The sequence below is a fragment of the Pseudobdellovibrionaceae bacterium genome (genome assembly GCA_020635075.1).
GTDB lineage: Bacteria > Bdellovibrionota > Bdellovibrionia > Bdellovibrionales > UBA1609 > JADZEO01.
This window is the reverse complement of the sequence record JACKAM010000001.1, coordinates 403,700-519,042: the sequence shown is the minus strand read 5'-3', so window position 1 is coordinate 519,042 and position 115,343 is coordinate 403,700. Positions and strand designations below refer to the sequence as shown.

95 protein-coding genes (2 of these 95 running past the window's edge) are annotated in these 115,343 nt (G+C 51.0%); 51 read left to right on the top strand and 44 right to left on the bottom strand.

Annotated features, from left to right (window positions below; genetic code table 11):
- Nucleotides 1-897 carry the 3' portion of a HAMP domain-containing histidine kinase gene (locus H6624_02150; GenBank protein MCB9083112.1) on the top strand. Its footprint begins 315 nt before the window's first position, so 897 of the gene's 1,212 nt are visible here — the last part of the coding sequence; its start codon lies beyond the left edge, outside the window; it ends in the stop codon at nt 895-897.
- A gap of 23 nt (nt 898-920) precedes the next feature.
- Here H6624_02150 and H6624_02145 read toward each other — a convergent pair whose 3' ends face one another.
- From H6624_02145 to H6624_02120, 6 genes are all read right to left on the bottom strand, one after another.
- On the bottom strand, nt 921-2,153 hold the full coding sequence (locus H6624_02145; GenBank protein MCB9083111.1) for a glutamate-5-semialdehyde dehydrogenase: 1,233 nt from the start codon (nt 2,151-2,153) through the stop codon (nt 921-923).
- The gene (proB, locus tag H6624_02140; GenBank protein MCB9083110.1) at nt 2,141-2,953 is read right to left on the bottom strand and encodes a glutamate 5-kinase; all 813 of its coding nucleotides are present in this window, start codon (nt 2,951-2,953) and stop codon (nt 2,141-2,143) included. Before proB ends, H6624_02145 begins: the two co-directional genes overlap by 13 nt.
- Nucleotides 2,954-4,155: 1,202 nt before the next feature.
- Nucleotides 4,156-5,355 carry a DUF1343 domain-containing protein gene (locus H6624_02135; GenBank protein MCB9083109.1) on the bottom strand — a complete coding sequence of 400 codons (1,200 nt, stop codon included), beginning with the start codon at nt 5,353-5,355 and terminating at the stop codon, nt 4,156-4,158.
- Nucleotide 5,356: 1 nt separating this feature from the next.
- Complete coding sequence (locus H6624_02130) at nt 5,357-6,340, bottom strand: NAD-dependent epimerase/dehydratase family protein (protein ID MCB9083108.1); 984 nt, start codon at nt 6,338-6,340, stop codon at nt 5,357-5,359.
- A 1-nt stretch (nt 6,341) separates the two neighbouring features.
- On the bottom strand, nt 6,342-7,397 hold the full coding sequence (locus H6624_02125) for a hypothetical protein (protein ID MCB9083107.1): 1,056 nt from the start codon (nt 7,395-7,397) through the stop codon (nt 6,342-6,344).
- Between the two features lie 46 nt (nt 7,398-7,443).
- Nucleotides 7,444-8,031, bottom strand: coding sequence for an HD domain-containing protein (locus H6624_02120; GenBank protein MCB9083106.1), 588 nt, complete (start codon nt 8,029-8,031; stop codon nt 7,444-7,446).
- Between the two features lie 90 nt (nt 8,032-8,121).
- Between H6624_02120 and H6624_02115 the strand changes: the two genes are divergently transcribed.
- Nucleotides 8,122-9,270 carry a hypothetical protein gene (locus tag H6624_02115; GenBank protein ID MCB9083105.1) on the top strand — a complete coding sequence of 383 codons (1,149 nt, stop codon included), beginning with the start codon at nt 8,122-8,124 and terminating at the stop codon, nt 9,268-9,270.
- On the opposite strand, the gene H6624_02110 is transcribed toward H6624_02115, so the two are convergent.
- From H6624_02110 to H6624_02085, 6 genes are all read right to left on the bottom strand, one after another.
- Nucleotides 9,267-11,474, bottom strand: coding sequence for a DUF4129 domain-containing protein (locus H6624_02110; protein MCB9083104.1), 2,208 nt, complete (start codon nt 11,472-11,474; stop codon nt 9,267-9,269). The genes H6624_02115 and H6624_02110 overlap by 4 nt on opposite strands.
- Nucleotides 11,467-12,777, bottom strand: a complete 1,311-nt coding sequence (locus H6624_02105) for a DUF58 domain-containing protein (GenBank protein MCB9083103.1) — start codon at nt 12,775-12,777, stop codon at nt 11,467-11,469. Before H6624_02105 ends, H6624_02110 begins: the two co-directional genes overlap by 8 nt.
- Nucleotides 12,778-12,842: 65 nt before the next feature.
- Entirely contained in the window at nt 12,843-13,787 is a 945-nt protein-coding gene (locus H6624_02100; protein ID MCB9083102.1) for a MoxR family ATPase, read from the bottom strand.
- Between the two features lie 66 nt (nt 13,788-13,853).
- Nucleotides 13,854-14,666, bottom strand: coding sequence for a metal ABC transporter permease (locus tag H6624_02095; GenBank protein ID MCB9083101.1), 813 nt, complete (start codon nt 14,664-14,666; stop codon nt 13,854-13,856).
- Nucleotides 14,666-15,622 (bottom strand): zinc ABC transporter substrate-binding protein, encoded by a 957-nt coding sequence (locus tag H6624_02090; GenBank protein MCB9083100.1) that lies wholly within the window; start codon nt 15,620-15,622, stop codon nt 14,666-14,668. The genes H6624_02095 and H6624_02090 overlap by 1 nt, the downstream gene beginning before the upstream one ends.
- 11 nt (nt 15,623-15,633) lie before the next feature.
- On the bottom strand, nt 15,634-16,716 hold the full coding sequence (locus H6624_02085; protein MCB9083099.1) for a hypothetical protein: 1,083 nt from the start codon (nt 16,714-16,716) through the stop codon (nt 15,634-15,636).
- A gap of 451 nt (nt 16,717-17,167) precedes the next feature.
- On the opposite strand from H6624_02085, the gene H6624_02080 reads away from it, so the two are divergent.
- Genes H6624_02080 through H6624_02070 form a run of 3 tightly spaced genes read left to right on the top strand, consistent with a single transcriptional unit; the run spans nt 17,168 to nt 20,555 of the window.
- A complete protein-coding gene (locus tag H6624_02080) occupies nt 17,168-17,884 on the top strand; it encodes a glycosyltransferase family 2 protein (GenBank protein MCB9083098.1) in 717 nt (238 codons plus the stop codon).
- A complete protein-coding gene (locus H6624_02075) occupies nt 17,881-18,900 on the top strand; it encodes a Gfo/Idh/MocA family oxidoreductase (GenBank protein MCB9083097.1) in 1,020 nt (339 codons plus the stop codon). Before H6624_02080 ends, H6624_02075 begins: the two co-directional genes overlap by 4 nt.
- Nucleotides 18,901-18,917: 17 nt before the next feature.
- A complete protein-coding gene (locus H6624_02070; protein MCB9083096.1) occupies nt 18,918-20,555 on the top strand; it encodes a glycosyltransferase family 39 protein in 1,638 nt (545 codons plus the stop codon).
- A 2-nt stretch (nt 20,556-20,557) separates the two neighbouring features.
- Here H6624_02070 and H6624_02065 read toward each other — a convergent pair whose 3' ends face one another.
- From H6624_02065 to H6624_02035, 7 genes are all read right to left on the bottom strand, one after another.
- Nucleotides 20,558-22,195, bottom strand: a complete 1,638-nt coding sequence (locus H6624_02065) for a carbamoyl transferase (protein ID MCB9083095.1) — start codon at nt 22,193-22,195, stop codon at nt 20,558-20,560.
- Between the two features lie 33 nt (nt 22,196-22,228).
- On the bottom strand, nt 22,229-23,482 hold the full coding sequence (locus H6624_02060) for an N-acetyl sugar amidotransferase (GenBank protein MCB9083094.1): 1,254 nt from the start codon (nt 23,480-23,482) through the stop codon (nt 22,229-22,231).
- The gene (locus H6624_02055) at nt 23,475-24,320 is read right to left on the bottom strand and encodes a carbon-nitrogen hydrolase family protein (protein MCB9083093.1); all 846 of its coding nucleotides are present in this window, start codon (nt 24,318-24,320) and stop codon (nt 23,475-23,477) included. Before H6624_02055 ends, H6624_02060 begins: the two co-directional genes overlap by 8 nt.
- Before the next feature lie 173 nt (nt 24,321-24,493).
- On the bottom strand, nt 24,494-24,889 hold the full coding sequence (locus tag H6624_02050) for a hypothetical protein (GenBank protein ID MCB9083092.1): 396 nt from the start codon (nt 24,887-24,889) through the stop codon (nt 24,494-24,496).
- 5 nt (nt 24,890-24,894) lie between these two features.
- The gene (locus H6624_02045; GenBank protein ID MCB9083091.1) at nt 24,895-25,428 is read right to left on the bottom strand and encodes a hypothetical protein; all 534 of its coding nucleotides are present in this window, start codon (nt 25,426-25,428) and stop codon (nt 24,895-24,897) included.
- 22 nt (nt 25,429-25,450) lie between these two features.
- Nucleotides 25,451-26,014, bottom strand: a complete 564-nt coding sequence (locus tag H6624_02040; GenBank protein MCB9083090.1) for an RNA polymerase sigma factor — start codon at nt 26,012-26,014, stop codon at nt 25,451-25,453.
- Nucleotides 26,014-27,570, bottom strand: a complete 1,557-nt coding sequence (locus H6624_02035) for a tetratricopeptide repeat protein (protein MCB9083089.1) — start codon at nt 27,568-27,570, stop codon at nt 26,014-26,016. Before H6624_02035 ends, H6624_02040 begins: the two co-directional genes overlap by 1 nt.
- A 162-nt stretch (nt 27,571-27,732) precedes the next feature.
- On the opposite strand from H6624_02035, the gene H6624_02030 reads away from it, so the two are divergent.
- The 4 genes from H6624_02030 to H6624_02015 all read left to right on the top strand — a co-directional run bounded on the left by H6624_02030 (nt 27,733) and on the right by H6624_02015 (nt 30,364).
- The gene (locus H6624_02030) at nt 27,733-28,380 is read left to right on the top strand and encodes a hypothetical protein (GenBank protein ID MCB9083088.1); all 648 of its coding nucleotides are present in this window, start codon (nt 27,733-27,735) and stop codon (nt 28,378-28,380) included.
- Between the two features lie 244 nt (nt 28,381-28,624).
- Nucleotides 28,625-28,864 carry a hypothetical protein gene (locus tag H6624_02025; protein ID MCB9083087.1) on the top strand — a complete coding sequence of 80 codons (240 nt, stop codon included), beginning with the start codon at nt 28,625-28,627 and terminating at the stop codon, nt 28,862-28,864.
- Between the two features lie 214 nt (nt 28,865-29,078).
- The gene (locus H6624_02020; protein ID MCB9083086.1) at nt 29,079-29,636 is read left to right on the top strand and encodes a hypothetical protein; all 558 of its coding nucleotides are present in this window, start codon (nt 29,079-29,081) and stop codon (nt 29,634-29,636) included.
- 5 nt (nt 29,637-29,641) lie between these two features.
- The gene (locus H6624_02015) at nt 29,642-30,364 is read left to right on the top strand and encodes a Fic family protein (GenBank protein MCB9083085.1); all 723 of its coding nucleotides are present in this window, start codon (nt 29,642-29,644) and stop codon (nt 30,362-30,364) included.
- Here H6624_02015 and H6624_02010 read toward each other — a convergent pair.
- Nucleotides 30,331-31,287, bottom strand: a complete 957-nt coding sequence (locus H6624_02010; protein MCB9083084.1) for a hypothetical protein — start codon at nt 31,285-31,287, stop codon at nt 30,331-30,333. The genes H6624_02015 and H6624_02010 overlap by 34 nt on opposite strands.
- A gap of 222 nt (nt 31,288-31,509) precedes the next feature.
- Here H6624_02010 and H6624_02005 point away from each other — a divergent pair, with 222 nt between their 5' ends.
- The 16 genes from H6624_02005 (at nt 31,510) to H6624_01930 (ending at nt 48,029) form a co-directional block, all read left to right on the top strand.
- On the top strand, nt 31,510-31,797 hold the full coding sequence (locus H6624_02005; GenBank protein MCB9083083.1) for an RNA-binding protein: 288 nt from the start codon (nt 31,510-31,512) through the stop codon (nt 31,795-31,797).
- Between the two features lie 359 nt (nt 31,798-32,156).
- On the top strand, nt 32,157-32,744 hold the full coding sequence (locus H6624_02000; GenBank protein MCB9083082.1) for a MotA/TolQ/ExbB proton channel family protein: 588 nt from the start codon (nt 32,157-32,159) through the stop codon (nt 32,742-32,744).
- Nucleotides 32,745-32,784: 40 nt separating this feature from the next.
- Nucleotides 32,785-33,234: a biopolymer transporter ExbD gene (locus H6624_01995; GenBank protein MCB9083081.1), complete on the top strand. Its 450-nt coding sequence runs from the start codon at nt 32,785-32,787 to the stop codon at nt 33,232-33,234.
- A 28-nt stretch (nt 33,235-33,262) separates the two neighbouring features.
- On the top strand, nt 33,263-33,763 hold the full coding sequence (locus H6624_01990; protein ID MCB9083080.1) for a biopolymer transporter ExbD: 501 nt from the start codon (nt 33,263-33,265) through the stop codon (nt 33,761-33,763).
- On the top strand, nt 33,760-36,762 hold the full coding sequence (locus tag H6624_01985; protein MCB9083079.1) for a hypothetical protein: 3,003 nt from the start codon (nt 33,760-33,762) through the stop codon (nt 36,760-36,762). The genes H6624_01990 and H6624_01985 overlap by 4 nt, the downstream gene beginning before the upstream one ends.
- Nucleotides 36,759-37,034, top strand: a complete 276-nt coding sequence (locus tag H6624_01980; protein ID MCB9083078.1) for a hypothetical protein — start codon at nt 36,759-36,761, stop codon at nt 37,032-37,034. Before H6624_01985 ends, H6624_01980 begins: the two co-directional genes overlap by 4 nt.
- Before the next feature lie 24 nt (nt 37,035-37,058).
- A complete protein-coding gene (locus tag H6624_01975; GenBank protein ID MCB9083077.1) occupies nt 37,059-38,294 on the top strand; it encodes an AgmX/PglI C-terminal domain-containing protein in 1,236 nt (411 codons plus the stop codon).
- Nucleotides 38,295-38,310: 16 nt separating this feature from the next.
- Nucleotides 38,311-39,273 carry a hypothetical protein gene (locus tag H6624_01970; GenBank protein ID MCB9083076.1) on the top strand — a complete coding sequence of 321 codons (963 nt, stop codon included), beginning with the start codon at nt 38,311-38,313 and terminating at the stop codon, nt 39,271-39,273.
- Nucleotides 39,270-39,965, top strand: a complete 696-nt coding sequence (locus tag H6624_01965) for an outer membrane beta-barrel domain-containing protein (protein ID MCB9083075.1) — start codon at nt 39,270-39,272, stop codon at nt 39,963-39,965. The genes H6624_01970 and H6624_01965 overlap by 4 nt, the downstream gene beginning before the upstream one ends.
- A 13-nt stretch (nt 39,966-39,978) precedes the next feature.
- Nucleotides 39,979-41,106: a hypothetical protein gene (locus H6624_01960; GenBank protein ID MCB9083074.1), complete on the top strand. Its 1,128-nt coding sequence runs from the start codon at nt 39,979-39,981 to the stop codon at nt 41,104-41,106.
- Nucleotides 41,103-42,383, top strand: a complete 1,281-nt coding sequence (locus H6624_01955; protein ID MCB9083073.1) for a hypothetical protein — start codon at nt 41,103-41,105, stop codon at nt 42,381-42,383. The genes H6624_01960 and H6624_01955 overlap by 4 nt, the downstream gene beginning before the upstream one ends.
- 161 nt (nt 42,384-42,544) lie before the next feature.
- Complete coding sequence (locus H6624_01950; GenBank protein MCB9083072.1) at nt 42,545-42,958, top strand: hypothetical protein; 414 nt, start codon at nt 42,545-42,547, stop codon at nt 42,956-42,958.
- A 244-nt stretch (nt 42,959-43,202) separates the two neighbouring features.
- Entirely contained in the window at nt 43,203-43,547 is a 345-nt protein-coding gene (locus H6624_01945) for a hypothetical protein (GenBank protein ID MCB9083071.1), read from the top strand.
- Nucleotides 43,548-43,574: 27 nt separating this feature from the next.
- A complete protein-coding gene (locus tag H6624_01940) occupies nt 43,575-44,975 on the top strand; it encodes a hypothetical protein (protein MCB9083070.1) in 1,401 nt (466 codons plus the stop codon).
- Nucleotides 44,976-44,990: 15 nt separating this feature from the next.
- A complete protein-coding gene (locus H6624_01935; GenBank protein MCB9083069.1) occupies nt 44,991-45,269 on the top strand; it encodes a hypothetical protein in 279 nt (92 codons plus the stop codon).
- Nucleotides 45,270-45,476: 207 nt separating this feature from the next.
- On the top strand, nt 45,477-48,029 hold the full coding sequence (locus H6624_01930) for a serine hydrolase (GenBank protein ID MCB9083068.1): 2,553 nt from the start codon (nt 45,477-45,479) through the stop codon (nt 48,027-48,029).
- A 4-nt stretch (nt 48,030-48,033) separates the two neighbouring features.
- Here the strand turns inward: H6624_01930 and H6624_01925 are convergent, their stop codons facing one another.
- Together H6624_01925 and H6624_01920 are read right to left on the bottom strand one after the other, a co-directional pair.
- Entirely contained in the window at nt 48,034-49,641 is a 1,608-nt protein-coding gene (locus H6624_01925; GenBank protein MCB9083067.1) for a response regulator, read from the bottom strand.
- An 82-nt stretch (nt 49,642-49,723) separates the two neighbouring features.
- Nucleotides 49,724-51,535: a diguanylate cyclase gene (locus H6624_01920; GenBank protein ID MCB9083066.1), complete on the bottom strand. Its 1,812-nt coding sequence runs from the start codon at nt 51,533-51,535 to the stop codon at nt 49,724-49,726.
- Between the two features lie 305 nt (nt 51,536-51,840).
- Here H6624_01920 and H6624_01915 point away from each other — a divergent pair, with 305 nt between their 5' ends.
- From H6624_01915 to H6624_01845, 15 genes are all read left to right on the top strand, one after another.
- A complete protein-coding gene (locus H6624_01915; GenBank protein MCB9083065.1) occupies nt 51,841-52,326 on the top strand; it encodes a hypothetical protein in 486 nt (161 codons plus the stop codon).
- A gap of 389 nt (nt 52,327-52,715) precedes the next feature.
- Nucleotides 52,716-52,865 carry a hypothetical protein gene (locus tag H6624_01910; protein ID MCB9083064.1) on the top strand — a complete coding sequence of 50 codons (150 nt, stop codon included), beginning with the start codon at nt 52,716-52,718 and terminating at the stop codon, nt 52,863-52,865.
- Nucleotides 52,866-52,908: 43 nt separating this feature from the next.
- Nucleotides 52,909-53,442, top strand: coding sequence for a cytochrome C oxidase subunit II (locus H6624_01905; protein ID MCB9083063.1), 534 nt, complete (start codon nt 52,909-52,911; stop codon nt 53,440-53,442).
- A gap of 11 nt (nt 53,443-53,453) precedes the next feature.
- Nucleotides 53,454-55,181: a cbb3-type cytochrome c oxidase subunit I gene (locus tag H6624_01900; GenBank protein ID MCB9083062.1), complete on the top strand. Its 1,728-nt coding sequence runs from the start codon at nt 53,454-53,456 to the stop codon at nt 55,179-55,181.
- A 6-nt stretch (nt 55,182-55,187) separates the two neighbouring features.
- The gene (locus tag H6624_01895) at nt 55,188-56,090 is read left to right on the top strand and encodes an SCO family protein (protein ID MCB9083061.1); all 903 of its coding nucleotides are present in this window, start codon (nt 55,188-55,190) and stop codon (nt 56,088-56,090) included.
- Nucleotides 56,077-58,128 (top strand): cytochrome b N-terminal domain-containing protein, encoded by a 2,052-nt coding sequence (locus tag H6624_01890; GenBank protein MCB9083060.1) that lies wholly within the window; start codon nt 56,077-56,079, stop codon nt 58,126-58,128. The genes H6624_01895 and H6624_01890 overlap by 14 nt, the downstream gene beginning before the upstream one ends.
- Nucleotides 58,129-58,384: 256 nt before the next feature.
- Nucleotides 58,385-60,346 carry a c-type cytochrome gene (locus tag H6624_01885; protein ID MCB9083059.1) on the top strand — a complete coding sequence of 654 codons (1,962 nt, stop codon included), beginning with the start codon at nt 58,385-58,387 and terminating at the stop codon, nt 60,344-60,346.
- A gap of 287 nt (nt 60,347-60,633) precedes the next feature.
- Nucleotides 60,634-61,443 (top strand): TIGR02147 family protein, encoded by an 810-nt coding sequence (locus H6624_01880; GenBank protein ID MCB9083058.1) that lies wholly within the window; start codon nt 60,634-60,636, stop codon nt 61,441-61,443.
- Nucleotides 61,440-62,546, top strand: coding sequence for a hypothetical protein (locus H6624_01875; protein ID MCB9083057.1), 1,107 nt, complete (start codon nt 61,440-61,442; stop codon nt 62,544-62,546). The genes H6624_01880 and H6624_01875 overlap by 4 nt, the downstream gene beginning before the upstream one ends.
- Before the next feature lie 91 nt (nt 62,547-62,637).
- Complete coding sequence (locus H6624_01870) at nt 62,638-63,393, top strand: hypothetical protein (protein MCB9083056.1); 756 nt, start codon at nt 62,638-62,640, stop codon at nt 63,391-63,393.
- 246 nt (nt 63,394-63,639) lie between these two features.
- Nucleotides 63,640-68,148 carry a fibronectin type III domain-containing protein gene (locus tag H6624_01865; GenBank protein ID MCB9083055.1) on the top strand — a complete coding sequence of 1,503 codons (4,509 nt, stop codon included), beginning with the start codon at nt 63,640-63,642 and terminating at the stop codon, nt 68,146-68,148.
- 422 nt (nt 68,149-68,570) lie between these two features.
- Nucleotides 68,571-69,059 carry a S1 RNA-binding domain-containing protein gene (locus H6624_01860; GenBank protein ID MCB9083054.1) on the top strand — a complete coding sequence of 163 codons (489 nt, stop codon included), beginning with the start codon at nt 68,571-68,573 and terminating at the stop codon, nt 69,057-69,059.
- The gene (locus H6624_01855) at nt 69,050-69,427 is read left to right on the top strand and encodes a S1 RNA-binding domain-containing protein (protein ID MCB9083053.1); all 378 of its coding nucleotides are present in this window, start codon (nt 69,050-69,052) and stop codon (nt 69,425-69,427) included. Before H6624_01860 ends, H6624_01855 begins: the two co-directional genes overlap by 10 nt.
- Nucleotides 69,346-69,945: a hypothetical protein gene (locus tag H6624_01850; GenBank protein ID MCB9083052.1), complete on the top strand. Its 600-nt coding sequence runs from the start codon at nt 69,346-69,348 to the stop codon at nt 69,943-69,945. The genes H6624_01855 and H6624_01850 overlap by 82 nt, the downstream gene beginning before the upstream one ends.
- A gap of 231 nt (nt 69,946-70,176) precedes the next feature.
- The gene (locus H6624_01845) at nt 70,177-71,385 is read left to right on the top strand and encodes a S1 RNA-binding domain-containing protein (GenBank protein MCB9083051.1); all 1,209 of its coding nucleotides are present in this window, start codon (nt 70,177-70,179) and stop codon (nt 71,383-71,385) included.
- Between the two features lie 102 nt (nt 71,386-71,487).
- Here H6624_01845 and H6624_01840 read toward each other — a convergent pair whose 3' ends face one another.
- The 4 genes from H6624_01840 to H6624_01825 are packed head-to-tail and all read right to left on the bottom strand — an operon-like array spanning nt 71,488 to nt 75,906.
- The gene (locus tag H6624_01840) at nt 71,488-72,717 is read right to left on the bottom strand and encodes a hypothetical protein (protein MCB9083050.1); all 1,230 of its coding nucleotides are present in this window, start codon (nt 72,715-72,717) and stop codon (nt 71,488-71,490) included.
- A gap of 25 nt (nt 72,718-72,742) precedes the next feature.
- Nucleotides 72,743-73,939: a heme d1 biosynthesis radical SAM protein NirJ gene (nirJ, locus tag H6624_01835; GenBank protein MCB9083049.1), complete on the bottom strand. Its 1,197-nt coding sequence runs from the start codon at nt 73,937-73,939 to the stop codon at nt 72,743-72,745.
- 3 nt (nt 73,940-73,942) lie between these two features.
- On the bottom strand, nt 73,943-74,440 hold the full coding sequence (locus H6624_01830; protein ID MCB9083048.1) for an Lrp/AsnC family transcriptional regulator: 498 nt from the start codon (nt 74,438-74,440) through the stop codon (nt 73,943-73,945).
- A complete protein-coding gene (locus H6624_01825; GenBank protein ID MCB9083047.1) occupies nt 74,437-75,906 on the bottom strand; it encodes an Lrp/AsnC family transcriptional regulator in 1,470 nt (489 codons plus the stop codon). The genes H6624_01830 and H6624_01825 overlap by 4 nt, the downstream gene beginning before the upstream one ends.
- A 37-nt stretch (nt 75,907-75,943) precedes the next feature.
- Here H6624_01825 and H6624_01820 point away from each other — a divergent pair, with 37 nt between their 5' ends.
- Nucleotides 75,944-76,534, top strand: coding sequence for a bifunctional precorrin-2 dehydrogenase/sirohydrochlorin ferrochelatase (locus tag H6624_01820; protein MCB9083046.1), 591 nt, complete (start codon nt 75,944-75,946; stop codon nt 76,532-76,534).
- 535 nt (nt 76,535-77,069) lie between these two features.
- Here H6624_01820 and cobA read toward each other — a convergent pair.
- Nucleotides 77,070-77,858, bottom strand: coding sequence for a uroporphyrinogen-III C-methyltransferase (gene cobA / locus H6624_01815; protein ID MCB9083045.1), 789 nt, complete (start codon nt 77,856-77,858; stop codon nt 77,070-77,072).
- Between the two features lie 283 nt (nt 77,859-78,141).
- Here cobA and H6624_01810 point away from each other — a divergent pair, with 283 nt between their 5' ends.
- From H6624_01810 to H6624_01800, 3 genes are read left to right on the top strand one after another with little or no spacing between them, the layout of a single operon-like run.
- The gene (locus tag H6624_01810; protein ID MCB9083044.1) at nt 78,142-78,369 is read left to right on the top strand and encodes a cytochrome c; all 228 of its coding nucleotides are present in this window, start codon (nt 78,142-78,144) and stop codon (nt 78,367-78,369) included.
- Nucleotides 78,366-79,547 (top strand): protein nirF, encoded by a 1,182-nt coding sequence (locus H6624_01805; protein MCB9083043.1) that lies wholly within the window; start codon nt 78,366-78,368, stop codon nt 79,545-79,547. Before H6624_01810 ends, H6624_01805 begins: the two co-directional genes overlap by 4 nt.
- 3 nt (nt 79,548-79,550) lie before the next feature.
- Nucleotides 79,551-81,164 carry a c-type cytochrome gene (locus H6624_01800; protein MCB9083042.1) on the top strand — a complete coding sequence of 538 codons (1,614 nt, stop codon included), beginning with the start codon at nt 79,551-79,553 and terminating at the stop codon, nt 81,162-81,164.
- A gap of 321 nt (nt 81,165-81,485) precedes the next feature.
- Here the strand turns inward: H6624_01800 and H6624_01795 are convergent, their stop codons facing one another.
- Together H6624_01795 and H6624_01790 are read right to left on the bottom strand one after the other, a co-directional pair.
- A complete protein-coding gene (locus tag H6624_01795) occupies nt 81,486-82,856 on the bottom strand; it encodes a hypothetical protein (protein MCB9083041.1) in 1,371 nt (456 codons plus the stop codon).
- Nucleotides 82,857-83,021: 165 nt separating this feature from the next.
- A complete protein-coding gene (locus H6624_01790; GenBank protein ID MCB9083040.1) occupies nt 83,022-83,492 on the bottom strand; it encodes a response regulator transcription factor in 471 nt (156 codons plus the stop codon).
- A gap of 80 nt (nt 83,493-83,572) precedes the next feature.
- On the opposite strand from H6624_01790, the gene H6624_01785 reads away from it, so the two are divergent.
- A complete protein-coding gene (locus H6624_01785; protein ID MCB9083039.1) occupies nt 83,573-84,601 on the top strand; it encodes an AraC family transcriptional regulator in 1,029 nt (342 codons plus the stop codon).
- Here the strand turns inward: H6624_01785 and H6624_01780 are convergent.
- From H6624_01780 to H6624_01760, 5 genes are all read right to left on the bottom strand, one after another.
- On the bottom strand, nt 84,598-85,584 hold the full coding sequence (locus tag H6624_01780) for a hypothetical protein (protein ID MCB9083038.1): 987 nt from the start codon (nt 85,582-85,584) through the stop codon (nt 84,598-84,600). The genes H6624_01785 and H6624_01780 overlap by 4 nt on opposite strands.
- Nucleotides 85,585-85,827: 243 nt before the next feature.
- Nucleotides 85,828-89,223 carry a hypothetical protein gene (locus H6624_01775; protein MCB9083037.1) on the bottom strand — a complete coding sequence of 1,132 codons (3,396 nt, stop codon included), beginning with the start codon at nt 89,221-89,223 and terminating at the stop codon, nt 85,828-85,830.
- Nucleotides 89,224-89,240: 17 nt separating this feature from the next.
- Nucleotides 89,241-90,113 (bottom strand): hypothetical protein, encoded by an 873-nt coding sequence (locus tag H6624_01770; protein ID MCB9083036.1) that lies wholly within the window; start codon nt 90,111-90,113, stop codon nt 89,241-89,243.
- A gap of 11 nt (nt 90,114-90,124) precedes the next feature.
- Entirely contained in the window at nt 90,125-93,739 is a 3,615-nt protein-coding gene (locus H6624_01765) for a hypothetical protein (protein ID MCB9083035.1), read from the bottom strand.
- Nucleotides 93,740-93,748: 9 nt separating this feature from the next.
- The gene (locus H6624_01760; protein MCB9083034.1) at nt 93,749-97,495 is read right to left on the bottom strand and encodes a hypothetical protein; all 3,747 of its coding nucleotides are present in this window, start codon (nt 97,493-97,495) and stop codon (nt 93,749-93,751) included.
- Nucleotides 97,496-97,922: 427 nt separating this feature from the next.
- On the opposite strand from H6624_01760, the gene gloA reads away from it, so the two are divergent.
- Nucleotides 97,923-98,309 carry a lactoylglutathione lyase gene (gloA, locus tag H6624_01755; protein MCB9083033.1) on the top strand — a complete coding sequence of 129 codons (387 nt, stop codon included), beginning with the start codon at nt 97,923-97,925 and terminating at the stop codon, nt 98,307-98,309.
- 31 nt (nt 98,310-98,340) lie between these two features.
- Nucleotides 98,341-98,946, top strand: coding sequence for a hypothetical protein (locus H6624_01750; protein MCB9083032.1), 606 nt, complete (start codon nt 98,341-98,343; stop codon nt 98,944-98,946).
- A 44-nt stretch (nt 98,947-98,990) separates the two neighbouring features.
- Here H6624_01750 and H6624_01745 read toward each other — a convergent pair whose 3' ends face one another.
- From H6624_01745 to H6624_01730, 4 genes are all read right to left on the bottom strand, one after another.
- Nucleotides 98,991-99,218, bottom strand: a complete 228-nt coding sequence (locus H6624_01745) for a hypothetical protein (GenBank protein MCB9083031.1) — start codon at nt 99,216-99,218, stop codon at nt 98,991-98,993.
- A gap of 747 nt (nt 99,219-99,965) precedes the next feature.
- Complete coding sequence (locus tag H6624_01740; GenBank protein ID MCB9083030.1) at nt 99,966-100,829, bottom strand: 3-keto-5-aminohexanoate cleavage protein; 864 nt, start codon at nt 100,827-100,829, stop codon at nt 99,966-99,968.
- The gene (locus H6624_01735) at nt 100,822-102,819 is read right to left on the bottom strand and encodes a biotin/lipoyl-binding protein (GenBank protein ID MCB9083029.1); all 1,998 of its coding nucleotides are present in this window, start codon (nt 102,817-102,819) and stop codon (nt 100,822-100,824) included. The genes H6624_01740 and H6624_01735 overlap by 8 nt, the downstream gene beginning before the upstream one ends.
- A gap of 17 nt (nt 102,820-102,836) precedes the next feature.
- Entirely contained in the window at nt 102,837-104,378 is a 1,542-nt protein-coding gene (locus H6624_01730) for an acyl-CoA carboxylase subunit beta (protein MCB9083028.1), read from the bottom strand.
- A 160-nt stretch (nt 104,379-104,538) separates the two neighbouring features.
- Between H6624_01730 and H6624_01725 the strand changes: the two genes are divergently transcribed.
- From H6624_01725 to H6624_01715, 3 genes are read left to right on the top strand one after another with little or no spacing between them, the layout of a single operon-like run.
- Nucleotides 104,539-105,705 (top strand): acyl-CoA dehydrogenase family protein, encoded by a 1,167-nt coding sequence (locus H6624_01725; GenBank protein ID MCB9083027.1) that lies wholly within the window; start codon nt 104,539-104,541, stop codon nt 105,703-105,705.
- A complete protein-coding gene (locus H6624_01720) occupies nt 105,702-106,502 on the top strand; it encodes an SDR family oxidoreductase (GenBank protein ID MCB9083026.1) in 801 nt (266 codons plus the stop codon). The genes H6624_01725 and H6624_01720 overlap by 4 nt, the downstream gene beginning before the upstream one ends.
- Entirely contained in the window at nt 106,499-107,758 is a 1,260-nt protein-coding gene (locus H6624_01715) for an amidohydrolase family protein (GenBank protein ID MCB9083025.1), read from the top strand. Before H6624_01720 ends, H6624_01715 begins: the two co-directional genes overlap by 4 nt.
- A gap of 100 nt (nt 107,759-107,858) precedes the next feature.
- Here the strand turns inward: H6624_01715 and H6624_01710 are convergent, their stop codons facing one another.
- A complete protein-coding gene (locus H6624_01710) occupies nt 107,859-108,893 on the bottom strand; it encodes a hypothetical protein (GenBank protein MCB9083024.1) in 1,035 nt (344 codons plus the stop codon).
- Nucleotides 108,890-109,651 (bottom strand): TIGR02147 family protein, encoded by a 762-nt coding sequence (locus tag H6624_01705; protein MCB9083023.1) that lies wholly within the window; start codon nt 109,649-109,651, stop codon nt 108,890-108,892. The genes H6624_01710 and H6624_01705 overlap by 4 nt, the downstream gene beginning before the upstream one ends.
- 206 nt (nt 109,652-109,857) lie before the next feature.
- Here H6624_01705 and H6624_01700 point away from each other — a divergent pair, with 206 nt between their 5' ends.
- Nucleotides 109,858-110,337: a hypothetical protein gene (locus tag H6624_01700; GenBank protein MCB9083022.1), complete on the top strand. Its 480-nt coding sequence runs from the start codon at nt 109,858-109,860 to the stop codon at nt 110,335-110,337.
- 101 nt (nt 110,338-110,438) lie between these two features.
- On the opposite strand, the gene H6624_01695 is transcribed toward H6624_01700, so the two are convergent.
- The 4 genes in view from H6624_01695 to H6624_01680 are tightly spaced (at most 12 nt apart) and all read right to left on the bottom strand, a layout consistent with a single transcriptional unit that may run on beyond the window.
- Nucleotides 110,439-110,615, bottom strand: a complete 177-nt coding sequence (locus H6624_01695) for a DUF2892 domain-containing protein (GenBank protein ID MCB9083021.1) — start codon at nt 110,613-110,615, stop codon at nt 110,439-110,441.
- On the bottom strand, nt 110,605-113,871 hold the full coding sequence (locus H6624_01690) for an efflux RND transporter permease subunit (GenBank protein ID MCB9083020.1): 3,267 nt from the start codon (nt 113,869-113,871) through the stop codon (nt 110,605-110,607). The genes H6624_01695 and H6624_01690 overlap by 11 nt, the downstream gene beginning before the upstream one ends.
- Before the next feature lie 12 nt (nt 113,872-113,883).
- On the bottom strand, nt 113,884-115,176 hold the full coding sequence (locus H6624_01685) for a TolC family protein (protein ID MCB9083019.1): 1,293 nt from the start codon (nt 115,174-115,176) through the stop codon (nt 113,884-113,886).
- Nucleotide 115,177: 1 nt separating this feature from the next.
- Nucleotides 115,178-115,343, bottom strand: partial view of a helix-turn-helix transcriptional regulator gene (locus H6624_01680; protein ID MCB9083018.1) — the end only. The gene runs 191 nt beyond the window's last position; only the last 166 of its 357 coding nucleotides appear in the window; its start codon lies off the right edge, out of view; it ends in the stop codon at nt 115,178-115,180.

The window sequence follows — 115,343 nt, the reverse complement described above, 5'->3', positions numbered from 1 at the left end:
ATCCATCTGGAAGGCACGGAGTGTGTCACTCTGATGTTCCAAGATATCACTGTGCAGAAGAAGCTTCAGAGGGACATCACGGCCAAGCAGATCGAAATCAAGGCCGCCTTTGAGGAACTCCTCAATCAGAACAAGCAGCTTAAAGAACTGGATCTGGCTAAGGATCGCTTTATTGCGTTGACCACTCACGAACTTCGCACTCCCCTGTCGGCCATGGTGGCTTCGGCTGAAATTCTCCAATTGGGGCTGTTTGACACAGATGAAGAACGGACCGAGTTCATTGGCATGATTTACGAGCAGGGCCAGCATCTGGTGGCTTTGGTGAATGACATTCTTGATTTTGCCAAAATTCAGGCTGGCAAAATGGATCTTTTTGTCAGTCACAGCGATCTCTCAGCCTTGGCAGCCGGCCTCACGGAAAACTTCGAAGGCATGGCCGAGGGCTCTAACATCCAGATCGCCTATAAGCCAGAGGATAATGGAAGCTGTGAATGCTATTTTGATGAGTTAAGAATCAAACAGGTTTTCTCCAATATTGTCACCAACGCCATCAAGTACAACCGCGAGGGTGGACAAGTGGAAATCTGGACCGATGGATCCGATCCCGATTTCGTCAAATTGTTCGTTAAAGACACGGGCAAAGGCATTGCCCAAGACGAGCTGGACAAAGTCTTTAACGAATTTGAAACTCTCGGCAAGGTGGCTCTCCATCACAAAGGCACCGGTTTGGGAATGCCCATTACCAAACGCCTAATGGAGGCCATGGGTGGTACCATCAAAGTGACGAGTGAAATCGGCGTGGGCTCGACCTTTTGGATTGAAATTCCAAGGGCTCAGGTTCTGGATATGGAACTCTACCGGGACCGCCCAAAAGAAGCCGATGATTTGGCCGCCTAAGAGGCTCCTTGACCGTTTACTCCCTATGACAAATTGCGATGAGTAAAAGGCCGGGCCTCTGAGCCCGAATAGCTGGCCACCACTTGCCCTTGACCGCGCAGGAGGTATTTGTAAATCACCAGACCTTCCAGGCCAACGGGCCCCCGGGCGTGGGTTTTGTTTGTACTAATCCCCACTTCGGCACCAAATCCGTAGCGAAAACCATCGGCAAATCGGGTCGAGCAATTAACAAAAACGCTCGAAGAGTCCACTTCATGCAAAAACTCTTCCGCCCGACTTTGGTTACTAGTCAAAATAGCCTCGGTGTGGTGGGAGCCAAAGGTGTTGATGTGATCAACGGCCTCGGCCATATTTCGCACCGACTTTACAGCCAAACGCAAGTCCCCATATTCAATCGACCAACTCTCTGGCGCTGAAAGGAGTTCAAGTTGTGGACACTGATCCGTCAACCTCTTTTGCACTTCTGAAAACTGTGTCTCATGGATCAACAAGGTCTCAACGGCATTACAGGCCGATGGATACTGGGTTTTGGCATCGATAATAATCTCTATCGCCTGATCCAGATCACAGTCCTCATCCACATAGATATGGCAAATCCCATCGGCGTGCCCCAGGACTGGTATCTTGGTTCCATTCATCACAGTCTGTACCAGTTCGTTGGAGCCCCTTGGGATGATAAGATCAATATCCTGATCGTAGGCGAGCATCTTACCCACATCTTCACGGGATTCCACAAAGGCAATCCACCCTTCGGGAAGAAAGGGGCACCGCCGAGTGACTTCCTGAAGAACGGCATCAATGGCGCGAATGGAATGAAGAGCTTCTTTCCCCCCTTTCAGTAATCCACCGTTACCGCTTTTGAGAAGGAGAGAACTTATTTGAATGGCCGCATCTGGACGTGACTCGAAGATAATACCAATGACCCCAATCGGCGTTGAGACCCTTTCGAGCACCAACCCCTTGTCCAACTCACGACGAAGCGTCATCCGCCCCACAGGATCACCAAGATTTTTGAGGTCCTCTAGACCATCAATGAGCTGGTCGATTTTGTCCTTTGAGAGGGCAAGGCGCTGGTAAAGACTCGGGGAGATCTTGCCCTTTTGCTCATCTAGGTCCCTCTGATTTTCCAGAAGCAAATCATTGGTCTTTTCAGACAACACCTCGGCATAGACCTGCAGGGCCTGATTCTTTTCCGCTGTCGTCAATGTTGCCAGCTTGAGGCTGGCCTGACGGACCTGTTTGATTAGCGTTTCCATCCCTCCAGGCCTCCGCTCACCAGGGTTCCTGTTTCGGGGACTTCATGGCGCATGATGCGCTGAATGCCATTCGCCAATTGGTCCTCGACGATGCCTGAGGTGATCCAACAGGCTGTTCCTGCTTCGACCGTCGCGCGGGCGGCCTGGATTTTGCTCATGGCTCCTCCCCGCCCTTGAGCCGATCCGCTCCAGGTTTCAATTCGGTCTAGAAACGACAAGTCCACCACTTGGTGGATGCACTCACCCTTTTCATAGCTTTTACGATCCTGAAAAATCCCGGCGATGTCGGTGAGCATGATGAGGACCTTGGCCTTCAACTCCACAGCGATGAGCGAGGATAGCCGGTCGTTATCACCAAAGGAATGGTCATTTTGCAGCTCCAATTCCTCAGTGGAGATCGTGTCATTTTCATTGATCACAGGGATAATGGGATGCTTTTCCATTTCCTTAAAGGTCGACAGGAGGTTTTGCCGTCGATGAGCGTTTGCCAAGTCTCCCGAAGTCAACAGCACCTGTCCCGCAGTGCAATCGTACTTAGACAGGATCATGTTGTAATACTGCATGAGCACCGCCTGCCCCACCGAAGCACACATCTGCTTTTCATGGAGGGACAAGATCCCCTCCAGTCCCAGTCTGACCCGACCAAGGCCAACGGCTCCCGAGGACACCAGAATCAACTGATCGTCCGTAGGCAAGTAAGGAATCACTTCATCAAGGATTCTCGCCAGTCGACTTGCCGCCAAAGTTCCATCCTGGTCCGTCAGGACCCCAGTACCCAGTTTTAGGACCACTTTTTCCATGCCCTAATCCTACCCTAGTCACTTAGAGGGCACATCCTCGAACGCGGAGCAAAACGGCCCAAATGGCCAGGGAACCGACAGGTCAGCGATCGCCAATCGTCAAACGACTAGGCAATCGACCCCGCAACATTGCCAGAAATATTGCTTACCTAGACTCACACCTGTCTTAGAATTAGACACACCCGCTATTTCAGGTGTCCAAATAATGGCCTCTGGCTGGCACAGAATTTCCAATACCTCTTCCCGGGTACTTTATATTAGGGGATCTAAGATGGAGGCATCCTGGTTTCCGCGTTGAGAACTTGATGCCTCCATTTTTTATATTCCCTGTTTTGGTCGACAACAGATTTTCCCGGTGATGAGAATCGCTGGGTAGACATCATAAGGGGAAGCACATGGGGATCAACATATCTCTGCCGGGAAATTCTGCAGTCACCACACACACACAGGGATTCTCTACACCACCGAAATTTTTTCTGCGTGTTCTGCCACAAGAATGCGCATATTACTCGCGTTCCCGTAGTATTCCCCAAATACTACTGCTATTTTTTGGAGTGTTTTAGCCTCTCCGTGCCAAGGAAAGTCTTCCACACAACACTCCAGGAAGAGGAGGTCAACACCTGACCTCCTCTTTTTTATTCAACACTCACTCACTCGCTTTGCTTGCCCTCAAACAGTTCCCTATTCTCACTTTCCTACAAAATCAGACGCGGGCTCCATGCCCTCGCCGGCATCGCTGGACTTCGTCCGCGAACGCGTCACGCTTGCCGGAGGTCTTCTTTTGCAGAAAAATGAGAATAGGGAACTCTTTGAGTGCAAAGAGGCGCTCTTGGAGAACAATGAAAACACCAATTTCTTTGGGAAGGGAAAATCGCCGTCTACCAAAACAAAAACCAGTACCTAAATTCTCGCCCCGCAAACCTGCCGCCAATTTAGTCCAACAACCCTTCCGACTGACGAGCTATCCCCGATCCTCCGAATCCAACACCCAACCAATCTTTTCTTCTAAGATTCGGCCAGCCTTTGTCCTGAAGACTTTCCTGGGGATCCCTCCTTGTAAATGAAGACCTCCGGCAAGCGTGACGCGTTCGCGGACGAAGTCCAGCGATGCCGGCGAGGGCATGGAGCCCGCGTCTGAATTGACAGGGAGGCGGATGCAAAAAATCTGCAGAAAAAAGGAGCCGAAAATCACCAAAGAAAAGCTAATAAAGCAAAAAGGGTTTGCGGGCGTCTTCCCATTGTTTTTCGTGCGCCAACAACCGCTTGTTCAGGTCCTCCGGCTCCCCATGCCCATCATCCACCCAGTTGCGCAGGAAATCGCTGCCCGAAAGAATGTCGATGGGCATTTTGTGCTCTTCGTATTCGTAGGGCGGCTGCCGCCACAGATCATATTCAGGATAAAGGCGGCGCACACATTTAAAAAATAGAGCCACAAGGCGGTAGGGCTGAAACTGCAAGTGATTGTAAAAACCAGCATCACAGTGAATCTGAATCCCAGAACAGAGGGCGCCTTGGTGTTTTTGGAAGGTGGGCTCAAAATAACAGGGGCGAAGATGACAGCCTTTGAGCCAATTGGGTTCGACAATTTTCATCTCCTCCAACACCTTTTCGGCTTTGATGTCAGGAGCACCTATGACTTCCAAGGGAATCGTGGTTCCCCGCCCCTCACTGAGATTGGTGCCTTCAACAAGCACCGTTCCGGCGTAGGCTCTGACTGTCGTCAACCGCGGCATATTAGGAGAGGGATTAACCCATGAGAGCTCATGAGGCCAACCGTAGTTAGGCGAGCCATTGGCGTGGTAGCCTTTCATCTCAATGATCTGCAGATCAACATCCAAATTCTTGTGCCTCACGTACCACCTGGCCGCTTCACCCAAGGTCAGACCGTGGCGCATGGCCACAGGAGCCGCACCAATAAAACTTTCCCAGCCAGGTTCAAGGAGCAGTCCTTCGACCGGCCTGCCAGCGGGATTGGGTCGATCAAGAACCCAAACCGACTTATGATTTCGCGCGCAGTCTTCCAATACGTAAAATAGCGTGGTCAAAAAAGTGTAAATACGACAGCCGACGTCCTGCAGGTCCACCAGCATCACATCCAAGCGGTCTAACATTTCATCCGTTGGTCTACGAACCTCCCCATAGAGGCTGTAGACAGGGACTTTAATTGACGGATCCAGGTAGGTGACACTTTCAATCATATTGTCTTGTTTTTCACCACGCATTCCATGCTGAGGGCCAAAGGCACAAGTCATATTGAACTCCCCCAATTGAGACAAGGCTTCCATCGAGTGGGCCAAACCTTTCGTCACACTCGCGGGATGGGCCAACAGCCCTACGCGCTTCTCCTGGAGCTGCCGGATCAATGATGCTTCTTCTAAGAGTCTGTCAATTCCCAATTCCATTTTAATGTCCCTCTGTTGTCTCTGTGTTCGCTAATTCCACGAGCGCGGCGGCTCTCGAAATAACTGGCCTATACCCCAGTTTGGTTTTAGCCTTTGTAATGTCCACAGTCCCTTCGGTCGAAAGAAAGCAAGCTGCCAACTTAGTCATGGGTGGCTTTCCAGGAAGGCGCAACAAAACCCACAAGGGTTCCAACACCTGGGCCAGTCCACGAGCAACAAAGCCAGGGATGGACTTGGTTGGAGCTGGAAACCCTAATGTCTCTACCAGCATGGAAATGAACTCTCGCAATGATATGGGGTCTCCATCGGTGATAAAATACACTTCCCCGGGCTGTCCCTTAGCCATAATCAGGTCGATGCCGTGAAGAAGGTTGCGAATGTGGGTGGTTGAAGTCCGATGAACACCCTGGTCAATCCACATCAAGGCTTTCTTCTTAGCCATTTTTTTAAGTTCAGGAATAAAATGCGTGTCGCCAGGGCCCCAGACCATTCTTGGCCGCACCACAAACGTCTGCAATTCCTCTGAATTGGCGGCTCTCACCAGTTTTTCAGCAGCTATTTTTGTTTGCGAGTACAAAAATGGGGTCTGCAATGGATAGGGCGTTTGTTCATTCATTTCATACTTGGAGCGGCCATCGAGCAACACAGCCTCTGTGCTTAGAAACAAAAACCGTGGAACCCGCGCCTGAACACAATCGGTAAGAAGGCTGTTCGTCCCGGTAACATTGATGCGGTAAAAATCATCATAGTGGCCAAAGTCCTCTACCTTGGCAGCACAATGAATGACCCAATCTACCCCATGGAGAGCATCGGCCATTGGCGAACCTAATTCTCCTCGGATCGGTTCTGCACCCAATTTCCTCAATTTCTCATCGCTTGCCTCGGAGCGACTCATGGCCAGGACCTGGTGGCTAAGCGCAATGAGGTGCCGAGCCAGTGCCCCACCAATGAAACCCGATGCCCCCGTTACAAATATCTTTGCCATTCTAATAGCCCAACTCTCTCAAATGCTCTTCAATTTTATTTGCCAAAATCCTATTGCCAAACTGACTGGTGTGCCCATCTCCCTTGATGGAGACTTCCTGACGATCATACCCATCAAAGACGTTGCGCAAGTCTAACCACTTGATTTCATATTGTTCCAAACAGAATGTTAAATCCATGCCCTTCGATCCGGGATGTAACACAAGCAGAAACTCCGATTCCTCAAACTGATTCTGTATGTTCCTTTTAACTTCGGCCAAAACTCGACAGGCAAGCTGCAAATCCTTCTGTGAAACTCCAAAAGGCCCGGTTAGCTTCATCTTACGACGCAAAAAGGTTTTATTCCAAGCTTTGGCTGAATTTGCATACAGCCACCTATCCTGGTGAATAAATCCATCCCGTACGACTTTGTCCTCCACTAACTTATACTGGGGCAAACCCTCACCCCAATCTATTGTCTGTAGACCACCAACAAGCCGATCCACGTGATAGGTGGGAAAAAGATAGAGGATCAAACCTTTGCGCTGGGAAATCTGTGACTTAAAATCAATATTCTCCGCCTGGGCCATCACATGCCCCAGGCCGTAACCCGGCACCGCATAGTTGTAACTTTGAAACTGGGCAAATCTTGACGTGAGCTGATAATCCAGGGTCTCCATGTCCTCCAATCCCTGGCCCATCATATTAGATCCCCCCAGAAACAACAAAAACTGCTTTGCCTCTTTTCGGTCCTCAAAAAAAACCCTTCTCCGGCGGAAGTCGTCGATGGTGTAGGTGGCCTCATAGATCACCCAATGATCCCGGTAACGGGTCACCCGAGTCACAATATTTGGTACGAGACTCCAACCAAAAACATCGATGGGATTGTCATAATAGGGTACCGTGGCCTTTTCCTCTACCGGGGACTCTTGACTGCCCTCTTTTACACTGCGCTGGGAAAAGATATACTGGGCCGCGACCAATCCAAGTAGGGCGATTAGGAGGCCAACGAGCAGGGCCAGGATGTTTTTCCACCAATCAGCGAATAGACCTTTGTCCTGAGTTGGAGACTGAGCCATACCGAAAAGTGAAGCATAGCCCAGGGTAAAGGTCCATTAAAACCACCTATTCAGGCGTAAGGTGACCATTCGCCACAGCTCTGTCGAGAATGGAGGCAACATAGTCTTCCAGACAGCGGGCCTCTCCCCAACAAGGGCCGTTGCGTCTGTCGACCTGGCTGCGAGTGATGCCATGACGGCGCCAAGCAGAACCTTCAGTTTCAGTGTTACAGACTATAGGCAACAAGCGATCAATGGCCTGGGCAAAACGGGCCTCAGCGGTCACCTGACCCTCATATTCGTTCCATAACTGCCAAAACTCTGCCTCAAGTTCCTCGGGAAGCAAGGCAAAGAGACGGTGGGCCGCCTTCGCCTCAACTTCGCGCTTCTCCTCTCGTCCCTTCTCGTCGTAAACAAAGGTGTCTCCGGCGTCTATCTCCACCAAGTCGTGGATAAGAGCCATCTTGACCACATGGTTCAGATTCAAATCCACGTGGGCGTAGCTGCCTAATAACCAGGCAGTCAAAGCAAAATGCCAAGAGTGTTCGGCGGAATTCTCACGGCGCTTGCCACTCATGATTTCACACTGCCTGTCGACAGTCTTGAGTCGATCCACTTCTTTGACAAAGACCATGATCTTTTCAAAGTTCTCCATTTTCCCTCTCGCCCTTAGTCTAGAGAATGGCTTAACCTCACCTGTCACTGGACTTGCTCCAGTGGGAGCAAATTCCGATAAAGCCATTGAATGGTACGAGTTAACAGAGATTCCCTATGGCGGCAAGGCTTGCTTGTGGTTGGGCTGGTGTGGCTCATTGCCTCGTGCGTGTCTGCTAAAAAGTGGCCCCCTTCTGAGAACGGCCAGCCCTTGGAGTGGTCCTACCCCCAATCCGTCGGTCCATTTGAGATGAGTCCACGCGGACCACAGGCGATCGAAAAACATCCCAGCCTGGTGGCCCTCGCCTACTACGGTTTCTCCAATAATCCCAGTGATTCGATGGCCACATCCCCTGAATTGTTCCGTCGGCAGGTGGCCTACCTGGAGGTGCAAAGCTTCGGCTTCATGAATCTAAAGCATTGGCTTCCGACAAAGAGTCGGCTGAGCGAGGACCGACAAATCCTTATCACCATTGAGGGATGGTCTTCCGAATCCGACTCTCTGCTTCAGGAAACTCTCGACAAAAAAATTCCTGTTGTTTTGTTTCTCAACTCACTAGATCTCAAGAATTCAGAAGCCATTTCTTTTGTCCAAAGGCAGGCACAAAACCCGCTTCTGAGTGTCGGCTTGCGGGGAACTGGAATGGCAAAATCCATCAACGAGGAACTACATCAGTTGGCGGACCTCACAGGTAGCCGAGTAAGCCTATTCAGTTATCCTGTCAGCAGTGATCCTCGCCCCATCAAAGTGGATCTTCAATCAGCAGGAATCACTTTAGCTCTCACCCATTTGTCGGGGGCCATCGGTTCGGAATCCGATCCCCTCCTGTGGCCTCGCTTCCCCATCAACAATCATCATGGTCAGCTACTAGGGCCGCAAAAAAATGGTTTTGAAATCCGCGCTTTTTCACTGCCCATGGATCTGACCAGTCTAGAAGACAAGAACTTTCTGCAAACCAACAGGCTATTCATTGGCATTACCACCCAGATACACGATGCACGCAGATTGAACTGTTTTTTCAATGGATCACCGGTGGCCCGCATCATGAGAACCGCCCAACACAAACACTTCCCCGCTTCTATGAAAAACTGGGGACACCGCTATGAGCTCAGCCTTAAAGAAAAACCTGAGGGACCGCCACTGCTCCGTTGCACTCTATTGGCCCAGCCCGGGAGCAAATCCCAACCCCCGCGCTTTCACTGGGGAACCGTACAGCTTCCATCTGCAAAAAGAGATTAAGGTGCTTTTAGGCCAAACTGTCTGAAGACTTTGCGAAAGTGAGTACGAAACTGCCCCAGAGTTCCAGCCTCCACATCTCTTTTCCCGTAAAACACCTGGCAAAAGACTTCAGAAACATAGGGCACAGGATCTCGTAAGCGAGGGAAATGACGGATAACCTCGTGGGCAAAGTCTGTGGGAGTGATTTCCTGTGCTCTGGGGTATTGCACCAACTCCATCACGCGCAAAAACAAATGATAGGACTTCACTACTTCTTCCTGGGGACTTAAGGGTCGGGAACGCATTTGTTTGAGTTCTGCCACCAATGACTTGCGATCATCACGGCTCAACCTGCCCGCGGGTTTGGTCTCGTCCTTTTGCCGATCAGAAAACTTGGTAAACAACATATAGATCAATAACACCGCTGCCACATACAAGAGCGCAATAGCTGCGTTTTCAAAAAACTTCAGGGCCTGTTCCACCTTGAGCCTGGCCTTTTCCTGTCGCTGCTCGCGAGTGAGCTTAGGCGGAGGAAGAATACCCTTTTTCCCCTCCTTTTGGCCTTTGCCCGCGTTTTTGGTTTGATCACCGCCAGGACCCGACCCATCCCCATCGCCACCGCCGGAACCAAGATCCCCTGAGACTCCACCGGGGCCCTGATCCTGGCCGCCCCCACCAGAGCCTTGCTGAGTTGCATGACCACCTGGATGGACTGGGGGAGAGCTTTGCACCTTTTGCGCTAAACCGCTCAGCTGCTTTTTGTTCAATTGCTTACCACTCAAGACCTGATCCAATTCCTGTTTGTTGAGACCAAGTTTTTTTCCTAGTTGTTGATACTTCTGCTGTTCAGACTTGGGGAGACTCTCGATAGCTCCCTTTTGGCGGACAAATTCCTCCTCCAACCGGGACTGAAGCTGACCCGAAGGCGTACCACCCGCAGCCATGCGATCCATTTCCTGTTTGAGTTCGGGATATTTTTTCAGCAGCTCATGTCGAGCCGCAGGGTTGTTGCGAATCTGCTTGAGGAATTTCTCCCAGGCCTCAGGGTCTAATCCAGGTCGGTTACCGGCAATACCTTCTCTTCCGCGCCCCCCGCCTCCACCAGCGGGCATATCCCCCCGACCACCTGGACGACCTAATGCGCCTGAAAGCTGACTACCGGCTGCGGCCATATCCCCCAAAGTCTTGAGTTCTTCGGGAGTGAGGCGACTGGCCAGAGACTCGGCAGTCTGCGAGTCGGATCCAATAAGCTGCTGTAAAACATCGGCACCCTCCCGTTGTGAGGGTGACAATGCAAAGCCGTCTGCACCCGGCCGTGGCTCTTGAGATTGCTTCTCCTGATAGTCGACAATCTGCTCGCTGACTTTTTCAGCGACCTTTGAACGAATCTCATCCATTTTTTTGCTAATGCTCGCCTTCTTCTGACTTTTAAGTGAGTCCGGCAGCACTTTGTCCAAAAACCACAAACTAAAGACCGCCAATAGAGCCACTATCATCACTGACTGAAGAGGACTGGGGCCAATGCCTCTCTTCAGAAAATCCCGCTCATGAGCATATACCCATTCCACGGTGGATTGGCGGTAGGAGGTCAATGCGGCAAACAGAGCAATGAGAAAGGTGGCGAAAGCCAAAGGATATGGACCCCACTCACCACTGGTGGCAAAGATCGCCACCACACCGGACACCAGGAGAGCAGCCCAATACTGACAGGCGAACACCGATGAAATCATGATCGTAAATATGAGAATGTAAAGAAATGCGCTGGGCCTAAAGCTCACTGCCTCTCGATTTTTCATCCAGGCAAAATAAAGAACGACCATGGCAACAATAAGGATTCGAATTAAATATTTTTTGCCCGATGCTGTAATGTAGAGAAGTCTCTTTCTCTCTTTAGAGTGCCCTTCACTATCCTGAACCATGCGACCAAAGACAAAGAGCCACAGTGATTCATGATCGTCACGGGTTACCAATTCATCCTGAAGGAGATCCCGGTGCCCCCAAATTCCTTCGCGAATAAGAAAACTAAAAGCTAGGGCTGCCGCAAAAAAGATTCCCGTTTGCCAATGATTGACCCCTTCAAGCAGAAACATGGGAATCATCAAACCAGCAAGAACCAGCACTTGAAACAAGGTAAACTGGGTGAACCTTCCTGGAGAAGGACTGCTAGGAGGCCGTGGAGTCTGAACCTTGTGTTTGGATGGATGTGTCCTTTTGTTTTTAGCCATTGACCAAAAACCCCTTGGCTAAGGGTTCACCACATTTGATCTTATAAGGCGTAAATCCCATTTTACGTAACTCAGCCACCTCTTCGTCAACTCCCCGACAATATCCCACCTCGGCCAAATGGGCCCAACTCAACTTTCGCAGAAGAGGAGCAACGAAGGAATTCACATCAATAAACACCACATGGACGTCGATGCCTTCACCCGCCAAATGCTTAAGGACTTCTCGGGCTTTACCAAACTCCAGTTTATGGTAAGGACAGATATACACCAGCGTTGAGCCCTGGGAAATCAAGGTAGAGGCACGCATAAGAAGCTCACCCGCGACTCCCCACCTAAGGAGAGATGGGTCATCAGTCAGTTGCTCTGGACTCCATTTGAGAACTTCGCGGCACATATGGTGAAGGTGGTCTTCTCCCCGTCCGAGCTCGGAAAAAAAGTGATTGCTGACTAAGCGAACAGAGTTGTTCATTTCCAACTGTCGGGACATGATCCCAAGGGCTGCATCCCGGCCGTACTCCCAGGTGGACTGGGACTTGATTCCCAAGTGAATTTCCGGATTCAAGTCGAGAACAACGGTCACCTCGCTATTAACGGATCTTTCAAACTCCTTCACCATGAGCTCACCTGTGCGGGCCGTGAGCTTCCAGGCAATGTGGCGTAGGGAATCTCCCGGTGAATAGGGGCGAATTCCAGAGAAGTTCACACTAAAGCCTCTTTGCGCCACATCGTAGTAACCATACAAGGTGGAGTGGGGGGAACCACGGAAGGCCAACTCTGGCAGTGGCTCGATACGGGGAAGGACCTCGACCTCTAGCAAAGTGTCTTCGACTATTAAAAACTTAAATACACCCAGCACATCCGTCACTGTCGCTTCAAGTGGGCCTATGTCATGATGGCCCATTCCCCCATCACACTTTCTTTTGTATTGAAGGCGCATATGGGAATGGGCTGGCAGAGTCCGGGGCATCGCCAGGCGCACCCGCGAGCGCAGTGAAGCGGTAAAGGTTTCGTCAATCACCAATCCATAGACGGGAAATCCACCTCGGTTGCGAACTTCAACAATAACTTGAACTTCTTCAAATTCAACGAGCTGAGGTTTTACCGGCAGACGTTGAACCACGAGGGACTGAGCCGCCGACCGGGCACTGAAAAACAAATAGACACCACACACGATGAGAGTCAATCCGATGAGAAAACTGGTCCTCTGAAACAGGCCTCCAAACAAAAACAAACCGGTCAAACCAAAGTAAAGAGTAAAGGGATTCAGTAGGTGTCTATATGAGTGAAAGGGGGGAAAGCCCACGTGATCCAAGTCCACGGATGCGGGACGTGAGAAATAGGATCTTATCGGTTTTGCAACTACATGTATCACATTTTATCAATTGGAACTGGAACGGCCTTTACCACTTCCTCAAGAACATCAACTACCGTCCGACCCGAGAGCTTGGCCTCCGGACTTAAGGTCACGCGATGACCCATGATGGGGAGAATCAGCTCCTGCACGTGCTCCGGGCGAATGTAGTCCACGCCGTCAAAAAGGGCGCGGGCCTGGGCCCCCTTGGCAAGTGCAATACTGGCCCGGGGGCTGGCTCCCAGCTTGAGGTCTGCATGACGACGACTTTGGTTCACCAGGCCAACGATGTATCCGTACATTTCACGGGAAACTCGGACCTTGCTCACCTGTTTCTTCAACCACATCACCCGCTCGTGGGTCTCCACAGCCTCCAGATTTTCAATCGGGTGAACTTTGTTTTGCTCCATGAGCATCTGGATCTCTTGTTCCGTATCGGGATAGCCCATGGAGACCTTCATCATAAATCGATCCAGCTGAGCTTCAGGCAGGGCAAATGTGCCCAACTGATCTACGGGATTTTGGGTCGCCAAGCAAAAGAACAAGGGATCGAGACGATAGGTCTTGCCCTCTATCGATACCTGCCCCTCACTCATACACTCAAGCAGTGCGGACTGGGTTCGGGGTGTGGCGCGGTTGATTTCATCACCTAACAGCAGACTCGTGAACACTGGACCAGGCTTAAACTCAAAGGCTTGGTTTTTCTGATTGAAAATGCTCAGTCCCAAAATATCTGAGGGCAGAAGATCCGGGGTGAATTGCACCCGTTTGAAATCAACTGCCGCAGACTTGGCAAGAGCACGAGCAAGAATAGTCTTTCCCGTTCCTGGCACGTCCTCAATAAGGACATGGCCGCCGGCGATCCAACAACACAAGACTGCCCGAACCTGCTCTTCTTTGCCAATAATGACCTTTTGGATATTATTGGAAAGATTATTGAGAATCCCTAATGCGCCTTCCAAGTTGGCCCCCGATTTGATTCTCCCCAATGGTAAAAAACTTTTACAGGGAAACCAACCTCCAATGAGCTATGCCGCGTTTTGTCGGTTCCCCTGAACAACTCTCATAACCAAAACCGCCACAAGGGGCAAACAGGTGAACAAGCAGACCAAGAATGCGCCAGAGGGCATATCCAACCGATAAGACAACAGCATTCCAACTGAGCTGAGGACAAAACCTAGACTCCAGCCGAAAAGGAGGCGTGCGCCGATCCCCTTTGCGACGAGAGAACTCAGTACCGCCGGAACAATAAGAAAACTGAAGACCAGAAGCACTCCAGCTACATGAACTGAACTGGTGATAACAACGCCAAAAAGACCATAAAACACGAAGTCCCACAGCCAACTGCCCCGATCTGAAAATGAAGCGGCGATCAGTCTTTTGCGCAACAATAGATGGGCCACGGCCACGAGTGAATAAATGACGGCCACTTTGCCAACTTGGGCCCAAGTCACCCACAGAAGATGACCCGTCAGAGCCGCTTTGATGTGTTCAGCCCCATGGCTCATTTTGTCAACCGTCAAAACCACAGCCCCTGAAGCAAATGCATAAAGAATTCCAATCAGAGCTTCCTGGGAAATCTGTTTCTTTAACTGGTTCGCGATTGCTAAAAGCAAGGCCGCGAGCAATGTGGCCCCCAGGGAGATAAAGTAATCCATCCCTTCACCGTGTTCATAACCAAGCAGCAGGGCAATGGTTGTACCGAACGCAGCTACCTGAGCCAAAGACAAGTCAACAAAGATCACTCCTCGCGCCAAAACGTGCAGACCCAAATAACAATGAATACCAACCAGTAGAAAACACATCACAAGGGGCGGGGCCAGAAATAGTACGGCTTCCATCAGACACCGCCCTTGTTGGCCCGACAGGACTCAACTGCCCGAACCAATTGATCGATCAAGGCCTCAAAGGTGTCCGTATCAGGCAATGCCTTTACTTCTGTCGCTACCACCGCAACCTTCAATTCGGCAGAATTTGCCACTCGCAGAGAGGGGGCCTGCTCAAAAAAACTCTCATGCAAAATACAGCCAACCTTCTGCTCCTGAGCCGCCTTGATCAATTCCATCAGATGTTTGGCCGAAGGTGGAATTCCCGGTTTCGCCTCTACCTCGTCGACTCGCACCATCCCAAACCGGTTTAGAAAATAGGAAAGGGTTCGGTGATAGGTAATGACTTTCGTCACTCCAGTCCCCTGAACCCTTTTTGACCACTGATCGGTTTTTTCAATCAATGACTGCTTGAGCCCTCGAGCCGCCTCTTTGAAGGACTCCGCACTGTCCGGCCTCAGCTCAGACAACCTCTCTGACAGGGCCAGACCCGCCTCTCCGTAGCGAATTGGATCGAGATAGAAGTGTGGGTTGCCAAAAGGATGAATGTCACCTTCCGCACGATCAAGCCTCCCAACCGGTTTTTCCAAAGCCTCGATGGAGGGACCAAGCTCCAGATAGCCCTTCTGTCCCTTTTGAATCTGTGGATTTCTAGCTCCCCTTAATACATTGGGCAACCAACCTGTCTCTAAATCCATACCAACTGCAACAACCAGGTCAGCCTGGCGCAATTTCACCATATAAGATGGCTTAGCCTCTAAATAATGGGGATCCTGAGTGCCTTTGCCTAGGACCACGACTTCAACTGATTTGCCACCGATCCTCTCAACCAAATGCCCTAAAGTGGTGGTCGTTGTCACAATCTGCAGTGGCTTTTCAGCTTTGGCGGTAAAGGCGAAGCTGAATCCAATGAGTAACCCAGAGATCCAACCAACAAGAGTGACCGTTCGTGTTTTTTGTGCTGTTTTCATAGATTCAATCCTCAATAATCATGTGCTGGATGAGCACCCATGCTCACATTCAATTGTAAACTCACTCGCTGCTCGGCTTGGCTCGCACCCGGAGACCGCAAATTGTCGTACTGCAAACGCAAACCCGAGTATTCAGAGGGAATATAGCCAACCAATGCCGAGTTCTTGCGAGTAATTCCCTCTTCCTCTTTAGGTAGGCCGAAATATTCATGGCGAAATTGAACCCACCAAAGCCGGTTCACCTTATATTGAATCCAGGTTGAGTAGCCACCTCGCCTTTTGTTAGCCGCGGCCTCCGGCAATTCGGCATATAAGCCCTCAAGAGTCCAACTGAGACTCTGAGTTCGACTGGAGTCGCTCGGCTTCCACTTTAATGTCATGGCAGAGCCAGACAGGGAATTAAATTCCTCGCCATCTCCCCGACCGCGCACATGGCTCAGTGTCCACTCGAAGGTGGTTTCATCATTGAAATCCCAAAGATTTTTCCAAGCCATCAGTCCGGCCACATCGTCGTTGGCCGCACTGGCAAACAAGTTCTCATTTTCTCCCTGGAGAGCCTGGATAACCACCTCTGAGTACCAGGGAAGCGGAGTCAAATAGGCAGCGGAAAGACCCACTTCGTTAAGACCTTCTTCCCCAAGAATCATTTGATGAGGAAGAGGCGCGTCGATAAAGGGGAAACTGTGAGTGTGGAGTTGATTGTGTTTACCGAGAAAGGCTTTGAACTTACCCACGCGGACTGTCCAGTCCTCCAAGCCGATTCTTTCGACCCATGCCTCCTCCGGCTCCAGTTTATACTCCAAATGAGTTTCGCCGTTTTCTTCTTCTGGATGAGGATGAATAGCCAGCGTCACATCACCACGCCAATAGGCATCGATATTGGAAGTTAATCGCACTTCCACCTCCTGAATGGAAAAGCCATTGGCCTCTTCCGGATCCTGAGGCCGATTACCACCCTGACCTCCACGGTAGAGAAACAAACCATTGAGGCTTAGGTCAGGGTTTGCAGCCGAGGCTGATTTCTGGGCAGCAGCTGGCAAGGAGGTGGAAACGATTAGGGAAAGCAGCATAGCTGTACGAATGCGGGAAGACATAATCCTCTCCTCTTTAAAAGGTCAGTTTTCGTGGCTGGAGATTTTTCAGGAAAGGAATGTCAACGGGGGACCACGAGACCTCAATGCTTCCGAGGCAGGGAGAGTCGCCACTGAAGATGTCTCTGCGGCAGGTTGATTCGCCTCTATTAACAGTTGCGGTACCTCGACGGTCTCATAAACTTGGTGGGCGTGGCTGTTGCTGATACCAAGATTACAAGGCAAACAATGCTCTTCCAGAGCAGAAGAACCAAGGCCACTATGACTGAATGTGTGCACCAAACCTGCGATCAAAATGACGGGCAGAAGGGTCACCAAAAGGCGTTTCAACATTATTGACCAATAAGACATTGACCCCGACCGGAGCAAGCCTCACCTTGCTTGACTCGCCGCATTTGATTGGACCTTGAAGATAGGTCGAAAGCCGTTTGTAATAATGTTCGAGGGGGCGGATGTGCAGAGTTGGACCATTATTCTTTTTGGCTACAACGAAGGGGATTCTATGGATCAAACCATTGAGGAAACCCTGGGAGTGGCGCGGGAATTGACGGATGACTTTGAAATCCTACTTGTCGATGATGGGAGCACTGACAATACCGTGGCTCGATCGCAGAAGTGGCAAGAAGGGGAACCTCGGCTCCACGTCCTCCGCCATGCCCAAAACCAAGGCATTGGCGCAGCCCTTCATACCGGCTATGCATCGGCCAGCAAGGAAAACGTGGTGGCCCTGCCTCTTGATGGTCAATTCGACCCCAGAGAGCTTTTACCATTTGCCGAAATCCGCGACCATCAAGTGATCAGCTTTTGCCGCTACGGACGACCGGGGTATTCTCTCTACAGAAAAGGGCTATCCCATTTCAACCGGGCGCTCAATTCCACTCTGTTGGGGTTGAACCTCAATGACGTCAACTGGGTGAAAATCTATAAGCGACAAGACCTCCAATCCCTGCCCCTGAGCGTTCAAAGCTCTCTGGTGGAAAGCGAAATCTGCGCCAAATTAACCCAAACCGGATGCCAATTTGTCGAAATTCCTAGCAGGTACTTGCCTCGACGCGGAGGCATTGCCCGAGGGGCCTCTCCTCGCCAGCTCTACAAAACGGCAAAAGAGACTTGGCATTTAGTCCAGGCAGTGAAACGATGGAGGCACGGCACAGAAAGGGTCAAGGGATGACTTCTGTATCACTCATCGGCTATGGATATTGGGGCCGGAATATCGCCCGTGTGGTGAGCCAAAGCGGACGCTTCAGGCTGCTGGAAATCTGTGACATTGATCCTGAAGCTCGCAATCAGGCTGCCGCGATCTATCCCGGCGTTCGCCTCTCTGATGGATTTCAGCTTCCTGACAAAGAGGCTGAAGTCGTTGCCATCATGACGCCAGTGGCTTCCCATTATGATTTGGCTAAACGATGCCTACAGGATGACCGCCATGTGTGGCTGACTAAGCCCATGACTATGACCCTGGCCGAGGCTGCTGATCTTGTTGAACTGGCGGAAAAAAAGAACCGCACCGTGTTTGTCGATCATACATTTATTTTCAATCCCGCTGTTCGCAAGATGAAGGAGCTTCTGCCACGAATCGGTGAGCCCTATTTTCTACTCTCTCACCGCATGAATTTGGGGCGCTATCAGGAAGATGTAAACGTCATTTATGATTTGGCTCCCCATGACTTGAGCATCATGACCTATTTGTTTGGGCAGAATGTTGTTTCAGCAGAAACCTTTACCTGTGCAGCGGCAGGCTTACCCCAAGAGGATTTAGCTCATGCCAACTTGGTTACTGACAAGGGTATTAAGGCCTTAGTGACCTGGTCTTGGCTGTCTCCTTTTAAAGTTCGGCAGATGTTCCTTATTGGCTCCAAAGGCATGTTGTTTTACGACGATGCGGAGGTGACCGGCAAAGTGAAGTTCTTTGACCGCGAAGTGACGGTAGAAGAAATGCAAGATGCTCACTCAGCAAAAGCCCTGGCCACTCGCATATCCTACCGCAGCGGGGACTTGTACTCTCCCACCATTCCAACCACCGAGGCCCTCGCCCTGGAAACAGAAGAATTGGACCGGGCCCTTAAAGACCCGGAAACCCGTCACTACTATCACCATTTAAGTTTGCAGGTGATGCAAGGAATGGACGTTATTCTTCAACCCTTGAATCAGGCCGCAAGACCATCTAAAATTTCAGCAACCAGATAGCCCCTCTCTTAGAGATCATGTCCTTTAGCTCCCTTTGGTCCCATTCTCTTTCTCGTAAAAACCGTCGGGTGATTTGGGCCCTTCTGTTTGTGATCGCCCTTGTGCCGCGGGCCTGGTACATCTCCGCCACGGACAGCACGAATCTAGTTAATCAGGATCCCATGTGTCGCATCAACATCGCCAATGCCTGGATGGTGGAAGACCAATACCCGAGAACCATGGTTTGGCCCCCTCTGCATATGGTCCTCCTCGCTCTGCCCTCCTATTTGAGCGGACACGTCCCCTATGAAAAGATCGACAAAGGTATTTCGGTTGAAGACGGAGGCCGAGCGCTAACGGCTGTCTTAGGAAGTCTCCTCGTCGTGTTCATTTTTGAATGGGCTCTGCTGTTTTTACCCTGGCAAGGAGCATTTGCTTCGGCATTGACCATGGCATTCTGGCCACTATCCGTTTATCTGGGTTCCATCACTCTGGCCGAAGTTCCGTTTATGGCCTTTTTGTTCGCAGCCCTTCTCGCCTTGATCCGCTATCGTCAATCCCCTCAGCTCAGGTGGATCTATGTGGCGGCGGTATTGTTTAATTGTGCCTCTCTGATCCGATTTGAAGGGTGGCTCTTTGCGACGACCCTCCCTTTAATCCTTGTTCTCCCCATGATGGGATGGAAACCAAGCTCATCCGGCAAAACTCATTTACTTTTACTTTGGCTGTTCAATTCTTTGGCGCCCTTTTATAGTCTCGCTAAAAGTGCCCAGCTGCACGGTGGAGACATGCTGCGGGCATTGACCATCAATCAGCTGGAGACAGAAGCCGAAGCCGTTGTCTTTGCCAAGACCATTGGATTACAGTCCCAACTGTCCAAGATCATTGCCAATGCCCTGATGCCCAACTACTCCTGGTTTGGGTTGTTGATTCTAGTGGGCTTGATTTGGCATTTGCGCCAGCGCAAATTCATGGCACTCCTCCTCCTGGTATGTATCCCAGCACTACCGAAGTACTGGAGTGTTTTGAGTTTTGCCATCCCCTCTGACCCCCGTTATCTGTTCACATCCACCTGTCTCCTGTGGCCTCTGGGATTTTTTCTTATTGGCTTAAGAAAGAGAGCACCTCATGACGGTGACCCACCTCCTTGGAGGACCGGCCCCTTTGGACTCAGTCTTGCCGTTCCCCTGGTTCTTGTCGGCTATTCCTTGTGGCGCCTCCCTCAGGAGGCTCATTATCGTGCAGAAAAGGGTTTTTCTTCCTCGTTTAAGGAGGCCGCCAGTCTGGTGAGACAGCTCCGCCTACCTCACGAAGCTGTCCTAGGGGAAATCAGTCACTCGGACCACTGCGGCTTTGCTGTTCTAGCGGGAATTCCGGCCGAGTTGTTTCGTATGCCGCCACCCCCCACCTATTTTAATCAGGAGCGATGGCAAAAAGTCAGCGTCGATTCCATCCTCGCCCTTTCCCATGAAAGTCTGAGATGGATCGTGGTCGACCCAAAGGGAGAAGTGCTACCTAAGGCGGTTGTCAGTCCTGAATTTCATGAAAAGCTGGCTACCTATGGACTCAATGCAAGACAAATATATCCACATCCAAGCTTGTCTGCCGATGATTTGAATTCCTTTTCGGTCTATCTCGTGCTTGAGAAAGATAAAAGCCCGCGAGTGGACGATTGATTCTAGGCTTTCTTTGTAATTAGAAATGATCCCAAGAACAGACTGTCCAGGCCGCAAGCAAAAAAACTGGCCACGGCGTCCTGGGGAGAGTTGGCGATGGGTTCACGACTGAGATTAAAGCTGGTGTTGAGAACAACTCCGATGCCGCTCGCTTCCTTCAAACTCTCTAGCAGTCGTCGATAAATAGGATTCTCTACCTGGCCAACTGTTTGTATTCGTGCCGTTTGATCCACGTGGGTAATGGCCGGGAGTTTTGATTGACTCTCCGTCTTTACATCAAAAGTCACTGTCATGTAAGGAGACAAGACCCCTTCTCTGGTTCCAAGAGAAAAGTGTTGGCGACTGTCCTCTGCCAGCACGGAAGGGCAAAAGGGACGGAAGGACTCCCGAAACTTCACCTTGCGGTTCACCAAATCCTTCATCTCGGCTCGTCCCGGATCAGCTAAAATACTCCTCGCCCCCAGGGCGCGGGGACCAAATTCAGCGGGCCCTTGGTGCCAACCAATCACCTCACCTCTTAGAATTCGATCACTAGCCTCTTTGCCCACATCCGAAACCTCCAGGTACTTGAGGCCACACAGATCCAAATAGGCTTTAATCTCATCATCGGCAAAGCGACTTCCTAAAAAGGCATGATCCATTGGCTCGGGACAATCACCTAACTCAAGAGCACCTAGATAGGCTGCCCCCAGAGATACGCCCGCATCACCCGCCGCCGGCTGGACATAAAGGCCTTCGATGACATCCAACTCAGCCAACCTTTGATTCATTACGCAGTTGAGAGCCACGCCACCGGCAAGACAAAGATTCTTGAGGCCAGTTTTATTCTGAAGATTCTTAACCAGGCGAATCGCCTGTTCTTCTAACAGCTGCTGGGTTCCTGCCGCCACATTTTTGTAATGATCTGTGATCGGCTGTTCCTTGCGCCGGGCGGGCCCTAACCTTTCCTCAAGAACTGAGCCATAACAGGCTTGCTGCCTTGTGGGCTGGGGCGCGCCCGGCTCCACCTTTTTGAGAACATCGGTGTTAAGCTGGTAGAAGTCCTTTTCCCATTTCAGCAGCCAAGACAAATCGATCTGGCCCCGCTGTCCATAACTCGCCAGGCCCATCAGCTTGTACTCGTCCCGATCACGCACAAATCCACAGTACTGGGTCAAAGCCGTATAAAACATGCCCAGAGAGTTGGGACGCTCTTCCATACGCTCTACTGTCAGCTCGCCTTTTTTGCCGACAGCTAACAGAGTGGAGATTCCATCGCCCGAGCTGTCGAGGGTGAGAATCATGGAGTTTTCAAATCCAGACCCGTAATAGGCACTGGCTGCATGACAAAGATGATGGTGGTATCGACGAATGGGCGGTGCATGACCAAAGCGAAACTGAAAGTATCCCTTGAGGGTTTCCTCGTAGACCTCTCCCCAGGTCTCGCCGTGAGTAGCGACAAGATCGACATCCTGAATCGTCACTCCAGCAATTTTGAGAACCTCAAGAATTGACTGCTCGGGCAACTGTCCCGGTGAGTTTTTAATACGATTAAGGCGCTCTTCTTCAACAGCTGCAATGACCCGACCATCACGAACCAAGACAGCTGAGATGTCCTGATAACCCAGGCGAACACCACCGTTGATTCCTAGGATTAGCACTATTCAATTTCCTTTCGCTTCAACCAAGGAGGCCTATATCCCGCAATTAAAGTACTTATCGTAAACCGCCTGGGGAAAAAAGTTCAGCCAGGTCATGATCTGAATAGGAACCTTAAAGGCCTTAAGCTTTGCGTAGCAATTCGAGTGATCGGTAAAATGAGTGGCGGGTATCTTCATGTACTCGTCAAAGTCTTCCCGAGTGATACCTAATCTCTTGATGCACAGACGGATAATATTCGGGTCCTCAATCACGTACTTCTCTTTAACAGCCTTCAAAGCCTCATCCCGATCCATTTGTCCACTACGCACAAGTGCTGAATAACTGTTCAAACGCAAATCCACGTTGAATTTCACACGGTGGACGTGAACAATGAGGGCCCAATAGAGATCATCGTAGTAGTGTCCCCCTGGGTAGACCCAATCAAATTCGGATTTTAGAATTTCCTCAGCCTCTTTGCGCACGTAGGGAAAATAATAGAGAGGAGCCAATACCTTAATGCCTTTGACCACTGTGTAGTAGGCCATCTCTTTAAAGCCCAAATGGTAGCCGGCATCGTCCGGCTTCCAAGGCCTCATGGTACCCGAGCCAAATTTCTTCTGGACGGCTTTCAGATAGTCACCATTAAAATAGGCCCAAGAAATGGGTTTGATACCTTCTGTACGAAAAGACTGACCAAAGAGAATATTTTTGACCCCTTCTTTACAAGCTACGGAATAGATGGAGGCGCCAATGCCCACATCTGTTCCGGTATTCAACAAAGGGGTACTCGCCTTGAGTTCGGCGATCTTTAAATCCTTACACTCGCGAAAATCCGAAGTGATGGTGCGAAGATCCACACCCAAGCGGCGCACAGCCTTAAACATATTTTCGCCGCCAACGGGATTATCAAAGCCATCATTAAAGTGAACAGCTAAAGGCCTCAGCCCCCAGCGTTTGGCGGCCAAATAGAGCAAAAACATACTGTCCCGACCACCACTGATGCCCACGACACAGTCATACTTTTTGCCTTTTCCTTGGACGCGAATCTTCTCAAGTTTCTCCTCTAGAAGCTTAGCGCCCCTTTCGTCATTGGGAAAATCATGGGCCATTTTGTCGTGCAGGTGACAGAAGTTGCAGACTCCCTGATCATTAAAAGAAATTCCAGGAATAGTGGAGTCCTGAATACAGCGGCTACAGCGTTGGTAGACCAACTCCGTGGGAACACCACTGACAATGACAATTTGTTTTTCACCCTCTTTATAGGTTGGGAAAGCATAGGATTCAGAGGGAGAATTGGACTCAACCATCGGGGCAGTATCCTTTCGTCTTGAGCATCTCGCCAATCTCAGTTCCTTTTTCCCGACGTTGGGGAACTGCAAACTCTACCACTTCCAAGTGGCCAGCAAACTCATTAAAAGGACCTTGAGCCACAAGCCCCTTATTGTTGACCACCAGGGAACAGCCAACCATTTTTTTGCCCTCATAGGGACCACCGACGATGTAGCCCACGCTGGTGGTACTGGCGATAACTAAGTCATAGAGACCACTCAAGGTGGTAAACGGCTTTTTCCATTTGTCTCGATAGGGGTCGTCTTCTTCCGTAATGCCATGATCGACGGTCCAACTCGAAGGCGACAGAATCACCTGCGCCCCCATACGGGCCAGAGTGTGACCGATGGGAAGACCATCCAGGTAATTGTCCGCACAGATGTTGACGCCAATCTTACCAAACTCCGTGTCCACCACATGAAGTGACTGCCCCACCTGGTAGTAGGGGAACTCCACGGTCAACAAGTTGATCTTGTGATAGTGAATCAAAATTTCACCCTGCGGATTCACTAAAAGAGCTGTGTTGTAGTTGCCCGCCGGTGTTTTTTCTGTCAGCCCCACACAGACATACACTTGGTGAGTCTTTGCCCAAGTTTGTACAGTTTCACTATAGGGACCAGGAATGGGCTGGGCTTCGGTCAAGGCACTGGGATGGGTCCAGGCAAAATCAATAGTCTCGGGCAATAGCACGACCTGACAACCCTGAGACTTGGCCTCAACAATCAGCTTTTCCGCTCGCTCAAAGTTGCGCTCAGGCTCACCGCCTTCAACTAGAAGTTGAGCTAAGCCAATTTTTATGGACTTCCCTGTCGACACCGGTCTTCCCAATTTCCTTTTTGAGGGCCACCTATCTGCGCTGTAATTGAATTAAAACCAAGATTTCCGCTGGTGGCAACCCAAGGCCCATTTGAAAAAGACAAAAAAGAAGCGCCACTTAATGTGGCGCATCTAAACCCGGTAAACTGACTGATGACAACTCGGCTCTCAGGTCACTTGTTTTTCCCCTTACCCTTTCCAGGGGAGCCGTCGGGGAATTTTCCCTGGCCGCGAGAAGAGCTGGACGAAGAGTTACCCTTGGCCTTTCCATTGCCAGGATTTGCGCTGTCTCCAAAGACAGGGCCTTTCCCCTTCGCTTCTGCTGCTCCTTTAGCCTTTTCCTTTTCAATGAGAGAGTTCAACTTATCCCGTACGCGTTGAAAGTTGGCACTCGTCTTTTCTTTTGCTTTTTCAGTACCAGAGGTGGTCTTTTGACTCTTCACCACCAACTGGTCAAAGGCGGCAAGATCCTCTTCAGTGGCGAACACCACTCCATCAGCCCAACTGGACAGAGGGAAAATTAGGCTGAAGGCCACAAGTAGGATCCACATTTTATTTTTGTGTTCCATGGTCCTTAACCTTTCTCCACAGCCGCCAAGAATTCAATAGCAATTTGGCGGGAAGAAATCATGCGATTCTCTTGGTTAAAAAACTTCACCAAGATCTGCTTCTTACCATCTTCAGCCCCTTTGATCACAAAAGGAAGAAAAGGTTTGCCTGTCTCCTGATTCCACACCAGGCGGATCGAGCGCTGGGCAGACAGCTCTGGGTGATTCTTCGAATAAAATTCCACACCGGCAGGCAACACAATTTCAGCTTCCACATACTGTTGATCGGTGAGCTCGTTGAGTTCCACGCGCACAACATAGGGATTGTCCACCTGGGCCTCAAACTGAGTCGCTGGGGCCTGGAAGAGAATCCAAGCCAAACAAAGGGTGGCTCCCAGGCTGGTGAAAGACAGGGCCTGCCAAAACCAAAGGCGCTTCTTTTGACCTCTTGAACGGAGGGCAGCTACCACTCGGGTGCCCATATAAGGAGGCGGATCCAAGGGAGCCTGCCGGGCCCGTTCAAAAAGTTGGTGAAGGTCTTTTGGTCTATTGTGGTTCAAATTCAAAACTCCTGTTCACCCATTAAGACGAACCTGAGGCCTGTTTCGTTTCCAATTTCGTCTGCAAAATCTCAGAAAGAGACGCTCTCGCTCTATGTAGCCGAGATCTCACAGCATTTTCAGAGGCCCCCAAGATCTCCCCCGCCTCGGCATAGGAATACCCCTGAAGATCAATGAGCAATATGACCATTCTCTGCTCCTCATCCAGGGCCTCAAGTCCCTGGCGAAGGAGGATCAAATCGTCGGACTGGTGCTCGGACTCCCCCATTGAGGCTTCATTCCATTCCTCCATACTGTTGTCGATTTGGCCCTTTTGGGTTTTGACCGAATCCAAAAACAGGTTTTTAGCAATTCGGTAGGACCAGCTGGTGAAAGTCCGAGGGTCCTTGAGGTCCTTGAGGCTGGAGAAAATGCGAATATAGGTGTCTTGGGTGAGATCTTGAGCGGTCGATTGATTGTTGGTCAGGTAATAGAGAAATTTGTAGAGTTTGGTTTGGGTCTTTTCCACGATTTGACGGATGGCTTGCTCATCACCTTCTTGAGCCATAACAATCAATTCACAAAGATCCTGATCCTCGCCCGCCATTAATTCTCCGTTGTCCAACGACCTCCCAAGTATACAACAGTTTGATTGTAGTTCTTATTGATGGATGCGCTCTCACCCAAAGTCGAGACGTTATCGAGCCACTCCACCTCGACAAAAATCTGAAACTCATCCCCTAGGCGCCACTCGGCCCCAGACTTTAGTGAAAGCACCTGGTCTTCCCTCAGCTTGTTGTCGGGGAGCAAAAAGTTGGGGAAGGACTTTTCACCATAACTGACACTGCCAAAGCCTTCCCAAATTTCCCCACGCAAACCATAGGTCAAACTCAACTCCCACCGATGATGAGCCAAGGGAAGAGACCCGCCCAATCCGTCCTCGTAAGGATCAGCCTGGTAATCTTCTGCCAGGATTTGAAGCTTCAGACGACTACGACTCCAAATCCATGAGTAGGCCAGCCCGGCATTGACTGTGCCTCCATCCAAAAATGAAAAATCATTGTTTTGAGCCGTGGACTTAATCAGTTCGCCACTGGCAGAAATGATTTGGCCCACGCCTAAGGGCCTCACCCACTCCAAAACCAATCCACCATGGAGGAGCAAAGGCTTTCCCAAGAACAATTCCTGCTCCACTTTAGGAGTGACTCGCCAGCGGTGATTGTCCCCACCCGCATAGGCGAAAGGAAAATAAGCGCCAATGACCGAGGTCTCCTGATTGTCCAAATTGGTGTAATCGGTGTGCGTGGCCTTAATTCGGCCTGACAAATCCCAGTTGTCCCCTTCGCCCAAATACCCTTCAAGGCCCGTCTGGAGCTTAACTCCCTGACCCGACTCGCCATCGGTGTTGGAGTCATCGTTAAAGTAGTTGTCGTTATGAATCAATCCGGACTCAAGCCAAAAGCGGGTGATCTTGCCCCGATCCACTTGCCGCCAATCCTTTTCCATTTCCTGAATCTCGGCATTCGAAGAGGCCAAACGCATGGCCCGACGGTAATAGTACCGACCCTTCCTTTTACTTCCATCCCGCCACTCCAAAAGAGCCAAGGCTTTATAAACCTGAAGAGAAGGATTCAGTTCTGCACTGGCGCGCAAATGGTGGCGAGCCGCCCGATTAAGGCCTTTGCTCCATAAGGTCAGCCCTTTTTCGAGCAGAGACTGAGCCAGCAGAGTATGCTCCTCATCCAACTCCTTTTTTAGATTTTCAGGAAAGAGTCCCCGTTTGAGTTTTAGATAAAGACGGTAGGCCGGAGCCAGGCGGGCCGATTGGCGAAGACTCCGCACCTCGTAGAGACCCGCCACCGGAGAAAGAGGACTCTCCAAAGCCTGCACCTGCCGATAGGCAACCTGGGCCTCGCGATAATTTTGCATGACAAAATATAGGTTCCCTAGGTTGAACCAATAGAGCCCCTTCTCCGGATCTTTTTTGGTGGCCTGCTTCAGCCAATAGAGAGCCTTTTTGTTCTGCCCTTGTTTGAGCTCAGCCATGCCTCTTTCATAGTCAGACTGGCCCGTTGGATCTGTGCTGGCCTGAACGCCCATCGACCACAAGGGGATCAACAGGACAAGCAGCAATAGATAACGATGAAAGAACCACCCCAGCATACCAAGACCCCTATATCTATATATTTACTATGAAGCGCCAATAGCAACGGGTCAACTCAGGCTTCCCGGTTCCAGTTTTTTTGAAACGAAACTCCCTCACCTTTCGTCCTTATGACTGACAACTGGAAAACGGATTTTTGACCAGACAACTGAGGGGGGCCTATGGATAGGCTGGACAAGCAATCAAAGATTGCATTCGCCATCGCCACGTTCTTTATTCTCTTTGTATTTTTGATTTCCGAAGCCGAAGCCCGCGGGGGCAACGGAGCGCCAAACGGATCTCACTACAATCTCAACATCATTGGGGTTCCAAAAAGCAAATCAACGGACATGACGGGCAACAACGGACACCGGATTTTTATGCCCCTTGAGGGAAAATCCAAGATCTTGCTCGGTGAAGGTGACTTTAAGGTTCTCGATGCCAATGGCACTGACGGATCAGCCAAATTTCAGCTCCCCAATCCAGACCCGGAAAACGATGGCTACACAGTTTACTCGGTCTTTGCCCGCGCCCTGGGAAAACCAGGTGGCAAATCGACCACCACAACCTGCGCCATTGACCCTGTGACTCTCGAAGAGTGGTGCTCCACTGAAAATCTCATCATGATTCGCAGCAAAGGGAAATCCACTTTTAGCAACGTCTCTCGAGAGCTGCTCTATATGTACGTAGATTTAGATGGTGATGGAACAGTTGAGAGGCTGCCTCTCTTTGATGACCGCCTGCAAGACTACTACTGGAATTACGACAACCAGGGGCTTAAGCTCCTACAGCTGCGGTTTTATCCGGTTTCCACAAATGTGAATGATTAAATTTGAGAAAGTTATGACCCGATACCAAAATCCCAAGAAGTAGGACTCTACACAAGATATTCCTACCAAATAGTGCCAGACGGCCTGAAAGCAGGCAAAGGCCAACCTCCCCGGTTGGCCTTTTTTGATACGCGAATCTCCCGCAAAACGGCTAAGTACTAGACAAGAGCGATTTTTTTTCTGCCGGCGCGAAACGAATGCGGGCAGGGTCTCGTCCTATTGCTTGATGATGGGAGAAGGAAGGATGAAGCAACAGTTGGTACAAGCAGGCGTTCTGGCATTAACGGCCACCACGATCGTTGGACTGATCCTCGGTTGCCACCAAGAACACCTCGGATTGAGCAAGAGTCACTCGCACCATTTTGAGGGAACTGCCTATGAGTCAGCTCTCAAAATTGCGGCTCTTCCTCCGGAAATCCGCCGCCTATTTGCACCCCAACAGCTGATTTCTTCCACTCACCCATCAAGCTTGATCTCCGAATAAGTACCCAAATCCCTTTAGTCCCGAATCCACATCCATTATTTCCCTGGCCAGCCCACCCGGCTGGCTTTTTTTATTCCTGGCGTCACACCCCCTTTCAAAAGCTCACCGGTGCCATTTTGAATCAGCAGCAAATATTTTCAACTCGATCCACCCCATTGCTCCCCGTCGTGACGAAGCTTAAGGTGGCAAATTGAAAATAAGGAGGACCTACCAAATGAAGAAAGAATTGCTACTTGCGAGCCTCGTCCTGTCAGGCTCAGCCACTTTGATGAACATCAGCCCCCAACAGGCCTTGGCCAGTGGAGACTCGCAGATCTTGAGCGAGGCCGAGCTGGTGAAAAAGAGCTTTAAATCCACCACCACGACCAAGTCGTGGGTCGGCTACGAAAAAGACGGCGAATGGGTCAGCGAAGAGCGCCAGGTCAACTGGATCATTGATTTTGTACCAGCCAATCAAGAAGACTACGTTTTCTACACCCGCGACTACAAAATCATTCCCTTTCAAATGGAATATCAGGCACAGATTTTTCAAAGCTTTGAGGTCGATGGCAAGAGCTACAAACTTCCCATGGATCGCTTCTTTTATGTCAATCAATATGGCTCCGACCTTCAGGTTTACGACTGTGACAGCACAGCCTCTTGTGTGGCTGGTCAGTTTATGCCTGCCAACCTGCTCACCGTTGATAAAGGGGTACAGATCTTGGTTCGCGACAAGGACAGAGACTTCCTGTTTAACGACAACATTCTGTTTGTTGAGCAGACTGGCCTGTAGAACCTATGTCCCAAGTACACTCTGATCGCATTGAAAACTCTGAGGAGATTCTGCAACTGCTGGAATCTCCTCTATCGACTGTGAGCCAGCCTCGGAATCTTGCTTTGGCTTATCGGCTGGAAGAACGGCGACAGATTCAGGACTTGGGACAGCTTAACACCCAATTGCTCCACCAATTGCGCCTGCGCAGTTCCAACACCATTCACGATTCAAAGGCCCTGAGTCATTGGGCACGCACCAATCAGTGGATGCTTGAGCACTTCACCGGCACTGGGGATATCACTCTAGACTTTATCAGAGAAATCAACGGCCGATTGAGTGGGCTGGACGAGCCCGCCGAGTGCCGTCGCCAGGCCTGCTACACGGCCAATCAGGAGTATTTAGCCTGGGAAGAGGTTGAACCAGCTCTCGATCGTCTCTTAATGCGCATCGGATCTTGCCACAACGCCTTGGAGTCAGCATTTCTTCTCACAGAGGGTCTACTCACCATTCACCCTTTTGCCGATGCCAATGGACGGACCTCGCGACTGATGGGAGATTTTGTTCTTCTAAAAGCTGGGTACCTGCCTCAGGTCTACTTGAGCCCAATTGTCAGCCACATGGCTCTCACCATCAATGGGCCAAGGCGAAACCGCAGTCATTCATATGAGAAATTCCTAAAGGGCGTGACCCGCACCTATGACCTTTGCCTGCCTCAGTCAGAAGCTCGCCGTTCTTTTTGCGAATAAAGATCTCGTTGGCAAACACAAGAATCTTTACCACAAACTACTGCCTCACTGGGTAGCCGCCATCCAGAGGTGAGATTACCAAGGCGCCCCCCCTCCCTGCATGTCGCGCGCCAAATATCTCCATCGGTGGTGACGTGGATGTTATCGATACCAGCTGAGCAATGCCAACCCTTCAATCTGTGGTAACCATTGGCGACTATTTCACGCACTCGGTAGGTAAGGTCGTTCTCATCTATTAACCACTTGCGCGTTTCAATAACCTCAGGGCTTAATGAGTAATCTTTTTGATAGTAACCAGATCGAGTGCGAAAGACCTCCCATTCTTCCTGTGAGTAAGGATAAAACTCTTCGCCAAAATTTTTACGCACCGGTTTTAGAATCACCATCACCCGAGGAAAACGAGAAACCCAACTCTGCGCCAATTCAGCCGCCCACTGGACCTGGTTGGGTAGAGCCAAAATATAAACGACAAAACTCTTAACTTGCGTGATGCCTTCAATGACCTGGGTGAAGTGATCCTGAGAGGCAAACTCGGTGTGATAGCTGAGTCCGATCTGGTTAAATCGCGAAGCCATGGCCACCCACCACTCAGGCTTACGCGAACCGTTAGAAGTGAGGTCGACGAGGATCTCTCTTTGTTTGCAGTCGTCCAAAAAGGCACCCAGTTGAGCCCACAAGGTCGGCTCCCCACCCACTAGTTCTATCGCCAACTTCTTTTGGGATTTGCGCTGGAATTCAACCGCCAACTCAAGAAATCTGGAATAGTCCTGGGGAAAGGCTTGGTCTCCACCGTGCAACTCAGGTACACAGTAACTGCAGCTGTAATTGCATTTGTTCCCCAGTTCCCAACCCATGGTCACATACTGATCCTGAGGAGAAGGGACACGGAGGCTGGTAAATGGGTGTTGTTTTTTTTGGCTCATTTGCACCGTCTCTGGGTCCAGCCCTGCTAAGATAAAAAGTTAACTTGACCTCGACATTCGGGCAAGGGACCGGCGCATCAATCTTAAGGTTCCTTTAAATCTCACTTCACCGCTAGGACCCTAGCCGCCTTTTTCTTGTCTCCCCTGGACTCAGCCACCATAATTTTGAGGGTTGGACGGGATCGGTGACCCGTCCGCGAGCAAGGAATCAAGGAGAGCGTAATGGAGCAAAAGAGACTATTCGTAGGTAACCTTCCCTTTGGCATTTCCGAGGAGGAACTAACCACTCACTTTAACGGTGCCGGCACGGTCAAAAGCACCCGAATCATCAAGGACCGGGAGACCGGTCGATCCAAGGGGTTTGGTTTCGTTGAAATGGACAACCAGGAGGAGGCCACCTCAGCTATTGAACAACTCGATGGCAGTCAGCTAGGCGGGCGTCCTATTCGAGTCAGTATTGCTCAAGAAAAAGAGGGGGGCGGCGGAGGCCGACGCCCACGTCGAAACTGAGTTTCCCTATTTGTTGTGATGAAAGTGACCAAAAAGGCGCCTAACCAGGCGCCTTTTTTATTGCTCCTCATGCCGCCATGCGTGAGCGTCAATTTGCGGCTCTCCATGAATTTTCTACCTTAAATGCCTGCATCTTCTGCCTTTTCCCGGCTTTTGGTCCTGGCACTCCACTTGCCTCTCCCCTGGTCATGTACTGGGTTTGAACAGGCGGAGCTCTGACGGCCCCCCTGTTGAAATGGATTAACAATACAACCACGGAGTTGGACATGGGGTTCATTCAAAGCATTTCCACCGCCTTTGCCTCTGGCGGGATCTGGATGTGGACAATCTTTTTCGTACAGATTGTTTCAATCGCCATCATCATCGAGCGGGTTTTTCAGTTATACGTCATTCGCTCACTCGGCCAGGGTCGACTGGTCAAACAATTCGAAATGGACATTAAAAAAGGAGATCTGGAGCGAGTCATGGTGAAAGCCAAATCCTTGTCTCTGAGAAACCCTGTTGGTTCTGTCATTCAAGCCGGTGCTCAGGCAGCCCTTGATATGGGTGGCCGGGAGGAAATCCAGTCCCGCATGGACGAAGTTCTTCTTGCTGAAAACTCGCGCATGGAGAAGCGAACGGGCCTACTGGCCATGCTCGGAAATGCCGGAACACTTTTGGGACTCTTGGGAACCATCGTTGGACTCATTCAGTCTTTTTCAAGTGTCGCCAATGTCAATCCAGTGGAAAAAGCCACTTTGCTCACCCAAGGTATTGCTCTGGCGATGAACACCACCGCTTATGGTTTGATCATGGCCATCCCAGCGTTGATTGCCTTCGGAGTTCTGCAAAACCGCGCCAACCAACTTTCAGATGATCTGAACCAAGGCGCCCTCAGAGCCTTTAACTGGCTAAGCTTTAGCTATGAGTCTGTTCCCAAACGCACTCGTCGGATGAAGACCACCTAACCGAAGCGAAAGCTTCACTTCCAGGACGGAGGCAATAAAAATGAGTCAGAGCCGAGAAGCCAACTTTGAGATTAATCTTCTTCCGGTAATTTCCCTATTAGCCGTTTGTATCAGTTTTTTATTGGTCACGGCTGTGTGGATTCACATCGGAACAATGGATGTGTCCCAAGCTGTTGGTCCGCAGACTGAGGATTCAAAAGTGAATCCTCCTTCCCTGCAAATCCGCATGGATGGTCGTGGCCGCATGATTCTAACCATAAAAGATGCCCCCAACTGGCGCGGAAACAAACAATTCGCCATCGGCAATGCCGCAGGCGACGTGGACTGGGCCGCGTTTGATCAGGCAGTGAGCGCGGTACAAAGTCAGCTGCCCGAACTGAAAACTGTTCTTATTTTTCCTTCAGCCGAGTTCCGCTACCGGGATCTAATTAAGATGATGGATGGGATGAAAAAGAAAGGACTCCCCGATATTGGGATCAGTCCTCTTTAGAAGCAATGGTCCGCCTTGGAGTTGAGAAATGAAATTTGGTGCTCTCAAAACTGAAATGATGAACTCACCGATCGAGAATCAGGCTGTGGTTCGCCCCAAAAAGGGTATGTTCCGCCGCAGCTTGGTCGCCTCTCTCGTTCTGACCTCTCTGGTGGATGCCTTCTCAATTTTGGTTATCTATCTTTTGGTCAACACCAGCGCCGCCACTGAGGCTCTTGATATCAATAAAGAAATGAAGTTACCCCTGGCCTCTGAGAGCGAAGTGCTCCAGGCGGGCCTGGTAGTTAAAATCGAAAATAACCGCTACTTTTTGAACGAACAAGAAGTGGGCATTGGCACCCTGGGTGACGCCCTGGAAAAAGCCCAGCAGGAACTTGAAGCCCAGGGCGATGAGCGATCAGGAAAAGTGATAATTCAGGGAGACGAAAACCTCACTTATGATTCCCTCAATCCTGTGATTACCGCCTGTGCGCAAACGCAAATTAAAAAAATCAAATTTGCTGTCTTCCCGGAGGAAAAGGGCTCATGATTCGCCTCATTCTCCCCCTCCTTCTTCTTGCCGTTACAAGTGCCAGCCAGGCCGCCAAAAAAATGGACCTGGAAACGCACGACCTTGTGATTGGTAAACTTGAGGCCGTGGTGGGGAATCTTCAGGAGTCTGACAGCCAAAAACTTCCTGTCCTGCTTCGCCTGGGTGACCTCTACGCAGATCGCGCGCGCATGAGGGCCATGGCCGAAGTGGAGAAGAACTGCAACGATCCTTGTCTAGGAAGTAAAGCTGATAGACTCAGAGCTCTTGAACTCTATGACAGATCTTTCCGCTTTAGTGACCAAAATCAGCAAGGACGCCTGCTCCTTCAGATGTCCCATCTGCACCAGTCGGTCGGACAGGGGCGACAGGCAGCAGTTCTGCTCAACCGCATCATCAGTGCCGGCCCTAGCCGTTATGGGCGCCAGACCTTGGGAATGGCCTACAATGCATTGGGTGAAATGGAGTACCGGGCTGGGAAGTTCAAACAGTCAAAATACTACTTTAGCCGCGCCTTCCAAGAAAAGACCTTACCGCGTAGAGGCTTTGTCCTTTACCGACTGGCATGGTCTCATCTCAACTTAGGCGAACATCGAGCGGCCACCAGGCAAATGATTCAGCTTCTGCGTTCCCGTGAGCTCCTGGATTTGGGAGAGGGCGCTACACCAGCAGGACGCAACTCCTTTCATGAGGACGTCTCTCGCGACTTTGCTACCTTTCTCGCGCGTCGCCCGATCGGAGCCACTCAGGTTCAACAATTGCTGGAGTTGAGTCCAGCCAGTACTCGACGGGCTAATCTATTTTATTTGGCCACAGAATCAGAACGCCTTGGGCAAAAGTCCTCGGCCATTTTGGTTTGGTCTCATTACATGGCGTCCGGTCAATTGTCAGAACTAGAACCCTTGGAAATCCAAATTCGTCTGGCCCAGCTCCACTTTGATGTGGGCCAAAAGACCAAGGCTGTTGGCGAATACCAAAAGGCGACAAACCTATGGAGACAAAAAGGTTGTCATAAAGAGGATGAATGCAACGAGCTGCGCATTCGATTGCGCAACTTCGTCACGACCTGGAACCGGCTTGAAAAGAAGAATCCCTCTCCACAACTGCTGCTCGCCTATCAATACTACGGCGAGGTGTTTCCCAACGATGTGGAGATGCACTTTTGGACAGGGCAAATTGCTCAACGCAAATCTCAGTGGGATTCGGCCACCAAAGCTTTCCATCGCGCCGCCGAGCTTGCCGAAGCGGATATTAGATCCGAAAAAAGTCATTTACAAAAACCTGCACTTGAAAAACTCCGGGAAGGAAGTCTTCTTGGCGAGGTGGAATCCGCTGAGGCGACCAAAGATGCCAAAAAGAAACTGGCTGCCTACGGCCACTATCTGGCTCTCCTCCCCTCCGGAAACAAGGCCCTCGATATTCGCTATCAGATTGCCCACGTCCATTACGAGCAGGGGCAACATCAAGTTGCGGCCGAAGAGTTTCGCCAACTGGCCAAACAGGCCAAGACCTCCAACCAACAGTTGGGTGAAAAGTCTGCAGACCTGGCCTTGGATTCTCTAGTATTGAGCAAAAATGAGTTGGAACTTGAGAAGTGGGCTCTTGATCTCGCTGGGGACTATCCGAACCGCCGCATTGAGTATTTGCGCATCGCCCGTAAGGCCTCCATCAATCAGGCTGTTGTTGTTATCAATGACAAAAATGCATCAAAAACCGACCAAGCCAAGGCACTTAACAAGCTGGCCCACACCAATTTGGCCGGAGCCAGTGATCGTGAGAAGATTGCCTTTTACAAGAACCAGATGAATCTGGCCGTAAGCACCCGCAACCTGGAGAAGGTGCGCTCATCGGCCCAAAACCTTTTGGCCATCAAATCGCTTTCATCTCGTGATCGGGATGAAGCTCTCAAAAACTTGATTTGGGTGGCTGAGCTGCAAATGGATTTCACGACGGCCTACAATCTCACTCGCAATGAACTCACACCTAGCAGGCGACAAAGAGATCGTACTTCATTACTTAGATTGGCAATGTTGGCGGAATTGTCGGGTCGTGACCCTTCACCTTATTACCTTCAATATATTGAGAAGACACGGTCCGTCCGGCAAGCGAATCAGGTGCGTATGCAGATGATTCGGCGTAGCCGCTGGCCCTGGCCGCAAATCGACAAACATCTTCCCCACCTGCGCAGGACTCCGGATTTATTGGCGCAGATTGGCTTGGAAACCTTCGGTCGTTTTACAAACTACACAAGAGCCAGCAAGATTCTTTCCATCCCAGGCACTAAGAATTCGGCAGCTGGCAAGGTCCTTAACCGCCAACTGACTTACCGGGAGCTGGACAAAAAGGTCTACGCTCTCACCCGCCACCGTCTTGACCGTCGCAATGACCGACGTCTGCAAAGGTCCATCCGCGATCGCATGAGTCGCCTGGCAGATATGGAGAATATGGCTGCCGACTCGATTCGCGGGCGGGACTGGACACTGCAGGTTCTCAGCCTCAATGTTCTCGCTCAGGAGAATCGCCGTTTTCACCGAGAGCTGATTTCTCTCCCTGCGCCAAAGGGCTTAAACAAAAAAGAGAAAAAACAGTATCAAAGTATATTAAACCAACAAGCGGCACCCTACGACCGCCTCTCTCGTGATTACGTCGCCAAAGTGAAAGAGCTTTGGGGGCAGACCGCGGTGATCACCAAGTTGGAAAAGGATTTGTACCAGGGTCGGGCAGAGCTGCGAAAGCTGGTGCAACAAGAGATGGCACGACTATCAGGTGCAGCACCCTCATCGGGTCAGGTCGTTCGCTTAAAAAAATTAGCTCGTGCACGTGTCGAATCACCTAGCGGTCGCCGGGTACAACAAGTGAAATCCGCACTTCAACGTGACCCCTTCAACCGCAGTCTTCTGGAGGAATTGAAGGACATGGAAGAAAAGCGCGGATCTGAATCTATGGTGGTCTTTATCGACTCTCGTTTGGAGCAGATGAAACAGGAGAATAAAAGGTGAAGAAGGTCGTTTCGCTGTTGATATTTTGGAGTTTTTCCCTCGCGGGAAGTTGGGTGATGGCCAAGGACAAAGCATCTCGCCGCACCCCTCCCCCTGGACAGGAGTCGCGTCTCCGCACCGATGTGGTGTTTGAAGGCTCTACTGTTCATGGCCGCTACAATTATGCTGATGAGGCCATTGCGACCGTTGAAAACGAAAAAATGCTGAACCGCCTGCTTGGGGTTCGCACTGACTTTAAAGATCGAATGAAAAATGCCACGGGTCAGAGATGACCTGGGCCGATTGAGGTGGTGACCATGGGAGAGCGACAACTCATTTTAGAAAACCAATTGGGACAGGTGATCCGCACCTTCCGCTGGAAGGCCAACAGCCTGGTATTGGTTCACCGGTTCGACACCGGCCGGGTGGAGGCCCTGACTGATACCAAAGAACTGGAAGACAGAGGAATCGATTTCGAGGTTCTCGTTGATACCTCTCCTGGCCAACTTGAGTCCCATCCCATTCAGTTGACCAACGGCGGGCGTTTGCGCTGGACTCAATCCATTAGCCAAGTTTCACCTTCGATCACCATTGCTGAGGAGAATCAGGAGCAATACAAAACAATTCTCAAATGGACCGCTATCGGGCAGTCTGCATTCTTGGCGCTGATTTTGATTTTGGGTTGGGCCGTGCTTCCCCTGTTTCAGGAAGACGAAGTCGTGGTCACCATTAAACCTCAAGAGGAGATTCGCAAGCCCTTACCTCCGGCTGCTCGCCAGGTCGTTCAACCAACCCAAGAGAAAATCAAAAAGCGCCGAGTGGTGAAAAACCGTAAAGTTGTGAACCGCAAGGTCAAGCCCGTCAAAGCCACAAAATACGCTAAAAAATCAAAGGCCAAGCCAACCAAAAACGCCAACCTCCGACGTTCTGTCAATGTACGTAAGATGGGGGCTCTAGGTGCCTTGGGTGGAACTCCCAATGGACTAAAAGGATCTCGTGGACTCAACCTTAGGGCTGCCGGCAAAGGCAGTGGCGCCGGACTCTCTGGTGCCGGTGGTTCAGGGGGCCTCTATAAACAGGTGGCCACCAATGGTTTGATCTCCGGGCCTGTTGGTAACGGGAAGGGCGCCGGCGCCGGGGGCTATGGCACTCGCGGCAAGGGAGGTGGCCGATCTGGATATGGCAAAATGTCCATGGCAGGATCTTCGAATGGTTTTTCCCAACCTCTTTATGAAGAGGCACTGATCGAAGGCGGACTGGATCGTGACCAAATTGCAGCGGTGATCAATCGTCACTTGGGTCAAGTCATCTACTGTTACGAGAAGGGTCTGCAAAAGGAACCCGACCTCAGAGGTCGCATCTCTGTCAAGTTTGTCATTGGTGGCAACGGTCGCGTGCAAAGAGCGGGTTTGGCCAACAGCAGTCTTCAGGACGCCAAGGTCGAGGGCTGTATCCTTTCGAAATTACGAAACTGGAAATTTCCTCAACCCGTGGGTCGGGTGGACGTCAAAGTCACTTACCCCTTTGTGTTGAAACGTTTGAGTCAAGGATGAAACAAGGAGTGATCATATGTGTCGCTTAGGAATTATATTTACCGTACTTCTGACCATGGGTCTGGTGGCCTGTAACGGACATGATCCCTCCCGCCGCAATAGTGACCCCCTAAAAGAGTATCCGGATTTGAAGACCTATATTCCTCCAGCAGAGGTTCCTGCACAGGTGACTCCCCAGGAGCAGCCTCGAACCCAGGTGTTTAAATCTCAGCTTTTCGACGTGCGCTTGGATCAGGAATCCACCACTTCAATGGTTCTGCACTTTGTAGCCGGGGAAAGAACTCGCCACGTAATTAAGGTAAGGACCTTTGTGGATGGAGTTAAGGCCTCGTTGAAAACTGAAGGGCTGCCCAATGGGGCTCACTTCACTGAAGCTCCGGACCAGCCGGGAACCTGGATTCTGGAATGGGCTCCGCCGTTTGACTTGGTGGGACCGCGGATGTCGACTTGGGAAGGCCAATTTCAGATTGAATATGTGATTGCCGCAGGAACACCCGCGCCGCAGGCCGAATTGTTTAAGGGTGAGGAAAAGAAAATGAACGTGGCGGTGCTTGTAGCACGCAGCTCACGCCAGCCCATTCTCACCGTCAATCTCCCTAAGGGCCCCTTCCCGGAGACCCAACCTGTCCTCTTCACTGTGGATGTGATGGACCCGGTCGGTGGCACCAAGCAAGCACCAGATGTGTTCATCACTTGGGAGCCCGAGAATCAGACAGCAGAGAAAAAGCTCTTTCCCGGGCATCAAGGCGTGGTTCGCGATCCCAACAAACTAAAACCAGTCGCTCAACAGGATGGAAGCTGGCGGTTTTTCTATGTCTATAAACCCTGGATCGTGGCTGAAGAAGCCCGTAGGGCTGGTCACAAAGATAAGGTTCACGCGGAGTTTTTGGTCATCGCCAATAGCTCTGTCTCAGACCACAGCTCGACCAGTCCCACCCAGGAAGTTGAAATTCAAATGACTCAAGGAAGTGCCCAATGACAACACTTAGGATTTTAATTGGACTTTGCCTTTTGGTGCCTGCTCTCTACTCTCAGGCAGGTGATCTGCAAAAGGACCTGGAAAGCTTGGGCGGCAACAAGGATATCCTTCGTCGAGCCCGTGCATTGGACCCTAAAAATCGTCTGCGGGTGGTGCAAAATCGCCTGGTGGATCGCAACCTGCGCCTTGAAGTCGCTGCCCACTACGGCTCTATGGCTGGTGGCGACCCCTATTTGAACACGGACAACATCGGGGCGCAGCTGGAATTTCACATCAATCCCAGATGGTCGCTGGGCGCTCGCTATTACTCCTACTCCAATAGTTTGAGCACCGAAGGTGAACGCCGGGCCGAATCCGCCCGCGCGGGAAAAGAACCCTTCTTTGATTCAGATTCTGCCATTCGCGCCTACATGGGCGTTGTGACTTGGTACCCAATTTATGGAAAGTTGAACTTCTTTGATTGGGCTGTTGCTCAGTTTGACATTTACGCCTTAGCCGGAGCCGGTCAGGTGGAATTGGAATCTGGCCCCAGCGATACTTATACATTCGGCGCCGGAATCGGTATTTGGCTGAGCCAACATATCTCCACCCGCTTTGAGGTTCGCTATCAGGGTTACGAAGATAGAGTGTACGACGATCAGCGCAAGCTGGATTTGACTGTCGTCTCTGCTGGCATTGGATTTTTGCTCTAAGGAAAAGATTTTTATGAAGAAGACAGTTCTTCAAATTGGAATTCTCACCACCATCATCACGGTGATTGTTGTCCTCGGTGAGGACGTCTGGGCAAGAAACCGCGAAGCGGTGATTCAGAGCCGCCTTCTGGCACAGGAGGCAGACTGGACCAACCGCCCCATTCGCCATTTTCGCAACGGCACGGAATTCCAAAAGTTTGTTCGTCGCATTCCCATCCGCAAGGGAAAGATGTCGGACAACGACATATGGGACCGCTGGCAGGCAGCCCTGTGGGGATCGGTGTTTGACAACACACGCTTGTCCATTCGCATTCTCGATTGGCTGGATGACCAGGTGCAGACTGTGGTGGATCAAGATCAAATTGATCTGGCTAAGGCCCGTGCCTATTTCCAGCAACCGGACCTGAATAAAACTGTCGAACACTACAAAAAAATTCCCAGTGAAAGTGATTACTGGCTTGAGGCACAGGAGGAATTGGCCTGGACCTACCTGCGCTTGAATCAACACAATAAAACCATTTCAGCATTGGCGACGGTGGCTTCTCCAGTGTTTTCCAACATTATTCCAGCTGAACCTTATTTTTTGAAGACCCTGACTCATTTACAAATCTGTGACTACCCCCAGGTGTTTAAGACCACCAAGCTGTTTAAAGAAAATTTCAACAAACGGATCCCGTCTCTCCAGCAGTTGGCCAGCCAGGGAACAACAGTAGATGCAGAGAAAGCGGTCGATCAGTTGGCAGCAGCCCCATTCCGATTGACATCGGTTGGACTCCAGGCTCCTCACCTTCCCACCTTGTTTTGGCGGGATCAGTTTTTCCAAAGGCATATTCTCAACTGGCGACAAAGCAAAAGTCCGACCTTTCGCGCCCGGGCAGTGAGGCGCCTTCAGGAATTAGCCCAGAGAGACCTCAAAGAGATCTCAGCCATGGTGCAAAAGATGCATATTGTAGAGGCCGAAGCCATTCAGCGCCTGCATATGGACGTCCACCTGACAGACACACATGTTCAGCAGGAAAACAAAAAAGACAATAAAGACCAGCTGTACTTCCCCTACACCAGTGAAGTGTGGCTGGATGAGTTGGACAGTTACCAGGCCAAAGTCAAAGACTGTCCGACCTTGCGAAAGGCATCGCTATGAAACGGAATTCATTAAACCGCTCTAAGATCACCCTGAGGGGCTTGAGGCATTTACTTGCTCTAGGGATAACGACTCTTTCTTTGGCTTGTCAAACCCAGGCGCCTCCGCTCGTGGCCCCTCCTGAGCCTCCCCCTCCTCCTGAGGTCTACGTGGAAAACCAGGCCGTGGCCGAGCCAACCAACAATTCCTTTGAACCTAAACTGGACATACTTTTTGTCATTGATGATTCCCAGTCCATGGCTCCTCACCAACAGAGGCTCGCGGCTAACATCAACCGCTTCGTGGAATCCTTTAGTGTGGAAGGCTTTATTGATTTCCATATTGGAGTGATTCCGATTTGGGACTCGGTTCGCTATGGAAGCATGGTGAAGGAGCTCAGTTCCTCCGGGCAGCGGAACTATGATCCCATCGGTGAGCTCAAACCATTAAAAGCACCCGAGGGACAGGAAAATCTCGTGCAGGGAATTGTGCCCCGCTACTTGAGTCGAGATACATTTGAAGATCGCAATGACTTTCTCAACGTGTTGAAGGAAACCTTGCTCATCGGTTATCGGCCTTACTGCTGTACCAAAACCCAAATCCGAGAGATCGAAGCTGCCGCAAAGAAGGCGGGCACTGAACCGAAGATTGAATACTCCGGACCTGAATACGAAGAACTGTTCAGCCCGGTGGTTGCTGCCCTTGGTGCTCCCGAGAGGCTGCAGGGCCCTAACCAGGGATTCTTTCGCCCGGGTTCCCAACTGGTCCTGGTTTTCATGACTGATGCGGACGATGCCTCTCCGACCATCTCGGTGGATTGGTTTCACGATTATTTACTTGGCCTGACTCGTGACCGCTCCGGAGAAAAGCTATCCACCTATGGTATTCTTCACCCCACCAGCTACCCAACTAGTAAGGCTTGCCCAAAAGATCCAGCCAAGACCGCAGCCAAGCTGGAGGACTTTTTGGCTAAAACCAAAGGTAGAGTCTTTAATATCTGCTCCCAGAACTATGGCGATGAATTGGCAAAGATGGGTCAGGAGATTCGCAAAAAGACTTTGGAAAGGTTCACCATCTACCTGGATCGAATTCCTGAAGAGGGAACTCTCCTGGTCAAGTACGGAAATGTGCTTCTTAAAGAGGGTGAAAACCCCGGGTGGACGAAAAACTCGGCGCAAAAGAAGATCATCGTTCATGGTTTGGACCTTCTCCCTCATCAACCGGGGGCCAAGATTGACGTCCAATTTACCAATGTGGACCCCACCCGCCCCGACCGCAGTGCAAGAATTGGTGGCTGACAAACACTGAAAAGATTCTGTGGTCCTGACTCCCTTACAGCTTAAGACGGCAGAAGATTCTCCAATCAGAGAGAATTCCTGCCGTCCCTGCCCCACTTCGTGGGATGACGCTCCTAAGAGACCAATTGGGTTTATTCCCATATCAATCGAGGAGTCATTTCATGAAAAAGCTTATTCTTTCCGCTATTGCCCTGGCTTTCTCTGCCACTGCTATGGCTAGTGTCGAAACCACCATTCTCACCTGTGTGCAAAAGGACGGCCGTCCAGGTGCACCCACCTACTCGATCACCAATGTTCCCGGTCAACCCGGTGTTCCGAACAGTGATTTGTGGATGATTAAGAAATCACCGATCAATCCCACTGTTCAGCCTGAAGTGGTGACCGTAGCGCCCGATACTTTTATGAATTATGGAACATCCATGATCTTCACCGTCGACAACGGTCGCTCTGGCTATGCCCACTTTTACGCTGACTTTGAAACTGGCAAGGCATTGATCGACATTAATCTGTTCTTGAAAATGACCACCAATGGTCCGATCACTGACTACACTTGCATGAGTGGCTTTCAGCAGTAAGATCATCTCAATACATTGAGACAAATGACCCCTGTCGGATACCCGATGGGGGTTTGTTTTTTTGTCCCAATCGTGCCTAAAATTTCGGCTTTTTGAACATTCGGAGACTTGTTTTCCCCGGTTGTTTGATTCATGTGTGACAAACGTGAGCTTTCTGTCAGGAAGTACGAATTTTTTTTAAACATCCCTCCACATTTGCTAAGTACTTTTTCCATTAATAACGACCAATACATGGGGGGATCTCATGAAACACGGATTGCTATGCGCGTTAGTCGCAGCATTCGGACTGAGCGGGTGCGCGACGAGCGGCATTCCATTGCTCGGCCTGGATGATGAGGGCGACTACTACAACTATTTCGTTGAAGACGAGGAATTCAGCGGACACCTATCCACCACCCTCGACACTGTGAATGACTCTTTTATGGAGTCGGTTCGTCTGACCAACGGCGAAGGAACCTGGCACATGCGGACCGTAGCGGTCAGTCTGGGCTTTGTTCTCGAAGCCGGATTGGGACCAGTGATCAAAGGGGGAATGACACCAAAGTTCGGTGTGGTTTTCTCAAACTCCAAAAAGCCAGTAATACCCTAAGCGGTCTGGCAGAGAGAGGATGTTGGTATGAAACTCAAAAAATCAATATTACCCCTATTGATGGTTTTTGCCCTTCCCACTTGGGCGGCAAACTCCACCGATGGCAAAGAAGTTAAGATTCCTTCCCACTGGCATATTCTGCCCGAAGACCGGGCTGATGTGGCGCAACCCATGCGCAACTTTTGGGAAGATGAAGAAGAAGTCAAAGACGATACCGAAAAAGTAGAAAAGCTGGTGTCGCGTATTTACAAAGCTCATGGAGAAGCCATTGAAAAGAGCAATCTGAGTCTGGCAAACATTGAAGAAGACAGTGACAAGAAACCCAAAGACTGGGTGCCCTGGCGAATGGTCGTCATGCGCGCAGGACTTGGAGTTTCCCTATCCGGAACTATTGGTGTGTTGGCCTTTAAAGGCAACCCCAGTGCTGTCGTGGTATGGGGAAAACGGGACAAGAGCCCGGCGGCTGAACCTGCTGCGGCTGAAGCAGCGGAAGATGGCGCCGTCCTAATGAATGCCGAGTGGTCGGAAGAGCGCTTGATGAAAGAAGTGGAGCCCACCATTCAGGCTGTCATTGCTTCAGGTCGGGTGGAAAACGAAACCCTTTTCCGCAAGAGCTTCAAGCAAACAGTGCGTGATCTTCATGGGCTGGTTCAATCCGTTCCTATGAGCGATCACGGTGTGTGGGTGCCCAGCAAGTTCCGCTTTGACCTGGGTATCGAAGCCAGCGGATCGGTTTCTTTTATTGCCTCCCTCGGTGGCGCCCTTCAAGTGCGTCTTGAGTGGCTAAGACCAAAGGGACAAACCCGTCCGCCAGATCCTGCACCCATGGTCACTATGAGCAACGCGGTTCAGCCTATGTCTAAAGGTTTGGGTGAATTGGTTCGCGTCTTGTCTTCTGACCTTCAGGCGATGAGCGAAGCCGAGTCGGCGAACTCTCAGTTTAAGGCCAAATCCTTGCGCATTGGTATTGGCTTTTCTGCTAAGGGCGACATTGGCGTGGTCAAGGCGGGAATCAAGACTGTCGGTCACATCTATTTTGATCGTCAGGAACGCCCCAGCCCCATGGCAATGGCGGCAACCGGATACGCGCCCGGACGATTACTGATGATTGAACACAATCCACCTCAGCGGCATTTGGATTTTGCCCGCAGCCGTGGATTCAATGTTCTCTCACACAGCGTGACCGCTGGAGGAGCTGAAGCCGTATACGATGTCAACCGGGACAACTTCCGCAAAGGCCTGGCGAAAGCAATTGAAATGTCCAAGATCTTTACCAAGCCGGGTGAAGAGGCCGAGGCTAAGGACAAAGAGTGGGCCGTTCAGGCGGTTAAAGTGGGCTTCGGTATGTCGGTTGGTGGTGACATTGGCGTCGTCAATGTGGGAAGCACCATCAGTGCCACGGTTAAATTTGTGAACACCAAGTTCTAAGAGAGGGGATCAACAATGAAAAAACTGATTTGTGCTGCAATATTTTTGGCTGCCCTCTCGGCACGGGCAGAAAGCAATCCACAGATGGTGGAGTTCTTCAAAAGTGAAATCACCAAGGTGAATTCCGCTGTGGTGGCTCTACCCGAAGATCACCACGACAGGGAGAATCCAGGATGGCCCCTGCGCCACTTTATGCTGCAGATTCAGGCCAAATTTGGAATTGAAGTCCCTTGGGTGGCTAAGTTCCTTATCGTTCCTGAAGTGGAATTGGTTTGGGTCAAGGACATGAAGTAGGCCCCTTGTTTCACAGAGAAACAACAAAAAGCCAGGTGCCGAGCACCTGGCTTTTTTCTTTGCAGTGTACCAATCTCTCCATCAATTGTTAGCTCTCTGACATGCCTTTGAGAAACTGACACCTGACTCGATTTTACAGCAAAACAAATGGTTCTGAGCCCCATTGAGACTGAATGATATTTGCAGTCTTTAGGGGGTAAGGAGCGCATGGAAGCAATGAAGCACCTGATTCTGACCCTGATGGCAACAACTCTCCTCACCTCCTGTGGTGAGTTTCAGGCCTTTGACACTGGCGGGCTTGCCAGTCGCCTAGGGGACCCGAAAGCTCCCTCGGGTTTGAGTACAAAGGTCATGAGCTGTTCCCAAATTGACCTCTCATGGAACACTCCGGACTCTGACCAGTTCCCAAACTTGAAGTCCTTTAAGGTCTACCGCGATGGGCTTTTTTTATTGGCAACAACAGCCAATTCGTTGAGTGATCAAAACCTCGTCGAAGATTCGACCTACAGCTATCAGATTTCAGCAGTCAACCAAGCTGGGGAGGAGTCTCCCAAGACCCCTGTAGCCACAGCGCAAACTTCTGTCTGCAGCCAAAATCCACCTCCGGTGAAGGGGCCCCTGCAAGCCAATACTAACTATCCCACTTGGCTGAAGTTTTCTAATGGTACCCCTCACTTTCTCTGTGGAGCCGGCGATCCGGAAGACTTTCTCTATCGCGGAAGTCGAAACTCAAACGGCACCCGCAATGGGGATCAGATGGCTCTGATTAACAAAATGAAGCAAACCGGCGCCAATGGCATCTATATGCAAATTGTCCGCTCTCACGGCGGGGACGGCCCAGGGGATCACAACCCCTTCAACAACTCAAATCCCTCATCGGGCTTGGACACCGACATTCTCAATCAATGGGAAACCTGGTTTCGCGAAATGGATCAGGCTGGGATCGTCATCTATTTGTTTTTCTATGACGACAGTGCCTGTATTTGGGGCTGCAACAAAGGTTCAGACAACAGCTCTCCCTCGGCCGAGCAAAACTTCATTAAGGCCATTGTCAATCGCTTCTCTCATCACAACAATCTGGTATGGGTGATTGCAGAAGAGTACCAGGAACGCTTCAGTGCCGCCCGCGCCGACAGTATGGCCCGCGTGATCAAGGAGACCGACAGTAAGAATCACCCTGTGGCTCTCCATCAACTCAGTGGCCTCAACATGGATTTGCCCTCCTCCCCTTACGTGGATCAGTTTTCCATTCAAATTGATGGCAGTTCGGCTCAGGACTTTCACCAGAAAATGGTCAGCGCCTGGAATTCAGCAAACGGACGTTACAATCTGAACTTGGCTGAACCGGCCGGTGGGTCAGTGGGTACCGGTGTCAACGCCCGACGTATTATCTGGGCCTCTGCTATGGGCGGTGCTTATATCATGCCGATTGACTGGGATATTGTCTCCACACCCAATGAGAGACTCAAAGAGTGCGGCTATCTCGCTCAGTTTTTTGAATCCATTCGCCTGGAGACTCTGTCGCCCCACGATGAACTGATCGCTGGCAACAGCCAGTATGTCCTCGCTGATCCCGGCTCCCATCTTTTTGTCGCCTATGGCTCCAATGCCACGAGCAACTTGGGCATAAAAGGGGCTCTCAGCGGCACCTACAATCTGGTTTGGATGGACACTGTATCCGGCCAACGGGTGAGCCAACAGTTTAGTCATTCTTCAACCGGAAATGCTCTTTTTCCTAAACCGGCAAATCTTGGCAACGAAGTGGTGGTCTATGCCGAACGCGTCGTCACCAGCCCAGCCAACCAGGTGTTCCCTGGGGCCAGTTGGGAAAAGCGCTCCGCCAGCGACCATTGCCAAATCCCCACTAAGCTGGATCAATTTGCCGCAAACGTGGGCGGCGTGGGTGTGATTGTGAAAAACGGCTACATCGTTAAAGAATGGGGGGCTGCTAACAGTCGGGGCGATTGGGCCTCCAGCTCCAAGCCGGTGATGTCGACACTTTTGTTTTTCGCCATTCAAGAAGGTAAGCTGAGTAGTCCGAATGACAAAGTTGTCAATTTGGGCTGGAACCTTTCAGGTAAAGACCGGGACATCCAGTATCACCACTTGGCAAATATGATCAGTGGCTACATGCGCGCTGAAGCCCCTGGAACCGCTTGGGCCTACAACGACTATGCCATTCAACTCTATGCCGAGTCCCTTAAGAAGGTCTATGGGGGAGGCTCTTTGAACAGCATCGCCACGAATTCCGGCCGTCTCGGTGTTTTGCAGTTTCAGGATGGCTCCATTTTTGGCAGTCGTGGCGGCAACGGTCTTGAAACCTCTCCCCGGGACTTTGCTCGCATTGGATGGTTTTGGTTGAACGAGGGCAAGTGGCAGGGGCAACAAGTTCTCAATAAGAGCTTCTTTCAAAATTTTCGCAAGGCCCACGTCGCGGGAAATCTTCCCCGCACGGGCGGCACCGACAGTCGCGGTGATTATTTGGGTATCGGAACCCACGGTGGTGGCACCGATCAGACCCATATCGGTCCCGGTATCTACGGCTACAACTGGTGGTTTAATCCGGGGCAGTCCGTGTGGCCTGACGCCCCACCTGATGCCTTTCAGGCCAACGGCCACTGGAGCAAAGAAGTCATGACTGTGATCCCCAGCCTCAACATGGTCGTCGCCGCCCGCGGCAGCTGGGGCGCCTTTGAACCCGGCAACCGCTCCGCCGGCATGAACCAAAACCTCAAGCTGTTATCTGAAGCCTGCCCTTAGTAGTTTAACTGGCGAGTTTAGTGAAGGCGACGGACAGATCTTTTGCACCCAAGGGTTTATTGAGAACTTGAACGACGTGAGCCTTCACTCCGGAAATTCGTTTTTCCCAGTCTTCACGAACTCCCCCACTCATGAGAACAATCTTAGGCTGACGCTCGCCCAGTTGGGCAATCACCTCTTTGATCAGATCATCTCCAGCCATGGTTGGCATGTTGAGATCTGTCACCAAGATATCGATGGACTCCGGATCTTGGAGAAGGCGATCCAGGGCCTGGCGTCCGTTGTGCACACACTCGACCTGAAATCCCCATTCCTCCAGTTGCATCTTAAATAATTCTGCCAGCTCCACTTCATCTTCGGCCACCAACACCCTTTGGCCTTGTCCTTCTGGACAAAACAAGGAGCCAGAGGTCTCGTCCTTAGCTGGTTTGTTTTCGCTGGATTCGTCTTGACGATAAACGGGAAGCCTCATGGTAAAGGTGGTGCCTTCACCGACCTGGGATTCCACTTTGATCTCTCCACCCATTTCCTGGACAAAGGAGTGACTAATGCCCAAACCCAAGCCCGTTCCTTTGCCCACCGGTTTGGTCGTATAAAACAAATCGAACATCTTCTTTTGCACATCCCCAGGAATACCGCAGCCCGTATCGCGGACTTGAACCCACAGGCCACCTGTACCCATATCCGTTACGGTTGAAACAACGATCTTCCGCTGCCCTTCTGGCTTTTCTGCCAAGGCATCTTTGGCGTTTTCCAGCAGATTCATAAGGACCTGTTGAAACTGACCGGGATTCCCCATCAGGGTGTCCCGAGCTCCTTTTAGCTGGCACTCGATTTCAATGCCCGTGGACTTATAAAGAGTTGAAATTAACTGCACCGAGTTTTGGATGACTTCATGGGCATGAAAGACTTCACGGCGCTGCTGGTTCACATCCGTTCGCGAGTAGATCCTCAATCCGTCGACGATGCCTTTGATACGGTCCAAACCTGAGGACAGCTGATCAATCAGCTTAAGGGGATCCAATTTCCCCATCTCGATCTCATGCTTGGACTTTTCCAAGAGCATATAGAGAATGGCCAAAGGATTATTAATTTCGTGGGCCACACCTGCAGCCATGGTGCCAATCGAGGCCAGTTTTGCAGAAAGGGCAATTTGCCCCTGGGTTTCTTTCTTTTCCCTTTCGATGTTCACTCTTTCGGTGATGTTTTCGATAAAGGACCAAATGTACTTTTCGCTCTTACATTCTGTAATAAAGCCGTTGAGGCGCACATTGACGAGATGCCCCTCTTTATGAATGAATTCCTTCTCGTAGGGACCATAGGCTCCGGTGGAATCCAAAGACTTCAGTTGCTCGGCTTCGTCTTCAGCGTACTTGTCTGGAGTCAGCTGCCAATAGGTCAATCCTCCGTCAGCCTCCTCAGCGCTATATCCAATGATGTCCAAAAAGGCCTGATTGGAGGCAAGCCACATCCCATCACTCAGACGACAAAGGTTTAACCCAACCGGAGACTCGGCAAAAAGGCGCAGAAGAAACAAGTGCCCTTCATCATCAATTTGTTTGAGAGACTCGGCCCCTTTGGGACCAAAAAATGGATTCTGGTTGTTGGACAACTGATTGCCCCCTATGGCTTGTTGGCTTATCGGCACGGTCGCCACGGGGGGTTAAGTTGATTTTGATTAAAGTCACTCGGCCTCAGGCCGCCTGTCCCGTAACGAGAGGTGTATAAGGAGTGACTCGATTTCGACCGCGGTTCTTGCTCATATACATGGCCTGGTCTGCTTTCTCGATCAGCTCATCGGCGGTCTTGGCACTGTTGGGTAAACAGGCGTAGCCAATGCTAATCGTCACGTGGAACTCACGACCTTCGTGAAGGAATTTGTGTTGTTCCACATTGGAACGCAAGCGTTCCGCGATCTCGGCTACCCTCTCGGGCTTAACACCGTTGAGCACCACGCCAAACTCTTCTCCGCCCACACGGCACATGACATCTTCGTTCTTGCGCAGGATTCGCTTCAATATATAGCCGATCTGCTTCAAAATCGCGTCGCCCACCAGATGGCCATAGTTGTCGTTAAAGGACTTAAAGTGATCGATATCAAAGAGGATCAAAGACACGGGAAACTCCTTAGTGGGTTTGGCCGCAATCCCCTCTTGTAACTGCACCTGAAAGTAAGAGCGATTGTTGAGCTGAGTCAGGCTGTCGCGGGTGGTCTCTTCGTGGAGGTATTCGTTCTCTAATAGGACGGTAATATTGGAGGCCACCGTCATTATAAACTGAATGTCCTCTTCATCGAGCTTTTTCTCGCTGTTCATTTCCAGCAGGCCAAGGGCACCAATCACCTTGTTGTTCTTTTTGAGGGGAAAAAGTGAGGTGGTCAGCCGATCCTCACGCCCGCCGTAGCCGACGGCGCCGCTACTAAGGAAGTCGCTAAACACCACGGGCTGCTTCATCTGCTGAACGCGGTCAAGGAGTGGATTCACCATGTCCATCACCACTTTGAGGTTTTGACGGTCGCCACTCTCCTCGTCAAAAGGGAACACCCGCCCCACATAGTTCTTGAGTTCGCAGTTTTCATCGCCATACTGATGACCAAACAGAGCCACCATGTCGGCTTTGAAGTACTCCTTGAGTTGGCTAAGAGCGATTTCGATCACCGATTGCCCCTGAAGGCGCATGGTCATGGCTTGAGAAATCTGCAGAAGGATTTTGGTTTCTTCCAGCTTGCGCTCCATTTGGTTATTGAGAACGGCCATTTTGATATTGCGCTCTTCCAGATCCCCGGCCACCTTTTCCTTTTCCGTCAGAGTCTGCACTAATGATTCCTTCATATTGGCGAAGGCCTTACCGAGAGTGGCAATCTCGTCTTGGCCCTCGCTCTCGATTTTAATTTCGTAGTCTCCATTGGAAACCTTGGTCGCCAAATCAGTCAGCCTTTGCAAAGGCTGGACAAATCGCCGAACGACCAAGAAGGACACGCCAAAGGTGAGCAAAAGTCCCAGGGCAAAAATGGTCTTTAACATCAACCCCACATCTTGGATGGATTGAAAGACCCCTTTGGTTTCCTGAAAAAACAAAACCTTCAACCGCTGATTATCGGAAAGCTGAAACACCATGGTCTCGGCCATCCAGGCTTTGTCATCCACCTTGAGAAGATAGCGCATTCGCCCGTCGACCTTGTCGAGGACGGTCTTGTACAAGTCGTCCCGAGTGTTCACCGAAGTCACCGGCCAGCGCCCCCAGGCCTTCTTGCCCGAGTCTGCACTAAAAATGAGAATGTTCAGACCCATCTGCCTTTGCAGGTTCTCCAGGTAATCCCCGCTTTCCAAGGGATTGCCATTTTGATCAATCAGACTTTGAAAGCGCTCGACAGCCACACTCAAATCGCGACCTAAAATGGATTTGGAATAATGATCGTGAGCCTTCGTCACGCCAAGATAGATTGCCAATTGCACACTGATGAGAACCTCTGCCAAAAGCAGAAAGGTTTTTGATTGAAGTGACACAAAGCCTCCCATACCCGCTCCCATACCCGTGCAAGTTGCCTGTGAGCGAGATCAACAAAACGTCCAACACCAGAAAGACAATCCCTATTCTAAAAGCAAAAATAACGCGTCTCACAACTTTTCCGTCAAATCGTTCAAATGCGTTTTCACTAACGATTTTGATACTCTAGCCTCCACCAGTGACAAAGGTTTCGACACTAAAATTGGATTTGGCACAAGCCTTGTAGTCTCCCGGTCTGGATTCCACAAAAGGTGTCACAGTGACTCTAAAAGGGGACGGAATCCACAATCATAGGGGGAATAACATGAAAAGATGGTTACATTTTGTCTTCGCTGGCCTGATGCTGGTGTCATATGCGCCAATTGGCCAAGCTTTGGATGCAGGTGATATAATAGATATCATCGGCTTGATCGGAAATGATCGCGTACGTCCGCGGCCGCCCCGTTACCCAGGTCGACCGGACCGCCCACGCCCACCTCGTTATGGCGATATCACCTGCCGCGCTTACGATGATGGCTGGGAAGAGCACTTCGGCGGACACAGCAGTTGCCGCAGTTGTTTGAAAAAGCACGGCGATTGTATCGAGCGCTGCACTCAGACCTACTATATTTGTACGGCTTCCGGAGACGACGGTCACGGTCGCCAGTTCACCGTCGATGGCTACGGCGCCTCCGAGTGGGAAGCTCGCGAGGAAGCCCGTCGCAATTGCCAATATGATCGCCTCTATGGCTGTCATGTCACCCGCTGTGACAGCGAAGACGATGTGATTTCACGTCGCTCCTGTCGCTAATATTGATTTTGGTTTTTTAAGATCCAACAACCACATCCTCTGGATCCGGTGGCCCTCATGGGGAGGGCCACCATTTTTTTGCTCGTCTCGACGAGCCGTTTCCGGAATTTTCTCAGCCGCTACTTTTTTTTCCATCAGCCTTAACAATTTTCCCAATTTTTCGAGACATCCTACCTCAGCAAAACCGCCTGAAAGACAAACCCACAGGGGGTATTGGGACATTCTCTCCGCAACAGCTGCCTTCACCCCTTGGTGAGCACACAAAATGTCTCAGAGATAATGCGTCACACAAAAAAAATCCCTCAACTAAAGTGCTAGCTTCCATGCATCAAGTATTTGTATATACTTTGAATTGTCCATCCATTGAAATTCAACACGGTGAGGGTTCTATGAGTTCTAATCAGGAAGTCCCGCTGGGCCAACGACTGTTGGACAGCCCATTTCTCCTGCTCTTCGCAGGTCTCGCAACGATGTTCGGTTTTTACACAATCTGGGGGTTGATTGAAGTTCTCTCTCTCCCACAAGCCACCTTGCCCTAAGGTGTGAGACAAGGAAAGGATTGCAACTATGGCTGACAATTCCATGCATTCTGGCATTGTCTCTCCTAAGGGAGTCTGGTGGACACCAGCTGCTCCTCAGGAGAGAAAGTGGGTCATCGTCTCATTTATTTGGTGTATGATCCTATTCGCAATGATGCCCTTTTGGCACTTAAAGGGCGGACAAAATCCCTCAGGTATTCGCGCCAAGGTTTCAGTTGCTGACTTTGAGTCACGGGTGAACCGCTTTGTCGAGGAATACCAGGTCGGCGAGGAAAAGGGCGTTCCTGTTGTCGCTCCTCCCGCTGGTAGCGACATCTATATGTTGGGACGGATGTGGTCCTGGTACCCGGTTTTGAAACTCAAAAAGGGTGCTGAGTACATTCTTCATCTCTCTTCCATTGACCTTAACCACGGTTTCTCTCTCTTCCCGGTGAATGTGAACTTTCAAGTGGTCCCCGGGTACGACTATGGTCTGCGCATCACCCCTAACAAAGCGGGTGAGTTTCAGATTATGTGTAATGAGTTTTGTGGAATCGGCCACCACTTGATGGTGGGTAAAGTCATCGTTGAAGAGTAAGGGGAAATATCATGAGTGCAGTATCCAATATTGCCGCTAGGTTTCGCACCTGCTCCGTGACCGGACTTAAGGTGGACTCCAATGCGGAAAACCTAATTAAAGTAAACGCAGTTGTGGCTGTAGTATGCTTCCTCTTGGGAGTCATCGCCGCCATCGGTATTCTACTCACCCGTTGGCAAGCCGTGCATTTGCTTTCGGCTGAGGGCTATTATCGCATGCTGACCAGTCATGGTCTGAATATGCTGATCTTTTTTATCGTCTTTTTTGAAATGGCGGTTCTCTACTTTGCCGGACCTGTCTTACTAAATTGTCGACTACCCGCGCCCAAGCTCGGTTGGCTCAATTTCATTTTGATGGTCGTCGGTATGGTCATGGTCAACGTCATGGTCTACACCGGTAATGCGGATGTGACCTTTACCTCCTATCCGCCTTTGATGGCTCATCCCATGTACTATCTGGGTATCATCCTGTTTGCGGTAGGAGCTCTATTGGTGTGCTTCCAGTTTATGGCCACTCTGGTCGTCGCCAAGAGGGAGAAGACCTATGAGGGTTCCATGCCCCTGGTTGTCTTTGGTGCCCTGACTGCCGCAATTATTGCCATCATTACCCTGCTCCACGGCGCCTTAATTTTTGTGCCCACCTTCTTGTGGTCACTGGGCCTGATGGAAATGGATCCACAGATTTACCGCTTGGTGTTCTGGGGACTGGGGCATAGCTCGCAACAGATCAATGTGGCCGCGATGGTGGCGATTTGGTATCTATTGGCTGGCTTAACCGTTGGCGGCGTGGTGCTGAATGAAAAGATCAGTCGCATAGCCTTCGGACTTTACATTCTCTTTATCTCGATGGCTTCGGCTCACCACCTTTTGGTCGATCCTGGCTTTGGTCCGGCCTGGAAGGTGTGGAATACCTCATACGCCATGTACCTGGCGGTGTTGGCCTCCATGATCCACGGCTTTACTGTGCCTGCCGGTATTGAGATGGGTCAGCGCTTGCGCGGCTTCACCAATGGACTTTTCGAGTGGCTGCGAAAGGCTCCCTGGGGAGACCCCGCCTTCTCAGGAATGGCTTTGTCGGTCGTGATCTTTGGATTCATGGGTGGAATCACCGGTGTCACCATCGGAACGGAGCAGATTAACATCATTGCTCACAACACTTTGCGGATCCCCGGACACTTCCACACAACAGTGGTGGGCGGAACCGCTCTGGCGTTCATGGCTGTCACCTACTACGTGCTACCATTGATTTTTCAAAAGCGTGTGGCTTTCTGGGGAATGGCTAAGGTTCAACCCTACTTCTTTGGCTTTGGTATCAGCATAATGGCCATGGCGATGATCTTCCAGGGGATTTTTGGTGTTCCTCGTCGCCACTGGGACATCACTTTTGCCGGTGCTCTCTTCCCGGTTGAATTCCACCCAGCAGTGGGAATGTTACAGGCCCTTATGGGTATTGGTGGATTAATTGCCGTCACTGGAGCCTTAATGTACATTGCCATTGCCGTAGTGACCGTGTTCTTTGGCAAAAAGATCACCGAGGCCGACATCAAGAATGGAGCACCAGGTGTTCCACAAGGGGTGCACAAACTGCCTCCCCAGGTCCACACCGGAGACCATGTACAGAAGGCCCATTTGCTTGGCGCCAAAGGCACCGTGGTTTTGGTCACCATCTTTTTGGTGTGTTTTGTACTTTACTACTTCACCAACTGGAAGATTTTGTCCTTCCTGTGGAAGGTAGGATAATCGAGAATGAAGAAGTCGGTGCTTTTAGCAATATGTATTTGGCTGGGGGCCACCTTGTTGTGGTGGGCCTTTGCCTTTGCACCGACGCCCGGGGCGGCTCCCGCTTGGTTGGAGGCCGCCCGTTCAGCCTGCTTCGGACGCATGCCCAACGGGCTACCTGAGCCCTATGGCTGGATGGGGCTGGTCCTCAGCCCCGCGATCTTAGCCATTGCTATTTTGTTTGTTTGGTCGCCTCAGGAAGTTTTTGCCACACTCAAACAGGCCCTCTCGCTCAAGGTTGGACAAGTTTTCACTGCTGTGACCTTGATCCTTATAGGAGGTGAATCGGTTTGGGTGGCGCAAAAGTTTTCTGCCGCCCTTGAAATTGAAAGCGTGGACTTTAGTGCTCCAACTCCAGACGTACAGCTCCCGGACAATTACCCTCAGGTGAACAAAGACCTGCCGGCCTTTAGTTTAGTCGATCAACACGGGAACACCATTGGCGAAAAGACCTTCCTCGGCCGTCCTGTGGTATTGACTTTTGCCTTTGCCCACTGTGCGACGGTTTGCCCGGTGATTATTCATCAGGTGCTTCAGGGCCTAAAAGAAGATGACGGAGCTGAGTTCTTAGTCATCACTCTTGATCCCTGGCGAGACACTCCGGGCTCGCTTCCCACCATCGCCAAAGAGTGGGAATTGCCCTCTTTCGCCCATGTCCTCTCTCACAAGACGATTGAGGAAGTGACTCGACTTTTTCCCTTATTCAATATGCCAACATCGCGCAACGATAAAACAGGTGACATCACTCACCCGGCCTTGGTATTCGTCATTAACCCACAAGGACAATGGGTTTATACGTTTAACAATCCTCACCCCAGTTGGTTGTCTGAGGCAGTAAGGCGCGTGAGTTTAAAGCATGCAGGAATCTGAAACCCTTTATGACGAGAGAGAATACCCAAAACTCACTCGCCCGTTAAAAGTCATCCTGACTTTTTTTGATCGCCTTTTTGATCGCTTTTACACCTCTCGCTACAACCCTCTCTATCGCAGCGGCACCTTGGCTGTGTTTTGTCTATTTGCCGCTCTCATCACCGGACTCTACCTGATATTCTTTTACCGCCTCGGCAGTCCATTTGAGTCAATTGCGGAAATCCAGGATCAGGTTTGGGGAGCCCGCTGGATGCGAGCCATGCACCGATGGGTTTCAGATGCAGCCGTGGTGGCCGTGGCCTTTCACGTTTTAAGATTGCTCGTCCAAGGCAAAACTTGGGGACCACGTATGTTGGCCTGGGTGACCGGCGTGTTGCTTACCGGATTTATGTTTATTTCCGCTTGGACCGGTTATGTGATGGTTTGGGACGAGCATGGCATGGCCATGGCAAAGATGGGGGCCAAGATTTTGGATCTTCTACCCATTTTCCCAGAGAGCATTGAACGATCCTTCACGGGTGGCAAACCTGTCCCGGCGTCCTTCTTTTTTATGAATCTTTTTGCCCACGTCGCTGTTCCTCTGGGCATGATTTTGGTCTTATGGCTACACACTTCCAAACTGGCCCGCTCCAAGTGGTTACCGGAAAGGAATCTCACTTACTGGCTCACTGGGATATTTATTGTTTTTTCCATTCTCGTTCCGGCTCCCATGCTCAAAAAGGCCGATCTGTTGATGATTCCGGGAGGGTATCCGACAGATTTATTCTACAATTTTTGGATGCCTCTGGTGGAGTGGACCACCACCGCCTGGGTCTTTGCCGGCTCTTTGGTTTTCACTTTGGTGTTAACCTCCATGCCGTGGTGGTGGCGTCCCAAGAACCACAAAAAACGAGAGACCCTGGCCTCCCTCGTCGAGGAGAAGCGTTGTGAGGGTTGCGCCCAGTGTTATTCGGACTGTCCCTTTGATGCCATCTTGATGAAAGACCGCCAGGAAGAAGGTCTTTCGCCCCAATTTGCTTCGGTTAATCCGGCTCTTTGTGTGAGTTGTGGTATTTGTTCAGCCTCCTGCTCCTCACTTGCCATTGGCCCTCCCGACCGTAACGCCCGCGACATGATACGCCGACTGAAGGCCTTTTGTGATGAACATCCAGTGCCCGAAGACAAGGGGCTGGTTTTTGTCTGTCGCCACTCGGATTTGGCCGCTAAAACCCATGATGAAGCCAAGAACGCTGGCTGGTTGAGCTATTCAGTTGAATGCACAGGAACGCTTCATTCCGCAGCACTCACATTTGCCGCCAAACGCTTTGGCCGCACAGCCGTGGCCGGCTGCCCGGAAAACGACTGTTTGTTCCGCGAAGGGACGACTTGGCTCAGCGAAAGGTGGCAACGCAAACGAGGTCCTGAATTGCCTGAAGCCATCGCTCAAGATGCCGTTTTTCTATTCAGTGGCAGTCGCAATGAAGGCCAGCCCCTCTGGCAATGGATGAGGGATGGCTCTGGAACCGCGAAGAAAACTTCGTCTCCCGGCCAATGGACCGCAGGTCTTGTGGCCACTATCCTGCTGTTGGCAGGCATCGCTCTGGGAAGCCAAGTGGTATGGAATCAGGTCCCAGAACACGGGGCAATTAGAATCGGGTGGCGCCTTCCTGGACAGAAGATCGAAACCTGCCGGGACTTGAGCCCCGAGGAGTTGGCGCATCGCCTCCCGCATATGCGCAGACCTCGTGAGTGCACTGTGACTTACATCAACTACCGGCTCAAACTCTTTGTTGATAATGTCGCTATTGTTGATGAACTGGTTTTGCCCCCGGGCCTGAAACACGATCGCCCCCTCGATGTGAACTACCAGCACAATCTAGCACCAGGTGAGTACAATATTCGGGTAGAGTTTGCTCCTGATGATGATTTGAATAGTAATGCTCCGCGATTCGAACTAACTGAAAGTATCACCATTAGTAAACAACGCATCGTTCTGATCGCCCTCAGCGAATCTGAGCACCGACTAAAGTCATTGCATCAAACTCCTAAAGACTTTTAAGACTCGAAAACTGGGCAAATATCTAGGACAGTTTGCCCCATTGGTTAAGCAACTCAAAAAGCGGAGTAGGATTGTCCCATCCGGCTTTTTGTCTGTGACTCGCTTCGCCCCATCCCCATGTTTTCACTGCATTAATTTTTATTTGTTGGTGTACAAAGATTGCATGTGTATCTATGAGATCATACAATTTCTAAACTAAAAAAATCTTATGCGTTGGAATTTAGGACCAAAGCAGAACTCAGAAGGAGGATTCATCATGAGGATGCGTTTGCTCGGAGTCGCTCTACTTAGCTCCGCCCTCTTGGCTCCTGCCGCGATGGCTGGTGGAAACGCCGCCGAAGGCAAGAAAAAAGCAGCAAGCTGTGCTGCTTGCCATGGACCGGACGGAGTCAGTTTAAACCCTATGTACCCAAACCTTGCGGGTCAAAGTGAGTCTTACCTGACTAAACAACTGAAAGCGTTTAAGGCAGGGAATCGAAAAGACCCCACAATGAGCCCCATGGCACAGGCGCTGACGGATGGGGACATTGACAATTTGGCGGCTTACTTTGCTGGCATGAAAACAGCCAAAGCAGAAAGCGCCGGACACAAGCCCATGTCTAAGACCGAAGTGAAGTACGAAGGTGCTCCTTCTGGAATTGATCCTGGATTTGTTACCACCTCGAAAGATGTGGCGCCCCGTGATCGTCTGAAGACCGCTGACTTCGAAAAGGCCAAGCAGATTTACTTTGAACGCTGCGCCGGCTGTCACGGAGTTTTGCGTAAAGGCGCCACAGGGAAACCATTGACCACCGAGATCACTCGCAAGCTGGGTAAAGACTACCTGAAGAACTTTATCACCTATGGATCTCCTGCTGGTATGCCCAATTGGGGAACTTCGGGGGAATTGTCAAAAGGCGACATCGACCTGATGGCCAAGTATTTGCTTCATGAGCCGCCCACTCCTCCGGAATGGGGAATGAAGGAGATGCAGGCTTCCTGGAAGGTCATCATTCCAGTTGAGAAGCGCCCCAAAAAGCAAATGAACAAGTACAACCTGAAGAACCTGTTCTCCGTTACTCTTCGTGACGTGGGTCAGGTGGCCTTGATCGATGGTGATTCCAAAAAGATCATCAATGTGGTCAAAACTGGATACGCGGTCCATATTTCCCGCTTGTCTACTTCTGGGCGCTACCTCTATGTGATCGGTCGTGATGCCAAGATCAACCTGATCGACCTATACATGGAAACTCCTGACAACGTGGCAGAGATCAAGATTGGTCTTGAGGCTCGCTCAGTTGAGACTTCCAAGTACAAAGGCTACGAAGACAAGTACGCGGTTGGTGGCTCTTACTGGCCTCCTCAGTTCGTGATGATGAAAGGCGACACTCTTGAGCCCCTCAAGATCATGGCCACTCGTGGTATGACTGTGAGCAAGCAAGAGTATCACCCAGAGCCTCGGGTTGCAGCCATTGTGGCGTCTCACAAGCATCCTGAGTTCATTATCAACGTCAAGGAGACTGGCAAGGTCTTGTTGGTTGACTACTCGGACATCGACAACCTGCGTGTCACCAACATCGACACCGCTGAATTTTTGCATGACGGTGGTTGGGACCACACTCATCGCTACTTCATGACGGCCGCCAATAAATCAAACAAGGTTGCCGTGATCGACTCCAAGGAGCGCAAGCTGGTGAAGATGATCGATGTGGGCAAAATTCCTCATCCCGGTCGTGGCGCCAACTTCAAAGACCCCAAACACGGTTGGGTCTGGGCAACGAGCCACCTGGGTGACGACAGCATTTCCTTGATTTCAACTTCTGGCCGAAAGGCATGGTCGGTTGTACGGACACTCAAGGGCCAAGGTGGTGGTTCCTTGTTCATCAAGACTCACCCCAAATCCAAAAACCTTTGGGTGGACACTCCTCTGAATCCTGACGAAAAACTTCATCAGTCGGTTGCCGTCTACAACCTCAAAGATTTGGACAAGGGCTTTGAGCGCGTCGACATCGCTGCCATGGCCGAGCTGGGTGAAGGCGCCAAGCGTGTGGTTCAGCCTGAGTACAATGCCAAAGGCGACGAGGTATGGTTCTCTGTATGGAACGGAGCCAAACAGACTTCTGCGATTGTGGTGATTGACGACAAAACCCGCAAGATGAAGGCTGTGATCAAGGATCCTCGCCTGATCACTCCTACGGGCAAGTTCAACGTCATGAACACCATGGAAGATATCTATTAATTAGATCTCTCCATCTGAAGTTTCCGCTAAAACCCCTTCTGAATTCAGAAGGGGTTTTTTTCAAAAAGGTTCCAGGTCCTATTCGTGGATGCATGACGACATATTCAGATTCCAAGGGAATTTGAATATGTCGTCATGCATCCACGAATAGGACCTGAACCTTTTTGAAACAACTCCCCCTATACCAGTGCCACCCCCATGAAGTCCCTACCCGTTCCCTAGGATTTGGGATCATTTTGTTCCCAAGAGCTTTGACCTCATTGGCTCATGGGCCTACTTCTCGGCCTATGAACACTGGTCAAAGTGCCCGCCTGTGGCTGCAAGAAGAGTACGATGCTCGACGTAAGAGGAACCCCTCTTTCTCCTTGAGAGCCTTTGCCCAGGTTTTGCAGATTCCCCCGGGTCGCCTTTCTGAAATCCTCAATCAAAAGCGCCCGATCACCCATAAGATGGCCCGTCATTTGGCTGACCGCCTGGAGCTAGATCCCCAGGCCAAACAAGCCCTGCTCAATCGCATCCAGCAAAGTGGAAAAGGCATGGCGGCCCCTCAGGGCAAGATGGAAAACTCAATTGAATCATCGGGCGACTATATTCAGCTGTCCCTGGATCACTTTCACGCTCTGGCGGACTGGTATCACTTCGCCATTTTAAGTCTCACCGAAGTGCGGGGTTTTAAGTCCGACGCCAAATGGATCGCTCAGCGATTGGGGATTTCCGTCACTCAGGTGAAGAGTGCGATTGAGCGTCTCACCCGGCTGGATCTTTTAGTGGAAAAAGATGGGGCATGGGTGGCCACCAACAAATCCCTGACCACCCCTACTGATATCGCGTCACCCGCTTTGCGCAGCTCTCACCGGCAAAGTCTCCGCCAAGCCATTGACTGTCTGGAAACTGTGGAGCTCGCTGATCGCGATATCACTTCCATCACCATGGCCATCGATAGGTCAAAAATTGAACCAGCTAAGAAAATGATCCGCACTTTCAGACGTCAACTGTGTGCCTTTCTCGAAGAGGGCGAAAAAACAGAAGTCTATAACCTCAACGTGCAATTGGTCCCCGTCAGCCAAATTGATCGAAATAAAAGGAGTTCTCAATGATCCGAGTAGCAATAAAATGTGCACTTCTCTTCTCAGCAACAAGCCTCAGTGTTATCAGCTGGGCCCATTCTCCCAAGGCAGATTCCCAACAAACTACCCTTGAAAAAGCCGATCAAGTCGGGGTCGTCACCAATCTGGGAAATGACCGGGGCAATGGAGGTGACACTTTGGTCGAACACAATGGCCGAGTTCGATTTCTGGATTTGGTGCGCATTCCCAACTCTGAGATTCTTGATCCGGAAATTGAAGGACTTCGCCACGGCTTGGAAAGGGAATTGGCCCGCCACCAGGGACTGCTCGACGCCACCTATTTCCCGGCCGGAGCCGACAGCTTTACTGAGCCGGTGATGAGTAAAATCTTAGGTGGCCTAGACAAGCTCACTTTTTACCTGGTCAACGGTCCTCTGCCCGAGGTGGGCGACCGTGGGGTCGTCTATCTCCCCTGGCGCGTCCGCGGGGTTATTCACCGACTGGCCCTACAGGATCGCAACAGCCTCACTGTACTGGTTGATCGCAATCTCTATCACAGTCTGCCCTATCGGGACCAATTGGCCTTTATGCTTCACGAGGCGCTGATTCGGGTTTGGTACGATGACTTCAATAATGATGTCCTTGAATCCACCGACAAGATAGCCAGCTTTGTTCACGTACTTTTTAACAAGTCTGCTCATTTGCCGGGCGGCCTAAATGCTAAAATGGTTTCCCGGTATCTGTGTGATGCGGGACTCACCACTTCGGACAAAACTTTTGGTTCCATGCAGACACTATCTGGCATTCTTGTTCCCCACACGTCCTATCCGCGAAATGTGGTCATTTTTGCCCGAGTGGAAAACCGCTGTCAGGCACTGGAGCTGGTACGTACCGGACCCGCTACCGGCCGCTATACAAGTAACGTCGTGCGACCGGCCAAGTACCTTCAGTCTTACGAGTTCGAAGAACAGGACAAACAAGGACGCTGGCATAAGACCTTCGTATCCTTGGTCGAAGAACGGGACGGTAACAAAGAGTACGTCATTGAACCCCGCAATCCAGACAGCATGATGGTGTGGGCCGGCAGCTATAGACAGATTTCCCGCTACCGCATTGGTGTGTGGGTTCCCTAACCGGACCGCCCCGCAAGTTCTGGACCCAACTTCGGTAGAGAGGATGATCCGAGTTCAAGCACCGGCGATTTCCCAGTGATAAACTGGAACCATGTTCACTCGTTTGCCTCTCTACTTAGGCTTAAGTCTGGCCCTGATCTCATTGGTCTCCATGAGGGCTGAGGCCAAGTACTATTTGGAAGTGGACGCCATGGCGGAGCTCTCAAGCCTCGCCCGCAATCACAAGACGGTGGCCAATTTCAGCATCACTTCCACCTCGGGTTACCGGGTGAAGATGGAGAATGAGTTTTTTATCAGCAATTGGCTCACCTTCCATGTCGGTGGCGAAACCGCCCAGTACACCTATGACATTGCCGACACCCGCACCCTGGTCAACCCATCGCTGGCGCAAACCAATTACATCGGTGGCTTTCGCATGCGCTTTGGTAACGTCATGTTCGATCTGGGCTACATGCAAAAGCAGTTGTTTATTCTTGAAGACCGACAGACCACCGTCCACGAAATCAAACAAGTCCCCACCGGCGTGGTGACTGCGGGCTTTCAAATCGGCGCCACCAGCCGTTACTGGGATTTGATGATGCGACTCAATGGAGGCACTGGTAGCGGCACCGATGAGAATAACGAAAAACTGACTCTCAACTTCACTCTTGCTGCCACCGCTGTTATTCTCTTTGGACGCAAAAATAAAACCGTTTTCGAAACCATCTCAACGCAAAATCTCAAGCAAAACGAATTCCTGTTTGGCCTTATTGGTCAGGTGCGTGAGGAGGCCTACAAACATAACGACTTCGACTATGCCATTTCCGATGTCTCCCTCGGCCTTATCCTGCAGATGCAACTCAACTAGACATCCGTCCCAAGCCTGATTCCAATCAATCTCACAAAACTGTATTTATTTTTGATTTTGGTCGTCGTCTTGACCCTGTAAAGATTGGGAATCCTTCACATTTGTCCGTCAGATTGAGAATGTTGCCTTCAAAAAATCCTCACAAATTAACTGAAAACTAACACCTCCCCCCTCACAGTCTCATCCTGAGAACCGCGCCCAGAGCGGTTAACCGGCCCTTAAGCAAATCCGATAAGAATATTAACCATGGAACGTTTGTTTGAGTCTCTTAACAGCACGAACTTCACTGGCCACATAAAGCTCTGGGCTTTATGTCTCGCCCTGCTGACCCTAACGGCCTGTCGCCAACCCACCGAAGATGAAGACGTTATTCCACCCAATATCATGGTCGTCGCTGTCCAGCCCGCGAGCAATCTTGCCGCCGGCCAAGAAGTCACCTTCACTGTGGCCATTCGCGACTGGCAAGGCGGCCCCATTAATTCAGGCCCCGATGCCACAGCCCCCGTGACGGTAAGTATGGCCAGCGGAACGGGTCCGTTGTTTGGAACGACAACCATCAATGCCGTCAACGGCATCGCAACTTTCTCCGGCACCGGTCTTTACTTCACCCAAGTGGGCCTCAAAAGCTTAGTGGTCTCCAAGCCCGCCAATGGTGCATCAGGAATCTTAACCGCCAGCACCAATCCCATCAGTGTTTACAACGGGGGCGCTGCTTTATTCAGTATCACCCAGCAACCGGTGGCAAGTTACGCCCCCGGGCAGGCCATTTTGTTGAGCTACGAACTCAGAGACTCCTGGGGCAACATGGTCACGGTTGGACCCGATGCTTCGGCCAACATCTCTTTGAGTTTACAATCTGGCACTGGAAGTCTCACTGGCACTACCAACTTGGCCTTGTCCGGCGGAGTGGTGAGCTTTACCGCCACTGAAGCTGTGGGTGTAGATACTTCGGGAACAGGCAAGGTTGTTCGCGCCACCAAGGCCGACACTTCAGGTTCTGGTGGTACCGGGCCTCTGAGTGTCGACACCAATAGCTTTACCATTCTCAGTGTCGATCCTCCAACCGGACTTTCATTGGTGACACCTGCCACTTCGCCAGGTAACAATACCACACCCACCATTCGCGCCTCGGGAGTGACCAGCGGCTACCAGGTTCACCTGTTCAGTGATGCCGGATGCACAACCCAGGTGGGAACGGGCACAGCGGCAGGCGCAACCATTGACATCACTCTTGCCCCGGCCCTGACAGAAGGCAGTTACACCATTTACGGTCAGCAGGAAGATAGCTTTAGCAATGTGTCGGCCTGTTCTACGGCCAGTGTGAACTATGATCTTGACCTGACACCTCCCAATCCTGCGACGGCTCTGACTTTGAATTCGAGTTTCGCTCCAAACTCAGCCACATCACCGCTGCTTGGCTGGACGGCATCCACCAGCCCCGATGTGGCTGCTTACAAAGTCGCCCTTGGCACCACCTCAGGTGGAGAAGAAACTGTCGTCTACATGAACCCCGACACGGGTACCTCTCACACCTTTACGGGTCTAAGCCTCACCGAGTGTTCGGCCGGAGCGCCGGTCTATTGGCCTTCGGTGAAGGTGATTGATAACGCCGGCAACGAGTCAGCGGCCACTCACCTCAGTGGATTTCGCCTCGACACCACCGCACCCAGCATTGCTGGATCGCCATCGACGGTGGGTGACGCCAATGCCACCCAGTCGGCAACCGCCAGTTGGAGTGGGGCCAGTGAAAATTGCAGCCTTATCAATTACGAATACGCCATTGGCACCACGCCTGGAGCCACTGATGTGCTCAATTGGAAAGATGTGGCCTTAGTCACTAGCTACCAGGCGGTTGATGGTGTCGACGGTGTGAGTATTGCCGTTTCCAACGGTGTTTATTACTACACCTCTGTTCGTGCCATTGACGAAGTCGGACTTGTCTCCACACCAGTGACCAGTGGAGGTTGGCGCTTTGTCCAGCCCGCTGATGCCATCACCGATCTCGCCTATGCCGGTCGTACCAAGTCCAGTGTCGATCTGTCCTGGTCCTCTCCCAATGACAACGGAGCGGCCATCACCGATTATTTTGTGGAATACAAAGAGACCTCCTCCGGCACTTGGCTGGTCTTCAGTGACGGAGTGGGAGCGGGAACCACAGCCACGGTCACCGGCCTCCTAGCCTCAACCAGCTATGACTTTCGCGTGCGCTCCTTTAACGGCGGCAACTCTCCTTACTCAAATGTCCTCACTCAGGAAACCGCCCCTGATGATCCGTTTTTTGATCCCACTGTCTTTAGCGCCATGAACTTGGGCGGCGCCACCGACAGCGCCATTGTTGCCCTCGACGACAACACCACCATCAATCTCAATGGCTCTCCCCTTGCTGGAAGTCCTGCCAACGCCGGACAGGTTCTCACCTTTGCCAGTGCGGTAGGTGATGTCATCACTGCAGATAAGCCCATCTTTGTCGCCGGCCGATTGATTGCCGGTGGCAGTGACCAAAATCAGGGAAACATTGTCTGGAACTCTCCCGACTGGGCGGGTAAGGACTTCATTACCGTTGGCAGCCGGGATGCCGAACACGTAATTACCATCTATGCATTTGAAAACACCAATATTACCATCACTGAAGGCGCCGCCACCCACGTCAACAATGACCCTGTCACCGCTGGAAGCTTTGCCACTTATCGCATGCCGAACAATGCGGGTTACAAAATTGCCTCCACGGGAACCATCACTGCCTATCAGTATTCTGAAGGCACTGCCAATGATCGGGTGAGTGACAACCTGCCGATTTTGCCGCCCGCAACCGACATCATTGGCATTCCTAGTCGCACAGGTCAGTACACGACGATCGCTGCTTCAACCAGTTACAACTGGTACGAATCCGACAACACTACCGGCAGCGGCACCATGACAGAAGGGGTTTTTGTGTCGGCCGGCGGTAACGGCTCCCAGTACAGCTCGCCGGCCTCGCGCGTGATAGCCAACGATCCCATCATTGGCCGCAGTAATGCTGACAGTGACGGCTATGACTCTTCACCTTTTATTCCTCGCGCCTTTATGAAACAACGCTACGCCATTAACCACCTAGCCGAATGGGTGAGCTTTGCCTCCGATCAACCGGCCACGATCCAGGTTTTTCAACCAGGTGGCAGCCATACCACCCTGACCTTGAGTAAGACCGGCAATAATCCTTTGAGTCCTTACTTTGGACGACTCACGGCTGTTCCCCAAGGGACGATTTTTGAATCCAATGTGGGCTTTGCAGCCTATTATGAGTCTGACGAGGCCGCTGAAGGTTCCAGTGTGATGGAAGATGAAACCGTTCTCTTTGGTGCAAATGGTGTGGGACTCCCTGTGCATCACAAGTTGAAACTGTGGCTTGATGCCAAAGATGCCAATACCCTTTACCAAGCCAACGATTGCACCAGCATTGTCAGCAGTGATGGTGAGAGCGTGGGCTGCTGGAAGGACAAGTCCCTACACGGAAACAACGCCACCCAGAGTGGCGCCAACAAACCCACCTGGAAACAATCGGTCGCCGAGCTTGCCGGCGCTCCCGGGGTGGATTTTGATGGCGGCACCAACTACCTAAACTTTGCCCAGTCCCTTGTGGACAGCACTGAGTACACGATTTTCGCCGTTGTCCATCGCGACACCACAGCGGCGAACAATTACTTTATGGGAACTCAGTCAGCGGTGGCCAACCAAGGCCTCCACATGGGATTTGACGCCAACACATCTTTCCGTTTGAGCCAGTACGCCAATGACCTCAGTGTAACCACTCCTGGACAAATTGATTCCTCGGTCGCCCTGGTTTGGGGAAAACTCGACTCCACTGGTAAAACCGTGTTTCACAATGGTCTGACCAACACCGATGCCACCGCCACCCAGATCTCAAGTCCTGGACAAGGAGTGATAGGTCGCGGATTTGATGCCAATGGCTTTGATGGCCAGGTGGCAGAATTGATCGTCTTTACTCGCGCACTCAGCGCGGGCGAAATTGACCTCATGGAAGAGTACTTGCGCGACAAGTGGTTAAGACCCACCCTGCTCTCCAATGTGCGTCTGTGGCTGGATAGTTCTGATACCAGCAAACTCTACACTGATGCCGGTTGCTCGACCAATGTGACCGCACCCGGTAACAATGTGCTCTGTTGGAAGGATAAATCCGGTAATGGCTACGAGGCCAGACAGAGTAGCGGTACGGTCCAGTGGCAAAACGATGGTGGCCGGGACGTGGTGGCCTTTAGCGCCGACAGCCTGGTGATTAACGGCGCCACCAGTGGGGCAGTCTTTAACGATGCCACCACCTTGAGGCAAATGGACGTTTTTGCGGTGATGAGAACAACAGCTACAGGTAGCGATGGATTTCTCTTCCATCATCCGGCTGGTAACGGCATTTCGGCAAAGGTCCCCAATGGCAGTAACTTGGCCCAAATCAACATGGACGCGGCCGCCGGTGGCACCCTCACCGCACCTTGGGGAGGCGACACCGCCACCTACTACCGATGGAACTTTGTTTCCGATCAAATTGGCGGCGAGCAGGCCATGTTCCGCGACAACAACTTGCTCAACTTAGATGGCGACGCCAATGCTGTGGCCATTGGCACCGAGAACTTTTACATTGGTGCCGAAAACGGCTCCGCCAACTTCCAAAACATGAACCTCTCCACCCTACTGATTTTTGAAAGCAAGCTCACCACTGCCGAACGGCACATGATTAGGGCCTATCTCGACAGTAAGAACTAAATCTTTGCCCCCTTGATAATTGAAGGCGATCTACTCATCACAGCTCCGAGGCTCGATCTCCTTCGATCAACAAGCTTAAAACCTCAGACATATCTATGGATCCAGCCTGTTGTGTCAACCCAGCACCAAGCCGAACTCGGTTTTAACCATATTGATCTCCAGAGTTCTAGCCTCGTAGGGGACAAATTCGGGCGCCTTAAAGGGCCTCCGGCCCACCGGGGCGGGTTGCCTAGATTTATGGGGTGGAATTGGGTGAATATCCGTTTAAATGGGATGGGGGGCAGGAGGGGCTTGAGTTTTATCCTGGCCCATGGTTAATTTCGGCCCTTGAGGAGAATCCCAGCCATGGCTAAAAAGACATTTTTGGTGACGATATTGTCGATAATGAAAAGGGCGACTACGAGGCCTTTTGCAGCAGGCAAATGCCCCCCTGTGGGCCGCCTGTCGGTGGAGATCGGTTTACTGGCGAAATCCTGTCAGTCAGCAAAGATGAAATCTATGTGTCCACCTCAAGTCCCCTGGACGCTGTAATCGCCGCCAAGGAACTGCGGGATGAATCAGGGCAGGTGTCTGTTAAGCCTGGTGACCGGATTGAAGTGGTGGTCACCCAGGTGCGCGAGGACTCGATCAAAGTAAAACCCGCCCAGTCCCGCTCGGGAACAGATGAGATCGACAATTTGGAAGATGCCTACGACATGGAATTGCCGTTGAGGGCCGTATTGAATCCGTCAAAGGTGGCTTCCGCGTGCAAATTCAAAGTTACCGCGCCTTTTGCCCCATCAGTCAGATGGATTTGGGGCCGGCCAACAATGCCGATGACTACGTCGGGAAGAAGTTTGAGTTTCTCATCACCCAGATTGACGAAAGCCATCGCAACATTGTGGTCTCAAGAAAAAAGCTTTTGCAATTGATGCGCGCTGACCGCGAGGGCGAAGTTCTGGGCTCGATCAAAGAAGGCGATGTCGTAGAAGGAACGGTTAAACGCATTGAAGCCTTTGGCGCCTTTGTCGAGGTGGCTCCCTTTAGTCGATGGCTTGGTTCATATTTCGAAATCTCCTGGCCTGGGTCAAACACCCGGCCGAGGTGTTGGAAGTGGAATGCCGGTCAAAGTGAAAGTGCTCAAGGTTCAGGGAGCAGGAGGATCGGCTGCAGATTTCTCTTGTCGCTCAAACAAGGCGGTGGGGAGCAAGACCCTGGTTGCGCTTCACCGAACTCAATCCTGTGGGCACCAACATTGAAGGCACTATTGAGCGTAAGAAACACTTCGGTTTTTTTGTGAAGCTTGCCACCGGCGTGACAGGTCTCTTCACCAATCCAAATGGCGGGACGCTGTTGACGGCAAATCTATCGAAAGCAAAAAACCGGGGGACAAGATCCTCGTCGCCGTGGAGAGAATCGATCTGGAAGGGCACAAAATCAGCTTGTGCCTCCAGGGCGGAGGCGAAGACGAATCCTGGCGCGAAAATCGTCAGTACTGGCGCGACTTCATCTGAGCTATGCGATTTTGCCGCTGCTCTCAGAAGGCTCAAAAAAGTGGCCTATTCCCCTTTGCCGCACGCAGCTGCTGAAGCCTGCGATCAAACTACACCCACACGGCGGCTGCGTGTCCCAATGGACCTTCAATTCAATGGATCCTCCTCAATTGACGCACTTGGGATCGTCAATCAAAGCCAAACCTACCCGTTTTATGCCGTTGGTATGATGATATCAATGGAACCATTGATTTCAGGCGAAGTGAACGGACCCCGTCTCCACCCAATCGCCAATCACGAGAACGGAAGCCGACTCACGTCATAATGAATCCCCGATTCCCGAATCGAGGGTGCAGACTCGATAGGATCCAGAGTTCTAGCCTCGTAGGGGACAAATTCGGGCGCCTTAAAGGGCCTCCGGCCCACCGGGGCGGGTTGCCTAGATTTATGGGGTGGAATTGGGTGAATATCCGTTTAAATGGGATGGGGGGGCAGGAGGGGCTTGAGTTTTATCCTGGCCCATGGTTAATTTCGGCCCTTGAGGAGAATCCCAGCCATGGCTAAAAAAGACATTTTTGGTGACGATATTGTCGATAATGAAAAGGGCGATTACGAGGCCTTTTTGCAGCAGGCAAATGCCCCTGTGGGCCGCCTGTCGGTGGGAGATCGCTTTACTGGCGAAATCCTGTCAGTCAGCAAAGATGAAATCTATGTATCCACCTCAAGTCCCCTGGACGCTGTAATCGCCGCCAAGGAACTGCGGGATGAATCGGGGCAGGTGTCTGTTAAGCCTGGTGACCGCATTGAAGTGGTGGTCACCCAGGTGCGCGAGGACTCGATCAAAGTAAAACCCGCCCAGTCCCGCTCGGGAACAGATGAGATCGACAATTTGGAAGATGCCTACGACATGGAATTGCCCGTTGAGGGCCGTGTATTGGAATCCGTCAAAGGTGGCTTCCGCGTACAAATTCAAAGTTACCGCGCCTTTTGCCCCATCAGTCAGATGGATTTGGGGCCGGCCAACAATGCCGATGACTACGTCGGGAAGAAGTTTGAGTTTCTCATCACCCAGATTGACGAAAGCCATCGCAACATTGTGGTCTCAAGAAAAAAGCTCTTGCAATTGATGCGCGCCGACCGCGAGGGCGAAGTCCTGGGCTCGATCAAAGAAGGCGATGTCGTAGAAGGAACGGTTAAACGCATTGAAGCCTTTGGCGCCTTTGTCGAGGTGGCTCCATTAGTCGATGGCTTGGTTCACATTTCGGAAATTTCCTGGGCCCGAGTCAAGCACCCAGCCGAGGTGTTGGAAGTGGGAATGCCGGTCAAAGTGAAAGTGCTCAAGGTTCAGGAGCAGGAGGATCGTCTGCAGATCTCCCTATCGCTGAAACAAGGTGGCGGCGAGCAAGACCCTTGGTTGCGCTTCACCGAACTCAATCCTGTGGGCACCAACATTGAGGGCACTATTGAACGCAAGGAGCATTTTGGCTTTTTTGTGAAGCTTGCCACCGGCGTGACAGGTCTTCTTCACCAATCCAAATGGCGGGACGCTGTTGACGGCAAATCTATCGAAAGCAAAAAACCGGGGGACAAGATCCTCGTCGCCGTGGAGAGAATCGATCTGGAAGGGCACAAAATCAGCTTGTGCCTCCAGGGCGAAGGTGAAGACCAATCCTGGCGGGAACACGTCAACACTGGCGCTACCTCATCTTCGTCTGCTATGGGAGCCTTTGCTGCCGCTTTTCAAAAGGCGCAGAAGAAGCAATAAGGTTCCAGGTCCTATTCGTGGATGCGTGATGCCAAAGCTACCTTCCTGGAGAGGTAGCTTTGGCATCACGCATCCACGAATAGGACCTGGAACCTTTTGGTGCTACCCGAGGACTCGGCTCAGCATTTCGCGGGCGGCGGTCACGCGCTGATCAAAGTAGGCGTCACCGCTTTCGCCGGTGGCAAAATAGTTGCGGATCAATTCGCAGTTCTTCTCCAAACCGGGTGTGAAGTCTTTAGGGTCGGGTGTGTTGGTAAGACCAAAATCTTCCACCTTGAAGTCAAATTCCTCATGGCGGTACTCACCTGAGGACTCAAGATCACTGGTGAAAATCTTGGTGGCTCGACCAAGTGAAGGCCCAAGAGAACCTTCCACCGTCTTAAAGGTGACAATGACTTTGGGAATCTTGAGGCATTCGCCAATTTCGCCCATCTTGTCGCCAAAGTTATGGTGAAAGGCCGAGCCGATAAAAATGTCGGCTTTAAAGGGAGAGACATATTTTTCCAGAGTGGCCAAGGAAGGGCGCTTTTTCATTTGATGACGAATCTCCACCCAACGGTCCAAACTGGGGGCTACGTCACTTTGCCGCAAAAACCAACCGTAGGAGTTCTCTTCGCCCAGCTGACTGTTGGACTTTAAGAATCGGCTTTCCGCCAAAGACTCGGCCACGTCCAACAGGTTGTAACCTTTCTTAGGCCCAGGGTTGCGGCCACAAAGCGCCACCACCCGATAACCGAGTTCAGTCAAATCTCGCATTAATATGGGCGTCAAAATCCAGGATCTCTCCACTCCATCAAAGGGCTCAGCCAATTGAATGATGGGCTTACCCTCAGGCACCGGCTCACAAAAGGCCGGCGGGTACTGAGACGCAATCACATCCAAGAGTCCTGCATATTCCTCAGGACTGGCGTAGCGCACTCGCAAGATCGTGGCAATCAAGGTACGCAGGGAATCACCAGGTGAATCAGAAAACAAGAACTCACCCATTTCACGAGCTTCAGCACGATTCATGATTTTGCCGTCCATGAGTTCTTTGGTTTGCTGCAAAACCTTTTTGGGAACGCCTTGAGAAAAATAAGACAGCAGGGCTTGCGAATCCTTCAATGCCCCTTGGCCCAAAAGCGCTTCAAAAGCCAATTCCTCATTGGCCACACCTTTCATCCACAGACCACCAAAAAAAGCACCCAAGGTGTTCGCCGGTGGAGGTGTTTGCCGAGCCTCCGTCAAAATCGACGTAATCACGTCCGGCGGACAAGTGTCGCTCCCTCGTTTTCCTGTACCCACATAGCCAAGTCCGTTTACTAGTGCTGGTCCTGGTTCCATCATTTCCATGTTTCCCATCCCCGTCCTCGAATGCTTAACTCAACTCTGTATTTATCGCCAGTTCTCTTGCGGGAAGCACCTTCCCCTCTCCAAGTCCGATTTCATTATCATACAAATAGCAGCCAGGGTCTTCCGCCCAAAAATCCCCCGCCGTCTGGTAGGCCCTCACTCGGGCGTTGCCATTGCAGATGGCAAATTCCTGACATTCTCCACAGCGCCCCTTTAAGGGTCTCTTCTGCTCTCCCTTAAGTCCTGCCATCAATGGATCTGAAAGATCTTGCCAAATGTCGGAGAACTTCCTCTCTCTGAGATTTCCCAAGTTGTAGTCCCACCAGAAAGAGTCCGGATGAACATTGCCCAAGTTGTCGATATTGGCGATGCCAATGCCCGTGGAGTTGCCACCCCACTGGACCAGCTTTTGGCGGATGTGCTCCGCTCGTTCCGGAAAGCGCTTCTCCACCCAATGGAGAAAATAAACTCCATCGGCATCGTTGTTGCCAGTGACAAACTCTTTTTTAGTTCCCAACTCCACACTCCGCCAGGCCTCATCAAACAGGCGGTCCATGGCCTCACGGGTGGCTTGGTGATGAGCGTCCTTCTCGCGATTGACTCGACCGCGACCTGAGTAATTCAGGTGAGACATATAAAACTTGTCCACGTCTTCGATCATCATCAAATGAAGGAGGCCATCCAGGTCCTTTTTGTTTTGCTCGGTCAAGGTGAAGCGCAAGCCCACCTTAAGACCCTTTTCCCGACACAGCCTGACCCCGCGCAGGGCTTCGTCAAAGGCTCCTTTTTTTCCGCGAAAGGAATCATGCACAGAGCCAATGCCATCAAGGCTAATGCCCACGTAGTTGTAACGGATATCCGCAATCTGATTGATATTGTCCTCGGTGATCAGAGTGCCATTGGTGGAAAGCCCCACATAAAAGCCCATGTCCACCGCCCGGCGACTGATCTCAAAAATGTCAGGCCTCAATAGTGGCTCGCCGCCGGACAGAATTAAGACCGGCACACCAAAGGCCTTCAAATCATCCATGACCTGATTCACTTCGTCCGTCGACAGCTCCCCTTTGAAGTCCCGATCAGCGGAGTTGGTGTAGCAGTGCTGGCACAAAAGATTACAGCGACGGATCAAATTCCAAATCACCACGGGCCCCTTGGGGCGACGGCGCGGTCCCACCGGAGTGGGATTTTTAATCTCTTCCATGAGTTGGGTGATACGAAACATTTTTTAATCCTTCCTCGTGGACAAACGAAAGCCGGTCTTCTTTAAGATCTTGCGACTGAAGAGAACATCATGACCTCGCAAATTCTCTCCTAGAATCCGGCGTATTTGCTCCACCTTCTCCATCGCCTCATCACGAGTCTTGCCATGAACCATGGCAAACAAATTGTAATTCCAAATTCCCGGGTGGCGGGGCCGCAGATAACAGTGACTGACAAAGTCCAAGGCTCCCACCTGCTCACCCAGTTTTTCGGCCACCTCATCTGGCACATCCCACACCGTCATGCCGTTGGCGGCATAGCCCATGCGGTAGTGATTGGGGACCGCGGCAATTCTTCGCACTGCACCCGTGTCGAGCCATTTCTGCAAACGGTTCTTCACCTCTTCGACCGGTACCCCAAGTTTGTCCGCCACCTGATGGTAGGGTTCAGGCACCAGTGGCAGGCCCTCTTGGGTGGCTTCAATCAGTCGTAGATCAAGATCGTCGAGAGTCTCAACGCTCATGTTCTCTCCCCTGATTCCAACTGGAGATTGAGGTAAAACTCCTTGAGCTTGGGCATATCATAGGTTTTAAGGCCCGTGGCTGTTTCAATCTGCCGCAACAGGGATTCTTTTTCCTCAGCCGGAAGAGCCGCCAAGACAAACCACATGTTCAGGCGATGCTCCCTTTCGTAGTTGTGAGCCACTTCGGGGAAGGCATTCACTTTTTGCAGCACTTCGTCCCATCTCTCAGCGGGAACTTCCATCGCCACCAAGCTAAAGGCTCCGCCCATTTTTTCAATATTGTACATGGGACCAAAGCGAGTCAAAAGGCCGCTTTCACGCATCCTCTGCAAACGCTGGCAAATTTCCTCTTCGGACAGTCCAAGTTCAAGGGAGAGTTTTTGAAAAGGCCGATTGACCACTTCAATCCCCTGCTGCAGACGATTCAAAAGAATGGCCTGCACCTCATCTTCACTTCTTCGTCGACCGGAAAGATATCGAGCTCCCCTCTGCTTAAAGGCCTTGGTGGAAAACAACACCTCGTGGGGAAATTCGCCCAAGGAAAGCTCTTCCCGCACCCGGGCAATCTGGCTTTCCACTTCGTCACGGGATTTTCCATGAATCATGCAATAGAGATTAAAGGGCCAAACAGGGGACGAGTTTCTCTCATAACAAAGTGTCACAAAAGGATAGCAGGTCAGCCCCCGACCCACCTCAAGGACACGCTCCTGAGGGACACGAAACACCGTCATGGCGTTGTGTTGGTAACCCATGGGGCGATGGCGCAGCACCAAACCAAAACGACGTATGATTTTTTGTTCCACTAACGTCTGTATCTCTTGAATCAATTCTTCCGTCGTCAAATCCAAAGACTTGGCCCATGGATCAAAGGGACGAGTGACTAAAGGAAGGCCTTCTTCCAACAGCCGGCAGATTTGCCTTTGCCGATCCGACAACTGGGCTGGCCCCTGGGCCTGTTGTTCGTTGAAATCTGCCTGGGGTTCTTCCTCCATCAAGCTAAAGCCCAAATCGATGCGAAATTCATAGAGAAGACGACAGTCCTGAACGGGAAATCCCGCCTTCTCACCAATACTCAAAAGCACTTCCTGAAGCCTCTCCTCGGTGGGGGCCGTCACCACAAACCACAGATTCAAATCGGCTTCGCGCTGATAATTGTGATTCACTTCTGAAAAAGAATTAATGAACTGAGCCACTTCGTCCAAGCGCGGTGGGCACACTTTAACTGCTGCCAGAGTGCTCGGTCCCAAGGCCTGAGGGCGAAACACCGCACCCACGCGACTTAACACGCCGGTCTGACTCCAGTCCTTGAGCTGAGACAGGATTTCCTCTTCACCTATGCCCCCCATCTGGCGGGCCAGTTCGGCATAGGGCTCGGCACACAGAGGAAAATCCCTCTGAAAATCATTGAGCAACTGCCATTGACGAGAGGCCCTCTCTGGCCAGGTGAATTCCCTTTGGATTTCCATGACCTCCTGTGTATAACGAATGTCTGGAGATATAAATATGTTTTTTCCCGTCTTTATTCCCGTGCAAAATCGTCCCATTCTCCTCGTGGGGGCCGGCCAAGTGGCCCTGGGAAAAGCAGAAAAACTCCTTCTCTTTAAACCTCAACTTCATGTCATCGCCACAAACTCACTGCCTCAGTTCAACCAGTGGGCCCAGGATGGCAAATTGACTCTGGATATCAGGGAATTCTCCATGAGTGACCTTGAGGGCTATGACATTGTGATCATGGCGGTTGATGACATCGGGCTTCAAAAACAGGTTTTCGAATACTGCCGCGAAAGGCGCATTTTGTGCAACTGTGTCGACGTTCCTGAGTACTGCTCCTGGATTTTTCCCGCCTTGGTCAAGCGCGACAACTTTACTGTGGCTATTTCCACCGGAGGCAAAGCGCCCTTTATGGCCGGCACTCTCAAAAAGTGGATTGATCAGGCCCTCCCTTTGGAGCTTGATGACATCGTTGCCAAGGTCGATCAATTTCGCCAATCCAGCGAAGTCCTCAGCCTCAAAACCGCCACCGAACGCGGCAAAAAAGTCATCACCTTCGCCAAACAACTCCTCAACGATCTAAAATCCCAGAAGCCACTTTAATAAAACCGTCTCTTTGGGTCTTGATCCTCAAAATCCTTTGTCAGTGACATCAGGTCCGTTGCCGACCATTCTCCGCAAATCCTCACGCACCTTTTCGGCCGCAGGCGCGTCTTCGGACTGCGTCAGCACCGCTGCCGCAGTTCGGATACGCCCTGCGCGACGGTGAGGATTCGGATTTGCGGAAATGGCTCGTCAATCGGCCCTTTTGCTCGGACAAACGCAGCCTATGGTTTTGAGGATCAATACCCAAGGAGGCCAGTTTTTCAGCCTTATCCCCCTCGCTCAAATTCGTGACATCCACTGGCGGGACGAGGAGTCCTTGATCGAAGCTCACATTAGAATCTGATTCAAGGGGCCGAGCTCCGGAGGATCAATATGCTTAAAACCGAGTTCGGCTTGGTGCTGCGCTCTGAGCGAGAGCGCTGCTGCCGGACGGATGTTTGAGGTTTTAAGTATATTGATCGCAGGAGTTCGGACTCCCAAGACAGAATTCATGGGGCTGAGATCAACTATAAAGGGGGGTCAATTTTTGGACTTAAAGTCCGGCTTCTTGGAAGGGAACAAAACCACCAAAGGACTGGCGCTCTGACTCAAACCAGCCAAAGTGCTCGTGGTAACCAGCCACCTCACCAATCACCATCACACTGGGAGACTGCACCTGAGGCGGTTTCTCCGCCACCATTTCCAGAGAGGACAACACCACCCGCTGACTTCCCATTGTGGCCTCTTGAATAAAGGCCACGGGCTGCTTCGGTGAGCGCCCCAAGGCGATCAATTCCCGAGCAATATTCTGCCGGTTTTTCACTCCCATCAGCACCACCAAGGTGTCCACCTTAGCAAAGGCAGACCAATCAACATACTCGCCCTTATCAGCGGCTTCATGTCCGGTGATGACGGCAAAGGATGCCGCCACTTTGCGATGGGTAACAGGAATTCCCGCATAAGCAGGAGCTGCCAAGGCCGAGCTAATTCCAGGCACCACTTCAAAGGGAATATGATTTTCGATCAATGCCTGAATCTCTTCTCCCCCGCGGCCAAATACAAACGGATCGCCCCCTTTGAGGCGAACGACCGTCAACGGCATCTTGCCGTAGTCGACAAGCCATTGATTGATCTGTTCCTGGGGAACGGGATGGTCGCCACAGCGCTTACCAACAGGGATCAATCGACACTCGGGTTTGGTGAATTTTAGTAGTTGGGCTCCGACCAAATGGTCATAGAGAAGCATATCGGCTTCAGCCAACAATCTTGCCGCTTTCAAGGTCAAAAGCTCTGGGTCCCCGGGACCGGCCCCCACCAAATAGACTTTACCTACTGATCCCATAGATCCCTAAATCTACCTTTCAAGAGGCCAATTGCAATTGCATAAACCGACGGGAGACAAATTGACTCGGCATATCCAAAACCGCCACTTGATCTCCTCATGCTTCACCTTTAATCTCCCAGGCCAAACCCATGAATATAGGGGAAAATGAGTGAAACGCTCCGCCCTGAAAACACTCTCAATTGCCGCCTTTACTGTGGCCTGCATCACCCATGCAAATGCCGGCAATAGTGGTGAAAAAAATGAAGCCTCAGTCATCGCCGACAGCCGACAAAAAGAACTGATGTATCTGCTTCGCCAGGACTGTGGCTCCTGCCACGGCATGACCATGAAGGGAGGTTTGGGCACCCCCCTTTTGCCAGAAAATCTGCAAGACAAACCTGATGGATTTTTGGTCCACACCATTCGCGAGGGACGTCCGGGAACGGCCATGCCTCCGTGGAAACAATTTATCAATGAAGACGAAGCCAAGTGGTTGGTGAAAGTACTTAAAGAGGGAGTCATCAAATGAAGTTCCTAAACATCTGTGTTGTTTCACTCGGCCTTGCCGGTGTTCTCACCTCCTGTGCCCACCAACCCACCTACATAGGCGGAACGGGAGATTTGGGACTGATTGTAGAACGGGCCCAGGGGCGCATTGCAGTCCTAAAAACTTCCGATCCTCAACTGCTCGGTTTTGTTCCCGGCTTCGGTGATCTCTCCCACGCTTCGGCGGTTTACTCTCGTGATGGACGCTACGCTTTTGTCTTTGGTCGCGACGGTGGGTTGACCAAGGTGGATCTCTTGGAACAAAAAATCGTCAAACGTGTTCTCCAGGCGGGAAACTCCATTGGTGGAGCCATTTCTCAGGATGGGCAGTTGGTGGCAGTTTCCAATTATGAACCTGGCGGAGTAAAAGTATTTTCCACCGACGCTTTGGAATTGATCGCAGATCTTCCAGCCAAAACCGATGATGGCCGATACTCGAAGGTCGTCGGTTTGGTCGATGCCCCCGGGCAAATGTTTGTCTTCAGCCTCTTTGAAGCCGGTGAAACCTGGGTGGCGGACCTCACTGACAGAAAAAATATCAAGGTCGAAAAACTCAAGGCAGGACGGGAGCCCTATGATGCTTTGATCACAGGCGATGGCCGGTATTATATCGCAGGTCTTTTTGGTGAGGACGGCTTGGCACTGCTCGATCTGTGGCACCCTGAAAAAGGCATGACGAAAGTTCTCAGTGGCTACGGCAAAGGCAAACAAAAACTTCCCGTGTATAAAATGCCCCACCTTGAGGGCTGGGCGGCAGCCGGGGACTATTTCTTTCTCCCCGCCATTGGCGCCAAAGAAGTCCTCGTTATGAACAAAAATACCTGGAGCATTCACACGCGCATCCCCTTGATTGGGCAACCCGTGTTTGCCATGGCCAGCCCAGATGGGCGCCAGGTATGGGTGAACTTCGCCTTTCCCGACAATGAAAACCTGCAGGTGGTGGATGTGAAAACCCTAAAGGTGGTCAAACATCTCAAGCCCGGCAAGGGAGTGCTGCACATGGAGTTCACTCCTCGGGGAGATCAACTGTGGTTGTCGGTGCGGGACGAAGACCGGGTGGAGGTCTGGGACCCGACCAGGTTCATCAAGCTCAAGGAGATGACTGTGCAAAAACCCAGTGGCATTTTTATGTCCTCACGTGCCCACCGCATCGGATTGTAGTCGATGAGAACGATCTTTGCTGTTTTTGTTTTAGCCTCGATTGTCACTGCCTGTTCCTCGACTCAGAGTGTGCCAGGATCTCAAGCGGTCTCACCCCCAACTCCCAAGGTTCCATCTGTTGAGACAGGTCCAGAAGTGGCTCTTTACCAAGCTCACTGTGCCTCTTGCCACGGGCCTGACCGACTGGGAGGAACGGGCCCAGCCCTTCTCCCTGTGAGTCTCGGCCGTTCGAAAGCGGCGGATGTGAGTGAAGTTATTGCCAATGGGCGCCCAGCCACGCAAATGCCCGCATTTAAGGAAACCCTGACTCCCGAACAGATTCAATCGCTCGCTCAGTATGTCTTTCAACCGCCCAAACAAGATCCCTCCTGGCAAGACGAAGAGATCGCTGCAAGCCTGAAGGTGGAATCCGGCTGGGAAGGCTGGCCAGGAAAGGCCAAGTTTAAAGCTGACCCCTTGAACATCTTTATGGTGGTTGAGGCCGGAGATCATCACATCACGGTGTTGGATGGTGACACTTACAAGTCCCTTCACCGCTTCCCGACGCGTTACGCTCTTCACGGTGGCATCAAGTATACGGCCGATGGGCGCTATGCTTTTTTTGCTTCGCGAGATGGCTGGATCACTTCTTATGATCTCTACAATCTCAAACAGGTTGCAGAAGTACGGGCTGGCATTAACACCCGCAATATTGCCGTCTCGGCTGACGGACGCTATGTAGCCGTGGGCAACTATCTGCCTCACACGGTGGCGATTCTCAAAGCCCCCAGTCTGGAACTGGTTAAGGTTCTCAAAGCTGAAAACATCCGTGGCGAATCCTCCCGCGTGAGTGCCGTTTACACGGCCCCCCCCCGGGAGAGTTTCATTGTCGCCCTTAAAGATATTCCTGAAGTGTGGGAAGTGAGCTATCGAGACGATGCCGTGGCCCCATTCACAGGCTTGGTTCATGACTTTCGCACTGAATCCGGCGAAGAGATTCCTCAGGAAAAGGTCCCCTTTCCCATTCGACGCATTAGTCTTGAAGACCCTCTGGACGATTTCTTTTTCAATCAAAAATACGATCACCTAGTAGGGGCCTCCCGCAGTGGGGAAGCCTGGGTGGTGAACCTCATCGTTGGTCGACCCATCAAAAAGATTGCCCTTTCAGGAATGCCTCATCTGGGTGCGGGGATTTCCTGGACCTATAAAGGCAAACGAGTCATGGCTTCGCCAAATCTAAAGGAAAACAAAATCACCATTCTCGATACGGAAAATTGGGAAGTGATTAAAGATATTCCCACCCAGGGGCCAGGTTTCTTTCTGCGCTCCCATGAGAACTCTCCCTACGCTTGGGCCGATGTTTTCTTTGGCCCCAACAAGGATCTCATCCACGTCATCGATAAAAAGAAGCTGACGATTCGCAAGACCTTAAAGCCGGTACCTGGAAAAGTCTCCGGGCACGTGGAGTTTGATCGCCGTGGAAAGTATGTTCTCCTCAGCATTTGGGAAGACCCGGGTGAACTGTTGATTTATGACGCCAAAACCTTGAAGGTACGCAAACGCATCCCCATGCGCAAACCCTCAGGCAAATACAACGTCTACAACAAGACCCGCCTCTCCGAAGGCACCAGCCACTAAGATGGAGAAACACAACTAACAGTTGCCCCCTTGGTTGTTGATCTCAGCCTTATGAAGTCGTCTTGGGAGTCCGAACTCCTGCGATCAATACGCTTAAAACCTCAGACATACGTTTGGCAGCAGCGCTCTCGCTCAGAGCGCAGCACCAAGCCGAACTCGGTTTTAAGCACATTGATCCTCCGGAGCCCGGCCTCTCAATTCAAATTCCAGTTTTGGCTTTGATCAAGGGATCCGCTTCCCGGCGAGGGGTCGCCCAGCTATTTGGTTGAGAAGTGTGAGTGTGAGGTGGATCAACATCTAAGGAGGCCAGCTTTGCCCCATTTAGTTCAGACCGTTAAGACCGTCTAGACCGTCTTTGACTGTTGAAACCTCATTCTTATCGGGATCCCATTCGAGTAAAGTTGGAGGAAGGAATTGGCCTTGGCCACCCAGTCCGCCCTTGCCCCCGGAGGCCAATCGTCCCCAGAGGCCTAAACCTCCTGCAGCTCCAGCGCCACCGGCCCCACCCAGGATCTTATGAATTTGGTTATCAACCACATTGAGGCTCTTGAGTTGGTCGAAGTGAATCACCCGTGCATGACCTCCGTCCCCGGCAGATCCGCCTTCACCGCCGGAACCCATCGACCCCAGGGCTCCGGCTCCGCCTGCAGCTCCGGCACCACCAAAGACACCTTCGACCAGGTTTTTTGACCAACGTAATTGATCTCCGGGATTTCCCAACTCCATAACTGTGGCCGTGCCACCTGAACCGCCTGCTCCACCAGCGCCGCCACTGCCGACGTTGCCCCAGGCTCCTGCGGCTCCGGCCGCACCGGCACCACCGTAAAAATCCTTGAACACACCAGACGCCACTTCAACTGCCGTCGCTTTGGGGCTGGGAAGGGCGACGACACCAAAGGCTGAACCGCCCTGGCCTCCCGGGCCTCCACCACCACCCGATACAGCTCCAACCGCACCGGCACCCCCTGCACCCCCATAGATCTTGGAGAGGCTTGGGCTTTTTAACTTCAGACTCTTCAGCTCACCGCGAACCGCCAATGCAAGTGCTGTCCCACCATTTCCGCCTTGGCCTCCTGATTGGCTGAGAAGACCGGCTCCCCCAGCCGCACCGGCACCACCATAGATGTAGCTGATTTCCAGGTCGTTGATTTCAAGAGACGTGTTTTGCCCTTCAACTAAAATGGAGTAAGCATCACCACCGTGGCCGGCGTCGCCGCCACCTGGGGCGCCTGCTCCTCCGGCACCTCCATAAATAAAGGAGACCTCACTCTTTCCTTTCAGCACAACTTTCCCCGTATCAACCAAATGAAGGCCAATACCGTCTTTGCCATCTCCGCCGGGGAAGACACCAAAGAAACCACTGATCTTGCTGATACGAATGTCCTCAAGGACAAGGCTTTTGACGGACTCAAAGCGAAAACCACCTTCAGCAACTGAACAGCTCATGTCCCTAAGATGAATCACCTTGGGCACGTTCTTAATCTGCAGGCAAAAGCCACCCAGAGGTGAAGAGATCCTATAACCTTGAATGACGTAGGGGTCTTTGAGAGTTCCCTTGGCCGCAGGATTCGAGAGAACCCGACTCTCTTTGAGCTGCTGCTCACTATCAATGACAATGGACCCGCTCAACTCACTGGCGTGTGATCCGCTAAAGACAACAAAAATAGAAAGCAAAAGACCAATCGGCTTCATGATACCCCTCGAATGTGAAATCCGCCCTCTCATGAGGGCAAAAGCCATGAGTTAGCACGAGGTTGATGCCTCAATAAGCAAAAGCACTCATTTACAAGGGATACAGGGGCGGCCGCCCCAGCAAATAGAACAATTTCCAGATGGTTCCTCGGGACTAAGGTTTAACTATTTGTGACCGTTGGCGACTTTGAAGTCGAGAAGAAGTTGGGTCACCACCTGCTTGACCCGAAAGGGCTTGTAGAAGATTCCCAATATCCCAAGCTCCAGGGCCATGCGGGGCTCAATGTCAAAGGTGGCGGTCAGATAAGTGGGGAGCTGAGGGTGAGCTTTCCTGAAGAGCTTGAAACTCTCCACCCCAGCTTCAGAAGGCAGCCTTAAATCCACAATAACCGCATCAGGAACCACCTCTTCCAATGCCTGATTCAACTCCCCGTAGTCGAAAAATCCGCTGACCGTAATGCCATGGGTCTCAAAGGCCACCTGGTAGGCCTCGTTCAGCTCCCGGTTCGGTTCCAGGACAAAGAGATTCTTAAATTGACCCTCTTCAATTGGCTGTTTCATACTGCCAGTAGAACAAGAAAAACGCCTAAAGACGTCCTTCACAATTGGCTCACCCCCGGAGGGGGTTCGAATCACTTAAAACCCCAAAAGGTTTGAGTACAGATGACAACGGGAGTCTTGATCGCAGGCGTTCGGATTAATTGAGGCACCTATCAATGGAATTTGACCAACGATTTGAACAGTCCCAGATTAGGATCTTCTTCTGGATTCTACCTTTAATATCCCTTTTGGCCCTGGTTCAGGTCACTATTATGCTCACCACAGGTAACGTCATTGTGCCGGTTCTGTGGGCCAATATCGCTCTTTTGTGCTCGAATCTCGTGGGCCTATTCTTTTGTATCCAGGGCCGCCTTTCAGTCGTCGCTTTTCTTTTTAAGACCACCCTGGGACTAGCCTTCCTCACTGTCTCTCTCATATTTCCCAATCCCATTGTTTTGCGTTGGGTGCCGGTGGTTTTTATGGTTTTTGCCCTTTTTGTCGGTCGAGACACTTACAAGCTCTACGGATTTTTGGGTGCTCTGGCGCCCACCTTGGGGCTCTTGAGCCAAAGGTTTTTGCTCGGCCGCCCCTTTAGTGACTTCGGCTTGATCATGGAAGTGGAAGTGGGTGCGGTACTGATGGCACCGTGGATTTCTTTCGCCTTCGGCTCCCTTCTGGTGCAACAACGCGAGCGCCTGGCTAGGAGCCTGGCCCAATCCGTTTTTGTTGACCAGGCCGCCAACTCTCAGAAGAAGGACTCTGCTGACCTGCGAGTTGTCAAGGAAACCAACCCTCAGGAGGCCACTCCCCGCTATCAGTTCTCCACTCTCACCCCAGCTGAGATGGAAAAGATCGCCGAGCAGGCCATTAGTTATTTTGAAGGTTCCGACGATATTCTAGACCCCAATTTTAAACTTGGCCGGCTCTCCAAAGCCCTTTCAGTCCCCAAACACCATCTCAGTCAGGTCCTTAGCCTGAGTCTCCAGCGCAGTTTTTATGATTTGCTGAATGAATATCGAATTGAAGAAGTTAAACGACGACTCAAGGACCCCTCTTACGATGGGCAAACCATTATCGATATCGCTTATGGAGTGGGATTTAACTCGAAGTCGACCTTTAATACAGCCTTTAAACGTCTGGTGGGAATGACCCCTTCGGCCTATCGAGAGAGCCGCACATCCCGAGACAGGGACTTGGACTCTTAGTTGTCGCCACCAAATCGAGGACTGCCCCAGTTATTTTGAACTGGAGCAGCTTTTTGCGCAGAATCACCCAATGACTGTTTGAGGATTTTGAACTTTCCGTCATCGTCCTCACAGTACATCTTGTGAATGGTTCCCTTGAAGCTCTTAATCTGATCGATTTCTTTAACTGCATCTTCTCCATGCGCCGGATTAAAACAACTTGCGGACAGAGCATAGACCAGATGACTGTCCTTTCCCGGCACCACCATGGTTGTCGACGTGTGAGTGGAGTAGGCGTTGTCCTGGTAGCCACAGCGAGCCTCGCCTTGAGCACTATTGGTCAGCAGGGTGCCATCATCAAGTTTGGCGCGAACATAGTAGGACATACTTGCCCGCTTACCCATGATGGAATCCATGACCTGGATACCCCAAAAGGCCTTGTCTGACTGGGGACTTTCCACCATCCAGTTCTGCAGGTAATCCATGCGTTCCTTCACAGCACTTGTCGTGGGAATCGAGACCTGTGCACAGTTCTGCGGATTCAAGAGATTCGCTTCAAAGGAGGCGAAAATGGTCGTGTCATGGGGAAGCAAATCTGAAATCAAGGCCCGCTTGGCGGCCTCTTCAGGTCGCACACCCTTGGTGTTGATCATCCACCGACGAAGAATACAAAACTCCTTAGCCCCGTTCTCCCGCTGAACGTATTCAAAATCGTGAATACACATGGAATCAAAATTCGTGGGAGTTCGCTGACTCTGGTAGCTGCGAGTGGAATTCCAATAGGCCGTCCGCACTGCCGCCAGCTCCTTAGCAAAGAAGTTGGTATCCAAGGCCGGCCTGAGCCCTTTGATACCCAATGACTGACTGATTGACTGTGAAAAGGGCTCCGATGAGGTCATCGCAGTCGCCCCCTGTGCATACCCTGATGCAAAGCAGAGGGACATCCCCACAGCCACAGTCGACTGCAGCCCCAACTTGCTCGCCCTATAGAAAAACTTTTTCATACCCTCTTCCTCCTAAACCCTAAAAGAGGAGCCCATAACCCTGATCGTGGGGATTGAAACTGCACCCCCTGTGCCCGGGCCTGAGTCCACTTGGTTGGATTTAGTCAGAAACCTTTTGAACTTCCGTAATACCGGGTGCCAATCTAAGTCACTTTTTGGGGCCTGCCTAGGTCTCTTGTAAATTATCTCTGTCAGAAAATTAGCCAGGTAAACTTTGTCCCCAATTGGAGGTGTAACTCCCTATTAGAGCTCATTGGCGAAAGAGGGACACTGGGTGATTCCTTTAAAACAGGCATCTGTCCTCTGGTGAAAGCGCTTGATACGCACTTTGAAGTCGCCCAGGATATTGGGGCTCACCCAAGGCTCAGTCACCGACTCCAGCATATTGATGTCCACTCGGGGCTGGTCCTCGACGGGGAGTGTCCGATACTCAGTGAATTTGTTATTCATGGCCTGCTCAAAGAGGCCAATGGCCTTTTGTTCCCACTGGATCCACTTGGTGACCCGACGATCCAAATCCAAATCCAGATCTTCATTAAATGAAATCAGCAGTTTCCCGCGGATCTGTTTAGCCCGGGATCTAAAATAGGACTCGCCCAGATCAAGAAAACCATCCCGCTTCGGCATGGCCGAGCGGGCCATACTGGCCGCAATAGGATCAATCATCTCGGGGTCCTTTAGAACCTTGTTGAGTTCGAATGTATAACCCAACAACTGCTCCACAGCCAAACGGGCAGGAGAGTCAAAAAGGCCCCAGACGTCGCGAATTCGCGTGTTGGTCAAGCTGTAAGAAACAAACCGATTCATAAAGTAAATGGGCTCAAACTTCTCACCCTGCTTGATTTCAGAGAAAATTTGCCGTTCAAAGGGAGTCAGACGCATGATCTTCATGAGATCAAAATGCTCTTCAATGAGTTCTGTTGCCGGAACACTGTACTTACCGTCAACTATTCCCGGTTCCATGCGGAATAAGCTTGTCAGGGCTAACTGGCGGGCATCCCATCTGTTCACGCGACCGGTGGGATAGCTGTACCAAACCACAAAGGGATCCTTATTGGCTAAGATGATCTTCATTCCTTCAGCAACAAACTCGTCCTCAGATTTAGTGTAAGGGATATAATGGCTCTTGTTTTCTTTTATGATATCCGTGTCCAAACTCAGGGACTGACCCATGTCGACTCGGATATGAGGGGCTACAGCGACAAAAGATTCACTCTCAGTCACCAGGCCGGTCTTGAGGTACTGTGACATGCGCACCCAAAGGTCAATCTTGTTGTAGCGGAAACCATCACCGTCAAATTGATCGTAGCCGGCGAATTGGTCCGGTAATCCCTGAAAGGCGTACTTGCCATTGAGAGCCTGAACTTCGGCCTCACCCAAACCGCCTTGGCGGATCTTGGTCATATCGCGATAGATTTGCCGGAGGTGAGCCCGCTCCATGCGCAGCATTTGCTGCTGAACCTCATAGTCTTTGAGCATGGACTTGGCAAAACAGCGGCCAATATCTTCATGGCGGATCATCACCTCTTCGATAAAGGCCTTGCGCAGTGCCGAGATTTCCTTCACCAATGTATCCGTTTGAACCGTCTTCTTGTCGATCTCAGATTGATCGAGCTTTTTGGCCTTCTTAAGATAACTCACGTAGGAGGTCTTCATGGCCTCGGCCATGCGAATAAACTGGGCCATGTCCACCCGAACTTCTTCGATAGCCTCGGTGAACTCCGTATCGATATAATTAAGCCCCTGGGTCAACCGGGTGAGAGCTCCCGACTCCACGGCACTTGAACTGCTTTTGTCAGAAATACTGGTAAAGGCCGTCTCGATGGTTTTCCCGTAGTAAGGAGACTCCCTCAGCTCTTTAATGTAAAAGCTCCATCTCGGTGGCTGGGCACCACTGAATTCCGCGCACATGCGCTTCCAGGTTCCATAGCTATCCGTTTGATTAAACCTTAGGGTGCGATTGTGCATATTATCGCGAACAAACTTGACCTGGTTTTCACTCATGCGGCGAACAGCATCGGCAATGAAGAAATCAGGATCAATGTTCATGATACCGAAGAGATTTGTCCTCACAGCAAAATCAAAGGCGTAAAACATCTCCACCGCACTGATGGGCGCTTCGTCATCCACATATTGAAACAGCGGAGGGATATCGCCACGATAGAGATAGGTCATCAAAACCGCTGTGTCTAAACTCTTACCTAATATGGGCAAATAGAGTTCAAATCGCTTCTGGGAAAGAATGTGAAACAAAATCATCATATGGGGATAGACTGCCGTAAACTTGATGGTCTTATCCAGACTCTCGAACATATTGCGGACTGTCTTGACCGCTTGGCTATCCCCTGATGTCGTGCGCAAGGTCAGCACCGCAAATTTCTGCAGAGGATCGAATTGGCTGCGCAGATCTCCCCAGATCTTTTTCACCACGGCACTCTTGCGGAAGGCATGCCAGAGAAGCTTTTCAGTCTGCACGTTGGACTCAAAGAGCTCTTCTTTTGCCATGCGCGTGGAACGGTAAAGAGCATAGAGAAACTGAATCCGAACATAATCATTTATGGTAGAGTGCAGACGCACTCGATCCAACTTTGTACCAGAGAAAAGCTGAGCTCCCTGATCCGAAGTAATATCACCGTAGAAAACCCGATCTACAAGAAAGAAGTACTCATCCCGACGGTTAAGAAACCTCAACCCCACGGCTTCAGGAGCAAAAATATCCTGCTCTTTGAGCTCATCCTGCCGCCGAGTAAAACTATCCTGGGCGACCTGAGATCTCACCATTAGGCGAGTCATAGCTGGGTGCAGACCGCCACCTGAATCATAAAAGGCTCCTGAGCGGGCAAGCATTGTAAATAAGGCCACCCGCGCCGACTCACCCAAATCCATTTCCTTATTAAAACCAAAATCCCAAGCGCGAAGCTTCTCCAAAAACAGCTTCTCTTCCTCAGCCTCTGAATTCGAGCGATGGAGACTCAAAATCGCAGTCTCAACAACAGAGACCAGCAGCTCCCGCTGTTGCCGGGTCTTGGCTTGTTTTTGCCCCTGCTCCAGACGATAGGTCAAAAGTTCTAAAAGCTCCCGATCAAGCCTTCGGTTCTTAAGTTCCAAGGCGTATGCCAAGCGACGATAGTACTCATTGGCATTGAGAGGCCCTTTCACCGAGATCTTCATCACTTCAGCCGACGAGGGAACCAAACCAAAGTAGGCCACGCCAGGGCAGCTATCGACAATCTTTTCGCAGTCGAGGCTCACGGCTGCTACATACTTTTCCAAAATGGGCTTAAGGGTCTTTTGCTCCTTTTCCCCCTTCTTCCACTCGTCCAGCAACACTTGGTTAAATAGGTCCAACTCCTCACGCACATTGCGCCGAGTGAGGGCTTCAGGACGCCGAATGCGAGCGGGGCTGAGAACTTGTTTTGCCAAAGGAATGAGAATTTCTTCCTGTGGATTCTGGCTATTCGCCGCCTTACTTTGCCACAACAAGACTTCGGGACTAAGAGTCTCTGACAAGTCCTGCTGGGTGGCTGTGGCCGGCTTTTCCGTGCGCACATCACCGCTGTGCTTATGAATGGGCTCAGCATTTTCCGTACAGGAGAATACAAGCAAGGAGCAAATTGTCAGGCCTAAGAGCCGTTTCATATTCAATCCATCCATCCTTAAAAGGTATAAGAGGCCGTCAAACGGTAAATCCGCCGATGCTGGTTCAAATACCAAAAATCCACAATTCCCTCGTCCGTAAAACCACCGTTCTCATAGGTCAACGAGGCCGAGAGACTATCCCAACTGTAAGAGACCCCATATTTATTCAAGTGAGCATAGCTGACAAAACTGTCCAAGTAGTGAGTGGCCTTAAGCACAAAGGTGTAGGCCAAACGCAGCTGCTTGTAGAATTTCACCGTGTTGCTAAATGCATAGGTGTAAAAGTAGTCCGGATTCGCGGTTTTGCTGGCACTATACTCAAAGGTGTTCATCATGCCAGAAACCGACAACATATGTCCCATCATGTAACCGATATTTGAGAAGGCGAGACCAACTCCCGTACCTGCACTCAGAATGCCCTTGTAGCCTTCGCGGCGACTGGCTTCATCCATCAGAGCCTCACCACCCAAAAAGACCTTCCAGGAACTCATGCTCCAGAACATCTGTTTGTAGGAAAGACTCACTCCGGCACTGGGCTCAAAGGTCTCGTCATAGGCCTGATGGTCATCCTTATAAATCTGACCGCCGACTGTCGTGGTCGCCAAAGAGACCGAGCCCGACACTGTCCACTGGGGCTTGAATTCATAAGAAAGGGAACCACTCAAGGCATGGGTGTAAGCCCGCGGGGTGCGATTGTCGGCATAATCGGACAACACACCATAGCTCACCGTCGAGGCAAAGGGACTTTCGTCCTGCTTAGCCCGCTTGGCGTGGGGAGGCCGCAAATCAGGCGGTCGGGCTTCAGCAGTCAGGGAAATCAACAGCCCGGCGGACAACAAGAGTGCCGCCAGACCTTTTCCCTTAGTTAATGCAAGCTCGATTACTTTCACAAAGCCCTCACTTACCGAGACGTCGGTACGATCAACCGAGTTCCGTAAAAGTTGCCTGTCTTCTGAACAAAGTCATCGCGAAGAATCCGCAAGTCCTCGACCGTCTGCTGATCCACCATGGGAGGAACTCCAGTTGGGTACCAGTAGACCGGCTGACCATCCTGAATATAGAAGGGCTGCTTCAACCGGGTGTTGAGATCATCGACCGACCGAGTTCCCTTCTCCACTTCTTTCATCGTCGTGAATAGTTCATGGAGACGATCCAGAACCCGGTGCGCGCGCTTGCCGTAGTTGACTCGCACCGACTCTTTGACCTCATCCCATGGTTCAAAGACGAACACACCCAAGTTGTTCATGGTCTGGGCAAAGGTCAGTGCTTCGTTCACCGGTCCCGCCTGATCCAATTTGATCTTGGCGTCCTTCACTGAATCCTTCATAAGACTAAAAAACAGTGGCAACCGCTGCATGGAGTCTTTTTCGAAGATCATCTCCTCAAAGAAGGCTTTGGCGCGTTTGCCATCGACACCAAACTCTTTGGCATTTTGCAGGTCGAATTCATTCATCGAGTAACTGGCCACGGACCTGATATAGGCTTCGATCATATCCAGTGCTGATACCTCAAGAACGTCTTCTTCACAGGGAGCTCCGGTGCAGCCCTCTTTGGAAATGGCTACTTTACCCATCAGGTAAAACTCCCGCAGGGTCGACAGATAAGACTTAAGCATACTTTCGCCAGCAATCTGACCGTGCCACTGAATAAAGGACCTGGTTTTACCATTGAGGAGAGTCATCCCCTGATTGATAAACTCCTCACGGTCACCGCGGAAATAAACCGGATTATCTAGGGCCTTCTCAACCAAATCCTCCCTCTCCAATCCAGGAGGCATAAAGATACTCACCCGACGACGACGTAGAAGTCGGGATAGATCCTCGCCATAGACCCGCTTCTCCCTCTCGGTAGGCTGAGTGAAGATATCACCCTCAATCCGCTTCTTCATACGCATCAGCAGGTCGTACTTAGACAACCGATAGGTCTTTCCGTCCAGACGGTCAAAGCGATAGCCACTGCCTTCTTTGCGGAAATAGGCCGCATTAATCTCAGCCACCTTTTGGTTGAGTGCCGCCTCGTCCTGGATATTGGCCAAGGGAGCCATCAAATCATAAATCTGACCCAGATGCGCCCGCTCTTCCTCATAAAGGCGATTCATACGACGTTGCTCAATCTCCTTAAGAGTCATGAAACAATCAAAATACCGCTTATGGTTAGAAATATAGAGCCGTGCAATGGTCTTTTTCAAATCATCGAGAGTCTTCAGATGCGCTCTCACTGTAGTCAAATCTGGGTGTTCTTGGCCCTTTTCCTTGATCTCACCCGTCCGCAGCAAATCAGCTTCGATAATGTCCACCATGGTCTGCACATAGGTAACCCGGTTTTCAATTTCACTGCGAATCTTCGACGCTGCAGCGGAAGATTGGACCAGTAGGTTGTTCAAAGAAAGGTTGATGCTATTGGCCCCTGCACCGCTATAGGTGTAGCGGTCCAGCTCCAAAAAGCTTATCTGAATCTTGGGTGGGAGTCCCGTTCCAGGTTTGAAAGACTCATAGTCACAGACTAGATCCGTACTGGCAAAGCTGGTGTGACCGATGGTCGACCGCTCATAATCGATAATCTTGTCACCCAGGTCGCGGATGTTTTCATCCAAGTATTTGGTGAAAATCAAATCGAAAAATTTACTGCGATTGGAACCATCTGTCGAATCATCCTTAGCCACGAAAGTCTGCAGAGTATGGGTGCTCAAAGCATAGTGCAGAGCATAGAGAATCATCTCACGACTCAGGAACTCGGGATCGTTACCAAAACGGAACCACACACTTTTAATTCCACCGTCAAAGAACACGTCCAAAATAGTGTCAGCAGGAATTTCAAATGAAGCTCCCCACCAAGTGCGAACGGTGATTTTTCCCTTCATCTTGGCCAGATAGTAGGTCATGACGATCATGTTGGGATAAACCGACAAATAGTGAACGTTACGGTTGACCGACTTCAAGAGCTTGGTCGTTTCAGTGTACTCCTTGGACAAAAGGTTGTTACCCTTAAAGTAACTCCCCAGGAACTTATCCAACATCTCAATGCGGTTTTGCACCTTGAGCCAACGACCGGAAATATCACGGGACTTCAAAATGGCCTCTTGAAACACTTCGTCACTGCCAATCTGATCCGAGTTGTAGATGGTGCTCATAAAACGGTTGGTTTCAACAATCATGTAGGCCAGGTAGACCCTAACATAGGTCTGGATGATCGAAGGAATTTGAGTCAGAGCCTTCTTCTGATTGGTGTTGTCCAAAATCATCTTTACTTCAGCTGATTCCAAATGTTCGCGGAAAAGACGATCGACAACAAAGAAGTACTCATTAAAGAACTCAGGCTGGCCACCTTCTTTGCGGCGCCTTTCATCCTCCTCCAGATTTTTCAGAACATCTTCAATGCGAAGATTCTTGAAAATCTGATCGTTACCATCCTTTTGGATGTCCCGCACAATCTGGCTAAATGACAGGCCGAAGTCATCCTTTTGTTCCTGAGACTCAGCAATCGCCACCTTGACCGCTTCATTGAGCTTGGTCTTTTCCGCATCCTGATACAGACAACACTGGGCGGCCATCTCAAACATGATTCTTGTTCCGTAGCGAAACAAGTCGGCTTGCTTGTTGGAATAGACCCACGGGTTGAAGTTTTCCACAAAGGTTCTAAATTCTGGATCATTCAAGTCTTTAGGACGGTATTGAGAAATCAAAGTCTCAAAGATACCACCATGAACTTCACTTAGATAGCCGGTGGCCATGGTCTTGGGATCACGAATTGTCCCGTAAGCCAAAGCCTCTCTGGGCTGTCTGCGCCAATAGTCCATCAGGAAGGCATAAAGACGAGAGTACTTCAAATAGGCGAAGGTGTAGATATCGTCCTTCAAGCGGCTTTTCTTGGTCTTATTGCCCATGGCCAGACGCCGGTAGCGCTCTTCGGCCAGTTGCCGACATTTCTCGCTTAGCTCAATACACTCACGGGTAGAACCCGCGGCCTTGAGTTCAGCGTCGATTCCTGCGTCTAATTCACTGGCTAGTATAACCAGAATCGAAGTCGTCCGGTTATCATGGAAGACATCCTCGGCCGTACAGTCAAATTTGAGATCACGCGAACAACCAGAGAAAACCGTGTTGTAGTAGGCTGACTTCATCTGCTGGAGATCTTCTGCACTGACATAGGCTGGCTTTTCTTCCAAAATCTTCAGAAAGGCATGGTTGAAGATCGACACCATCTGACTCAATCGAGTGGTGCGATACTCCGGTGTCTCAACATAGTAACCGTTGAGAACAAATCGAGACAAAGGCTTGAGGATCTCTGTCCACAGGCCGGCCTTGGTCTTTTCTGGGCTTTTTAGAACTTCATAGGCCCGATCCAGGTCATAGTTAAGGAAGTCCTTGGACGCTACGGTGAGGTCGACGGGAGCCTTGACCGGTGTCCACTGCTTTTCGGGCTCATGTTCAAACCGAGGCTTGTTCTTTGGAGAGCAGGCCGATAGAGCCAGAGCCAGGATGATCGTTAATGCTAAGGTTTGGTATTGCGCTTTCATAGTCACCCCCTACTTCACCAAGAACTCTGAGGTGATTCGCAACCAATAGCCGTTGACAATGGCAGCCGACGACAGGATCTGTCCTGTTCCGCGGATGGACTCATCGCACATAGCCTTCATGGTGCGAGCCGAGAAGTTTTCCGGAATCTTGCCGGAAACCTTGGTCTCGAACTTGCCAAATTCCGTATCAATGGAATCATAAAAGAGGCCCAGTTTTTCCTTAGAAGTTTCCTCAGCAATTCCGGGCGGAATGTAAAATCCCTTAAACTCTGGGTTGCCATTGTCAAAAAAGCCCGCCAGACCACTACCGCCAAAGCCGTCAACACAGGCTCCGGTAATCGAATCATGGACCTCACGAAGAGAGAATTTCACGCTATCCTCCAAAAGACGATCGCCCACCTCAAAGTCATAGTCGACTTTGTAGGCAATAATATAGGAGTTTGTTCCACTCCAAAACTTCATTTTGGTGATCGGATAAAGGAACATTCCATTGGCGCGCACAAAGATCTTACCCTGAGGCAGGACATAGACGTCCCGGGCTGTGGCGCTCTTGCCAGTGAAGAAGTCATAGATAGTGGCTGTGAATTTCTTGTAGTGATCCGCTTCAGTATCCGAATTGGCATCAGGCTGAGTGGCCGAAATGATCACTGCCACAATACTCAGCTGGAACTCGTTTTGCTGATTCAATGTTTCATTGTAGGCTGGTGGCAACTTGGCCGAATCATTACTGTAGTAACGCTGCCAGGGAACCATCCAACCGGCTGCGAGGACAGAGCGTCCCATTACCGTGATGTCATCGCGACCTGTAGACGCAAATCTCAAATTGTATTTGACCGCATCGGCTACCAGCTTGGTGTACTCACGAGGATAGAGAGTCCGATAGAGGAACTTATTTTCTTCGTAATCATAGAAGGGGTTCCAGGCGAATCCACCCCAAAAAATAAGGTAAGGATTTGCTGTCGTCAAAGTGTACAATGATGAGATCTTGAGCGGCAGATTGCTCAACTGATACCATGAACCAAAAATGTGACCCCAATTACGACTTGCATCTCCCATTAGGTAGCCGCCACTGATATAGCGGTTTTCATGGTCCATCTTGGTGTAATCACCCTCAGGTAGGTTGACAAAGAACTTGTACTCGTTGAGCGCCAGGTTGTTCGCCCGACAGAGATCAATCATGTCCTTGTCTTTAAAGATCTTACGCAGAATTTCACTCTTGACCTGTTTTTCATCAGTGGGGTCATCTTTTTGACAGGCCTGGGAGAACTCAAACAGTGAATCCTGGTCCATGCGCAGCTGATTCCACAGAGGCTTCAGGTAGTCCGTGCTGCGCAGGCGGCGGCGCATTTCATCGTAGAACAAACGCACCCGGGAGAAGGAGCTCAAAGCCACCCACCACAAGCGGCTTTCCGCCCGCCACTCATTACCTCCGCCACCTACTAGGGAGTAGAGGTTGGCAACCAGATTGTCAGAAATACCTTCAAAGTAGGAGGCCGCAATGTCTTCAGCACTGCTTCCCCGGTCCCAACGGTTACAGTAGGGATCAGCACCGAGGGAGGCTTCGTAGTCGTTACACGACGGGAAATAGGAAACTGGGAACTTGCCAATCAGGGAGCCGTCTTGATTGCGAACTTCGGTGATAGCCTTAATCTTTCCACTGGTGGGAAGATTGACAAAGCGGAAATCATCCTTTTGCTTGTCGTAGACTGGATACTCGCCCTTGTACAAATAACGGAGTACCAACTCGTCATGGGGCATTGGGTGCAGATCTTCGGCGGGAAGAACCATCTCGGTGCGGCCATTACGATAACCCATGACTGAGGTCATGTTGGTGAAACCAGCTTTTTTAGTGGCTCTTTCCCTAAGTGGGCCAATAAACCTTGAGGGTACTGTACCCTCTTTTGGGACAATGTTTTCTTTAAATTGGTGACCCATCCCCAAAAAGTGGCCGATCTCATGAAGGGCCAGATCCTTCACGATGGAGTCTAGCATTTCCGGGTAGGTGCGAACGCTGTGAGCTTCAGACTCATTCCAGGCGCCCATCATGTTTTCGACTGTGCGGCCCTCTTCGACAAAATATGCCGAGGCAGTCGGAGAGAAGTGGCTCAACAGCTCAGCCCTACGGGCTTTATTATTTTCACTCAAGATAGCATTGACTTCTTTGCGATCAGCCGAGCGGAAGAAGCGGTCTACCGGTTGGGACTGATTTTGCTTGGTGTAACCAAACTCATTCAAAAGGGACTGGCGTGAAAAGTACTGCTGGTTTTCCTCAACCTCAGACTGGGAGTGACTGATCAGATCATTGGCAATGACACCCAAGCGGCTCTTGTTGCCTTCTACCTTAGCCAGGTGAGCTTTGAGGCCGTCAATTTCGGCCTTCAGACTTTCCTGCTCTTCAGGATTTTTGGGGGTCTTGCGGGCCAGCCGGACAATTTCATCATTAATATAGTCAAGGTGGCTGCGGGAAAGATCGTTGACAATAGTCCCTTTCACACTCAGGTCCACATTGCCCACGCCTGGCATATCAGGTAGGCGGTTGGGAATCGGTGGGGTTCCGAGAGCCAAGGGGAAAGCCTTGGTCAAATTTTCGGCTTCTACAGATGAGGAAGATGAAACTGGGGCGTACGCATTGATGTATTTTTCCAGCATTCCACCATAGAGAACCACGCCACCCCATATGATTTTACCATTGCGTACATCTGCATGGGCCATTCCAATTCCCAATGGGGAATACATAGATATGGCTTTGTCGCTAATCCAGGTCAGACTTGGGTACCGCAGGTCAAATGGATGATTAAAGTTTGCCACCACACCCTCGAAAACCTTAAATCCCTTGGGCACGGCGCCCACTCTTTCAAAGGTCTCATTCCACTCATCAATGACTCCGAGAATGGTCTTCTCGTGCTCCTTGGGAACGCCATTCAAATAGAGTTTCTGAGTTTTGCGCACATCCCAGTGAGCCACGTAAAGATCGGGCTCCACACCTTCGATCCTTTTACCCATGACGTGCAAAATGTTTAAATATTTTGAGTTTTCCTGATGGTAAGGGATTCGTTTAAAGGAAGGGTCATGGTCAAATTTGAGGAAGTTGACGCGGATCTTAGCCTGCATCTCTCCCCACCAATTGGAACTTACCGTATTGATGGAGAATCCCAAGAAATTATTAGTACGGTCCCACTCGATTTCCTCTGCCGAAGTGATGCGGTGAGGGCCACCCCAAAGAAAATCGAGGATTTCAGTACCTGCCAGGTTAATGGTCATCATGGGACGAGCCGACCAGTGAGAGCGACTCGTGTTTTCTATCCACTCGTTGGTTTCACGACCATATGAATCTTTGTTCTTCTCATAGTAATAATGCTTGCTAATTGGAATCTTCAGAGCCTCTTTCCATCGATTGCGGTCTTCAGGAAAGCTGGGATGAATGATCTTGCCCACCAGATAGTTTTCGGTAATTTCAAATTCAATATTACAGTGGGCAGCTTCATTGACCATCAAAGTTATGTACTTGCCGATCCATCCGCGACCCATTTCAGGGGCCCAGGCGCAGAGAAAGGTTTTAGGCTTCCCACTGGGGTCGACAAAAAAGCTCTTTTCAATCCGCTGCTCAGAGGGAGGAGGAGTTTCAGCTGCCCGCTCTTTAAACAACTTTCCGTTTAAAAGGCCTCGGCCCGTGCAACCAAAAAGAGTTGCCATGATCACCAGGCCTAACCACAGACGAAGACCTTTAAAGTTTTGAGATACGTTCCGCTTAAACACGTGGACTCCTTCCCCCAACGGGAGGCAATTCAATCAAGATATGGGTAACCCGATGGCCGGGTGCATAGCTTAAGCCATCTCGTGGATTCCCAAATCCACTTTCAACCGCTTGGATTAAAAGGCTTTTTGGATGGTTATATTTTGTATTAGAAATTTTTATGGATTGTGGGTGTCGATGCCCTGAGCACAATGACCAAATTCGCCTGCCGAATTTTGTCGCCGCAAAAGGCCGCATAAGCAAATCCCATAGAAATGCGTGAGCGAACCTTCCAGTTCAATACCTTTTAGTCTTTCCCTTTTTCCCTCTTAACTCTTGTGATACTGCACATTTGTAGCTTACTTTCTCAAAGGACACCATCAACGTGTGAAAAACGGTTAATAATTACTGGAATGTCTAAACATTTTTTCATACCACCTGGGGGTTGAAATGCGCTTTCTCCACAGCATGATTAGAGTCAAAGACCTGGAAAAATCCAAGCAATTCTACACAGAGGTTTTGGGAATGAAGGTCCTCAGTGAAACCGAGTATCCCAGTGGCGAGTTCACTCTGTGCTTTGTGGGTTACGGGGATTCTAAATACGATCCTTGTATTGAACTCACCTACAACTGGGGTCGCAGTGAATATGAAATCGGCGATGGCTTTGGCCACATTGCTCTCGGCTGCCCGGACATTTACAAAGTGTGCGAGGACATCCGCAAACGAGGCGGAGTCATCACCCGTGAGCCCGGCCCCATGAAGCCCGGAACCACCGAAATCGCCTTCGTCAAAGACCCCAACGGCTACATGATCGAGTTGATTCAAGTGAAGGATTAAGGGTTGGCATTGGAATTGCCATTGGGGTGGTATGCCCCGAGCCTTGTCTTTGTTCATCATTATGGTGGTTTTGAGCCTATCTTCAATTAATGAGGCCTGGGCCGGGATTTCTTGCCGAGACTCTATTAAACGGCAGACGAGGGAGGGGAACGAAATCCGCCTTTATGACGTCAACAAGGTGACGCCATTTAGTCGTATTGCCGAAAAGGGGCTCGGTCGGATTTGGGCCATCATCAAAGCGGGCCGCATGGGAATCCGTGACTATTGGGATCGCATGAGCCAATCCGAACACCCGGTGATCCTCTGGGACCCTATCCGCGGACTCGACATCGTTTATCAGGATGTGGGTCATCCGAAAGACCATCTCCCGAGCGAGCCTCAGGTTAAAGAGTTGGCCGAGGCCAGTCGCGAATTCATTGGCGAACGCGTATGGCTCCTGGCCTATGATGGCAAAGGCTTGATCGAGGTGCGTGGCGTTCTCAAGAAAGTCATCACTCCCCGGCCGCGAAGCCCCGATCCCTATTGGCCCGATCGACCAGACCTCACCGGGCGGCCCACCTTGCGCATTCACATTCCTGATTGGCAAACCTGGATCGAACAGCCCATCGATCAACTGTTATTTTTGGGTGCGCCCTAAATACCTGGGTCCTCCCCATTCTTTAGGGAGGACCCAGTGAAAGCCTAGGCCCATCCGGAAGCACTTCTATCGTGCCTCGTTCTCCTGAATTCAGGAGCTGACAACGACGGACAGTCGTCAACCGCTTTGAGCCTATGGCGAACCAATAAAAAAAGAGGGCTGGCGAGCAGGACGATCACGGGGGAGCCAATGATCAGCAAGTATCCCGCAGCGAGAGTAAAAGCCAAACCTCCAGACAACACGCTTAACATTAGGTTTAACAAGGTTTCCATATTCTGCCTCCTTACCCTCATCCCCTTTACCAATCCCCGGAGGAGCTGGATCCAGATGGCTCCAACTCTGGAGAGAGGGGATAGCTACCCAGTTCACACCATTTCCATAGTGAGTCAGTTTCCCAATGCAGGGGAAGGTCTGGGCCCATTGGGCACACTCGCCTACCGCCAGGTTCTAACATCGAGCTCTGTTCCTCCAAGGAACTCAGGTGCAGGTCATTCACAGCAAGGTTCATGTGAGTCGAGGGCAGCCCGTTGCTTTCTTGATTGATGAATAAAAACAACAGGGCAGCAAAGCCTATCCAAGACAGCAGTTTTTTTGTCGAGCTGAGGACTCCATTTACCCAATCCAATTCAAAATAGGTGTCCATAAAAACTCCTTTCTCAGGCAAGCGATCCAATAAACCGCCTGAACAAAAGAAAAATAGAAAATCTACGGAACAAAATTAAGTGTGGATTTACTTATTGGGAGGGGGGATCGCTGTAACCCAAAAACGGCGGGAGTTAACTTGAAGTAATTCACCAATGACTATCCAATTCATTTCTTCCTCCTTCCAAATCTCCTTCCGTGTTAGGCGGAACGGGGAATAAATAATTAGCTCTGTAAATAATTATTAGCATTGAGTTTAAATTGTCAAGGTCCAGCTCAATCGATCAAAGAACTGTATGTGATTTCAAATAATTATTCGTTTTTGGTGGTCACAGCAAATCTCAAGATGAAGCATCTTTGGGCGACACGGGATCTTTTCAAACACCCAGGTCTCGTCGTGTCTCTACCAGGGAAGACACCTCACCGCCCAATCGGCGGACCATCTGTGCGGCCGCCTCCACCAGGGCTCCGTTGGAAAATGTTTTTTCTCCTGACGGCAAATAAAACGTGTCCTCAAGTCCGGTGCGAATATCGCCACCCAACTCAACCGCTTTTTCCAGCAAAGGCCACACCTCTTGGCGGCCAATGGCGATCACTTGCCAATGAAAATCCTCTTCCATTTCGGCCTTCAATAGCGGCAACCATTCGGCCTTGGCCGGCATGCCGCTGGCCACACCCATGACCAAGGAGACAAAGGGCTTCCCTTTAAACAGACCCGCCCGGCGAAACATGGAGATGGAACGCAGAATCCCCGTGTCAAAGCACTCGAACTCAGGAAGAGTGTTGGTCTCTTCCATCACCTTCAGATACTTTTCGATCTTTTCCACCGGATTATCAAACAACATGGGAGGCCAGGCCCACTGCCCGTCACTGCGAATCTTTAAGTAATTTAAAGATCCAGAGTTCATAGCCGCCATTTCAGCCTTCACCCGACGAAGAACCGATACAGGACCTGAGATATCGGGGCCGATCACTCCAGTGGAGCAATTGATCACCAAGCCCGGCACTTCACTGCGAATGGCTTCAACGATTTCAGCGCACACGTCGGGGTCCCAGGAGGGAAGATGCCTTTTCCCCTCTTCTTGCTGACGAAAATGACAGTGAACAACAGTGGCACCAGCATCATGGGCCTCACGGGCAGCCTGGGCCATTTCTTTTGCCGTCACCGGCACCCGGTGCTTCACGGGATCAGTCAAAACTCCCGTCAAAGCGCAGGTAATGATCGTTTTTTCTTTAGTCATTTTCATCCAATCGCAATAGTTCCGAGTGACTCTGTACCACGTCTCCAGCTGACACAAAGACTTCTTCGACCAAACCATCTCGTTCGGCGTAGATCGAGGTTTCCATCTTCATGGACTCAAGCACCACCAAGGGATCGCCCTTTTTCACCGCGTCTCCAACTTTAATCATCACCTGCACCACTTTGCCACTGGTGGGTGGACGAACAAGAGCTGAGGACTCCATGAGGTGGGCACGACAGACTCGCGGTTGCCAGTCGATCCAACTGGGCGCAAGACCCAATACATGAACATGGGTTGAAGATCCAACCTCAACAAATCGAACTTTGTACTGCTGGCCGAAAATCTCCAGGCGCATCCGACCCGGGGGGTGACTCAAAATACTGGCCACTCTCTCCTGACCACCTTCCACGATGTGGTATTGTTGGAACTCATCCACCCAGTACTCGATGACGAACTCCTCCCCATTGAGCTTCACCCTCTCCCTCTGTCTTTGATTGGGCATATTGGACCAACCGGCTGACAATTGAGACCATACGGCCTTTCGCGAGCGCCGCTGAACAGAGCGAGCCAGCAAGGCCGCCACCGTAGACTCCCGTACCGGAGGTTGAGTGGTGAATTCGTTCTGCCACTCGCCGCCAGCCTGATGGGTTTTGTATTGGCCACTGATGAAATCATCTTGGCTGAGGGCCGCGAGCAAAAAACCTTGATTTGATCTCAGGCCCAGCAGGCTTGAGTAGGACAGGGTTTGCATCATTAGTTGGCGGGCCTCTTCGCGATTTGCTCCCTTGGTGATGACTTTCGCCACCATGGGATCATAATCCGTACCGACACGATCCCCTTGTCTTAATCCCAACTCCCAACGCACTCCCGGGGCGCGGTAAGGGAAGAAGGTTTTCACTTCACCGGTTTGCGGCAGAAAGTTCTGGCCCGGATCTTCGGCATAGAGACGGCATTGTATTGAGTGTCCCTGGGGAACCAATTGATCTTGCTGCCATCCGCCACTTTCTCCCTGCGCCACGCGGATTTGTTCGCGCACCAAGTCTACCCGATAGACCTCTTCGGTCACTCCATGTTCCACTTGAATGCGGGTGTTCATCTCCAAAAAATATATTTGCTCCGCTCGGAGCTCACCATCTGAGCTGGCATCAGCCAAAAACTCCACGGTGCCCACTCCCTCGTAGCCAATGGCTTTGGCAATTTTGACTGACCACTCGCCCAGCTGCCGCCGCAACTCGGAAGACACAACTGGGGATGGACATTCCTCAATGATCTTTTGATGCCTTCTTTGCACCGAACACTCTCGCTCGCCCATGTGGACGATATTTCCCTGTCGATCCGCCAGCACCTGAACCTCAATGTGTTTGGCCACGGGGAAACACTTTTCCACCAGCAGCGTGGCATCACCAAAAGCTTGCTTGGCTTCACGGGCCGCACCGGACCAGGCTTCAGAGAACTGCTCCGGCCCCTGTACGAGTCGCATGCCCTTTCCTCCACCTCCGGCAGAAGCCTTTATCAACAGCGGAAATCCGACCTTTTTTGCCGCCTGAGCTGCTGACTTTTCGTCCATATTGAGTTCGGCCCCAGGGATCACCGGCAAACCAAGAGAACTGACTAAATACTTTGCTTCTTTCTTTGTGCCCATCTGGCGCATGGCCTCGACCGGTGGCCCTACCCAAATGAATCCTCCATTCAAGCAGGCCTGAGCAAATTCAGCATTCTCTGCCAAAAATCCATAGCCGGGATGAATGGCGTCAACTTGGGCTCTTTTTGCTACCGCTAGCAGTGCCTGCTGATTCAAGTAAGACTGACTGGCAGTCGCAGCTCCCACAAAGAAAGCCTCGTCCACTTCGCGTAGGTATGAGCTTTCCTTGTCTGCTTCTGAATAAACACCAATGGTGATGATTCCCATTTGCCTACAAGTGCGGGCAATGCGGGTCACAATAGCCCCTCGATTAGCGATCATCAGTCGACGAATTTTTTTCTCTGACATTTCCATCCCCCGGAAAATCACATTCGAAAAACACCATAGGCCAACTGGTCTTTTGGTTTTTCGTCTTCATCTTCACAGTAAAGTAAATTTAAACAAATTCCCAACACCGGCCGTGTGTGACGGGGATCAATAATCCCGTCATCCCAGACCCGTCCGGTGGCAAACTGGGCGGTGGATTCCATTTCCACCTTCTGGCGAAGGGCTTCCGTTTGTGCCTTTAGCTGCTCCGCTTTATCAGGGGGCATTTTGGCTGCCTTTTCCTTTTGCAGAAGCTCCATCACACCAGCTAACTGATCAGGTCCCATCACTGCCAACCGGGCATTGGGATAGGAAAATAAAAACCGTGGCTCGTAGGCCAACCCGCACATGCCGTAGTTGCCAGCTCCATAAGAGGCGCCGACTAAAACCGTAATCGCAGGCACACGGGCATTGGCCACCGCATTGATGAGTTTCGCACCATTTTTGATAATACCCCCATGCTCGGCTTCGGTTCCCACCATAAAGCCCGTGATGTTTTGCAGAAACAACAGGGGAACTTTTTGCTGGTCACAGAGTTGAATAAACTGTGCCCCTTTTTCGGCCGCAGCCGACTGCAGCACCCCATTGTTGGCAAGTATTCCCACCGGCATTCCAAAGATTTGGGCAAAGGCCGTGACAAGTGTCCCGCCATAGAGAGGCTTAAACTCAGAAAACCGCGATCCGTCCACAATGCGGGCAATAAGTTCCCGCACCTCAAAAGGCTGACGCACATCTGCGCTTACCAGGCCAAGAATCTCATCAGCTTCGTAGATGGGCTCTTGAACCTTTTGCTCAACTCCTTTGGGCTGACGAACTTTAAACAGACCGACAATTTCCCGGGCCAGAGCTAATCCATCATCTTCGTTCTGCGCCAAATAGTCGGCAACTCCCGATTGGGTGGCGTGCATTTTCGCACCCCCCAAGGTTTCATCGTCCACTTCCTCATTGATGGCCATCTTCACTAAGGGTGGGCCAGCCAAATACACCTTTGCCTGCTTGTCGACCATGATCACATAGTCACTCATCCCAGGGATGTAGGCACCACCAGCCGTGCTGCTGCCAAAGACCACCGATACGGATGGAATGCCGAGCTTTGAGCGTCGAGTGATCTCGCGAAACTGGGCGCCACCATAATTGTAAATGTCGGCCTGATTGGGGAGATCCGCTCCTGCAGACTCAACAAGAAAAACTGTGGGCAGGCGGTTTTCCCTGGCGATGACGGCCAAACGCTGCATCTTAAGAAGGGTAAATGCATTGATCGCTCCGCCCTTGATGGTGGGGACGTTGGCCACAATCAAGCTCTCCCGACCAGACACCAAACCAATTCCCCCCACCACGCTGGCTCCAGGGGCCACTCCCTTCTGACCCAGTCCGGCGAGAGGCATCAATTCCAAAAACGGACTTTCGGGGTCCAGCAGCTTAGCGATTCTCTCTCGCGCCAGGAGTTTCCCCTGCTGGCAATGCTTCTCCGTGTAAACCGCATCGCCCTCACTCAAAGCCTGTTGGAGAGTGTCTTGTAGACTGGTCACCAATTCGAGCATTTTGTGATAGTTGTCCTGATAAGCGCGTGATTGGCTGTTGAGACGGGACTTGAAGACTTCCAAAGAGGACCTCCCTCATGCGGTTTGACTGGTCGAAATCCCTCTACCTATAATTTAGATGGCTTCACTCAAGAGTAATCCAAAACGGGGGAAAATGAAAATGTCTACAGACATGGAAATCATGGAAGAGCTCCGCGCCTCAGCGCAAAAGGTTTTGCAAAACGAGCTGCTCCCGAAAGTCGAGGAAAGTGAGTCCAAAGCCGAGTTTGCCCGCGACGTGCACAGGTCCTTGGGCCAATTGGGATTGGCCGGCCCCATGCTTCCCGAAGCCTATGGTGGAGCTGACAGCCTAATGGCACAATTGGTCGTCGCCGAGGAAATGGGTTATGTGGACAATGGCTTTGGTCTGTCTTCACTGGCCAGCACCTGTCTTTATGGTGCCAATGTGGCTCGTCATGGAACCGAGGCGCAAAAGCAAAAATATCTCCCCTCCATCATCGATGGCAGTCGCATTGGCTGCTGGGGACTGACAGAGCCTGAGATTGGCAGTGATGCTTTATCCATTAAGGCAACCGCGCAGAAAAAGGGAGATGGTTATATTCTCAATGGGGCTAAAACATTTATCACCAATGCCCCCATTGCTGATGACTTTGTGATCCTCGCTCGTCTGACCGATGAAAACGGCAAACCTGTTGGCAAGGGTATTGATGGCGGTGTGGCCTTTATTTTGGAAAAGGGCATGAAAGGCTTATCTACGGGTAAACCCTTCAAAAAAATGGGCCACATCTCCTCCCCTACCGGCGAAGTGTTTATGGAGAACGTGGAGGTCGGTCCTGAGCTCTTACTTGGAGAAGAGGGCCGTGCCTTTTACGATATGAAGTACTCACTTGATGTGGAGAGGGTGATATTTAGCGGATTGGCCACAGGCCTGATGCGCTTTTGTCTTGATGCCACTCTCAAGTACACCATGGAGAGAAAACAATTTGGCGTGCCCATCGCTGAGTTTCAAATGGTTCAAGACAAGGTCGCACAAATGTCCATGTGGTATGAATCCAGCCGCACCTATTTGTACCAGACCCTGCATAAGCTTGAGGCAGGGCAAAGTGTTAACCGTGAAGCTGCCATCGCCAAATTGTTGGTTGCCGAAGGAGCCCGCCATGTGGCTGATATGGCAGTTCAGTGTCACGGCGGCTATGGCTATATGAAAGAGTACCAAGTGGAGCGAGCCCTGCGCGATTCAAAGCTCTTTGAGATTGGCGCCGGTACGAGTGAAATTCAAAAACTCATTATTGCCAAACAAACCTACAAGGAATTCTTAAGATCATGAGTGCAACACAAGGTCGGTTTCTGGACCAGTTTACATTAATTACCGGAGGCACCAAGGGACTTGGCTTTGCCACTGCCCAGTATTTTGCCGAAGAAGGATCTAACCTTCTCCTCAGTTATCGATCTGACGAAAAGGCTGCTGACGAAGCAAAAAGCAAAATTTTGGCCATGGGGGTTGATTGTCATTTGATCCAAGTGGATCTGTGCGAAACCGAAGGTGGCACTTATCTGGGTGAACAAGTGAAAACCTTGGTCCCTCATTTAAATTATGTGGTGTGGAATGCGGCCGCGTCGGCATTTAAACCTCTTTTGGAAATGAAACATCACCACTTTGCCAAGACCTTTCATCTGTCCATTTGGAATCTCCTCAGCACACTGCAAACACTCAAAGGGTTTCTGGCTCCCAGAGGGGCTGTGGTCACCGTCAGTGGCATGGACACCCTTCACGTCGTTCCTCAGCACGGAATGTTGGCGGCCGCCAAAGGAGCGCTTGAGGTGATGACCACTTATCTGGCTCACGAGTTGGGTCCACAAAAGATTCGCGTGAACGGAGTAAATCCTGGTTTTCTGGAGACTGAATCTACGCAGAAGTTCTTAGGCCCCTTTTTCCCCAAAGTTTCAGAGGCTCATTCGCGGGCCACGGTTTTTAACCGCCCGGCGGATTTCCGTGAGGTGGCTCAAGTGATTGGATTTTTATGTTCCCCTGAATCCAACTGGGTGGCGGGTCAAACCATCACTGTGGATGGTGGGTTCAACGATGCCTTAACGCTACCGGGGTTTGGATTACCTGAGAGATGAAAGACTTCCTTGATCGCTACCTGACGAATAAACCAATTCGTAATCTCTTATCTGCAGCTCTTCTGCTATTTGTTTCTGTTTCATTAGGCTGTAGCCTCCTTTACAAGAAACTTGGTGGCAATTTCGCCGGGCCGGCAGAAAAGATGTCAGAGGAACTGAGTGCTGGGGCTCTAAAACTCATCGCTGATGCCTACGAGGGGATTGACGGCCAGAGTTTAAGTGACTTTCACACCCATGTCGTCGGCCTGGGAAAAGGCAACACGGGAGTGTTTGTTCACCCGGGTTTTCTCAGTTGGTCCAGTCCCCGACGTCATATCCAATTCAATGTCTATAAATCAGCCTCGGGAATAAAAGACGATGATTACGCCGACTTTCAGTATTTGGAACGTTTAGGTCAACTCATCGAGAACAAAGGTGGCCCCTCAGGAAAGCACTACATCCTGGCATTCGACAAACACTACCGTAAGGATGGTACAGTCGATCTGGACGCCACAGAATTTTACATTCCCAATAGCTACGTGTTCAATACCGCCCAGGCCCATCCTGACTACTATGTTCCTGTCATGTCTGTTCACCCTTACAAGAAAGACGCGATCGGAGAGCTCATCCACTGGGCCAGCCAGGGCGTCAGGTTTATGAAGTGGCTCCCCAACGCCATGGGGATGGACCCGAGTGATCCGGACCTGGAACCCTTTTATCTTAAAATGAAAGAACTCGGCGTTACCCTCATCACCCACGCCGGACATGAGGCCGCCGTCGAGGCCGATGAGCACCAGAAGCTCGGAAACCCATTGCTTCTGCGCCTTCCACTTGATTTGGGTGTGCGGGTGATTGTTGCCCATTGCGCGGGCTGGAAAAGCAACGAGGACCTGGACGACCCCGAGAGACCTCAGGTTTCCAATTTCAAACTTTTCAGCCGTATGATGGAAAATCCCAAGTACAATGGCCTATTGTTTGGTGAAATCTCAACTATCACTCAATTCAATCGTATGGATGAGGCCCTTAAAGGTCTTTTAGAAAAACCCGAGTGGCACGGACGCCTGGTCAACGGATCGGATTATCCGCTGCCGGCGATTAACTTTTTGATCCACCTGAAAAAACTAGTTAAGGGCGGCTACATCAACAGTGAAGAAGCCGATCTGCTCCGCGAAATCTACAGCTACAATCCTCTCACTTTTGATTTTGTGCTCAAGCGCACCATCCGCCATCCGGAGACCGGAGTCCGCTTTGCGGAGACGGTGTTTGAGGGGTTGTGATTTGGTTCCAGGTCCTCAATTGATATGTGCCGCGACATAAAGGCCTCAGCCAAGAGTCCTTTATGTCGCGGCACATATCAATTGAGGACCTGGAACCAAATCAGAACGGCAGCTTTATAAACTTCCACCATGGATCGTACTTGTCTTTGATCTCCAGACTATCGGCTTTGAGACTCCACGAATCTGACTCCTCAATCTTTTCCAGCTCAAATGTAAAGCGAGCCCTATGGTCCTTATTAGTATTCTTAAAAGTTGAGCCCTCTTCACAAAACTTTGTCAAATTTCCTTCAAGGACAAACTTTCTTTGGTCGGGATCATCACTGAACTTCGTCCAATGGACGTTATGGATCACCACGCCCAAGGGCTTTTGTTCCCTCACACTGATTTCATCAATAATGGGCAATGGCAGAAGTTGAAAGTGACATTTCATTTTATCTGCAAACTGCTGGGTCAGGTCATACTGCTGATCAAATACATTGAGAAGAATTTGGGGATAGTCCTTACCCGAGTCGCCATTGACAACAATGAGGGACAAGCGGGTGTTGAATGGCAGAAGCGGGCTTTCGCTAACATGATGCTGCAGCAAAAGAGCCACCTTGTTCCCAAGGACATCGAGGTAGGTGTGATCCATCTCACCCTGATGATGACCCAACTCGTGAACCAACACACTGACCGCCTCACCCAGTCCCATCGGTTGAAGAGTGCCTTCGGGGCCCTTAGCGTAAATCAGATCTTGGTTAATGTAGATGGGAGCTCCCACAGCCGCACCGGTCTTGGCCACCTTGAGTTCTCCGTCGATGAGAAAAGTTCCTGGTTCTTCCTTTTCGCTGGCAAACATCAAGCCCCCATGCCCCTGGGCCTGAAGCGAGTGGCTTTCTTTAATTGCCGTCAAAATGCGCCGATCTCTCTCTGAGAGACGGCAGGCTTGGGAGGTCAGGCAAATAGACAAATATTTCTCCATGGAGGAAAAGGCGCGCACAAAGGTCTTTTCGGCCAGACCTCCACCATTATTGACATCGTCGCCTGGCCTCCAAGTACGAATCACCGGCAAAGCCGATGTGTCATTGATGATTACATCCGCATAACCAGGCTTTGCCATGGCTGCCAACAATAATAGTAAAACTCCGTACCTCATTGATTCTCCCCTTTCACCTCAGTTAATGGGAATAACTGAAAACTGAGAGTGTAAACTTCTGTCGGTTCACCGGATTCCAAAATGGCTGCAACCCGATGTTTTGCCTTCATTAAATAGTCTTTTGCTTTTTTCAAATTCTTGGGATTTGTCGCCACCGTGGTGGAACTGAACTCCCTCAGTTCAACAGGAGTTTCATCCAAGGCCTTTTCTGCCAATTGCAGATTCCCCCTGTGGTGACGGCGAACAGCCTCAGAGGGAATGTCCCTGGACGTGGCCAGAGGGCGCGCTGTGCGGACCAATCGCCCCCGCCTTGTTTCAACCAAATTCAGTCTCAACAGTCGATCTAGGGCCGTGTGGGCTTCAACCTGGGAAATGCCCAATCGATTTGCTAACCACTTAGCATCAGCGCGACAGTTTTTCATTTTACCGAGATTCATAATCGCCAGGTAATACCAATCGGCAATCAAGCGGAAGGTGTCTTCCTTAAGTTCAAGTCTCTCCACTTCTTCAAACTGCAGCTTGGAGAGTTGGCTATGAGAAAAGATTTGATCTCTTTCCAGAGGTGACAGCTCTAGTTTTTCAGCCATTCGGCGCAAACTAGTTTTCGACAGTTGCCGTTTGCCATTAAGAGCGTCCGACAAAGAAGTGGCACCAATGCCCAAATCACGAGCCAAAGCCCTTAAGGAATAGGCGGGGTTCTTGGCTTTTCTGTCGGCCAAGACCTGATTGAGAATGCGAATAGACGGATGATCAATCAATGGGGTCCCCTCTCCCTTGGAAACGAGTCCTCCCACAGCTCCGCCCAATCCGTCAACAAAAAGGAACATAGTGTCCCGATTTCAACGAACGGAACACTATGTCCCGCACCCCCTATTGCAAGTCCACGAAAACTCACATAAACCCTGTGCTCGAAACAAATGGGAGCTGGTGGTTCAGCACCCAAATAAATGAGGAGGGAAAACACATGAAAAAGCTATTAATAGCACTTGCGACAATGGTTTCAATGCAGGCCTTCGCTGAGTCTCCACTATGGACTTGCGCCATGGAATTTGATGCACATGGCAAAGGACTTCAGGTTTTATTGGGAAAATATGAAATCCAAGGGACTGGCAACCTCGACTGCTACGGCATTTCCGGTGATGAAGTTTCCATTCCGGTAAAGATCACTATGGATTCCAAGCCAGTTGCTCTACGGGTGGCCTTTGGTGAGCTCAATGCCAAAGGGGTCAGCGCAAAGATCAGCCTGTTTGCCAACAATCCAGAAGACCTTCTCGGCAACTATTTGGTGGTTCGTGCTGAAGCCGCCGTCATTGGTGGCGTCGGTGCCTTTGTTGCCACCCACGCGGACTTCCCCGCTCTCGTTCTTAATGTTGGCCTTGAGTTCACCCATGGTTTTGGCGTGAATCTTGGCATTGAGAAAATGAAAGTTGAGATGGCCGAGTAAAAGTACTTTTCTACTTTTTGAGGTGGACCAAATCAAAACGGAGGGCAATCGCCCTCCATTTTTTTTTCCAGGCCTTGGAACCAAATGACAGGCCCCTCACCTTACAGTTTGGCCAGGATCTTTTCCGCTGGGCAAAAGCCGGTGAAAGCACTTTGCAGTAGGTTGAGACCTACAAATCCGGTGAGAAACAACCAATAGACGGAATGCACCTGACTCAGGGTCAAACTGACCAGGATCATCGTTCCGGCCAGCACCCTAATTTTTCTTTCAATGGACATGAGAAACCTCCTGATAATTATTTTTTGCAAGTGCCCCAGATGGAAGCTCATTGTTAAAGCTGGCATTGGCCTGGCCCAATTGAACTTCCTCCTGGATCATGCGGACACGAGAGTGCCCGATAAAGTAGTAATACAAGACTGGAACCGCAAAGCGGCTGAGAATAGTGGCCGCCACTTCACCAAATATCAAACTCACCGCTAAGCCCTGAAAAATGGGATCGGTCAGCATCACGGCACTACCAACCACCACCGCTGCTGCCGTTAAAAGCATCGGTCGAAAGCGCAGAATACCTGCCGTCAATACCGCCCCCTTGAGCGCCAGCCCCTGCCTGATCTGGTGTTCGATAAAATCAACTAGAATAATCGAGTTACGTACAATAATTCCGGCCCCGGCAATAAAGCCAATCATGGAGGTGGCTGTAAAATAGGCTCCGGTTATCCAGTGACCCGGCAAAATACCAATCAAGCTAATGGGAATGGGCGCCATAATCACCATGGGCACGGAAAAGCTTCTAAACCAGCCGAGCACCAAAACATAAATGAGGATCATCACTACCGCAAAGGCCCCACCCAAATCGCGAAAGACCTCGTAGGTGATAAACCACTCTCCATCCCACTTAACCACTGCCTCTGAAGTGTTCCACGGAACATCAGCCGTCTGCATGGGGAAGGGAATCTGGGGCTGAATCTTGATCATCCCATAGACCGGTGCTTCTTCAGCTCCCGATAATTCACTCAACACGTAGTTCACGGGCTTTAGGTTTTTCCGGTGCAGAACCTGAGAGGACTTCAGCACGGGATCTTTGATCACCCTTTCCAGATCCACCACCCCAGCTTCAAAGCTAGGTGCGGTTTGCCCTTTAAAGGGTCGTGTTCCCGAACGCACCCCCTGCTCCATGCTCAAATCAATGGATACGTCTTCTGGACTGTCGACACTGTCCAACAAAAACAAAGGCCGTTCTGAAAACAATGTGTGGCCGGCTGCCATTAAGGACTGAGCTTGTATTCCCATCCACCCGGCTTTTTCAAAATCAAATGAGTAGACTTGGCGGGGACGCCCCTCGCGCCAGGAGTAATCGAGATCCACGACACTGGATTCGCCGGCAAAAACCTCGTGAACCTTTTCAGCCACACGCTTCCTCTCTTCAGCCGACGGACCATAGATCTCAGCCACCATAGTGGCAAGAACAGGAGGTCCGGGAGGGATCTCCAACACTTTGCTCATGACATTGTGTTTTTTGGCAAACTCGGCAACCACCGGTCGCAGTTCAGCAATGATGTCATGACTGGATTTTTTCCGATCGCCCTTGTCGGTTAAGACGATTTGCAGATCATTCAGATAATCAGCCCGACGTAAAAACGTATGCTTCACCATTCCAGAAAAGGAATAAGGTGCTGCCTCGCCCGCAAAGACCTGTACCTTGAGGACGTCCTCGTGCTGGAGCATTGATGCACCCAACTCGCGGGAGAGCTTTACTGAGTCCTCAAGGCTCGTGGTTGCCGGATAGTCGAGCAGAACCTGAAATTCACTCTTGTTATCAAATGGAAGCATTTTGACTTTGACAGCTTTAAAGTAAACCGTTGAGGCAGCAGCCATAAAAAGCACAGTGATAAAGGCGCCAAAGCCGAGAGCCTTCAATCTTCCACCCAAAAGCCCATTCATCATCTTACGATAGACCTGATCCAAGCGACTCTCTTTGTGCCCCTCGCCAGCGTCACCTTCACCCTCCTTATGTTCCTCGTGTTTGAGCAGACGTACTGAAGCCCAAGGAGTAACAATAAAGGCCACAAACAATGATAGAATCATGGCGAGACTTGCGCCCACGGGGATCGGCGCCATGTAGGGACCCATCAACCCGCGGACAAAGGCCATGGGCAAAATGGCGGCGATCACGGTAAAGGTGGCAAGGACGGTGGGATTCCCCACTTCGGACACCGCCCTCATGGTCGCTCGGACAATGCCAATACCTTTTTCAGATTTTAAGTGCCGTTCAATGTTCTCCACCACCACAATGGCATCATCAACCAAAATACCGATTGAAAAGATCAAGGCAAACAAGGTTACGCGATTAAGTGTGTAACCCATGAAGTAATAGATCGCTAAAGTCAGAGCCAGTGTCACTGGAATGGCAATGACCACCACCAAGGAAGCGCGCAGACCCATGAAGAGAGCAATCAACAGTGCCACGGAAATGGTGGCAATCAGCAGGTGTTCAATCAACTCGTGGGACTTGTCGGCTGCCGTCACTCCATAATTTCTCACCTGGGCCATGGCGATATCTTTAGGCAGCCCTTGGGAAAAGATCTGAGCTCGATTAACTAAATCCTTGGCCAAAGTCACAACGTTAGTGCCCTTGCGCTTGGCAAATGAGATTGACACTGCCGTATGCCCCTGGGGAACATCTTTGCTCAGCAGCACCGACTGGCGAGTGCGCTCCTCCGGCCCGTCTTCCACCCGAGCCACGTCTTTAATTCGGACGACCGATCCACCTCGCTGACCAATGGCCACATGACCGACTTCTTCCGCAGTGGTCAGGCGACCTCCGACTTCGACGTCATAAACTTCACTGTCGCCCCAATTCTTTCCCGCGGGGGCATAGGCGTCGTTGGCCTGGAGGGCACGGGCGAGATCCATCATAGAAACTCCCCGGGATGCAAGCCTTGCCTGATCGGCAATCACCCGAACGGCCCGCTTTCGACCGCCAAGAAGTTCCACTCGGCTCAAATCAGGTGTCGAAGACAATTCACGAGCCAGAGGTGCGACCATGGATCTCAAACTGTAATCGTCCCTGTCAGCCGAGGTGAATGTCAGGACCAAGAAGGGAACATCATCAATAGAATAGGATTTCACATCAAAGGGGGTAATGGTCTGAGGCAACTCTCCTCTGATAGACATAAGTTTATGGTGAATCTTCACCAAGCTTGGTTCCATGGGCTCGCCCACTTTAAATCGCACCGTGACCAGACTACCGTGCGGCTGGCTCGAAGAGTAGACGTACTCCACTCCGTCAAGACCCCAGACCGCTCGCTCGATGGGCTCGGTTACCTTGCGCTCAACTTCAACCGCCTCAAAACCCGGTGCTCCGGTGCGAATGTCAATCATCGGAACTGAAATTTGTGGCTCTTCCTCCTTAGGAGTCAGCCACACGGCCATAATTCCCAAAAGTAAACTCACAACTGCCAAAACCGGGGTGAGTTTGGAATGAACAAACAATCCTGCTAATTTTCCTGCCATACCGTATTGATCTTGTTTCATTTTCCCAACTCCTTAAGGCAACTGTCCGCCAGTTAACATGAAATGAGCCCCCTCCAATTGATGGAGCTGACGCCGGGCTTTGGTTTGATCCACCAACAAATCCACTCGCCGAGACAAGACCTCAGTCAATTGCAGAGCATTCATGGACCCATTTAGAAACAGTTTTTGACTCACCTGCATCTGTTCTTTAAGAAGTGCACTTGATTCCTCTAGAAGGCGCAGGTTTTCCTGGGTGGCCTTAAGGCCGCTCATGACTTGTTCAAATTGAATGGTCTCTTCGATTTGCATCTTACGGGCCTCGGCTTCACTGGCCTGAGCCTGATGGTAGGCCTGGCGATAGGCTCCCCGACTGTTAGATGAGTAAATCTCCCACTGGAGAAACACACCACCACTTAAGGCATCTCCTGCGCCTCGATCACCTTCAATTCTCTCATAATTCACTCGCGCCCCGACGTAAGGGAGAACGCGGGATTTCTGCGCCTGGGCTTGGAAGCCAAGGGCTTGGGCCTGCAGTTGATGGGCCTTCACCCGTGAGGACTCAACATGATCCTTCCCTTTTGAATGTGAGGATACACTTTCGGCCACCGGACTCCAGGTGTCTCCCAGGCCGCCGGCCTTTTGGGATAAGTTTGATTTGATTCCCTGGCTCTCAGCACCATTTGCCTGTTTAAGACCCACCACTCGGTTGCGCAGACCCTTTAGACCCAAGAGGCCTGAATAACCAACCGGGTTTCCCTTTCTCCCCACCTGGTACTTGGCCAATACCTGATTCACCAATTGCTCCACTTCAGAAAGTGATGCCTGCTGTGAATACAAAGCTGTCAAATCGCGATAGTCACGAAGTGCGGTGGTGTAAAGAAATAAGGACTGGGCTTGTTCGGCTTGAGAAGCAGCTTCAGCCATCTTGCCTCCCGCCTCACTTCCCTTTTGCCCGCGACCGCCTTCGTATAGCGCCCAATCCAACTGAGCTCCAGACATAATATAGGTCTCGCGATCAGGGTCATTTAACTCCGTAGGCGAAAAGTCCGCAGCCTGGATCTCTCTTTGCCCCAGTTTGAGGAACAAACTATTTCCCGGTGCATCGGTATTGAGGGCCTGAGCTCCCACGCTCAGCCGAGGCAACCAATGCTTCTTAGCCGCCTGTGCGGCTGCTTCTGCTGCTTGCCTTTCTTGATTTTTTTGCTGCAACTCCGGAGCGTGGACACGAATCTTGGCCCATATCTCAGAGAACTTCAGGTTGTTGTCTCCCCGGGCACCGAAGCTTGCGGCCAACAATGCGCCGAGAATGATGTTTTTGTATCTCATTTTAGATGCCTCTTTTGAGCTGCTTTTTGAGATCGGCCTGGAGTTTTTCCCTTTTCTCCACCCTTTTGAGTAATAGATGGCGAATCATTCCACAGGCCTCCTTGATCTGTGGAAAAGCCAAGGAGATATATTGATAGGTCCCCTCTTTGCGGCTTTCGATGATCCCC

Excerpts from the sequence above, each read along its gene's own strand:
- H6624_02125 (MCB9083107.1), bottom strand. The coding sequence starts at position 7,397 with ATGGCTCAGTCTCCAACTCAGGACAAAGGTCTATTCGCTGATTGGTGG.
- H6624_01735 (MCB9083029.1), bottom strand. The coding sequence starts at position 102,819 with ATGTCAGAGAAAAAAATTCGTCGACTGATGATCGCTAATCGAGGGGCT.
- H6624_01820 (MCB9083046.1), top strand. The coding sequence starts at position 75,944 with ATGTTTTTTCCCGTCTTTATTCCCGTGCAAAATCGTCCCATTCTCCTC.
- H6624_02010 (MCB9083084.1), bottom strand. The coding sequence starts at position 31,287 with ATGAGCCAAAAAAAACAACACCCATTTACCAGCCTCCGTGTCCCTTCT.
- H6624_01720 (MCB9083026.1), top strand. The coding sequence starts at position 105,702 with ATGAGTGCAACACAAGGTCGGTTTCTGGACCAGTTTACATTAATTACC.
- H6624_02135 (MCB9083109.1), bottom strand. The coding sequence starts at position 5,355 with ATGGAATTGGGAATTGACAGACTCTTAGAAGAAGCATCATTGATCCGG.
- H6624_01795 (MCB9083041.1), bottom strand. The coding sequence starts at position 82,856 with ATGAAGCCGATTGGTCTTTTGCTTTCTATTTTTGTTGTCTTTAGCGGA.
- H6624_02050 (MCB9083092.1), bottom strand. The coding sequence starts at position 24,889 with ATGGAACACAAAAATAAAATGTGGATCCTACTTGTGGCCTTCAGCCTA.
- H6624_02095 (MCB9083101.1), bottom strand. The coding sequence starts at position 14,666 with ATGGAAGCCGTACTATTTCTGGCCCCGCCCCTTGTGATGTGTTTTCTA.
- H6624_01960 (MCB9083074.1), top strand. The coding sequence starts at position 39,979 with ATGAAGAAGACAGTTCTTCAAATTGGAATTCTCACCACCATCATCACG.
- H6624_01895 (MCB9083061.1), top strand. The coding sequence starts at position 55,188 with ATGAAGAAGTCGGTGCTTTTAGCAATATGTATTTGGCTGGGGGCCACC.
- H6624_01860 (MCB9083054.1), top strand. The coding sequence starts at position 68,571 with ATGCCCCCCTGTGGGCCGCCTGTCGGTGGAGATCGGTTTACTGGCGAA.
- H6624_01870 (MCB9083056.1), top strand. The coding sequence starts at position 62,638 with ATGTTCACTCGTTTGCCTCTCTACTTAGGCTTAAGTCTGGCCCTGATC.
- H6624_01965 (MCB9083075.1), top strand. The coding sequence starts at position 39,270 with ATGACAACACTTAGGATTTTAATTGGACTTTGCCTTTTGGTGCCTGCT.
- H6624_01940 (MCB9083070.1), top strand. The coding sequence starts at position 43,575 with ATGAAACTCAAAAAATCAATATTACCCCTATTGATGGTTTTTGCCCTT.
- H6624_01990 (MCB9083080.1), top strand. The coding sequence starts at position 33,263 with ATGAAATTTGGTGCTCTCAAAACTGAAATGATGAACTCACCGATCGAG.
- H6624_01995 (MCB9083081.1), top strand. The coding sequence starts at position 32,785 with ATGAGTCAGAGCCGAGAAGCCAACTTTGAGATTAATCTTCTTCCGGTA.
- H6624_02075 (MCB9083097.1), top strand. The coding sequence starts at position 17,881 with ATGACTTCTGTATCACTCATCGGCTATGGATATTGGGGCCGGAATATC.
- H6624_02005 (MCB9083083.1), top strand. The coding sequence starts at position 31,510 with ATGGAGCAAAAGAGACTATTCGTAGGTAACCTTCCCTTTGGCATTTCC.
- H6624_01730 (MCB9083028.1), bottom strand. The coding sequence starts at position 104,378 with ATGCTCGAATTGGTGACCAGTCTACAAGACACTCTCCAACAGGCTTTG.
- H6624_02145 (MCB9083111.1), bottom strand. The coding sequence starts at position 2,153 with ATGGAAACGCTAATCAAACAGGTCCGTCAGGCCAGCCTCAAGCTGGCA.
- H6624_02110 (MCB9083104.1), bottom strand. The coding sequence starts at position 11,474 with ATGGCTAAAAACAAAAGGACACATCCATCCAAACACAAGGTTCAGACT.
- H6624_01775 (MCB9083037.1), bottom strand. The coding sequence starts at position 89,223 with ATGAAACGGCTCTTAGGCCTGACAATTTGCTCCTTGCTTGTATTCTCC.
- H6624_02130 (MCB9083108.1), bottom strand. The coding sequence starts at position 6,340 with ATGGCAAAGATATTTGTAACGGGGGCATCGGGTTTCATTGGTGGGGCA.
- H6624_01685 (MCB9083019.1), bottom strand. The coding sequence starts at position 115,176 with ATGAGATACAAAAACATCATTCTCGGCGCATTGTTGGCCGCAAGCTTC.
- H6624_01825 (MCB9083047.1), bottom strand. The coding sequence starts at position 75,906 with ATGGAAATCCAAAGGGAATTCACCTGGCCAGAGAGGGCCTCTCGTCAA.
- H6624_01905 (MCB9083063.1), top strand. The coding sequence starts at position 52,909 with ATGCATTCTGGCATTGTCTCTCCTAAGGGAGTCTGGTGGACACCAGCT.
- gloA (MCB9083033.1), top strand. The coding sequence starts at position 97,923 with ATGCGCTTTCTCCACAGCATGATTAGAGTCAAAGACCTGGAAAAATCC.
- H6624_01845 (MCB9083051.1), top strand. The coding sequence starts at position 70,177 with ATGGCTAAAAAAGACATTTTTGGTGACGATATTGTCGATAATGAAAAG.
- H6624_01865 (MCB9083055.1), top strand. The coding sequence starts at position 63,640 with ATGGAACGTTTGTTTGAGTCTCTTAACAGCACGAACTTCACTGGCCAC.
- H6624_01800 (MCB9083042.1), top strand. The coding sequence starts at position 79,551 with ATGAGAACGATCTTTGCTGTTTTTGTTTTAGCCTCGATTGTCACTGCC.
- H6624_01700 (MCB9083022.1), top strand. The coding sequence starts at position 109,858 with ATGAAAAAGCTATTAATAGCACTTGCGACAATGGTTTCAATGCAGGCC.
- H6624_01875 (MCB9083057.1), top strand. The coding sequence starts at position 61,440 with ATGATCCGAGTAGCAATAAAATGTGCACTTCTCTTCTCAGCAACAAGC.
- H6624_01830 (MCB9083048.1), bottom strand. The coding sequence starts at position 74,440 with ATGAGCGTTGAGACTCTCGACGATCTTGATCTACGACTGATTGAAGCC.
- H6624_02040 (MCB9083090.1), bottom strand. The coding sequence starts at position 26,014 with ATGGCGGGCGAGGATCAGGATCTTTGTGAATTGATTGTTATGGCTCAA.
- H6624_01900 (MCB9083062.1), top strand. The coding sequence starts at position 53,454 with ATGAGTGCAGTATCCAATATTGCCGCTAGGTTTCGCACCTGCTCCGTG.
- H6624_02060 (MCB9083094.1), bottom strand. The coding sequence starts at position 23,482 with ATGGTTGAGTCCAATTCTCCCTCTGAATCCTATGCTTTCCCAACCTAT.
- H6624_01885 (MCB9083059.1), top strand. The coding sequence starts at position 58,385 with ATGAGGATGCGTTTGCTCGGAGTCGCTCTACTTAGCTCCGCCCTCTTG.
- nirJ (MCB9083049.1), bottom strand. The coding sequence starts at position 73,939 with ATGTTTCGTATCACCCAACTCATGGAAGAGATTAAAAATCCCACTCCG.
- cobA (MCB9083045.1), bottom strand. The coding sequence starts at position 77,858 with ATGGGATCAGTAGGTAAAGTCTATTTGGTGGGGGCCGGTCCCGGGGAC.
- H6624_01785 (MCB9083039.1), top strand. The coding sequence starts at position 83,573 with ATGGAATTTGACCAACGATTTGAACAGTCCCAGATTAGGATCTTCTTC.
- H6624_01880 (MCB9083058.1), top strand. The coding sequence starts at position 60,634 with ATGAACACTGGTCAAAGTGCCCGCCTGTGGCTGCAAGAAGAGTACGAT.
- H6624_01945 (MCB9083071.1), top strand. The coding sequence starts at position 43,203 with ATGAAACACGGATTGCTATGCGCGTTAGTCGCAGCATTCGGACTGAGC.
- H6624_01715 (MCB9083025.1), top strand. The coding sequence starts at position 106,499 with ATGAAAGACTTCCTTGATCGCTACCTGACGAATAAACCAATTCGTAAT.
- H6624_01780 (MCB9083038.1), bottom strand. The coding sequence starts at position 85,584 with ATGAAAAAGTTTTTCTATAGGGCGAGCAAGTTGGGGCTGCAGTCGACT.
- H6624_01740 (MCB9083030.1), bottom strand. The coding sequence starts at position 100,829 with ATGACTAAAGAAAAAACGATCATTACCTGCGCTTTGACGGGAGTTTTG.
- H6624_01745 (MCB9083031.1), bottom strand. The coding sequence starts at position 99,218 with ATGGAAACCTTGTTAAACCTAATGTTAAGCGTGTTGTCTGGAGGTTTG.
- H6624_02035 (MCB9083089.1), bottom strand. The coding sequence starts at position 27,570 with ATGCTGGGGTGGTTCTTTCATCGTTATCTATTGCTGCTTGTCCTGTTG.
- H6624_01970 (MCB9083076.1), top strand. The coding sequence starts at position 38,311 with ATGTGTCGCTTAGGAATTATATTTACCGTACTTCTGACCATGGGTCTG.
- H6624_01950 (MCB9083072.1), top strand. The coding sequence starts at position 42,545 with ATGAAAAAGCTTATTCTTTCCGCTATTGCCCTGGCTTTCTCTGCCACT.
- H6624_01750 (MCB9083032.1), top strand. The coding sequence starts at position 98,341 with ATGCCCCGAGCCTTGTCTTTGTTCATCATTATGGTGGTTTTGAGCCTA.
- proB (MCB9083110.1), bottom strand. The coding sequence starts at position 2,953 with ATGGAAAAAGTGGTCCTAAAACTGGGTACTGGGGTCCTGACGGACCAG.
- H6624_02070 (MCB9083096.1), top strand. The coding sequence starts at position 18,918 with ATGTCCTTTAGCTCCCTTTGGTCCCATTCTCTTTCTCGTAAAAACCGT.
- H6624_02120 (MCB9083106.1), bottom strand. The coding sequence starts at position 8,031 with ATGGAGAACTTTGAAAAGATCATGGTCTTTGTCAAAGAAGTGGATCGA.
- H6624_01930 (MCB9083068.1), top strand. The coding sequence starts at position 45,477 with ATGGAAGCAATGAAGCACCTGATTCTGACCCTGATGGCAACAACTCTC.
- H6624_01985 (MCB9083079.1), top strand. The coding sequence starts at position 33,760 with ATGATTCGCCTCATTCTCCCCCTCCTTCTTCTTGCCGTTACAAGTGCC.
- H6624_02030 (MCB9083088.1), top strand. The coding sequence starts at position 27,733 with ATGGATAGGCTGGACAAGCAATCAAAGATTGCATTCGCCATCGCCACG.
- H6624_01695 (MCB9083021.1), bottom strand. The coding sequence starts at position 110,615 with ATGTCCATTGAAAGAAAAATTAGGGTGCTGGCCGGAACGATGATCCTG.
- H6624_01805 (MCB9083043.1), top strand. The coding sequence starts at position 78,366 with ATGAAGTTCCTAAACATCTGTGTTGTTTCACTCGGCCTTGCCGGTGTT.
- H6624_01725 (MCB9083027.1), top strand. The coding sequence starts at position 104,539 with ATGTCTACAGACATGGAAATCATGGAAGAGCTCCGCGCCTCAGCGCAA.
- H6624_01935 (MCB9083069.1), top strand. The coding sequence starts at position 44,991 with ATGAAAAAACTGATTTGTGCTGCAATATTTTTGGCTGCCCTCTCGGCA.
- H6624_01910 (MCB9083064.1), top strand. The coding sequence starts at position 52,716 with ATGAGTTCTAATCAGGAAGTCCCGCTGGGCCAACGACTGTTGGACAGC.
- H6624_02085 (MCB9083099.1), bottom strand. The coding sequence starts at position 16,716 with ATGTCTTCCCGCATTCGTACAGCTATGCTGCTTTCCCTAATCGTTTCC.
- H6624_01840 (MCB9083050.1), bottom strand. The coding sequence starts at position 72,717 with ATGGAAATGATGGAACCAGGACCAGCACTAGTAAACGGACTTGGCTAT.
- H6624_01915 (MCB9083065.1), top strand. The coding sequence starts at position 51,841 with ATGAAAAGATGGTTACATTTTGTCTTCGCTGGCCTGATGCTGGTGTCA.
- H6624_01975 (MCB9083077.1), top strand. The coding sequence starts at position 37,059 with ATGGGAGAGCGACAACTCATTTTAGAAAACCAATTGGGACAGGTGATC.
- H6624_01810 (MCB9083044.1), top strand. The coding sequence starts at position 78,142 with ATGTATCTGCTTCGCCAGGACTGTGGCTCCTGCCACGGCATGACCATG.
- H6624_02020 (MCB9083086.1), top strand. The coding sequence starts at position 29,079 with ATGAAGAAAGAATTGCTACTTGCGAGCCTCGTCCTGTCAGGCTCAGCC.
- H6624_02115 (MCB9083105.1), top strand. The coding sequence starts at position 8,122 with ATGGTACGAGTTAACAGAGATTCCCTATGGCGGCAAGGCTTGCTTGTG.
- H6624_01955 (MCB9083073.1), top strand. The coding sequence starts at position 41,103 with ATGAAACGGAATTCATTAAACCGCTCTAAGATCACCCTGAGGGGCTTG.
- H6624_02025 (MCB9083087.1), top strand. The coding sequence starts at position 28,625 with ATGAAGCAACAGTTGGTACAAGCAGGCGTTCTGGCATTAACGGCCACC.
- H6624_01710 (MCB9083024.1), bottom strand. The coding sequence starts at position 108,893 with ATGAGGTACGGAGTTTTACTATTATTGTTGGCAGCCATGGCAAAGCCT.
- H6624_01690 (MCB9083020.1), bottom strand. The coding sequence starts at position 113,871 with ATGAAACAAGATCAATACGGTATGGCAGGAAAATTAGCAGGATTGTTT.
- H6624_02015 (MCB9083085.1), top strand. The coding sequence starts at position 29,642 with ATGTCCCAAGTACACTCTGATCGCATTGAAAACTCTGAGGAGATTCTG.
- H6624_01765 (MCB9083035.1), bottom strand. The coding sequence starts at position 93,739 with ATGAAAGCGCAATACCAAACCTTAGCATTAACGATCATCCTGGCTCTG.
- H6624_01890 (MCB9083060.1), top strand. The coding sequence starts at position 56,077 with ATGCAGGAATCTGAAACCCTTTATGACGAGAGAGAATACCCAAAACTC.
- H6624_02090 (MCB9083100.1), bottom strand. The coding sequence starts at position 15,622 with ATGAAAACAGCACAAAAAACACGAACGGTCACTCTTGTTGGTTGGATC.